Genomic DNA, 110,244 nt, shown 5'->3' with positions numbered 1-110,244 from the left:
GGTGCGGCACCCGGGAGGGCACCGCACCGCCGTCGTCGGCTGCTGGGAAAGGCTAAAGAACCTTGGCCAGGAAGTCCTGCAGGCGCGGGGACTCCGGATTGCCGAAGAGTTCCTCGGGTGAGTTCTCTTCCACCACGTAGCCGTCGGCCATAAAGATCACCCGGTCAGCGACTTCGCGTGCGAAGCCCATCTCGTGGGTGACAACAACCATGGTCATGCCCTCCTTGGCCAGGTCGCGGATGACCTGGAGGACTTCGCCGACCATTTCCGGGTCGAGCGCGGAGGTGGCTTCGTCGAACAGCATCACGTCCGGTTTCATCGCCAGTGCACGGGCGATGGCCACGCGCTGCTTCTGGCCGCCGGAGAGCTGGGCGGGGCGGGCATCGGCCTTGTCGGCCAGGCCCACGCGTTCCAGCAGTGCCAGGGCATTCTTCCGGACCTCAGCCTTGGAACCCTTCTTCAGTTCCACCGGGGCAAGCATGATGTTCTGCAGCACGCTCATGTGCGGGAACAGGTTGAAGTGCTGGAACACCATGCCGATCTGCTGGCGGACCTTGTTGAGGTCCACCTTCGGATCGGTGAGGTCAAAGCCGTCCACCACCACCTTCCCGGCGGTGATGTCTTCGAGCTTGTTCAGGCAGCGCAGGAACGTGGACTTGCCGGAGCCCGAGGGACCGATCACGCACACGACTTCGCCTTCGGCCACGGACACGTCCAGGCCCTTGAGGACCTCGTTGGTTCCGTAGGACTTGCGCAGGCCGATGGTTTGAATCTTGGTCACTTGTTGAACCTCTTATCCAGGACGTCCGCGAGCTTGGTCAGCAGCGTAATGACGATGAAGTACAGGGCCGCGACAATCAGCAGCACCTCGGCGGTACGGAAGTTCACCGCGTAGATCTGCTGCGCCTGGTAGGTCAGCTCGGCGAAACCGATGACGGCCAGCAGCGACGTGTCCTTCAAAGTGATCACGAACTGGTTGATGAAGGACGGCGTCATGATCTTGATGGCCTGCGGGATGACGACCTTCTGCATGGTCTTGCCGTAGCCCAGGCCCAGGCTGCGGGCAGCCTCCATCTGGCCCGGATCCACGGACTGGATGCCGCCGCGGACAATCTCCGTCATGTAGGCGCCGGCGTTCAGGCTCAGCGTCAGCACACCGGCGGTCAGCACATCGACCGGCTGCCCGATCAGCTGCGGCAGGCCGAAGTAGAAGAAGAAGGCCTGCACCAGCACCGGGGTGCCCCGGAAGATGCTGACGTAGGTGGTGGCGATGCCGCGCAGCACCACCTTGGAGCTGACTTTGAAGAAACCGAAAATGATACCCAGGATCAACGCGAAGAACAGCGAAAGGGCCGTCGCGAGCAGGGTCAGGCCGAGGCCCTTGGCAAAGGCGGGAGCGTTGTCGGTGACCAGGGACCAGAAGCTGGAGTCGGCGGCGCCGGCGTCCAGGTAGCGGTCCATGATTTCCTCGTACTCGCCGCTCTCCTGCAGGTTGGCCAGCCCGGCGTTGAAAGCTTCGAGGAGTTCCGGGTTGGAGCCGGCGTTGACGGCGAACCCATAGGAAGAACCGGCTTCCTTGTCGGTGACGGTCTTCAGCCCGTTGCCTGACTTGATGCCGTAGGCCAGGACCGGATAGTCGTCGAACACGGCAACGGAGGAGCCGGCCTTAACGTCGTCGTACATCTGCGCGGACTGCGCGAAAGCGATCACGTCGAAGCCGTACTGGTCCTTGATGGACTCTGCGAAGGCCTGGCCTTCGGTGCCGGTTTTCACGGCGACGCGCTTGCCTTCGAGGTCCTCGTACCCGGAGATGTCGTTGTTGTTCTCTGCAACGGCCATCTGGATGCCGGACTCGAAGTAGGGGTCCGAGAAGTCGAAGACCTTTTGGCGCTCCTCGGTGATCGACATTCCGGCGATCACGCCGTCCACCTGATTGGACTGCAGAGCCTGCAGAGCGGCGTCAAAACCCAGGGAGCGGATTTCGACGTCGAATCCCTGGTCCTCGGCGATGGCGTTGACGAGGTCCATGTCGATGCCGACGAGTTCACCGTTTTCACGGAACTCGAAGGGCGCGAACGTCGTGTCAGTGCCGATGGTAAAGGTTTTGCCCTCTACGCTGCCGGAGTCCTGCGTGGCAGCAAAGGCCCCGGAAGCAGGGATGCCCAGGAGCAGCGCCAAGGCTGCCAACAAGGTGGTGAGGGGAACCGCGAGTGAGGCGGGGCCTTTCAGCGCCCGTTTGCCACTGTGCAAAGTAAACGTCTCCTAGCTAATGGTCCGCGGCGATGCGCAGCAAACGCCATCGAAAAGACTACTAGGAATGCGGACGCCCAATTTACCGCCGGGCCCCGGGATCAGTCCTCTTCGAGGCCGTAACCGTAGAAATACCGCTCAAAAACGCCCCGTGCCCGCCGCGTCAGCCGCAGATAGTCCTCTTCCAAAACCCCGCCCTGACCTGCGGCGTAGCCGCACCAGCGGGCTACCGCCTCGAGTTCACGGCGGGATGAGGGCAGAACATCGGCGTTTCGTCCGCCACGGATCACATTTGCACAACGGATCCGGCTGGCCAGCAGCCAGCTCTCCCTCAGGATCTGTGTATCGGCCTCCGGAAGGAAGCCTGCGTCACCGATCGCGTCCAGCGCCGCCAGGGTTGCCGTGGTGCGCAGCGCGGGGTAGGAACGGGCGTGCCGCAGCTGCAGGAGCTGAACCAGCCACTCGACGTCGCTCAGTCCCCCGCGCCCCAGTTTGATGTGCCGGGAAGGATCCGCGCCGCGCGGCAGCCGCTCTGACTCGACCCGGGCTTTGATCCGCCGGATTTCCCGGACGTCGGCCGTCTCCAGGGACTCCGGATAGCGCAGCGGATCAATCAGCGAGATGAAATCCTCCGCGAGCCGGTCGTCGCCGGCCATGGGCCTGGCCCGGAGCAGGGCCTGGGCTTCCCAGGCCTGCGACCAGCGTTCGTAGTACCCGCGGTAGGAATCCAGTGTGCGCACCAGCGGTCCCTGCCGCCCTTCGGGACGCAGGCCGGCGTCCAGCTCCAGTACCCGTTCGGCCAGGACCGCCGGCTGGCAGGGCTGCTGCAGCAGGGAGGAAATCCGCCCGACGATGTGCTCTGCCTGCCGCTGGGCCGCCTGGGGATCGGCGCCGGGAAGGGGGCGGTGCACGTAAAGCACGTCAGCGTCGGAGCCGTAACCGATTTCGCGGCCGCCCTGCCGGCCCATAGCCACCACCAGCATGTCGGTGAGCTGTTCCTCGGCCCCGTAAATCTCGTTCTCGGCCGCATGCAGCGTCCCGAGGACGGCGGCCCGGTCATTGTCCGCCAGCGCTCTGCCAACCTCCTCCTGCGAGAGCAGACCGGCGCTGTCTGCCAGGGCGATGCGGAGCATTTCCCGGCGGCGGATCAGCCGGATCAGCCGCACCGCTTCCCCGGACCGGGGATGCCGGGACATCTTGGCGCGCATTTCCTGCCACAGGGCATCGAACCCGACGGGCACCAGGTCCTTGTCCGTGCCCAGCCAGGCCGTGGATTCCGGGGAGACTTCCAGCAGGTCGCTGATGAACCGGCTTGAGGACAGGATCTGGCACAGCCGTTCCCCGGCCGCGGAGGAGTCACGCAGCATGCCCAGATACCAGTGGCTGTCCCCCAGTGATTCGCTCAGCCGGCGGAACCCGAGGAGACCGGCGTCGGGATCAACGCCGTCCGCCAGCCAGCCCAGCAGCACCGGAAGCAGCTGCCGCTGCAGGGCTGCGCGGCGGCTGATCCCCTTGGTCAGCGCCTCGATGTGCCGCATGGCGCCCTTCGGGTCGGCGTAGCCCAGCGCGGCCAGGCGGGCCTGGGCGGCTTCGGGGGTGAGCCGGACCTCATCCTCGGAAAGATTGGAGGCGGTGTTCAGGAGCGGACGGTAGAAGATACTCTCGTGCAGGCGGCGGACCAGCCGCTTGGTCCGCTGCCAGGTTTCCAGCAGCCGCTCCGCGCTTGGCCGCACCAGCTGCAGGGAACCCGCAGAGGACTTGGACAGGGCGCGCAGTGCCGAGGGATCCTCCGGCATCAGGTGGGTCCGGCGCATGTGGACCAGCTGGATCCGGTGTTCCAGCACCCGCAGGTACCGGTAGGCGGCGTCGAGGTCCGCGGCGTCGCCCCGGCCAATGTAGCCCCCCTCGCTCAGCGCGGCGATCGCGGCGGTAGTGGTGCGCACCCGCAGTGTCTCGTCCACCCGGCCGTGGACCAGCTGCAGCAACTGAACGGTGAATTCCACGTCGCGCAGTCCGCCCGGGCCAAGCTTGATCTGCCGGGCCGCCTCGTGGGAGGGGATGTTCTCGGTCACCCGGCGCCGCATGGCCTGCACGGATTCGACGAAGTTCTCCCGCTCCGAACTGGACCAGATCAGCGGTGCAACGGCGTCCTCATAACGCCGCCCCAGCTCCGGATCGCCCGCCACCGCCCGGGCCTTGAGCAGGGCCTGGAACTCCCAGGTATGGGCCCAGCGCTGGTAATAGTGCAGGTGGGAGTCCAGGGTCCGGACCAGCGGCCCGTCCTTGCCCTCCGGCCGCAGGTTCGCATCCACGTCCCAGAGCCCGGGCTCCGGGGCCGAAGCGTTGATGACCCGGGAGATTCCCGCTGCTAAGGCCGTGCCGATCCGGCTGGCCAGGGTCTCGTCCAGGCCTGGCGCGTCGATCACATAGATGACGTCGACGTCGGAAATGTAGTTGAGTTCGCTGGCGCCGCACTTGCCCATGCCGATGACGGCGAGGCGCACCGCACAGATGTCGGTCGGTTCAAAGCTGGCTGCGAGTTCGGCCCGGGAAACGGCCAGCGCGGCCTCAAGCGCGGCGGCGGCCAGGTCTGCGAGCTCCCTGCCGACGGCGGGCATGATGTCTTCCGGGGAGGCCGCGCCGAGGTCCCGGACGGCAAGGTCCAGAAGATGGCGGCGGTACCGTGTCCTCAGCTGGACATAGGCTTCGGTCCCCGTGAGCCCGGCGACCGGATTCGGCCCGGAGCCGGCCCGGACGGATTCCAGCAGTGATGCCCGCAGTGTTCGGGCCGGGACTTCCGGTGGTTCCGCGGAAAGGCCGGCGTCGAGCAGGTCCGCATTCTCCGGATGCCGCATCACGAACTCGGCCAGCGCCTCAGAGGCTCCCAAAACGCGGAACAGGGCCTCGCTGCGGTCCGGCCCGGCGTTGACGAGTTCCCCCAGCGACGGGACCCGGCTCAGCAGCCGGACCAGGGACTGCAGAGCCATGTCCGGATTTGCTGCCCGGGAAAACCCGATAAAGAGTGTCTCCTCATCGATCCCGGCGAGTTCGGGCGCGCCAAGGAACCGTTCGCTCTTCTCCAAGTCGGTGAATCCGGCTGCGATCAGGCGTCTGGTGAGGCTCATGGCGGCGCTTTCGCTAGAGGATGCTCAGGTTCTTCTTCAGCTCGAATGCGGTAACCTGCTGGCGGTATTCATTCCAGTCCGCCTGCTTGTTACGCAGGAAGTTCTCGAACACCTGCTCGCCGAGGATGTCTGCCACCAGTTCGGAATCCTCCATCACACGGATCGCGTCGTGCAGGCTGGAGGGAAGCGGAGAGTGGCCCATGGCGCGGCGTTCGGCGGCGCTCAGTGACTCGATGTCATCTTCGGCCCCCGGCGGCAGCTCGTAGCCTTCCTCAATGCCCTTCAGACCGGCGCCGAGCAGCACGGCGTAGGAAAGATACGGGTTGGCTGCCGAGTCGATGCCGCGGTATTCGATTCGGGCGGACTGTCCCTTGCCCGGCTTGTACAGTGGCACGCGCAGCAGGGCCGAGCGGTTGTTGTGGCCCCAGGACAGGTAGCTGGGAGCTTCGCCGCCACCCCAGAGCCGCTTGTAGGAATTCACGAACTGGTTGGTCACGGCAGTGAACTCCGGTGCGTGGCGCAGGATGCCGGCCATGAACTGGCGCGCCGTGGAAGAGAGCTGGAACTCCGCTCCCGCTTCGAAGAAGGCATTCGAATCCCCCTCGAACAGGGAGAAGTGGGTGTGCATTCCGGAACCGGGGTGCGCGGTGAACGGCTTGGGCATAAACGTCGCGTAGCAGTTGGTCATCAGCGCGACTTCCTTGACCACTGTCCGGAAGGTCATGATGTTGTCCGCTGTCTGCAGCGCATCCGCGTAGCGCAGATCGATCTCGTTCTGGCCGGGGCCGGCCTCATGGTGGCTGAATTCCACGGAGATGCCCACGGCTTCCAGCATGGACACGGCCGTGCGGCGGAAATCCTGCGCCACTCCGCCGGGCACGTGGTCAAAGTAACCGGCCTGGTCCACCGGAACCGGTTCGCCGTCGGGGCCGGGCTGGTCCGACTTCAGCAGGTAGAACTCGATTTCGGGATGCGTGTAGCAGGTGAATCCCATGTCAGCAGCCTTGGCCAGCTGCCGCTTCAGGACGTTGCGCGGGTCGGCGGCGGAGGGCTGGCCGTCCGGGGTGAGGATGTCGCAGAACATCCGGGAGGTCTGCTCCTCGTCGCCGCGCCAGGGCAGGATCTGGAAGGTGGAGGGATCGGGCTGCGCCAGCATGTCGGATTCAAAAACCCGGGCCAGCCCCTCGATCGAAGAACCGTCGAAACCCAGTCCTTCCTCGAAGGCGCCCTCGACTTCGGCCGGTGCCAGGGCCACGGATTTCATGGACCCGACGACGTCGGTGAACCACAGCCGGACGAACCGCACGTCGCGCTCTTCGATCGTTCGCAGAACGAATTCCTGCTGGCGGTTCATGCCGTACCTCTTTCGCTGTGGACGCTGTCGCGGATCTGGAATCACTCTACCCAGCCGGGGCGGGTTTTCCGGTCCGCCGCCGATGGTGTGGCCGGAGATTACGTGCGGGTTCGTCAGGACGCGGGCCCTCCGGGCAGCCCAGGGTTTAGTAGGCTCGAAGCATGACCAGCGCTGAACAGCCCACACCGTACGGCACCGGCAAGGCCGCGAGCCCTGTCCCGCCCAAGCGCGTACGGATTTCCTACCTCCAGCAGCTCAAGGACAGCGGCGGTAAATTCGCCATGCTCACGGCGTACGACCAGTACACGGCTGCGATTTTTGACGAAGCCGGAATTGAGACGCTGCTCATCGGCGATTCCGCCGCGAACAATGTGATGGGCCACGAAACGACGCTGCCCATCACGCTGGACGAGATGATCGTGTTCGCCAAGTCCGTCTCCTCCGGCGCCAACCGGGCCCTGATCGTCTGCGACCTGCCGTTCGGCTCCTACGAGGTCTCCCCGGCCCAGGCCATCGCGTCATCGGTCCGGCTGATGAAGGAAGCCGGCGTCCAGGCGGTCAAGATGGAGGGCGGCGCCCACTATGCGGATCATGTGCGGTCGATGACCGCAGCCGGCATTCCTGTGATGGCCCATATCGGCTTCACGCCGCAGAGCGAGCATGCTCTGGGGGGCTACAAAGTCCAGGGCCGCGGCGACGCTGCGCAGGCGGTAGTGGACGACGCCGTCGCCCTCACAGAAGCCGGCGCATTCTGTGTCCTGATGGAAATGGTTCCGGCCGAAGTGGCGGCCGCCGTGGACGCTGCCGTCCCGGTCCCCACCATCGGCATCGGTGCCGGCAGCGCCACCACCGGACAGGTACTGGTCTGGCAGGACATGGCCGGTCTGGGTGCCGGCAAGGCACCGCGGTTCGTCAAGACCTACGCCGATCTCCGCACGGTGCTCTCGACTGCCGCCCGTGAGTTCGCTGACGAGGTGCGGACCGGAGTCTTCCCGGGCCCCGAGCACAGCTTCTAGGCCCGGCCGCCGCCCGGAGGCTGCGGCCGGAAGCGACCAGCTGCCGGGATCAGTCTTCGTCCTTGTCCCAGGCATCGTTCCGGGCCTGGACCTTCTGCAGTGCCAGTTCGGCCTCTTCCCGCGTCGGGTAGGGGCCGATCAGCTTTGTCCAGTCCGACTGCGGGCCAACCTCGACTTCATGGGTCTGCACGTTGAACCAGTACTCGGCCATAAGCCCTCCTTTGATTAGGCGTCCATGCCCCGCACGGCTGCCAGCCCCGGGCCGGTTGGCGGCTCAGTGGCCGGCCCATACGGCGGCACGAAGCGCTGGCGATAAGATCGATACTATGCCCGAAAATATTGCCACCGCACCTCTTGGACGCCTCCAGCCGGGAACAGTCAGCCCCCGCCGTCCCGTACCGGCGTCGATCCCCCGCCCGGAGTATGTGGACAAGGAAGCGCCGGCCAAGTTCACCGGATCCGAGGTCAAAACCGCGGAAACCATCGAAAGGATCCGCATTGCCAGCCGGATCGCGGCCCAGGCCATCGTGGAGGTCGGCAACCACATCAAACCCGGCGTCACCACCGATGCGCTGGACGCGGTAGCCCACGAGTTCCTGCTGGACCACCAGGCCTACCCGTCGACGCTGGGCTACCGGCATTTCCCCAAATCAATCTGCACGTCCGTGAACGAAGTGATCTGCCACGGCATCCCCGACACGACGGTTCTGGAAGACGGTGACATCGTCAACGTGGACATCACCGCGTTCATCAACGGCGTCCACGGGGACACGAACTTCACCTTCCTGTGCGGCGACGTCGACGAGGAGTCCCGGCTCCTGGTGGAGCGGACCGCCGAATCCCTGCGGCGCGCCATCAAGGCCGTGATGCCGGGCCGCGAAATCAACGTGATCGGCCGGACCATCGAGTCCTACGCCAAGCGTTTCGGGTACGGTGTGGTGCGTGACTTCACCGGTCACGGCGTCGGGGAAGCCTTCCACACCGGCCTGATCATCCCGCATTACGACGCCGCGCCCGCCTACAGCCGCCTCATCGAAACCGGGATGGTGTTTACCATAGAGCCTATGCTCACTCTCGGGACCATTGAGTGGGACATGTGGGACGACAACTGGACCGTTCTGACGAAGGACCGGAAGCGCACCGCACAGTTCGAACACACGCTGCTTGTCACCGACAGCGGTGCTGAAATCCTGACCCTTCCGTAGCGTTACGCCCTAGCACTGGAGAACCATGGCCAAGAAGCATAAGACCAAGCACGACGCCGTCATCGGGATCGACATCGGCGGCACCGGAATCAAGGGCGGAATCGTTGATCTTGCCAAGGGCAAGCTGATCGGCGAACGTTTCCGGATTCCGACCCCGCAGCCGGCGACCCCCGAGGCTGTCGCGGGTGTTGTCGGCCAGATCGTTGCCGAGCTCTCCTCCCGTCCGGACGGCCCCGGGACCGAGGTGCCCGTCGGCGTGACCTTCCCCGCGATCATCCAGCACGGTGTGGCCCGGTCAGCGGCCAACGTGGATAAGAGCTGGGTGGACACCGACGTGGACGCCCTGCTGACCAAGGCGCTTAACCGCGAAGTTCAGGTCATGAACGACGCCGACGCCGCGGGCCTTGCGGAGGCACGCTACGGCGCCGGCAAGGGCGTTCAGGGAACGGTCCTGGTCATTACGCTGGGCACCGGTATCGGCTCGGCCCTGATCTCCAACGGACGCCTCGTGCCCAACGCCGAACTCGGCCACCTGGAAATTGACGGTTACGACGCCGAGACGCGGGCGTCGGCGTCGGCACGGGAGCGGGACGATATTTCCTGGGAAGAGTATGCCAAGCGGCTGCAGCGCTACTTCTCCCACGTGGAGTTCCTGTTCTCCCCCGACCTGTTCGTCATCGGCGGCGGCATCTCCAAGCGCAGCGAGGACTTCCTGCCGATGCTGGACCTGCGTACGCCGCTGGTGACCGCCAGCCTGAAGAACAACGCCGGCATCGTCGGAGGCGCTCTGCAGGCGGCGCTGCACTTCAACTACCTGAAGTAAGTCCTGCCCAGAAAACCCCGGGCGCTGCAGCGCAGCGCCCGGGGTTTTCTGCGCTGGGAATCTACTGCGCTGGGAATCTACTGCGCTGGGAACCTACTGCGCTGGAAGTCTACTGAGCTGGGAATCTACTGAGCGGTGAGCGGGCGTTGGGTGCCCGCAGGGACACCGCTCAGCCGGGCTGATTCGGCCCGCAGCGCCGCGATGGCGGTCTCAAAGTCCTCGAGTGACTCGAAGGCCTGGTAAACGCTGGCGAAGCGAAGGTAAGCCACCTGGTCCAGCTTCTGCAGCGGCTGCAGGATCGCCAGGCCAACCTCGTGTGCCCGGATCTCAGCGACACCGGAAGCGCGGATGGTCTCCTCGACCTCCTGGGCCAGCAGGGCCAGATCATCCTCGCTGACAGGACGGCCCTGGCACGCCTTGCGGGCGCCGTTAATAACCTTGCTGCGGCTGAACGGTTCCGCCACCCCGGATCGTTTGATGACACTGAGGCTGGTGGTTTCCACCGTGCTGAACCGCCGCCCGCACTCCGGACATTGCCGGCGTCGGCGGATTGCGGAACCATCATCGGCCAAGCGGCTGTCCACAACCCTGGAGTCAGCGTTCCGGCAGAACGGACAGTACATTCGGCGGTCCTTTCAGGCGCTAGCGGCGGGATGCTTTCCGCACCCCGTTCAAAAGCAGTCGTATGGCTAATCTACAGCGGCGGGCTGAACGGTGCGGCGCACCTACCCCGCGAAACGGATGCTTACCGCTTCCCCGTGCGCGGGAAGGTCTTCGGCGCGGGAGAGCGCCACCACGTGCCCGCTGACCTCGCGCAGGGCTTCCCGGCTGTAGTCAATCACCTGGATGGCACGCATAAACGTGGTGACGTTCAGACCGGAGGAAAACGCCGCTGTTCCGGCCGTGGGCAGCACATGGTTGGAGCCGGAGCAGTAGTCCCCCAGGCTGACGGGACTGTAGCTGCCGACGAAGATCGCCCCCGCATTGCTAATCCGGGCAGCGGCAGCCGGCGCGTCAGAGGTTTGGACCTCCAGGTGTTCGGCTCCGTACGCGTTGCAGACGGCAATGCCCGCATCCAGGTTGTCCACCAGCACGACGGCGGACTGCTGCCCCGACAGTGCCGTCCGCACGCGCTCGGAGTGCTTGGTCGCCGGCACCTGGACATCCAGTTCAGCCCGGACGGCAACGGCCAGCTCCGGCGAATCGGTGACCAGGACGGATGCGGCATTGGGATCGTGCTCAGCCTGGCTGATCAGGTCAGCCGCGACGAGCTTCGGATCGGCGCTGCTGTCGGCCAGCACGGCGATTTCGGTGGGCCCGGCCTCGGCATCAATGCCCACAACCCCCTTGACCAGCCGCTTGGCGGTCGCGACGAACACATTGCCCGGACCGGTGACGACGTCAACCGGCTCGAGCGCGGGTCCACCGGCCGACGCAGGGATACCGTAGGCAAACGCTGCGATGGCCTGGGCACCGCCGACGGCGTACACCTCATCGATGCCAAGCAGTTCAGCCGCTGCCAGGATGGTGGGGTGCGGCAGGCCGCCGAATTCCTTCTGGGGAGGAGACGCCAGGGCCAGTGAGGCCACCCCGGCCGCCTGTGCGGGCACCACGTTCATCACCACGGAGGACGGGTAGACGGCCAGGCCGCCCGGAACGTACAGGCCCACACGGCGAACCGGAACCCAGCGCTGGGTGACGGTGGCGCCGTCGGCAATTCCAACCCCCACGTCGTCCGGGCGCTGCGCCTGGGCAAAGAGCCGGGCGCGCCGAATGGATTCCTCCAGACCTGCGCGCACCTCGGGATCCAGCCCGTCCAGGGCATCCCGCAGCGCCTGGCGCGGAACCAGCGGATGGACCTGCTCGACGCCGTCGAACTTCGATGCCAGCTCAGCCAGGGCGCCGAAGCCACGCGCACGGACGTCATCGATAATCGCCGTCACGATATCCGCGGCGACGTCGGTGGTGGTCTCGGCCCGCGGCATGGCAGCTTTCAGTTCGGCTGGGGAAAGCTCCCTGCCGCGCAGGTCGATGGTGCGCAGGGCCGAAAACGGCAGGTCGGAAGGTACATCTGGGGTGGAGGAAGTCACATTCCCCATTCTACCTAGCCATCGAGGCACGCCGGTCCCAGAAGGACTTTCAAGTCGCCGAAGAGGGACGGCGTGGGGTTTACGCGCATGTCCACGCCCAGTTTCATGACTTCCACGGTGCGGCTGCCGTTGAGCCGGATCTGCACCTCGGACGTTCCCGGATGGGTCCGCAGCACGTCTCCAAGCTGGGTCACCACGGTCTCCGTGGCCTTGTAGGTTGCCATGGAGATCACCACCGGACCGGAGTGCCCCTCACTGAGGTCCGGGACGGTGAGTTCCTGGGCATTCAGGGTCACGGCGCCGTCGTCCCGGCGCTGCAGCCGGCCGCGGACGACGACGATCAGGTCCTCCGCGAGCACGGCGGCGATCGGACCGTACACCTGCCCGAAGAACATCACTTCCATGGACCCGGCGAGGTCCTCAATTTCACAGCGGGCATAGGCGTTGCCGCTGTTCTTCGCGATCCGGCGCTGCAGCGAGGTGATCATGCCCGCGATGGTCACGATAGCGCCGTCCGGCGGCCCTTCCTCCCCCACAATCGAGGTGATGGAGGAATCCGCGTGCTGGCTCAGGATCCCCTCCAGGCCCTGCAGCGGGTGGTCGGAAACGTAGAGTCCAAGCATGTCCCGCTCGAAGGACAGCTTGTCTTTCTTCTCCCACTCGGGCAGGTCAGGGATGTCGATGCTGATCGAGGCCTCGGGCTCGGCTTCGCCGATTCCCGCGAACAAATCGAACTGGCCCACGGCCTCGTTCCGCTTGAGCACCACCACCGAGTCGATGGCTTCTTCGTGGATCATGGCCAGCGGCCGCCTGGCGTGTCCCATGGAGTCGAAGGCGCCGGCCTTGATGAGGGACTCGATGGTGCGCTTGTTGCAGACCACCGCCGGCACCTTCATCAGGAAGTCCTTGAAGTTGGTGTACGCGCCCTTCTCCTCGCGGGCGCCGACCATGGCGTGGACGACGTTGGCGCCGACGTTGCGGATGGCACCCATGCCGAAGCGGATGTCCTTGCCGACGGGGGTGAAGTTCACCGAGGATTCGTTGACGTCCGGCGGCAGCACGGTGATGCCCATCTTGCGGCACTCGTTCAGGTACATGGCCAGCTTGTCCTTGTCATCACCAACCGAGGTGAGCAGGGCGGCCATGTACTCGGCCGGATAGACCGCTTTCAGGTAAGCGGTCCAGTAGGACACCACACCGTATGCGGCGGAGTGGGCCTTGTTGAAGGCGTAGTCGGAGAACGGCAGCAGGATGTCCCACAGGGCCTTGATGGCTGCCTCGGAATAGCCGCGGTCGATCATGCCCTGGTGGAAGCCGGCGTACTGCTTATCCAGCTCGGACTTCTTTTTCTTGCCCATGGCGCGGCGGAGAATATCTGCCTGCCCCAGGCTGAAGCCGGCCACCTTCTGGGCAATGGCCATCACCTGTTCCTGATAAACAATCAGGCCGTAGGTGGTGTTCAGGATTTCCGCCAGCGGTTCCTCGAGCTCCGGATGGATCGGAGTAATTTCCTGCTGGCCCGTTTTCCGCAGCGCGTAGTTCGTGTGCGAGTTCGCGCCCATGGGGCCGGGCCGGTACAGCGCGATGACAGCGGAGATGTCTTCGAAGTTGTCCGGACGCATGCTCTTGAGCAGGGAGCGCATGGGGCCGCCGTCGAGCTGGAACACTCCCAGGGTGTCACCGCTGGCCAGGAGGTCGTACGCTTCCTTCAGATCCAGCGGGAGGTCTTCCAGGACCAGGTCCTCGCCCCGGTTTGCCTTAATGTTCTCCACGGCATCGGAGACGATCGTCAGGTTCCGCAGGCCGAGGAAGTCCATCTTGATCAGCCCCAGGCCTTCGCAGGTGGGGTAATCAAACTGGGTGATCACCTGTCCGTCCTGCTCGCGGCGCATGATCGGAATGATGTCGATCAGCGGGTCGGAAGACATGATGACGCCGGCTGCGTGCACGCCCCACTGGCGCTTCAGGCCTTCCAGGCCCAGCGCGGTCTCGAACACCCGCTGGGAATCGGGATCGGTGCGCAGCAGCTCCCGCAGCTCCTCCGCCTCGCCGTACCGCTTGGCTTCCTTGTTGTGCACATCGGCCAGGGACAGGCCCTTGCCCATCACGTCCGGCGGCATGGCCTTGGTCAGCCGCTCCCCGACGGAGAACGGGTAACCCATTACCCGTGAGGAGTCCTTCAGGGCCTGCTTGGCCTTGATGGTGCCGTAGGTGACGATCATGGCCACGCGCTCGTCGCCGTATTTTTCAGTGACGTAGTGGATCACTTCGGAGCGGCGCCGGTCATCGAAGTCGACGTCGAAGTCAGGCATGGAGACGCGGTCCGGGTTCAGGAACCGCTCGAAGATCAGCCCGTGCTGCAGCGGGTCCAGGTCGGTGATTCCCATGGCGTAGGCCGCCATCGAACCGGCGCCGGAACCGCGGCCGGGGCCGACGCGGATGCCGTTCTTCTTTGCCCAGTTAATGAAGTCGGCCACCACCAGGAAGTAACCCGGGAAGCCCATCTGCGCGATGATGCCCACTTCGTAGTCGGCCCGCTTGCGGACGGCGTCGGAGATACCCCCCGGGTAGCGGTGCTGGAGGCCCTTCTCCACCTCCTTGACGAACCAGGACTCCTCGTTCTCGCCCTCGGGGGTCGGGAACCGCGGCATGTAGTTGGCCTTGGTGTTGAACTCAACGTCACAGCGCTCGGCAATGAGCAGTGTGTTGTCACAGGCCTCCGGGTAGTCGCGGAACACGGCCCGCATCTCGTCCGGAGACTTGAGGTAGAACTCGTCGGCATCGAACTTGAAGCGTTTCGGGTCCGCGAGGGTGGACCCGGACTGCACGCACAGCAGGGCCGCGTGGGCCTTGGCGTCCTCGGCGTGGGTGTAGTGCAGGTCGTTCGTGGCTACCAGCGGCAGGTTCAGTTCGCGGGCCAGCTTGATCAGGTCAGCCTGGACGCTGCGCTCGATGTCCAGGCCGTGGTCCATCAGCTCGCAGAAGAAGTTCTCGGCACCGAAAATATCCCGGAAGTCCGAAGCCGCCTGCACGGCTTCCTTGTAGAGCCCCAGACGGAGTTTGGTCTGGACTTCGCCCGACGGGCAGCCGGTGGTGGCGATCAGGCCCTTGCCGTAGGTCTGCAGCAGCTCGCGGTCCATACGCGGCTTGTACAGCTGTCCCTCCAGGGACGCCAGCGAGGACATCCGGAACAGGTTGTGCATGCCCTCGGTGGTTTCGGCCCACATCGTCATGTGGGTGTAGGCACCGGCGCCGGAGACGTCATCACGTCCGCCGCCGCCCCACTTCACGCGGGTTTTGTCCTGACGGGCCGTGCCCGGAGTCAGGTACGCCTCGACGCCAATAATCGGCTTGATTCCCGAGTTGCGCGCCTTGTTCCAGAAGTCGAACGCACCAAAGACGAACCCATGGTCCGTCGTCGCCAACGCATTCATGCCCAGCTCATCAGCATGGCTGAACAGGTCGGTCAGCCGCGCGGCACCGTCCAGCATGGAGTACTCGGTGTGGTTATGAAGATGGACAAACGATTTCGACGAACTAGTTACTGAAGCCACCTAACCATTCTAGGTGCCCCGTTCCGGCCGCTTAGACGAGCCCGCTGTCCAGCGCGTCGAGCGCGTACTGCAGGTCCTGGGGGTACTCGCTGACAAATTCCACCCAGTTTCCGGTTCCGGGGTGGTTAAACCCCAGCTTCCGGGCGTGCAGCCACTGCCGGGTGAGCCCAAGTTCAGCTGCCAGGCGGGGATCGGCACCGTAGGTAAGGTCACCTGCACAGGGATGCCGCAGGGCGGAAAAATGCACCCGGATCTGATGGGTCCGGCCGGTTTCCAGGTGCACTTCCACCAGCGAGGCCCGGCCGAAGGCTTCCAGGACTTTGTAGTGCGTCACCGAAGCCCGCCCGTCATCCACCACGGCAAAGCGCCAGTCGTGGCCGGGGTGCCGGCCGATGGGTGCGTCGATGGTCCCGGCCAGCGGATCGGGCAGCCCCTGCACCAGTGCGTGGTATTCCTTTTCCACCGTACGGTCACGGAACGCCTGTTTCAGCAGGGTGTAGGCGTGTTCAGTCTTGGCGACGACCATCACACCGGAGGTGCCGACGTCGAGCCGGTGGACAATGCCCTGCCGTTCCCCGGCACCGGACGTCGAGATCCGGTAGCCGGCAGCAGCCAGCGCACCCACTACGGTCGGTCCGACCCACCCGGGCGACGGATGTGCGGCAACGCCAACAGGCTTGTCGATCACCACGAAGTGCTCGTCGTCGGCCAGGATCTTGAGGTCCTCGACCGGCTCCACGACTACGGCCAGGGGATCGGGAAGTTCCGGGACGTCGGCAGCCAGCTGGTCACCGGCGTGCAGGCGGTCAGACTTGGCCACCGGCTTGCCGGCGCGGGTCAGCCAGCCCTCGCCGCACCAGGTTGCCGCAGTGGAGCGGGAGACGTCCAGAAGGGACGCGAACACGGCGTCGGCCCGGCCGCCGTCGTGCTCCTCGCCCAGCGTAAAACGGGAGTGAATCTCAGGCATCTGCACTGTCCTTGCCGCTGACGGCGCGGGTGCCGTCCATGTTGATGCCGCGCAGAGTGAGCAGGCAGACAAGAATCACGCCAGACACCACACATGAATCGGCGATGTTAAAGATTGCGAAGTTCGGGAACGCAATGAAGTCCACGACATGGCCCTGACCAAAGGAGGGCTCACGGAAAAGCCTGTCGGTCAGGTTGCCTACGGCACCGCCGAGAACCAGGCCAAGTGCAATGCACCACCCTGTCGACCGCAGGCGGAACATGAGGTAGATCAGGAAACCGGACACCAGCACCATGATGATGGTGAAGATCCAGGTGTAGTCCGTGCCGATCGAGAAAGCAGCGCCGGGATTGCGGATGAAGTGCCAGCGAAGCAGCGGCGGCAGCACGTCCGTGACCTGGCCTTCGGTCATGGTGGCAACGACCCAGAGCTTGGTCAGCTGATCCAGAACCCAGCCGGCCAGCGCGACGCAGGCCATGATCAGTGCGTAGCGGGTCAGCGCGGCTTTCGGGCGCGGCGGCAGTGGCTGCGGTGCGTCAGAGGAGTCTGTCATGGTGCTTTCGGGGTCGGGCAGGCACAAAGCGCCGGCGCTGAGATGCTGGAACACTGGGTGGAACAGTCCGGTGGAACAGTACGGGCCGGGGGCCGGGAGACCCCGGCCACCGGCCCGTAATTCTGTTTACCAGTCTAATCCTGATTCATATCCGTCCAGACGGATCGAACGAAGCGTTATGCGCTTAGGCGTCCGCAGTCTCCGAGGCTACCGAGCCGCGGGAATCGAGATCGCGCAGCTGGCCTTCGATGTATGCCTTCAGGCGTGAGCGGTAGTCGCGTTCGAAGCCGCGCAGCTGCTCGACCTTGCGCTCCAGAAGAGCCTTCTGCTGTTCGAGGGAGCTGAGGATCTTCCGGCTCTTCTCCTGGGCTTCGGTCACGAGGCCGCTGGCTTCGATCTGCGCCTCGGCGATGATCTTGTCCCGCTGCTCAACACCTGCACCGACGTAGTCGTCGTGCATCTTCTGAGCCATGGCGAGGATGCCGGCAGCCGATTCGGCCGGGTTGGACACGGGAGCGGCTGCCTGCGGACGGGCAGCTTCAGCCTTGGGAGCCTCAACCTTGGGCTCCGGCTTGGCTTCGGGCTCGGGCTCCGGCTTCTTCTCTTCCTTGACCGGCTGGGATACCTGCTCGGTCTTGGACGCGGCCGAAACCGGTGCAGGAACCTGGTCGCCCGCGGGCGCACTGGCAACTGCCTCGGCAAGCTGGCGGCGCAGGTCTTCGTTCTCGGCGTTCAGGCGGCGAAGCTCGACGACGATCTCGTCGAGGAAGTCATCCACCTCATCCTGATCGTAGCCTTCACGGAACTTGGTCGGCTGGAACCGCTTGTTGACAACATCTTCTGGCGTCAGAGCCATCTGGTCACCTCATACTGGTTATAAGACCTGCCCGTGTTTACGGGCTGTCTAGGTACAGAATCTCGAACATAAAATCAGGGATCAATTCACTATATTTTTCACATTATATCTTTTGCGAACTGATGACGAACCGGGGCGTCCCCGGTACTGCTGTGCCCTAGCTGGCCGCCACCACGATTTGCATGGCGATTCCCACCACGATAAAGAGGACCAGGAACGCGAGGTCCAGGGACACGCCTCCCAGCCGGAGCGGCGGAATAATCCGGCGTAGAGCCCGGACAGGCGGGTCCGTAGCGCCGTAGACGGCGGTGGCCAGCACGAGGGCCGGACCCTTGGGGCGCCACTGGCGGGCAAACATCTGCACCGCGTCGTAGACAATCCGCAGAATCAGGGCGAGCTGAAAGAGCATCAGCACCAGATACAGCAGGGCAAAAATAATACTCACGCGTGTTTTCGTTTCCGCCGTAGGAGGTCAAGCTGTCCGCACGGTCCCAGGGACCGGGACGGCGGTCAGCTCTGGTTGAAGAAGGCCGACTGGGACTCACTGACCTTCTTGTCGTCCCCCAGCACCTCGACGTAGGACGGCGAGAGCAGGAAGACCTTGTTGGTCACCCGTTCGATCGTACCGCGCAACCCGAAGACAAGTCCCGCGGAGAAGTCCACGAGCCGCTTGGCATCGGCTTCTCCCATGTCGGTGACGTTCATGATCACGGGAATTCCGTCCCGGAAGCTCTCACCAATGATCTTGGCGTCGTTGTAGGAACGGGGGTGAACAGTGGTAATCTGCCGCAATCCTGCCACGTCTTCCTTTGCCGATGAGGGGGCACGCTTGATGGGTGTGACGGGGGCACGGTATTCCTCTACCGCGGTGGTACGGGCCGGCTGAGCCGGGGCGGCCGGTTCGCGGTCGCTCCGGTCATCTTCCGGCGCGCGCTCCTCGTCCCTGGCCGTAGTCTCCCGCACAGGCTTCAGCTCGTCCTCGTACAGCTCATCGCCGTCGGCGAGCCCAAGGTAGATCATCGTCCTGCGCATTGCGCCAGCCATGGTTGCTCCTTCAGTCCTTCAGCGTCCCGCGTTGTCCGGTGTGGGCATTGTTTTCGCCTGTTTTGCGGCGGTCCGCAAATGGAACCCGCCATGCTTGACGCTACCGCAGAACGGGGCGGGGACCGAGAATATCGGACCCAATCCGCAGGTGTGTCGCGCCGTGGGCGACGGCGGTTTCCAGGTCCTGGCTCATGCCCGCGGAAATCCCGCTGGCGGCCGGGTAGCGGGAGGTCAATTCGTGTGAGAGTTCCTGGAGGCGGCTGAAAGCCACGGCGGGATCCTCCCCCAGCGGGGCGACAGCCATGAGACCTTTCAACCGCAGTGCCGGCTCCTGCTCAACGGCAGCAGCCAGGCCCAGCATGTCCTCCGGCTTCGCTCCCCCGCGTCCGGCGGCCTCCTCGGGCTGGGCCCGCAGATCGAGCTGGAGGTAGCACTCCAGAGGCTCGCGCCCGGAACCACCGGCCTCCCGGCGGCGGGCATCCTCGGCAGCCATGGCCTTGGCCAAGGCGGCGATGAGTCCCGGCCGGTCAACTGAGTGCACGGCCCGTGCATACTTCACCACGGATTTGGCCTTGTTTGTCTGCAGCTGCCCAATGAAGTGCCAGTTCAGTCCGGCTTCCGGGAGCTCCGCTGCCTTTGATTCAGCCTCCTGGGCTTTGTTTTCACCAACGTCGCGCACACCGAGTCCGGCCAGCAGCGCTGCATCGGAGGCGGGAAAGTACTTGGTGACGACAATCAGGTTCGGCTCGCCGCGCCCGGCGGCTGCCGCGGCGTCGGAAATCCGGCGGCGGACGGATGTGAGACGGGCCTCGAGGTCTGCGGCCCGGTTCGGAAGTGCGGTGCTCATGTGTTCCTTGTGTTGCGTCTGCGGGTGTTGTGGTGCCCGTGGTGTCGAGCCCAGGACAGTTACGTCGCCGGGGGCTGCCAGATCAGTCCGGCGAAGCGGCCCGTGGGAGCGTCCCGCCGGTGTGAAAAGAGATCCGACTCTTCCATGGTGCACCCGGGAAGCCGCATCGCAGCGACACCGAGGTCACCCAGCTGGGCCTGCGCTGCGGCCGGCAGATCCAGCGCCGGCGTACCCCAGCTGGTCCGGGACACCGCCCCGGGAAGGTGGGCGGCATCAGCCAGCATGGCCTCGGGGACTTCGTAGCAGCGTCCGCAGACGCTGGGGCCGATCCACGCCGAAAGCTCGGCGGCACCGGCAGCACGCATGGCCCGCACCGTGTTGGGGAGGATTCCGGCCAGCAGCCCGGCCCGTCCGGCGTGGGCGGCAGCGGTTACAGGAGCTCCGTCCCTGCCGGTTCCCGCGAGGATGACCGGCACGCAGTCGGCCACCATCACCGCCAGGGGCGTGGACCCGTCCGTACTGAGCAGGGCGTCCGCCACCGGCGGCACGTCCGGCTGCGCGGCCCCGGAGGCAGAAACCGGGGCAACGACGGCGGAATGCACCTGCTCCATAAACCGAAGGCTGTCCGGGCGGATCCCCATGTGGTCTTCGAGCGCGCGGCGCCGGGCGTGCACCGCTGCGGGATCATCGCCTACATGCAGCGCGAGGTTGCCCGCTGATGTGTCGGTGAAGGCGACCCTCAAGCCGCCGGGGCCGTGCCCCTCCCACCAAAACATTCGCTGAGACAACCTCGCGCCGATCTGCAGGTACTGCGTTTCTTCTTGGTTCTACTTGGTTCTACTTCAGGAAGTCCGGCACATCCAGGTCGTCCTGGCGGCCTGCACTCAGGTCCGGCTCAACAACGGCCGGAAGGTCGATGTCAAAACCTGCGTCGGCGGGGATGTCGCTCACCTGCGGGCGCTGGGCCCACGCGGAGGTTCCGCCGGCAACTCCCGCTGCCGCGGCAGCCGGAGGAGTCAGCGGTTCGGCGGGCTTGGACGCAGCCGGCTGTGAGGTGACGTCCACCTGGTCGAAACCGGCGGCGATAACCGTGACGCGCGCTTCGTCACCGAGGGCGTCGTCAATGACGGCACCGAAGATGATGTTGGCTTCGGGGTGCGCCACTTCCTGGACCAGGCGGGCTGCTTCGTTGATCTCGAACAGGCCGAGGTCCGAACCGCCCTGGATCGAGAGCAGGACACCGTGGGCGCCGTCGATGGAGGCTTCGAGCAGCGGAGAGGCTATTGCCAGCTCCGCGGCCTTCACAGCACGGTCCTCGCCGCGCGCGGAGCCAATACCCATGAGTGCGGAACCTGCACCCTGCATCACCGACTTCACGTCGGCGAAGTCGAGGTTGATCAGGCCCGGCGTGGTGATCAGATCGGTGATGCCCTGAACACCGGAAAGCAGCACCTGATCAGCGGAGCGGAACGCGTCGAGCATGGACACGTTGCGGTCGCTGATGGACAGGAGGCGGTCGTTCGGGATGACGATCAGGGTGTCGACCTCGTCCCGCAGCGTATCGATGCCGGACTCTGCCTGGTTGGAGCGGCGGCGGCCTTCGAAGGTGAAGGGCCGGGTCACAACACCGATGGTCAGGGCACCCAGGGAACGGGCAATCCGGGCCACCACGGGGGCCCCGCCGGTACCGGTGCCGCCGCCTTCGCCTGCGGTCACGAAGACCATGTCCGCGCCGCGCAGCACTTCTTCGATTTCCTCGGCGTGGTCCTCGGCTGCCTTCCGGCCAACCTCAGGATCCGCTCCGGCGCCGAGGCCGCGGGTCAGTTCACGTCCAACATCGAGCTTGACGTCGGCGTCGCTCATCAGCAGAGCCTGCGCATCAGTGTTGATGGCAATGAACTCCACTCCGCGGAGTCCGACGTCGATCATTCGGTTAACGGCATTCACGCCACCGCCGCCGATGCCGACGACCTTGATGACGGCCAAGTAATTCTGCGGTGCTGCCACGTCCTGTGTCCCTTGTTCGAATCTGTGCAACTGATCAATGCGGCCGGGACTTCCCCAGCCAAAACCTTCAACCCGAACAACCTTAACCCTCGACTTGAGGGTTATAGTTATGTCAAGTAATGCTCTATCCACGACGCTATGGGGCTGCGTTAGCTTCCGCAATTACCGTTCCGCGCGTGTCGGTGAGAATCTTACCCCGGTATGTCCGGGCGCTGTCCGGTCACCGGGTCACCGGACGGTTGGGGGTGCTCACGTCGAACACCTTCACCGGCGGATCCGCAGCCGGAACCAGCAGCAGGGCTTCAAGCGCCTTCGCTTTGGCTGCATTCGCTTCCGAGCTGCCCCAAAAAACCGTCTGGCCGTTGGACAGTTTGAGTTCAACCGAGTCCAGGGTTTCCGCTGAGGCATGGTCAAGCTGTGCCAGCACGTTTTGGGGCAGGGCTGCGAGCACCGCGGTCACCGTGGAGAAGACCTCGCTGTTCACTGCCTCAGTGCCGCCGTCGATCAGCGGCAGAGCCACCGCCGCCCGCTCCCCCACCGCCTTGAGCTGACGTCCGTCCTCATCGATGAGCAGGAACTCGCGGCCGTTCTGCAGGACGGCCACCGGCACCCGCTCCGTGATGGTTACCAGCAGATCCGAGGGCGGAACCGCCGCCACCTTCACGTTCTCCACCTCCGGGCGGCCTGCCAGCAGTTCACCGGCGTCGGCATCGGAAATCAGGGTCAGCGGCGTGCCCAGCAGCGGGGCAAGGGCTGCTTCGGCTTCCTCCGCTGACAAAAGCGAATTTCCCTGCACCTGCACGTTTTTGACCTCCAGTGCCGGGGAGAAAAACAGCACGGCGAACAGGGCGGCAAGCAGCACGGCGGTGATCCCGGCACCAATCAGCACGTACCTGCGCCGGCGCCGTACCGGGGGCTCGGGGAAGGCCAGGATGCTGGCTTCGGCACGGGCATCGGCATCGGCGCCCCGCACCCGGGATCCGGACGGGTTATCTGCTGCCGTGGTCCTGGCCCGGCCGCGTCCCGGTCCGGGAGGAACAGGCGCCGGTTCCCACTCCCGGACGGCCTGGATGTCATCAGGAGCAGCCGCGCGCGCTGTGCCGGGCCGGAGCTCATGGATCCGGGCGCCTTCGACCGGCAGCAGCTGCACCTTGGGTGAGTTCGCTGCAGAACGGGGCCCGGCAGGCGAACCCGCAGCTGAACCCGCAGCGCTCGGCGCATCCGGCGCGGGACGGCCGGTCACGGCACGTCCGTTCCGCGGATCCGGGGCGCCTGCACCCCTGTCCTCGCGGGCAGTTGGACGCGGACGGAGCTCTCCGCCCGCGCCGGCAGGAGGCTGTCTGGGCTTCCTACCTGCCATCGGCACCGCTTTCCGGGCCGTCGCCGGCTGCGGCAAGAGCCTCGAGGATGACCGGCCCGTACTGGGTGACGTCGCCGGCGCCGACGGTCAGGACGATGTCCCCTTCAACAGCCCGGTCCGCGATGGCACGCACCGCAGAAACCGGATCCGGTGCCACCTCGCCCGGCGTGCTCAGCTTTTCGGTAATGAGGCTGCTGGAAACGCCGGGAATGGGATCCTCGCGGGCGGGGTAGATTTCCAGTACCGTCACCGAGTCGGCCAGGTCCAGCGCTGCCGCGAACTCCGCGGCGAAGTTCCGGGTCCGGCTGAACAGATGCGGCTGGAACAGCACATGGACGGCCTGCTCCCCCGCCACGGCGCGGGCGGCCTGCAGGGCAGCGGCAACCTCGGTGGGGTGATGGGCGTAGTCGTCAAAGACGCGGATGCCCCGCGCGGTTCCCTTGGCTTCGAACCGCCGTGCCGCACCGGTGAACGCTGCCAGGCCGTCCGCCGCGGTCTGCGGCTCAATTCCCAGGTCCAGTGCCACAGCAAAAGCGGCCGCGGCATTGAGGATGTTGTGCCGGCCGGGCACCTGCAGCCGGAGCTGCTGTTCCTGGTCCCGGCCTCCGGTGGAGAAACGCAGGGTGCTGAGGCTTGTCCGACCATCGGCAGTGGTGTCCGTGATCCGCACATCCGCCTCCGGACCGTAACCGTAGGTCCTGGTCCGCGGGGCTGAGTTCCGCTGCAGCAGGTCCCGGACCCCGGGATCATCCACGCACGCAACGAGTAGGCCGTCAGCGGGCAGCAGTTCAACGAACCTGTCAAAAGATGCAAAGACGGCTTCGGCCGTCCCGTAGTGGTCCAGGTGGTCAGCTTCGACGTTGGTCACCACGGTGATCTGCGGTGAGTAGTTCAGGAAGGAACCATCGGACTCGTCGGCTTCGGCCACAAAGACACGACCGGAACCGGCTGCCGCGTTCACCCCCAGCGCCGCGACGTCCCCGCCGATGGCGAAGGAGGGGTCCAGGCCCGCTTCCCGCAGCAGGACGGTGATCATCGCCGTCGTTGTGGTTTTGCCGTGGGTACCCGCAACGGCAACCAGGTCCTGGTCCCCCATCGCCGCGGCGAGGGCCACCGACCGGTGGATGATCCGCAGGCCCGCCGTTTCGGCGGCAGCCAGTTCCGGGTTGTCCGGGCGGATGGCCGTGGAAATGACCACGGTATCCACGTCGCTGACGTTGGCGGGGTGGTGTCCCACCGAGATCCTGGCGCCGAGGGATTCAAGGGCGCGCAGCCCGGCTGAGTCCCTGGCATCGGAGCCGGAGACCGGCACGCCGCGGCCGAGCATAACCCGGGCCACGGCGGACATTCCGGCACCGCCGAGGCCGATGAAGTGGACGCGGCCCAGTGCCGGAGATTTGCTCGTGTTCATGCTGCTTTCCGTTCCGCTGCTTCCAGGATCAGCGCAGCCATCTGTGTATCAGCGTCCCGGATGCCCCGTGCGGCAGACGCGGCGGCCATGGTCTCCAGCGCTGCGCGGTCGCTCAGCAGCGGTATCAGGTTCTGGGTAATCCATTCAGGGGTGAAGAGGGAGTCACGGACCAGGAGGGCACCTCCGGCCTCCACCAGTCCGGCGGCGTTGAGCGCCTGTTCACCGTTGCCGTGCGGCAGCGGCACCAGGACTGCGGGCAGTCCTACGGCGGAAATCTCGCAGACGGTTCCGGCGCCGGACCGGGCCAGCAAAAGGTCAGCTGCCGCGTAGGCCAGTTCCATACCGTCGACGTACTCCACCTGGCGGTAGAGCGGCGCGGTCAGTGCCTTGCCTTCGGCATCGGCGGCCGCTTTGCCCCGGCCGGTGACGTGGAGGGTTTGGATGCCTGCGGCGGACAGCTCCGGCAGGGCCGCCGTCACGGCCGCGTTGATGCTGGCCGCTCCGGAGGAACCGCCGGTGACCACCAGCGTGGGCAGATCCGGATCCAGTCCCAGGGCTGCGCGGGCAGTGCCGCGGGCGGCAGCGCGGTCCAGCTGGGAGATCTCCCGGCGCATGGGCATACCTACCCAGCGCGCGCCGGGCAGCTTTGTCTCTTCGAAGGCAACACCCACAACGTCGGCATTGCGCGCACCCACCCGGTTGGCCAGTCCGGGACGGGCGTTGGCCTCATGCACGATGATGGGGATCCGCCGCTTCCGCGCCGCGAGGTAGACGGGTGTCGAGACGTAGCCTCCGACCCCGACCACGACGTCGGCCTGGGCTTCGTCGAGAATCTCCCCCGCCTGCCGGACGGCGCGGGAAAGCCTGGCCGGAAGCCGGGCCAGGTCGCCGCTGGGCCGGCGCGGCATCGGTACCCGCTCAATCACGGCCAGCTCATAGCCGGCTGCCGGGACCAGACGGGTCTCCATGCCGGAGGACGTACCCACCACCTTGATGCGGGCGTCCGGCCGCAACTGCCTAACGGCGTCGGCAATGGCCAGGAGCGGGCTGATGTGCCCGGCTGTGCCGCCTCCGGCGAGAACTACGGAAAGTGGGGACTGCGTCATGGAGCTGCGGGTTCCCTTTCAGGGATAGTGCGGGCAAAGGACAAGAGCACGCCGACGGCGGCCAGGGTGAACGTCAGCGAAGAGCCGCCGTAGGAGATAAACGGAAGCGGTACGCCGATCACGGGGAACAGGCCGGTGACCATCGCGATGTTCACAAACGCCTGGCCGATGATCCAGACCAGGATGCAGCCGCAGACGATCCGGATGAAGGGCTGGGTGTGACGCATGGTCACCCGGACCGTGGCCACTGCAAGGATACCGAAGAGCACCAGCACCACCATGGTGCCGAGCAGACCGAACTCCTCGCCGATGATCGCGAAGATGAAGTCATTGTGGGCCTCTGGAATCCAGGTCCACTTTTGCCGGCTCTGGCCGATGCCCACTCCCAGCCAGCCTCCCGAGGCCAGGGCGTACATTCCGGCGTTGGCCTGATCGCAGAGCCCGGCGGAACAGTCGAGCTGCAGCCAGGCGCTGATCCGGCTGGTCCGGTTTCCGCTGACTGCGGACATCAGCAGGCCGCCCACCACGGCCGCCAGTGCCAGCAGGCCCAGGAGCTTCAGACGCACACCGGCAAAAAAGAGAGCAGCGAGCATGATCGCGCCCATGATGAGCACGGTCCCGAGGTCGTGACCGGCCATCACCAGGGCGATCAGGATGCCGGCGCCGGGCACCGCTGGAATGAGGGCATGCACCGGCTGGTCGATGAGGCCTTTTTTGCGTGAAAGAACCATGGCCAGCCAAATCGCCATGGCGAGTTTCGCGGCCTCCGACGGCTGCCCGGTGACCGGGCCGAAGGTCAGCCAGTTCTTGTTGCCGTTGACCTCCTCACCAATAATCAGCACCAGGACCAGCAGGAAAGCCGCGGCGAGCAGCGCAAACCAGGCGATAAAGCGGTAGAAGCGCGGACCGAACTTGGACAGCAGCAGCATGGCTGCGACACCAATGGCAGCGAAGATGAGCTGCTTAATAAACAGGTCGAAGGTGGTGGCCACATTGGCTCCGGAGCCTGCGGCCGCGGCGATCGCTTCCACGGAGGAGGCAGAGAGCACCATCATCAGTCCGATGACGGTCAGCGCCAGAGCCGACCCCAGGATCATGTAGTAGCTGGATCCGGTCGCCTGGGCACCGCTTCCTTCCAGCAGGACCATAAACCGCTGGTAGTGGTCCTTGAGCCGGCGCCGCGGGGCTGGCGTTTGCGGGGCGGGTGAGGCCTTGCCGGCCGGTGATCCGGGTCCGGGTTTGGCTGCGGTCCGGGGTGCTGGGGCCGCGGGGCGTTTCCGCGCCGCCGGCTTCCGGGCCTTGCCCGTGGGCGTGGTCACCATCTACGGCTCCTTGGTGGTCTGCGCCTGTCCTTCCACGTACCCGCGGACAGCTTCGATGAAGGCCTCGCCCCGGTGGGCGTAGGAACGGAACTGGTCCATGGACGCCGATGCCGGCGCCATCAACACTGTGTCTCCGGCCTCCGCCACGGCGGCCGCGGCCGCTACTGCATTGGCCATGACTTCTTCACCCGTGAGTGGGCCTTCCCTTCCAGTGTCCGCTGCTGCCGCTTCGATTACCGGAACATCCGGGGTGTGTCGGGCCAAAGCGCCGCGCAGCTCACTGGAATCCGCCCCGATCAGGACGACGGCGCGGAGCCGGTCGCCGTGGGCGCGCACCAGGTCGTCATAATGCACGCCCTTGGACAGCCCGCCGGCGATCCACACCACGGGCCGGAAGGCTGCCAGGGAGGCGGCGGCGGCATGCGGGTTGGTGGCCTTGGAATCGTTGACCCACAGGATGTCGTGGAGCTTTGCGACCGGTTCAATCCGGTGGCCCCCGGGAGCATAGTTGCGCAGTCCGTCGCGGACGGCCACCGGGTCCACACCGAAGGCGCGGACCAGTGCTGCGGCTGCCAGGGCGTTGGCTGCCATATGGCGCGGCGCGGTATCCCCCAGGTCGTCGAGGGAAGCCAGTTCGGCGGCGGAGTTCCGGCGCTGTTCGATGAACGCCCGGTCCACCAGCAGCCCTTCGACAATGCCGACCATGCTGATGGCGGGCATCCCCGTGGTGAAACCGACGGCGCGGCAGCCTTCCACAACCTCAGCTTCCTCGACCATGCGTTCGGTTTCGGCCTGCTCGGCGTTGTAGACGCACGCCACCTGGGTGTTTTCGTAAACCTTGGCCTTGTCCGCCAGGTAGGCGTCATAGCCGCCGTGCCAGTCCACGTGGTCTTCTGCCACGTTCAGGCACACGCTGGCGAGCGGGGACATGGTGTGGGTCCAGTGCAGCTGGAAGCTCGAAAGCTCGACGGCGATCGCGTCCCAGCCCTGCGGGTCCCGGATGGCATCAAGTATCGGTGTGCCCACGTTCCCGGCGGCAATGGCACGCAGCCCGGCTGCCCGCAGCATGCTCTCCGTCATGGAGACCGTGGTGGTCTTTCCGTTGGTGCCGGTAATGGCCAGCCAGGGAGCGGTGGGCCGGCCTTCGCGGATCCGCACCCGCCAGGCCAGCTCCACGTCGCCCCAGATCGGGATGCCCGCGGCGGCGGCTTCGGCCAGCACCGGATGGGACGGGCTGAAGCCCGGGGAGGTCACGACCAGCTCAGCCGGCTCCCCCTCCACCAGCGGCAGCGAAAGGGCATGCTCCGGGCCGAGCAGCACGTCGGCAGCCCCGACGATTCTCAGGGTGTCTGCCTTGCCGCGGTTCTCTTCAGAGTCAAGTGCGTCAAACACCACCACCCGGGCACCGAGCTCAATCAGGGTGTCCGCGGCGGAGAATCCGGAGAGGCCGATGCCGGCCACCACCACCCGCAGTCCGCGCCAGTCCGCATCCCAGGTGGTCAGTGGAGCCAGGCGGGGGGTCTCGAGGTAAGGAGTGCTCATTGTCCAGCCACCCAATCAGCGTAGAAGAGCCCGAGTGCCAGGGCGACGCACAGTCCGCCAATGATCCAGAAACGGACCACCACGGTGACCTCTGCCCAGCCCTTGAGTTCGAAGTGGTGCTGCAGCGGTGCCATCTTGAAGACGCGCTTGCCTCCGCTGAGCTTAAAGTACCCCACCTGGATGATGACTGAGGCGGAGATGATGACGAACAGGCCGGCCAGAATCACCAGCAGCAGTTCGGTGCGGGAGAGGATTGCGAAGGCAGCAATGGCACCGCCAATGGCCAGGGAACCGGTGTCGCCCATGAAGATCTTCGCCGGGGAAGTATTCCACCAGAGGAAGCCGATCAGTGCCCCGGCCATGGCACCGGCGAGCAGTGCGAGGTCCAGCGGGTCACGGACCTCATAGCAAACCCCCGCATCCGCGGGAGCACCCAGGCAGCTCTGGTTGGACTGCCAGATGCCGATCAGGAAGTAGGCGCCGAAGACCAGCACGGAGGCACCTGCTGCGAGGCCGTCCAGCCCGTCCGCAAGGTTCACCCCGTTGGTGGCGGCGGTGATGATGACGCTGGACCACAGTATGAAGAGGATCGCGCCGATGATGGTTCCCGCGAACGCCAGGTCGATGGCGGTGTCGCGGACAAAGGAAATGTTGGTCGAGGCAGGGGTCAGTCCGCCCTCGTCCGGGAACCGCAGCGCCAGTACGGCAAAGACGATACCGACGATGGCCTGCAGCGTGATCTTCGCTTTGGCGTTCAGCCCCAGGGAACGCTGGCGGGAGATCTTGGTGTAGTCGTCGATGAAGCCGACCAGCCCCATGCCGACCATCAGGAACAGCACCAGGAGTCCGGACGCCGACGGGCCGAAGCTGGTCGGGTTGATCGCGTGGCTGATGAGGTGCGTGACAAAGTAAGACGCCACCACGGAGGCGACAATCACTGCCCCGCCCATGGTGGGGGTGCCGCGCTTGGTGTGGTGCGACGTCGGGCCGTCGTCGCGGACAAACTGTCCGTAGCCTTTCCGGACGAGGAAGCGGATAAAGAGCGGTGTGCCCGCGAAGGCCAGGACCAGCGCCAGCGAGCAGCCGATCAGCAGCGAAATCATCACAGTCCACCCCGGGAGGAGGAATCAGCGGAAGTCTCCGCGGCAGCTGGACCTTCGAGTGGGGTATTCAAGGCAATCCGATCACCAAGGAACCGCAGACCGGCTCCGTTGGAAGACTTAAAGAGAACGATGTCGCCGGGTTCCAGTCCCGCTTCGAGAACGGCCTGGGCCTCTTCGGGTGTCTGGACGAACTGGGATTCATCGCCCCAGGACCCTTCCATGACGGCACCCGTGTGCAGAGCCCGCGCTCCGGTTCCGACGACGATGAGTTTGGAAATGTTCAGGCGCACTGCGTAGCGCCCAATCGAGTCGTGTTCGGTCACGGATTCCGCTCCGAGTTCGAGCATCTCCCCCAGCACCGCCCAGGTGCGGCGGCCTTTGCCGAGTTCGGCAAGGGTGCGCAGGGCCGCCCGCATGGATTCGGGGTTGGCGTTGTAGGCATCGTTGATCACGGTGACGCCGTCGGGCCGGTCGGTGCGTTCCATCCGCCAGCGGCTGGCGGCTTTCTGCCCGGAAAGGCCTGCGGCGATGTCCGCCGGAGCAATGCCGGCCGCCCACGCCGCACCGGCTGCTGCCAGCAGGTTGGCTGTGTGATGCGCGCCGATCAGCCCGGATTCGACCCGGTGTTCGCTGCCGTCCGGGAACCGGAGGGTGAAAACCGGCCGGCCCTGGGAATCGGTGCCTGCGTCGACCGCGCGGAGTGTTTTGTGCCCGCCGGGCAGTTCATCGGCTGAGGAGGTGAAGAGCAGGACCTGGCCGGTGGTGCGCTTGTCCATGGCAGCAACGCGGATATCGTCCCCGTTCAGGACGACCGTCCCCTCCGGTGCAATGGCTTCGGCGAGTTCGCCCTTGGCACGGGCAATGTTCTCGACCCCGCCGAACTCACCGGCGTGGGCGGTGCCGACGCAGAGGACCACACCAATGTCCGGGCGGACCATGTCCGCCAGGTAGGAGATGTGTCCAATGCCGGTGGCGCCCATTTCCACCACGAGGTAGCGGGTGCCGTGACCGGCGGTGAAAATGGTCAGCGGAACCCCGACTTCACCGTTGTATGAGCCCATGGGGGCAACGGTCTGCCCGTGGCGGGCCAGGATGCCGGCCAAAAGGTCCTTGGTGGTGGTCTTGCCGGCGGAACCGGTAATGCCGATGACCGTCAGCGGGCCTTCGGCCCGGAGCCGCCGGACAATTTCCGCGGCGATCTCGCCCATGGCGGCCACGGCGTCGGGAACGACGATGCCCGGATAGACCGTGCCGCCGTCGTCGCTTACCGGGCGTTCCGTCAGGGCCAGTGAGGCCCCGGATTCGAAGGCCCGGCCGACAAAGAGATGGCCGTCGGAAACTTCTCCCGGCTTGGCGATGAACAGCGTATGCTCGTGCGCTTCGCGGGAGTCCGTAGTGGCTGAGGTCACTGGAATATTCGGGTCCGCAGCTGCTGCCCCCACCAGTGCGCCGCCCGTGATTGCCGCAATTTCGGCTGCATTAAGTTCAATCATGACGATTTAGGACTCTACCCCGTCGCCCGAAAGCACCGTGAATCCGGCCTGTGTCAAGGCGGCCCGCAGTTCGACCCGGTCATCCAGTGCCAGGTTCACGCCCTTGACCTCCTGCCAGACCTCGTGGCCGCGCCCGGCCACCAGGATGGTGTCCTGCGGTCCGGCGAACTCCACGGCGCGCGCAATTGCCGCAGCACGGGGTGCGGTCTCGATGATGGTGCAGCTGTGTCCGGAGGCAGCCTGCTCGCTGTGCGCTCCGCGCAGGACGTCGGCCCGGATGGCCGCTTCGTCCTCGTCGTGCGGGTCGTCGTCGGTGACAATTACCACGTCGGCGAGCCGGGCCGCGATGGCCCCCATCAACGGCCGTTTGGTCTGGTCCCGTTCCCCGGTGGCGCCGAACACGACGATGACCCGGCCGCCGGGCCGGCGGACCGATTCCAGCGTGCGGGAGAGGGCATCGGGGTTGTGGGCGAAGTCGACGATTGCTGCCGGGGACTCGCTGATCAGCTGCATGCGTCCGGGCACTTCAACGGTGAAGGGATCGTGCTCATCCAGCGCGCGCTGGACCTCCTCCACGGCGGTGCCGGATTCCAGGACCATGGCAAGCGCCAGCGCGGCGTTGGAGACGTTGAAGGTCCCCGGCAGACCGGTCCGGACCCGAAGCGGTGTCCCCTGCACGGGACGCAGCTCGAAAGTGTGCCCCAGCCCGTCCCGGGTGATGTCCCGGACCTGCCAGTCGGCGTCCGTGGCATCTCCGCTGGTCGACAGCGTGACACCGCGCTCTCCGGCGACGTCCGCCATCTGGGAGCCCCAGGAATCGTCGACCGTCACGACGGCCCGCCTGCACCGGTTAGCCCGGAACAGCGCGGCTTTGGCCTCGAAGTACTCCTCCATGGACCCGTGCAGGTCCAGGTGGTCCTGGGTGAGGTTGGTGAACCCGGCCACGTCGAAGACCACCCCGTCCACCCGCCGGTAGGAGATGGCGTGGGAGGAGACCTCCATGGCGGCGGCATCAAGGCCCCGCTCACGCATCAGTGCGAGCAGTCCGTGGACCTGCGGCGATTCCGGCGTCGTCAGCACACTGGGAATCGACTCGCCGCCGGCCAGGATTTCAATGGTGCCGATCAGACCGGTGGACTTCCCCAGCGCCTGCAGCAGCGAGTTGATGAAGTACGTGGTGGTGGTTTTACCGTTCGTGCCGGTGACACCGTAAAGCACGGGCGCGGAGCCGTCGCGCGGCTGGCTGTTGAAAACCGCAGCCGACAGCGGCCCCACGAGCCGCCGGATATCCTCAGCGGTAAAGACCGGCAGACCGGTCTCGGGGAGCTGTTGGAGCCCTGCGGCATCCGTGAGCAGCGCAGCTGCGCCCGCGTCTGCCGCATCGCGTGCGAAAACGGCACCGTGGTGGCGGGCACCCGGAAGGGCGAGGTAAAGGTCACCGGGAAGGACCAGGCGGGAGTTGATGCTGACGCCCGTCAGTTCCGTCTCCCAGCCGTCCGTGCCGGTGCCTGGGGCTGCCTGGATGGCAGGAGCTCCAGGGGGCAGCGCTGCCGCGGCGTCGCCCAGCGTGACGGGGATTACCCGCTCGGGGCGCATACCGTTTCCGGCGCGCTGATCATTGCTATGTGGCACTGCACTGCTCCAGCTTTAGTACTCGATGGGGTAAATGTCCGGTTCCCCCGTGGAGGGGGCAACGTTGTGGGTGGTCAGGACCTGTTCCATGACTTTCTGGAAGGTCTTGCCTGGTTCCACATAGTAGAGGTCGCCTTTGGGGCGCTGAATGGTCACGACGACGACGTACTTGGGATCGTCCATAGGTGCAATACCAGCATAGGAGACGGTGACACCGTCATATCCGCCGTTGGGGCTGGGTGCCTCCGCGGTGCCTGTTTTGGCTCCCACACGGTATTTCTCCAGGGCGCCCGAGGAACCGGATCCCTCGACCGTCACGGTTTCCAGCATCCGCTGGACTTCTTCCGCGGTCTTTTTCGAAACCACCCGGGTACCGTCGCCGTTGTCGATGACGTGCTCTTCTCCGTCCGCATCGATGGTCGAGTTCACCAGCCGGGGCGGGAGCCGCACGCCGTCGTTGGCGATTGTCTGGTAGACCATGGCTGTGTGCAGCGCCGTCTGGGTCAGGCCCTGGCCAAAAAGAACCGTGTACTGCTGGCGGCTGTCCCACTGCTCCGGCTTTGCCAGCAGGCCGGAGGTCTCGCCGTTGAGTCCGGTGCCCAGCTCGGTTCCGATGCCGAATTTCCGCATCCAGTCATACCGCTCCTGGGGGCTGAGCTGCTCCCCCACCATGACTGTGCCGGTGTTCAGCGAATTGGCCAGGATGCCGGACGCGGTCATCTGCAGGGTGCCGTGCTCGTACGCGTCTTTGAACGTCTGTCCGTCAACGGTGTAGTTCGACTGGATCAGGAACGGGGAGGTCGGGGTGATGAGCCCCTCCTCGATCGCCGCCGCCATGGTGATGACCTTGGTGGTGGAACCGGGTTCGAAGGAATCGGTGACCGAACGCGCTTTCCGGGAGTCCGCTTCCGTGGCCCCGGGATTATTGGGATCAACGGTTGTCGACTCGGCCATGGCGAGGACGTTGCCCGTCTCCACCTCGACGACCACCACATTGCCCCATTCGGCGTTATATTCCCTGGTCTGGGCGGCAATGGTCTGCTGGGCATACCATTGCAGGTCCTGATCAATCGTGAGTTTGATGGAGTCGCCGTCCTTCACCGGGACGTCCTCGTTGGTGGCGTAGGGAATCCGAATGCCGTCGCCGCCGATTTCGTAGGTTTTGCTGCCGGCCTCACCGGCCAGGATGCTGTCCTGTGTCAGCTCCAGCCCCTCCTGCGCCCCCTCAGTGCCGAGGAATCCGACGATGGAACCGGCGACAGCGCCGGAGGGGTAGGTGCGCAGGGTGGTGCGGTCTGCATAGACACCGGGGAATTTGACGGCAAGTACCTTGTCGCGGATTTCCGGGGTCACGGTCTTTGCAACGAAGTTGAAGCCCTTCTCCCCCAGAATGGATCCGCGGAGTGTGGCCGTGTCCTGTCCGAGGATGGCAGAGAGCTCCTCGAAAGCCTGATCGAAAGTGACGTCCTCCCACTCACCTTCGGCCGTGCGTCGCGGGTACTCGTCCTTGTCCTGGGATAAGCGCTGGTCCACCACAATGTCGAAGCGTTCCACGCTGCGGGCGAGGTAGTTGCCGTTGGCATCGAGGATCCCGCCGCGCAGGGCCGGAACGGTGGTGGTGACCAGCCGGTTCGCGACGGCGGCTTCCGCTTTGCCCTCCGGGTCCAGGCCCTGAACCTGGAACAGGCGCACACCAAGGACGGTAAGGAGGACAAGCGCAATCACCAGTCCTGCGCGGAGCCGGCTGGAGACGAGGGATACCCTGTGGTCCTCCGGGGCCGGAGTCTGTCCTGCTTTTGCCACAACGTGTCCTCGTGGGTGCTGGTTGGTTACTGTCCGCTTCTCTGGCTGGGGGCAGGAATGGTGCCGCCGTTCAGATCCGCTTCGGGGGCGGCCGGCGCCGGTGTGACGACGGGGGCATCTGCGGGCACGCTGTCCTTTGCCTCTGCTGCCCGTGCGTTTTCCGCCGGTTCAGCCGGTTCCGCGGGCTGGGCCTGGGCCGGAGTCACCGGCTGCGTCAGGACCTGAGGCAGGCCAATGAGCGCTTCAGGCCTGGTGCCTTCCTTGGCCGGCTCCGGATTACCCGTGACGGCCAGGGTCTGCAGGTCGATCGTACCGAAGGACGGTGACGCGACCATGCCCAGTTCAGCCGCTGCGGCGGCCAGGACCTGGGGCGCCTGGTGGTTTTCCACCTGCTGCGTGAGCGCCTCATTCTTCTGCAAAATTTCGGTGCGCTGATTCTGCAGCTGGACCAGCTGATACTGGCCGCTGGATACCGAGATATTCAGGATCAGCACCGCTGCCAGACCGATGGCCAGGACTGCGAAACACAGCGCAGCAACCGGAACCCGGCGCTTGCGGGACGCGGCAGGCACCAGGGAGAGCGGTGTCCGGCGGCGCGGGGCGGCCGTCTGCGGCTCCGCGGAATCCCACTGCACGCTGCGTGCCAGGTTTCCCTGGACCGCCCCCGGTGTTGCCGCCGGGCGGCGCCGCCGTGTCGCTTCGGTCATGACCGTGCTCCGTCCATGGTTGCCCGAATCCGTTCAACTGCACGCAGTTTGGCCGAGGCCGCGCGTGGGTTCTCGGCTATCTCCTGCTCCGTGGGGACCTCGGTGCCCTTGGTCAGCCGCTTGAGCTGCGCCTTGTGCTCTTCGAGCTCCACGGGGAAGCCCTTGGGAGCCGAGGACCGGGACCCGGCGGCGAAAATGTCTTTGACGATGCGGTCTTCCAGCGAGTGGTAGGACATCACGACGATCCGCCCTCCGACGCCCAGCACTGACAGGGCTGAGGGAATGGCGCGTTCCAGGACGTCCAGTTCCTCATTGACCTCGATGCGCAGCGCCTGGAAGGTCCGCTTGGCGGGGTGCCCTCCGGTGCGGGCCGCAGCGGCGGGCACAACGGAGCGGATGGCTTCGACCAGTTCGCCGGTTGTGGTGAAGGGAGCTTTGGACCGTGCTGCCACGATGGCTGAGGCGATCCGTCCGGCGAACTTTTCCTCGCCCCAGCGGCGGATGATCGAGACCAGCTCGGCCTCGTCGAAGGTATTGACGATGTCCGCAGCGGTACGGCCGCGGCTGGTGTCCATTCGCATGTCCAGCGGGGCGTCGTAGGAGTAGGCGAACCCGCGCTCACGTTCGTCCAGCTGCATGGAGGAGACGCCAAGATCAAACAGGGCGCCGTCAATGGAGTCGAACCCCAGGTCCCGGACAACGTCGCCGACTTCGTCGTAAACCGCGTGGACCAGGTCTGTCCGGTCCTGATAGGCGGCGAGCCGCTCTCCGGCCAGGGCCAGAGCCTGCTGGTCACGGTCGATCCCGATGACGTGCAGTTTGGGGAAGCGTTCCAGCATCGCCTCGGTGTGTCCGCCCATGCCCAGAGTCGCATCAACAACGACGGCGGTGCGGCCGGCCGCTTCTGCGGCCTCAATGCCCGGGGCGAGCAGGTTGATGCAGCGGTCCCGCAGGACGGGGATGTGCCGGTCTTCGGTGGGACGGTTTTCGCTCATTGGTCTCTCCTTCCGCTGCTGTTCCGGTGCGGCGGTTCTTGGACCAGATCCCCATCCGCGCCTCACGCTGCCCGCCTGGCTCCGGGGAAGGTGAGCCAGGTGAACAGTCCGCGGGGCGGCTGGAGATCTCGTTCAAGATCCTGCCGGGATTCCGATTTCCTGTGTTTGGTGCCTGTACTTTTGTTTTCCTGCTTGTCCTGCTGTGCCGGCGGGCCGGCTAGAAAATGCCCGGGATCGCGTCTTCATCGGTCTCCGAGAAGGCGTTCTCCTGTTCTTCCAGGTAGGTCTGCCATGCTGTGGCGTCCCAGATCTCGGCCCGTGTGCCCGCACCAATGACGGCGAGTTCACGACCAAGCCCCGCATAGGAACGCAGAGCCGGTGGGATGGTGATCCGGCCCTGCTTGTCCGGGACTTCGTCCGAGGCTCCGGACAGAAAAACGCGAATGTAGTCACGGGCCTGGCGTGATGACAGCGGCGCCTGCCTCATCTGCTCGTGGACCTTTTCGAATTCCTTCTGGCTGAAGACGTAGATGCAGCGTTCCTGGCCCCGGGTCAGAACAAGCCCTTCGGCCAGTTCATCGCGGAATTTGGCGGGGAGGATGAGCCGCCCTTTTTCGTCCAGCCGCGGCGAATGAGTTCCGAGGAACATCAGCCACCGCCTGTCCGATATGGGAGTGCTACCCCTCCTGTGCTGCCCCTACCCTCTTACGTGCTCCACTTTACTCCACTTTACTCCACAGTCAACGCAATTCGATAACGTTTTCCGGCGCGGCGCACCCCTGGATCCCAGTAATGGCGCGGGATGGCTCCGGGGCGGGGCCGGTGGAGGGATATGGGGAGCGAAGGACCTGGTTAAACGGAAAAAACCCGCCGAAGCGGGTCTTTTCAGGGTCCAGCGGATGGCTGGGGAGGAAAGTGGTGGCAGGTGGGCCTACGGCTGGTCCCGCTTGCGTTCATCCCACTTGCTTTCGAGGTTGGACATAAAGCCCCGCGGAGTGGCTTCACGTTCCTTCTTGCCTGCGGGAACACGCTCCTGGCTCGGCTTGCCCTTGGTGGTCGCGTAGTACATCCCCGCTCCCATGATCATAAAGCCGAGGATCCCCACGATGATGTTGAACGGGCTCTCGAGAGATATTCCCAGGATCAGGACGGCGATGCCAGCCACTGCCATGAGCGCGCCCAGGACGATGCGCCGGGTCGACATTCCACGGCCGCCCGAGGACGCCATTGAATTGGCGAACTTTGGGTCTTCGGCGTGCAATTGCTGCTCCAGCTGATCAAGCAAGCGCTGCTCGTGTTCTGAGAGTGCCATCACTGCCTCCTTGCGGTCCAAATATGCCCTGTAAACCAAGCAACGAACCCGACATGGCGGTTGTTCCCGCTGAGGTCTCGACGCTGATCTGCACTACTTCAAGGATAGGTTGCATTTGGGTCAGGGGAAACCCACGTCTAAGCCTGCTTATCCCTTCCAGGCCGGGTTCCGGGTTTTTCCTGCTTCAGCAGCCGTGCGGGCATGATTCCGCTGTCCCCAAACCTGCGGTTTATCCGGTCCAGGGCGTCCTCCGCAGACCGCCAGTTATCGTCGCGCCCATCCAGGGTCAGCTGCTGGGCAGCACCTTGGGCCGGTTCCAGGTTTTCCGCCCGCAGCCCAACGAGGCGGACACTCATAGGCCTGCGCCCCAGCCCCTTCAGCAGTCCCCGCACCGCTTCATAGAGCAGCTGTGCGCTGTCAACGGGTTCGGCCAGGGTTCTGGACCGGGTCAGAGTGGTGAAGTCCTCGTAGCGGAGCTTCAGAGCCACCGATCTGCATTGCAGTCCTGCGGCCCGCATGCGTGAGGCCGTGCGGTGGGCGAGGCGCAGCAGTTCTGTCTCCAGAACCTCATCCCGGTCCACGTCCCGGATGAAAGTCTCTTCTGCGCCAATGCTTTTTTCAACGCGCACCGGGGTGACCGTCCGCGGATCCCTGCCCCAGGAAAGTTCATACACATGCAGCCCCGTTGCACCCAGGAGCCGCTGCAGGACTGCGGGCGGAGTATTCGCGACGTCCGCCACCGTGGATATTCCCACCCGGGCAAGGGCCTCACGGGTTTTCGCCCCCACTCCCCAAAGCGCCGAGACGTCAAGTGTGTGCAGGAAGCGGATCGTGTCTTCCTTCGGCACGAGCAGCAGTCCGTCGGGTTTGGAGCGGGTTGACGCGATCTTGGCCACGAACTTGGTGGCGGCGATTCCCACACTGGCAGTGATGCCCAGTTCCGCTGAAACGCGCCTGCGGATCAGCTCCCCTATGACGCGGGGCGGCCCCAGGCGCCGCAGCGAACCGCTGACGTCAAGAAACGCCTCGTCCACACTCAGGGGCTCCACGAGCGGGGTAATGGAATCGAAGATGCCCATCAGCCGGCCGGAGACCTGGCGGTAGACCTCCTGGTGGGGTTCCAGGATCTCCGCCTGCGGACAGAGCCGGCGGGCCGTGGCCATGGGCATGGCCGAACGAACGCCGTACCTTCGGGCTTCATAGGATGCCGACAGCACCACCGAGCGCCCGCCCAGACCTCCAACTATGACCGGAGCGCCTGCGAGGTCCGGCCGGCGCAGCAGTTCCACGGAGACATAGAAGGCATCCATGTCCACATGCATAATGGCGCAGTCGCGGTTCTCCGCCACAACATCCGGTTCTGTTCCCACTACTTCATCCTAAAGTGCGGCGGTGACAGCACCAGCCGCACTCTGGTTCCTCCTCGGGGGTGCCGCAGGGAGGTTCGGGGCGTTCGCCTAGACTGGTCCTAGGCCCTGACCCTTCGTCGATGCGGAGTCCGAATGAAGAAGAAACTACTTGCGGCTGCCTGCAGCGCCGCCGTGCTCGCGGCCGTTGCCGGATGCGGTTCCGGGACAAATACGTCGTCTGACGTGCCCTCCTCCCCCGCAGCTGCCCAGTCCTCCCCTGCCTCCCCGGAGTCAACTGCACCGCCGTCGCCCTCGCCGTCGCCTGCTCCGGTGATCGTCGAAGGCTTCCCGCAGAAGCTTGTCCCGGTGTATGCGGGCTCCACCCCTACTGCCACCAGCTTCGCTGAAGACGGCACGCTGCTGACAGCGTCCCTCACCGCTTCCTCACCCGCAGCGCCGGAAGAGATTGCAGCCTTCTATACCCAGCACTTCGAGGCCCAGGGCTTCGCTGCCCTGGAAGGCGACGCCGTGGATTCAACCAGCACCAAGGACTTCGCCCGGACCTCGGGAGCGGAGACTGAAACCGCAAACGTTTCCATGGTGAGCCGCGACGGTTCGACCGTATATACAGTGGGAGCAAACGTGCTTCCTGAATCCGCAGAGTAGGACACCGCCATGAGCCAGGCCGAGGCACCCACAGCAACGGGCACAGACCCGGTCTCCCACGAACAGGACGCCTACCGAAAGCAGCTTTCCGCCGATCTGGAAGAGTTCCTGGGACAGCAGCGGAAGGTCCTGGAGGATGTCTCCGAAGAATCGGTTCCTTTGCTCGGTGCCGTGCATTCCTTGGCCAAGGGCGGAAAACGGATGCGGGCGCTGCTGAACTACTGGGGCTGGCGTGGCGCAGGCGGCGAACCGCTGGGTGCCCCTGCCGTCCGTTCCGGCGTTGCCCTGGAGCTCTTCCAGAGTGCAGCACTGATTCATGACGACATCATCGACCGTTCCGATACCCGCCGCGGCGCGCCCAGCGTGCACCGGCACTTTGCCAACCGTCATGCCGAAGCTCAGTGGTTCCTCGACGCCTCACATTTTGGGTCCTCCGCGGCGATTCTGGCCGGAGATCTTTGCCTGGTCCTCAGCGAAGAGGCTTTCACCTCTGTCGGCGAACGCAGCGGGTACGCCACCCGGGCCCGCGCACTGTTCAACCGGATGCGCACCGAGGTCATGGCCGGGCAGTATCTGGACATTCTGGAAGAGGTTGTTGGTCCCGGGCATGAGCCGGAGCGGGCCGTTGTCCGGGCGCGCAATATCCTGCGCTACAAGTCAGCGAAATACAGCATCGAGCATCCACTTGCCATTGGCGGGGCCCTGGCCGGAGCCAGTGATGAGCTGCTGGCAGCGTACTCCGCGTTTTCCCTGCCGCTGGGGGAAGCTTTCCAGCTCCGTGACGATGTGCTGGGTGTTTTTGGCGATCCCGCGGTCACCGGCAAGCCGGCCGGAGATGACCTGCGCGAAGGCAAACGAACTGTCCTGATTGCCTACGCGCTCAGCGGCGGATCCGATGCAGCGAAACGGGAAATCACCGCCGGGCTCGGCCGCCCGGATCTTGACGACGACGCCGTGGCGTCGCTTCGCCAGGTGATTGAGGACAGCGGCGCCCTGGCCACGACCGAAGCGCTGATCGCAGAACATACCGAGCAGGCGTTCAGCACCCTTGCCGAAATGGCAGTGGATGAACAGACCCGCTCCGCTCTGGAGTCATTGGCGCATGCGGCCGTAACCAGGACTGCCTAGCCCAGGGCTGCTACCAGGCCAGCGCCTGGGCGCGGCGCCGGATTTCCGTTTTGCGTCCTTCCAGCAGCGCGTCGACAGGACGGCCGGGAAGGGTTTCATCCGCTGTGAAAAGCCAGCGGATCATTTCCTCGTCGCTAAAGCCGGCATCGGTTAGTACTGAAATCGTCCCTTTGAGACTGTCCAGGATAGCGCCGTCATTAATAAAGGCAGCTGGAACGCTGCGGATCTTCCGCTCGCCCAGGCGGAGCGCCAGCAGCGCACGCTCCTCCAGCAGGCTGTGCACCTTGCTGATGGAGATATCTAGTTGTTCAGCCACGTCGGGCAGGGTTAGCCAGTCGGAAACCAGTTCCTCAAGTTCATTCACCCTCCCAAGATTGCCACGCCTGCACCGGAGCGGGCCAGTCGACACCGCACAGCCGCCGTCCGGGCAGCAATTTATTGCTACTCGGGTATTGCGGACCATGCATTCTCGTGTAAATTCACATAAGTCACAGTATTCCCATGTGCATCACCCGTATCACTACTTGTTTTTTGTCACACGGACTGCGGTAAAGGCCGCGCCGCTTACAGATGAGGACAGAACCCCATATGCCCGTGCAGCCCAAGCCCCGGCCGCGTTCCGCGACCGCGGGGATGCCCCGCAAGTTGAGCGTCGCCGTCACTACAGCAGCGATTCCTGCCGTGATGATGTCCTCCATGGCCCTGGCGGAATCCGCTGAAGCCGTCCAGCCGGAGGTGCCGGCGAAGGCCCTCTTCCCGCAGCTCCCTCTGCAGGCGCAGAAGAACCTTGCTGCCGGTGCAACCATCCCGGCCGCACAGCTGGCCACCCAGGTGCCCGCCACAGTGGCCGCGGAATCTGCTGTCCCCGCAACGCACCGCATTGTTCCCGGGGACACTGTCAGCTCCATCGCCGCCCAGTACGGCCTGGACGTGAACGAAGTCCTCCGTGCCAACAACCTCCAGCCAACCTCGGTGATTTACGCCGGCAAGGAACTGCAGCTGACCGGCACCGCCAAGGCCCCCGAGGCTGCGGCTGCCTCATCCGCCTACACAGTGGTTCCGGGGGACACGCTCAGCAGCATTGCTGCCGCGCACAACGTCTCCCTGGAGTCCGTCCTGGCGGCAAACGGCCTGACGATGACCTCGATCATCCACCCGGGCCAGGAAATTTCCCTGGACTCCGCGGCTGCCGGAGCATCCTCCTCCATCACCACGCTGGCCACTCCGGCAGCGCCGGCAGCTCCAGCAGCTGAGGCTCCAACGGATCTGGTGCCCAGCACCTTCCTGCACTACACGTACCCGCAGCACGTCGTAGCCGGGGCGAATGTCAACAAGCAGGCCCTGAACTCGGTTGAGGTTCCCACCCGGGCCCAGATGCAGCAGCTGGTGGCGGAAACCGCCCTGGCCATGGGCGTTGATCCGGCTCTGGCCCAGGCCTTCGCCTTCCAGGAGTCCGGCTTCGACCAGCGGGCAGTCTCCCCCGCCAATGCCATCGGAACCATGCAGGTTATCCCGTCCTCCGGTGAATGGGCGTCCGGCCTGGTGGGCCGTCAGCTGAACCTGCTGGACCCGCAGGACAACGTTACTGCCGGCGTCGCGATCATCCGTTCCCTGATCCGAACCAGCCCCAGTCTCGAAGTTGCGATTGCCTCCTACTACCAGGGCCAGTACTCGGTGACGACGCAGGGCATGTACCCGGATACCGAGGCATACGTGGCCAACGTCCTGGCGCACCGGGCAACCTTTTAGGACCCAGCAGGGACCGTTCTGAGCGCAGGACGCACAAAGGGCAGGAGGCGGATCGGGTGTCGATCCGCCTCCTGCCCTTTCCCGCTTATAGGATCAAAGGGTGCATGAGCCCGTGAATGACCCACTTCTTGAGACGCTGGTCGATAACCGCTACGTGGTGCGCTCCCGTATTGCCCGCGGCGGAATGTCCACGGTCTACCTCGCCACTGACACGCGGCTGGACCGGGATGTGGCTTTGAAGGTTCTCTATCCCCACCTCGCCGCGGACCGCGGATTCCTGGACCGCTTCGAACGGGAAGCGAAGTCCGCCGCCCGGCTGTCCCATCCGCACGTCGTCGGCGTCCTGGACCAGGGGATCGAGGATTCGCTGGCGTACCTGGTCATGGAGTACGTCCCCGGACACACCCTGCGCGACGTCCTGAACGAACGCGGTCGCCTCACCCCCCGGCTTGCCCTGGCGATGCTGGACGCCGTGGTTGACGGCCTTGCGGCTGCCCATGAAGCAGGTTTGGTGCACCGCGATGTAAAACCCGAGAACGTCCTGCTGGCCAGCAGCGGCGCCATCAAGATTGCCGATTTCGGCCTCGCCCGGGCGGTCACCACCAGCACCAATACCGGAACCCTGGTGGGCACGGTGGCCTACCTTGCACCGGAGCTGGTCACCGGTGCCGGGGCGGATGAGCGCAGCGACATCTACTCCGCCGGCATCATGCTTTACGAGATGCTCACCGGCGTGCAGCCTTTCACCGGCGAAGTACCCATTCAGGTCGCCTTCGCGCACGTGCACTCCACCGTGCCTGCGCCCTCCGCCGCATGCCCGGGTCTGGCTCAGGACCTTGATGAGCTGGTGCAGTGGTGCACGGCCCAGGATCCGGAGGACCGCCCGGTGGATGGCCGGGCGCTGCTGGGGGAACTGCGGCACATCCGCACGTCCCTCACGGATGCCCAGCTGGACTTCCACTCCCCCGGAGTTCCGCCGGCCCAGCCCGGACACGCGGCTCAGCCTGGAAATTCGCAGGCCGAAAGTCCAGGACAGCCCAACAGCCTCACCGCCCGTACCTCCGTTGTCCGTCCCGTAGCTCCCAGCGGCGCCACCGAGGTGATCGGCCGTACGGAGCCGCATGCCACGGAAGTCATCCAGCGGGCCGAGAATGCTACGACAGTTCTGCCCGGGCTCCCGCCCCAGGCTGACGAGCAGGACTACGACGACGAGATGGACGACGGCGGGTACCCGGCGGTCTCCGGCCGGGCCGGCCGGCGGCAGGCCCGCAGGGACTTCAAGGCACAGCAGAAGCAGTCCAGCAGGGACGCCCAGCGTCCCGAAGTGTCCCTGCGCCCGGGCAGTCCGCGGCGGCGCGGCGTGCTCGTTGGGCTCCTGATCTTCCTCCTCGTGGCGGCAGCGGCGTTTGCCGGCTGGTTCTTCGGCGCCGGCCCGGGGGCACTGGTATCCATCCCTGAAGTGTCGAATACGCCCGCCGCGGCTGCTTCCGCCCGCCTGGGTGATGAGGGACTGCGGTACACCACGAACGAGGTCTATGACGAAGTTGTTGCGGCCGGCCTCGCTATAGGGACGGACCCCAACGCTCCCGAACAGGTCCGGCGCTTCCAGACGGTTACTTTGCTGGTATCGAAGGGACCGGAGCTGTTTTCCGTCCCCAACGTCATCCAGCGCACGCTGGAGTCGGCTGAGGAGGAGCTTTCCGCCGCGGGCCTGGCCGCGGGCAGCGTCACGGAGGACTTCAATGAGAGCGTTCCTGCCGGCCGCGTCATTGCCCAGGTGCCCGCTGCTGATGCGGAGCTGCGCCGCGGGACGCCGGTGGACCTGACGGTATCCAAGGGGCCGGCCCCGGTGGAAGTGCCCTCAGTCGTCGGTCAGGCGGAGGACAGGGCCGTCAAGGCGCTGGAGGACGCCGGGCTGACAGCGTCCATCGCGCCCAGCCGGGTCAACAGCACGGATGTGCCGAAGGGCGCCGTCGTAACCCAGAGTCCGGCGGGCGGGCTGCTGGAACGTGGCGCAGCCGTCACCCTGACCATTTCGGACGGACCCAGGATGATCCAGGTTCCCAGCTACATCGGCAAGCAGGCCGACACGGCACGGAGGGAACTCGAGGAACTGGGCTTCAAAGTCCAGGTGAACGAGATCCTGGGCGGGTTCTTCGGAACCGTCCGCGCCCAGGATCCCTCCAGCGGAACCGCACCCGAGGGCTCGGTTATCACGCTGACTGTCGTCTAACCTCAGGGACCGGAGCGGCTAGCCTTTTTCGGCCAGGGCCCCCGCCACCAGGAACGCCATTTCCAGGGACTGCATGTGGTTCAGGCGCGGATCGCAGACCGACTCGTAGCCTTCCACGAACGCTTCCTGATCCACCGGATCAGCCCCGCCAAGGCACTCGGAGACGTCATCGCCGGTCATTTCCACGTGCAGGCCGCCCGGGAACGTGCCCAGCGCATTGTGCACCTCGAAGAACCCGCGGACCTCGTCCATCACATCATCGAAGTTCCGGGTCTTGTAGCCGTTGGGTGAGGTGACGGTGTTGCCGTGCATGGGGTCCGTGACCCACAGAACCTGTGCTCCGGAGGCAGTCACCTTCTCCACGAGGGTGGGCAGCTTCTCCCGGATGTTCTGTGCGCCCATCCGGGTAATGAAGGTCAGGCGTCCCGGCTCGCGGTTCGGGTCCAGCTTATCGATCAGTGCCAGGGCGTCCTCGGGGGTGCTGTTCGGCCCCAGCTTCACCCCAATGGGGTTACGGACGCGGGAGAGGAAGTCCACGTGGGCGGAGTCCAGGTCCCTGGTACGCTCCCCGATCCACAGGAAATGCGCCGAAGTGTCGTAGGGCTGTCCGGTGCGTGAATCAATCCGGGTCAGGGCACGTTCGTAGTCCAGCAGCAGGGCTTCGTGGCTGGCGAAGAATTCCACCCGCTTTAGTGCTTCGAAGTCTGCTCCACAGACATCCATAAAACGCACCGCGCGGTCGATGTCCCGGGCCAGTGACTCGTAGCGCGAGTGTGCCGGGTTGGCGGTGAAGCCCCGGTTCCAGTGGTGAACCAGCCGCAGGTCGGCAAAGCCACCCTGCGTGAACGCCCGGATCAGGTTCAGCGTGGAGGCCGAGGTATGGTAGGCGCGGACCATCCGTGCCGGGTCGTGGCGGCGGGATTCCGGCGTAAATTCGAAGCCGTTCACCATGTCGCCGCGGTAGGCCGGAAGCGTGGTTTCGCCCCGTGTCTCGTCATTTGAGGAACGCGGCTTGGCGAACTGGCCGGCCATGCGGCCCATCTTGATGACCGGAAGGGATGCACCGTAGGTCAGGACCACTGACATCTGGAGGATCGTGCGGACCCGTGCGCTGATTTTGTCTGCTGTCGCCGCCTCAAAGGTCTCAGCGCAGTCGCCACCCTGGAGCAGGAACGCCTTGCCCTGGGCAGCCTGAGCCAGGCGGTCACGGAGAATGTCCACTTCACCGGCAAAGACCAGCGGCGGAACCATTGAAAGCTCTGCTATGGCTGGGGCGTACCCGGGATCATCATGCCAGGAAGGCTGCTGCGAGATCGGCAGGGAACGCCAGTCATCCAGCCCCGGATACACGGCTGCGCCGGACGTAGGAGGGAAACTGGGGTCGAGTTCTGCGGGTGTTTGGCTCACGGGTTAAATCCTACTGGCAGGCAGGGACCCACGGCGATGAAATGTGTCCTGTTACGCGCCGCTGACGGGGACAACCCTCAGGCGCTGTGCGGCGTCTGTTCTGCCCCGCCGGTCTCCTGCGGGCCGTGCGGGCTATTGTCCACGCCCGAGGGTTTGGCTTTCTCCGGGGTGCCGATCACGGTAATTTCGCCGGGTGCCTTCTGGTTGCTGCGCCGTCCGGCTGCAGGGCCGACTCCGGTCTCCGGCTCATCCGGAGTTGAAAGCCGGACTGCGGCGCTGCGGGATTCAGCCGCCTTGGATACCTTTTTCGCGGCCGCCATCCTGTCCTTGACGGTGCTCGCATATACATCCACGTATTCCTGCCCGGAAAGCCGCATAAGTTCGTACATGATTTCGTCCGTTACGGAGCGCTGTACGAACCTGTCGTTCTCCAGCCCGGCGTAGCGGGAGAAGTCGAGCGGCTCCCCGACGATGATGCCGATGCGGCGGATGTTGGGGATCCGGCGTCCGATCGGCTGGACCTTGTCGGTGCCGATCATGGCCACCGGGATCACCGGAACCCCGGTCTGCAGGGCCATTTTCGCGACCCCTGTCTTCCCTCGGTAGAGCCGGCCGTCCGGGCTCCGCGTACCTTCGGGATAAATGCCCAGCAGGTTTCCGCCTTCGAGGACTTTAACCCCGGCGCGAAGGGCTGCTTCTGATGCAGCCCCGCCCGACCGGTCAATCGGCAGCTGGTTCGTGAGCCGGAAAAACATAGCGGTCAGCTTGCCCTTAAGCCCCCTGCCGGTGAAGTACTCGGACTTGGCCAGGAAACTCACCGGCCGCGGAACCGCCAGGGGCAGAAAGATTGAGTCGGAGAAAGAAAGGTGGTTGCTGACGAGGATTGCCGGTCCGGTGGCCGGAACGTTGTCCATGCCCTTAACCCACGGCCGGAACAGGAGATTCACCACCGGTCCGATGAAAATCGTCTTCATCACCCAATAGAACACGCGGCCAGCTCTCCCGTCCGGACAAACACTTGGGGGAAACCTGTTTGGCTCCCCTAGGTACTACTGTAAGGGCCGCAGGCACGGCATAGGATTTCTGCCGCGGCACGGCCCGGAACTTTGTTATCTGCAGGGTGGAAAATCAGCATCCTAATGCAACCATAGAGCTATGACATCCCCTGGGGCCCCTGCCCCGTTTTCGAGTGCCGGAGACGGTCCGAACGCTGCGACGGGCGTTCTGCTGAGCCACGGCTTCACGGGTTCCACCGTGAGCATGCTGGGCTGGGCACGTTATCTGGCCGATGCCGGATACGCGGTAAGTCTTCCGCTGCTTCCGGGACACGGAACCACCTGGCAGGAACTGGCCCGCACCCCGTGGCAGCACTGGTACCGGGCCTATGACGATGCCTATACGGCGCTGGCGGACCGGACTGACCGGGTGATTGTGGCAGGCCTGTCGATGGGCGGGGCACTGGCACTCCGTCTGGCTGCCCTCCGCCCCGTAGCCGGAGTCGCCGTCGTTAATCCGGGGCTGACCGTAGCCGATCCGCGTGCGCGGTACGCCCGGCTGCTCAAGTATGTACTGCCGTCAGTTCCCGCGATCGGCAACAACATCAGACTTCCGGGCCAGGACGAAGGTGCCTACGCCCGCACACCCGTGGGCGCCGTAGCCGAACTCCTGCGGCTGTTCGATGACACAGCAGCGCATCTGCCCCGCGTCACCGCACCTGTCATAGCCTTCCGTTCCACGGTGGATCCGGTTGTCCCGGAATCGAGCATGGATCTGCTGCGGAAACTGGTCGGCAGCACCGAACTTGAGGTAATCCCTTTGGAAAACAGCTACCACGTGGCGACCATGGACCACGATGCTCCCCTGATCTTCGACAGCTCCCATGAATTTATCCAACGGGTGAGTGCAGGTGCCCCGGCATGACAGAGCGCGAACCGGACCGCAACGAATCAACTGACGACGCCACCTGGCAGGACCTGGTGGCCCGGCTGCAGGAGACCCCGGACCTGGATCCCGGAGAGGGGACCCCTGGCCGGAGCGCCGATGCCGGACCCGGCGCTGCTGTGCCGCCCGGCTCCCGCACTCCGCCGGACCCCCGGTCCGCGGCTGAACGAACACGTGCCATCTTTGAGAACCAGCCCCTGCGCCGGGACGCAGATACCGGAAGTATCGGTCCGGGACCGCGGGACTACAGTCCCCAGGACGACGAGTCCGACGGCAGCTTTGTTCCGGAGGAGCCGCCGCCGCTGGGCAGCGGGGAACCGCTGGTCATCCTCGCCTGGCTCGGGGCTGCGGGCGGACCTCTGCTGCTCCTGCTCTTCGCCATGTTCTGGCGCAGCGCGCCGCTGACCGTTGTGCTTGGCATCGTGGCGCTTTTTGTCGCGTCCTCCGGCTATCTGCTCTACCGGCTACCCCAGCACCGGGATGAGGACGACGACGGCGCTGCGGTTTAGCCGCAGCGGTTCAGCGCCGGGCCGCCACCCGGGAAAGATCCGCCGCGCCGATCATGCCGGCGGACGGGCCGAGGGCCGCCCGCTCAATCTTTGCCTCGGGCCGGAACCCCCGGCCGGTGAGGTTCTTGGAGAAAGACCGGCGGGCCGGTTCAAGGAGCAGGTCCCCGGCATCACTGAGCCCGCCGCCGATGACAAACATTCCGGGGTCCAGGGCCGCTGCGAGGTTCGCGAGCCCAAGCCCCAGCCACTCGCCCACTTCGCCGAGGAGTTCGACGGCGGTCCGGTCCCCCTCCAGCGCGAGGCGGGTCACGACGGCACCGGTAATGTCCGGAATCCGGCCGTCCACGCTGCGCAGCAGTTCCTGGGCCACAGGCGAATTGGCTTCCGCGAGTTCACGGGCTTCCCGCCCCAGTGCGTTTCCCGAAGCGTACTGCTCCCAGCATCCGCGGTTGCCGCATTCACAGCGCCGCCCCTGCGGCATGATGATCTGGTGCCCGAATTCGCCGGCCACACCGAAACGGCCCCGTTCCAGGCGTCCGTCCATGATCATGGCCCCGCCGATGCCGGTGCCCAGGGTAATGCAGACCAGCCTGCTCTCCCCCGCTCCGGCGCCGAAACGCCATTCCGCCCACGCCGCGCCGTCGGCGTCGTTGGCCAGGTAGACCCGCCGCTTAAGCAGCCGCTCCAGGTTGGCTTGAAGTGGTTCATTCCGCCAGGCCAGGTGCGGGCTGAAGAGAACCCGGCTGCCTGCCAGGTCCATCCAGCCGGCGGCACCGATCCCAACAGACCAGACGTGTTTCTCCGCGGACAGCTCGCGGACGAGTTCCACAATGACCTGCTCAACCTCGCGGGGATCCTGCCCCGGGGTGGAGCGGCGGACCTCAGCGAGTACCCGGCCGCTGGCATCGACCAGCCCCGCCGCCACCTTCGTTCCGCCGATGTCGATGCCGATGGCCAAGCCGCGCCGGCGCATTGGGCTGGAGAGCCGTGCGGGACGGCGCGGACGGAAGGGATCCGCGCGCCGGGACCACCGGGCTGCGGGGATGGGAGGAACAGGAGCTGAATTTACGGGAGGCATCAACAACTAATTCTAAGCGCCCCGAAACCACACCGCGCGGTCAGGGCAAGCGTTACTGATTCGAAAGTTACCAGTGAGTACGAAAATGTGATCTAAGTTATAGGGTGGGGAACACCCCGCCGTCCGAAAAGATATCGAAGGAGCTATCGTGCGCGAATACAGCGTCCCTGTCCTGGTGGAGTCCTCACCGGACACGAACACAACGGACTTGCTTCTGGAACAGGCTGCCAAACCCTCCAACCCCGCTCTTTTCGCCGTACGGTCAACCGGTGATACCTGGACGAACATCAGTGCCACCGAGTTCCTCGCCGATGTCACCCGGATCGCCAAGGGACTGATCGCCTCCGGCATCGGCGCCGGAGACCGCGTCGGGATCATGGCCCGCACCCGGTATGAATGGACCCTGGTGGACTTCGCGATCTGGTTTGCCGGCGGAATCCCCGTACCCGTCTATGAGACCTCATCTCCCGCGCAGGTTGCCTGGATCCTCGGCGACTCCGAAGCCAGCGCCATCGTCGTCGAGGCGGGACGGCATGAAAACGTTGTCCGCCAGGCTGCGGCCGATGAAGATCTGTCGGGAGTGAAGCATGTCTGGCAGCTGGACGGCGGCGGACTGGACCAGCTCCGCGAGGCCGGCGCTGCCGTCACGGATGAGGAGCTCGAGGCCCGGCGGTCACTGGCGAACCTCGAAGACACCGCCACGATCATCTACACCTCCGGGACCACCGGAAAGCCCAAGGGCTGCGAGCTGACGCACAGCAACTTCGTCGAGCTCTCCCGCAACGCGATGGCAGCACTCCCGGAAGTGGCGCGGGAGGGCGCCCAGACGATCATGTTCCTTCCCCTGGCCCATGTTTTCGCCCGGTTTATCTCCGTGCTCTGCGTCGCGGCCGGCTCCACCGTGGCCCACACCCCTGACGTCAAGAGCCTGCTGCCTGATCTGCAGAGCTACCAGCCTTCCTTCCTGCTGGTGGTGCCCCGCGTTTTCGAGAAGGTTTACAACTCCTCGATGCTTAAGGCCGAAGACGGCGGCAAGGGCAAGATCTTCCATGCCGGGGCCAAAACCGCCATTGAATGGTCCAAGGCCAAGGAGCAGGGCAAGATTCCGCTGGGGCTGAAGCTGCGGCACGCCCTGTTCGACAAACTGCTTTACTCCAAGATCCGCACGGCCATGGGCGGGCGCGTTCAGTACGCCGTGTCCGGTGGCGCGCCGCTGGGTGACCGGCTGGGCCACTTTTTCAACGGGATCGGAGTCATGGTCCTGGAGGGCTACGGCCTCACGGAAACCACCGCCCCGGTCAGCGTCAGCACTCCGAAGCTCATCAAGATCGGCACCGTGGGTGCGCCGCTGCCCGGCAACTCGGTCCGGATTGCCGACGACGGCGAGATCCTGGCCAAGGGGGTCAGTGTGATGAAGGGGTACTTCAAGCGCCCGGATCTCACCGAAGAGAACTTCGTTGACGGCTGGTTCCGCACCGGAGACATTGGCGAGCTCGACTCCGACGGCTTCCTGAAGATCACCGGGCGCAAGAAGGAGATCATCGTCACGGCCAGCGGCAAGAACGTTATCCCGGCTGTGCTGGAAGACGCCATCCGGGCAGACGCCATAGTGTCGCAGTGCGTTGTGGTGGGCGACCACCGCCCGTTTATCTCCGCCCTCATCACCCTGGACGAGGAAGCGCTTCCGGGCTGGCTGGAACGGCACAGCCTTCCGGCCGGGACAACCGTAGCCGAGGCCGCGCAGACCCAGCAGCTGCAGGATGAACTGCAGGCACTGGTGGACGGTGCCAACCAGGCTGTTTCCAAGGCCGAGGCCATCAAGGTCTTCCGGGTAGTGTCCACCGACTTCACCGAGGCCAGCGGACATCTGACACCGTCCATGAAGATCAAGCGTGCGCAGGTGCTCAAGGACTTCTCGGACGTGGTGGAGGAGATCTACTCCGGCCAGCGGGTCTAAATAACTGACTAACCGAACGGCGGAGGGCACCGGAGGATTCCGGTGCCCTCCGCCGTTGTCCTGGGCAGGTATCCCGCGGGAGCCGGTCCCAATCCAGCTAGGGCTGCAGCCCGGTGCTTTGGGGTTTGGAGTTCAGGGACAGCAGGGCATTTTCCACAACCTCGGTCAGGGCCGGATGGATCCAGTACTGGCCGCGTGCCATGGTGTACGCGTCGAGCCCAAAGACCATCGCCTGAACCAGCGGCTGCAGCAGCATGGACGCTTCATGACCCATAATGTGCGCCCCCAGCAGGCGTCCGCTGGAGCGGTCGGCCAGAAGCTTCACAAAACCCGTGGTGTCCTCCATGGCCCAGCCATACGCCGTCGACCCGTAGTCCTGTACCACCGTGACCAGGTCAAGGCCTTCCTCCGCGGCGTAGTCCCTGGCCTGTGCTTCGGTGAGCCCCACGGAGGCAACCTGCGGCTGGCTGAAAACCGCCGCCGGGACAAAACGGTGCGAGGACGCCTGCAGCTCATTGGGGTGCAGAAGGTTGTGGCTGACCACCCGGGCTTCGTGGTTCGCGACGTGCTTGAGCTGATGCTCGCTGCTCACGTCCCCCAGCGCCCAGATCCCGGGGACGGGCTGGCCGGCACTGTGCACACGCTGGTATTCATCGACGGCCAGCCGGCCGTCTTCCTCGACGTCGAATCCGGCGGCCTGCACGTCAAGGCGGTCAGTGTTCGGTGTGCGCCCGGTGGCAACGAGGACCAGGTCGACGTCTAGTTCGGCAGGTCCGGCGGGACCGGACAGCACGGCACGGACCGAGCCGTCGGCGTTTTCGGCCAGCGAGTCGACCGTATGGTTCAGGCGGACGTCCCACTGGGCTGCGGCCGCAGCGGTGAAGCGTTCCGAGACGGTTTCATCCTGCGCACGGAGCAGCGCACCGGAACGGACCGCCATGGTGACCTGGGATCCGAAGGCGGAGAAGACGAAGCCAAACTCTGCCGCAATGTAGCCGCCGCCCAGGATCAGGATCCGCCCGGGCAGCTTCTCGACGCGCATCACGGTGTCCGAGGTATGGACCTGCGGCAGGTCGATCCCGGGGATATCCGGCAGTACCGGCCGCGAACCGGCGGCGATCACGATCTGGTCCGCGGTAATTTCCTGGCCTGATGCTGTCTCGAGGCGGCGGGAGCCGGTGAACCGGACGTATTCGCTGTACAGCGTCACGTTCTCCAGCTGCTCGGCCCGGTACCGCCGTCCGCCCTCGGAAATAGCGTCAATCCGGCCGAAGATCCGGTCCCGGATCTCCTCCCACCGCACACTGTCGACGCGCAGATCCACGCCGAGGCGGGCGGCTTCCTCCGTGGAGCCGGCCAGCTGGGCGGGATAGACAAACATCTTGGTCGGGATGCAGCCAACGTTCAGGCAGGTTCCGCCGAAGGTTCCGCCGTCGATAACGGCCACCTTCCGGCCGTCCCATTCGGGCGTGATCAGGGAGTTGCCGGAGCCGGAGCCGATGATGGCGAGGTCATAGTGGGTCACCCCTCCAGTCTATCGGCGGCCGGCTCCGGTCCCGGGCGGGATCAGCTGGGCTCGAGCACCACGAGCAGGTCGCCGCCGTCCACCTGCTGCACCCCGGCGATGGCAAGCCGTTTGACCGTTCCAGCCACCGGGGCCGTGATGGACGCCTCCATCTTCATGGCCTCAATCGTGGCGATCGTGTCCCCCGCAGCAACCTCAGCGCCTTCCTCGACGGTCAGGGTCACAGCTCCGGCAAAGGGGGCCGCGACGTGGCCGGCCTGCGCCGGATCAGCCCGTTCCGCGGTTTTGGCGCTGCTTTCCACCCGCCGGTCCCGCACCATGACGGGCCGCATCTGCCCGTTCAAGGTCGTCATCACGGTGCGCATACCCTTGTCATCGGGCTCCGACACGGCCTCCAGGGTGGCGATCAGGCGGACACCCTTTTCCAGTTCGACGACGTGCTCGACCCCCGGACGCAGACCGTAGAGGTAGTCCCGCGTGTCCAGAACCGAAAGATCACCGTAGCTCTCCCGCGTCGCAGCGAACTCTTTGGCCGGACCGGCGAAGAGCAGCCGGTTCAGGGTTGCCCGCCGGGTTGCGGAGTCCCCGGCCAGTCCCTGCTCGTCAGCCTCGGTCAGATCCACCTGCCGCGGCTTGGGTTTGCGTCCCTGGAGTGCCTTGGTGCGGAAAGGCTCCGGCCAGCCGCCGGGAGGATCCCCCAGTTCGCCGCTGAGGAACCCGATAACCGAGTCCGGGATGTCGTAGTTCTGCGGGTTCTCTTCAAAGTCATCCGGTGAGACGTTGCCGCCAACGAGCTGCAGGGCGAGGTCCCCCACAACCTTGGAGGACGGCGTCACCTTGACCAGGCGGCCAAGGATCCGGTCGGCAGCTGTGTACATGTCCTCGATGGCTTCGAACCGCTCCCCGAGCCCGAGGGCGATCGCCTGCTGCCGCAGGTTGGACAGCTGGCCGCCGGGAATTTCATGCTGGTACACCCGACCCGTGGGGCCTGCCAGCCCGGACTCGAACGGGGCGTAGACCCGGCGGACAGCTTCCCAGTACGGTTCCATCGAGCTGACGGCGTCGAGGCTCAGCCCGGTATCCCGCTCAGTATTGGCCAGGGCCGCCACGAGGGACGACGCCGAGGGCTGGCTGGTGGTTCCGGCCAGTGTGGCACTGGCAACGTCCACAGCATCCACCCCGGCTTCAGCGGCTGCCAGCAGGGTGGCGAGCTGCCCGCCCGCGGTGTCGTGCGTGTGGAGGTGGACCGGGAGGTCGAACCGCTCGCGCAGGGCTGCCACCAGCTTGGCCGCTGCGGCCGGGCGGAGCAGGCCGGCCATGTCCTTGATGGCCAGGATGTGTGCCCCGGCGTCCACCATTTTCTGCGCCAGGTCCAGGTAGTAATCCAGCGTGTAGAGGGTTTCCTTGGGGTCCAGCATGTCAGCGGTGTAGCAGAGCGCCGCCTCAGCGACGGCCGTGCCGGTGCGGCGCACCGCTTCGATGGCGGGCGCCATCTGGCTGACGTCGTTCAGTGCGTCGAAGATGCGGAAGATGTCCACGCCGGCCGCCGCGGCCTCTTCGACAAACGCATCCGTCACCTCCGTGGGGTAGGGCGTGTAACCGACGGTGTTGCGTCCGCGCAGCAGCATCTGGATGCACACGTTGGGCAGCGCCTGGCGCAGCGCATCCAGCCGCTCCCATGGATCCTCGCCCAGGAAGCGGAGGGCGACGTCGTAGGTCGCCCCGCCCCAGGCCTCCACCGAGAGCAGTTCCGGGGTCAGGGCAGCCACGGCCGGAGCCGCTCCAATCAAATCCCGGGTGCGGACCCGGGTGGCGAGCAGCGACTGGTGGGCGTCCCGGAACGTGGTGTCGGTGACCGCGAGGGCCTGCTGGGCACGAAGTGCGGCAGCGAACTTTTCCGGGCCCAGTTCCTGCAGCCGCTGGCGCGATCCCGGGCGGGGCTCGGGCAGGTCCTTGGGCAGTTTGTCCATTGGGTTGACCTGTGCCGGCAGTTCGCCGTGGGGCTTGTGCACGGTGACATCGGCCAGCCAGTTCAGCAGCTTGGTTCCGCGGTCCGCAGGTCCGCGGGCGTTCAGCAGCTCCGGGCGCTCCTCGATGAAGGAGGTGGCAACGTCTCCGGCAATGAAGTCCGGATCATCCAGGACTGCCTGCAGGAAGGAAATGTTGCTGGAGACGCCGCGGATCCGGAATTCCGCCAGGGCGCGGCGGGCGCGGTTCACCGCGGCGGGGTAGGTCCGGCCGCGGCAGGTGAGCTTTACCAGCATGGAATCGAAGTGCGGGCTGATCTCCGCACCCGCGTAGACGGTTCCGCCGTCGAGCCGTACCCCTGCTCCGCCGGCGGAGCGGTAGGCGCTGATCTTGCCGACGTCGGGCCGGAAACCGTTGGCCGGGTCTTCGGTGGTGATGCGGCACTGCAGTGCCGCTCCGCGGATCTGCAGTTCATCCTGGACCAGGCCGAGGTCCGCCAGGTTTTCCCCCGCGGCGATGCGCATCTGTGCCTGCACCAGGTCCACGTCGGTGATTTCCTCGGTGACGGTGTGTTCCACCTGGATGCGGGGATTCATTTCGATGAAGACATGCTGGCCGGCGCGTTCGCCGACCGTGTCCACGAGGAACTCGACTGTTCCGGCGTTGACGTAGTTCAGCGACTTGGCGAAGGTAACGGCGTCCCGGTACAGCGCCTGCCGGATCCCTTCGTCCAGGTTCGGCGCCGGGGCGATCTCGATGACCTTCTGGTGCCGGCGCTGCAGTGAGCAGTCGCGTTCGAAGAGGTGGATAACGTTGCCCTCGCTGTCCGCCAGGATCTGCACCTCAATGTGGCGCGGACGCAGCACGGCCTGCTCGAGGAAAACCGTGGGGTCACCGAACGCAGTATCCGCCTCCCGCATGGCGGCGTTCAGTGCCTCCGGCAGGTCCCTGGCCGTGTCTACGCGCCGCATACCCCGGCCGCCGCCGCCGGCAACGGCCTTCACGAAAATGGGGAACCCGATGTCCTCCGCCTTGGCCAGCAGCTCCTCCGCATCGGCGCTCGGCTCGGTGGAGCGCAGCACCGGGATCCCGGCCTCCCGCGCTGCATTGAGGGCATGCACCTTGTGCCCGGCCAGCTCCAGCACGTCCGCGCCGGGACCAATAAAGGTGATGCCCGCTTCCTTGGCTGCCCTGGCCAGCTGGGCATTCTCCGAGAGGAAACCGTAGCCCGGGTAGATCGCGTCGCAGCCGGCTTCCCGCGCCACCCGCAGGATCTCGTCAACATCCAGGTAGGCCCGGACCGGATGGCCTTCGCTGCCAATGAGGTACGCCTCATCGGCCTTCTGGCGGTGGATCGAGTTGCGGTCCTCATGCGGGAACACCGCCACCGTTTTCGCGCCGAGCTCATAGGCTGCGCGGAAAGCGCGGATGGCGATTTCGCCGCGGTTGGCTACCAGGATCTTCGAGAACATTGCACTCCTGCACGGGTTGCGGGTGGGTGGAACGGACCAGCCGTCAGCTTTCAGTCTCATGACGGCTCCCGCAAACGGCAAGAACCAGTGAGATAGATCACCTTGAGCATAGTTCAGTGCCGGACGCAGATGTGCAAACCCCAGCCTGCCCGGCTTGTCGGCACACGTCACATAGAATGAGTGTGGTCCCCCGGCACGGACCCGGCGCCCATGATCCTCAACACGTTAGGTATTGGTTCAACAAGTGCAAGTAGTGAGCATCAGCAGCCTGAAGGGCGGCGTCGGCAAGACTTCTGTGACGCTGGGCCTGGCATCAGCCGCACTGGCTGCCGGAATTCCTACCCTCGTTGTGGATCTTGATCCACACGCAGATGCCACCACAGGCCTGGGCGTCTCAGCCGGTGACCATCTGGGCATTGGAGAAATGCTCCGCGGCGCTCGTAAGGCGGATTTGGCGGCCAACGTGGTCCCGAGCGGCTGGACCAAAACGGCACGCCGGCTGAACGGGCAGAACACGCCCAGGCAGCCCGTCCTCGACGTCGCGATGGGCTCTGCGTTCTCCGGGATCTACGACCGCCCGGACCTCGGCAAGCGGGACCTGAAACGGCTCTCCACCCTGCTCGGGAAGGTCAGCGGCTACGGTCTGGTCCTCATTGACTGCCCGCCTTCCCTCAACGGGCTGACCCGCATGGCCTGGACGGCCAGCAACCGGGTGCTTTTGGTAGCCGAGCCGGGTCTCTTCTCCGTGGCTGGGACGGAGCGGACCATGCGTGCCCTGGACCTGTTCCGGCAGGAATTCGCGCCCAATCTGGCTCCGGCAGGCATCGTGGCCAACCGGGTCCGGTCGACATCAAATGAGCACACCTTCCGCCTCGCTGAAATGAAGCAGATGTTCGGTGACCTTCTGCTGGAGCCGACCATCGCGGAGCAGGCAAACTGGCAGCAGATCCAGGGCGCTGCACACTCTGTGCACCATTGGCCCGGCGACTCAGCCAAACAGGCGGCCGGTACCTTTGATTCCCTGCTGAAGAACCTGGTGCAGGCCGGCAGCGTCCGCAACCGGGTGATGCGCCGCCCTGCCAGCTAGGAGCTGTTGCGGCGCCGGCCGGTAATCAAATAAGAGGCCGCTTCCCGAAGGAAGCGGCCTCTTATTTCGGTTTTGCGGTCTGCAGGTCCGCTAGCTGATCTTGCGGGCGGCGCGCCGCCGGCTCAGTTCATCTTCAGCGTAGGAATGCTCATCGACATGCTCGCTCGGCAGCTGGGCGAGGCTTCCTTCTACCTCACGCCAGACCCTGCCGACGGCGATGCCAAAGACACCCTGCCCACCCTGGACCAGATCAATCACCTCGTCAGCTGAGGTGCACTCATAAACACTGGCGCCGTCGCTCATCAGAGTGATCTGGGCCAGGTCTTCCACACCGCGTTCGCGCAGGTGCTCGACGGCGGTACGAATCTGCTGCAGGGAAACACCGGTGTCCAGCAGGCGCTTGACGACCTTCAGGACCAGGATGTCGCGGAAACTGTAGAGGCGCTGGGTGCCGGAACCCGAAGCACCGCGGACAGCGGGCTCCACGAGTCCGGTGCGTGCCCAGTAGTCCAGCTGGCGGTACGTGATGCCGGCCGCCTTACAGGCAGTGGGGCCACGGTAACCGGCATCTTCGTCCAGGACCGGGAGGTCTTCGGTGAACAGCAGTCCCTGGGCACTGGCCGGAAGTACTTTCCCGGGTGCAACGGCGCGGTGTTCGCCGGCATCGCCTTTCGGACTCACTGTTCCTCCTAGTTACGGTCCCCGTAAAGTCGGCGGCTGCCTGAGGTCATCGGGACTGGTGCATTCCAGCTGTTCGCTGGTTGGTGACGCAGACGGGATTCGAAGGTGCTTGCCCGGCCGGTGCTTAAACCGGCCCTTCCGGACCCTGTCTGCGTTCGCCTGTGGTTGTAGAGGCCTGTCTAAGTGTCTTCCTGATGACCCATTAGCGCAATGGGAACTCTATGCTTCGACGTTAGATCTGCGGACGGCCAAGGTCAAAGATGTGACCCTCTTTTTTTGCAGGCGTGTCGGGCCGCTCAGCGTTCAAAATCCTCGGGTTCCACGTCTGCGAGGAACTCCCGGAACTGGCGCAGTTCCTGCTCGGCATTCTCCTGCTCGTCCTCGTCCTCATCAGCGTCAGCCTCGGTGATGCGCACGCCGGCTTCATCCAGGACGGTATCGGCACAGAAGATCGGGCAGGGGGCCCGCAGGGCGACGGCGATCGCGTCGGACGCGCGGGAAGAGACCCGGGTGCCGTCGTCGAACACCAGTTCCGCATGGAACACGGTGTCTTCCACCGAGACCAGCCGGACTTCGGTCACCCGGCGCTGCAGCGCCTTGATGACACTGACCATCAGGTCGTGCGTCATGGGTCGGGGCGGGACTATTCCCTGCTGCACAAAGGCAATGGCACTGGCTTCAGGCGCTCCGATCCAAATGGGAAGGTGACGCTCTCCCTCAAGTTCCTTCAGCAGCACCAGGGGCTGATTTGAGGGCAGTTCAATCCGTACGCCCACTACTTCGACTTCCTGCATCGGCTTCAGCTCTCCATCCGGGCTATCTGGCCGTTGACCAGGGCGCTGTGCAGGTTCAGGCAAAGCTCGCTGATCTCCCGCGCTGTTTCGGCCGCCCGCGCTTTGGAGGCGACGTCCCTGCGTGAGGCAACGGGTGCGATCGCCCGCTCCACCAGCCCCAGTTCCCGGTCTGCAGCGGCACGGAACGGCCTCAGGTGACGTGGCTCGATGCCGTGGGCCTCCAGCTGCATACAGGCTTTGACGACTTTCAGGGCGTGTTCATCATACTGCTGGGCCGGGGCGGTGATAAGGCCGAAACTGATGAGGCTTTGGACCAGCTCCGGTGTGGCACCCGACTCCGCAACCAGCTCATCGAAGGTGAACAGGCGGGCCCGTGTCCGGGCAGCAAGTTCGTCTGCCAGCTGTTCCGAAACGGCGCGCGGCGAGAGCGTGATGCCGCCCGGCAGCGATTCGGGGCGTTCTCCCCTGTCGATGGCATCGAGGTAGTCCTTGATGACTTTCAGCGGCAGGTACTGGTCCCGCTGCAGCGCCAGTACAAACCGGAGACGTTCTACGTCTGCAATCGAGTACTTCCGGTAGCCGGCAGCAGTCCGCTGCGGAGCGACCAGTCCCTTTTCCTCCAGGAAACGGATTTTGGACGCGCTGATCCCCGGGAACTCACCACTGAGGTCGCCGAGGACCTGGCCGATGTTGAGCACACGCGGACGCGCACGCTCCGCGGCGGTGCCGACGGCGCGCCGCGCAGCCTCTGGTCCTGGCATTCGATCCAGCCTTTAGGCCGTGCCGGAAGCCGGGCGGGCAGCGTAGAAAGTGAGCCGGAACTTGCCAATCTGGACTTCATTGCCGGTGCGCAGCAGCAGGCTGTCCACGCGGTCGTTGTTGACGTATGTCCCGTTCAGGCTCATGGAGTCCACCACCCGGAATCCTTCGGGGCTGCGGCGGAATTCAACGTGCTTGCGGGAGACGGTGACGTCGTCCAGGAAGACGTCCGCGTTGGGGTGGCGCCCCGCCGTGGTGACGTCCTGGTCCAGCAGGAAGCGTGCACCGGCATTGGGACCGGAATGGGCGATGAGAAGGGCAGAGCCTGCGGGGAGGGCTGCCACCGCGGCGCGCTCGTCCACACTGAGCTTCGGCTCAATGGACGCCGCATCCGAGATCGGCGGAAGGCTGATCGAAGTCGTGTCCTCCGCGCTGAAGCCACGCTGATCATCCGCACGTGCGGCGTTGAAGTCCTCGCCCGCCATGGTGTTTCCTCCCCAAAAAGAACCGGCCATACCGCATTGGTTGCGGCTGGCCTGATGTACATCGCTTACCGTTCGTGCCTTACCGGCTGTCTTAGCCTACCTGTTACACGGCCCGGGCGGCACAGCAGATTTTTCGTCCGCGTCCTGCTAAGAGGGCGGCGTGCCGTCAAAGAGGATGACCGGGACGGAGGGGAGGATCCCCTGACTGACGTCGAAGCTCTGAATCCGTCCCCGGAAGCCGGCGTCGGCCAGCAGGACGGCGGAATCCCGGTCCCAGCGGCACCCGTGATCCCATTTGGCACTGAACGGCGACGCCGCCCGCTGCAGCCCCCGTTTGAAGCTTCCCTCCGGTGCGGCAACGTGCTCCGCGAAGACCGCCCGGCCATCCGGTTTCAGTACACGCAGGACCTCCGCGAGGACGGCCTGGGGATCCGCAACCGAACACAGCACCTTCGTTGCCAGCACGGCATCCATGCTTCCCGTTGCCAGGCCGGTATCCTCTGCGGGCCGCGCCAACGCTGCGGGGTGTCCGAGGGCAGCGGCGGCCGCGTCCAGCTCCCCGCGGCGCCCGGCGTCCGGCTCGAGGCCGATCCATTCCACCTCCGCTGACAGCAGCCCCAGGTTTTCCCCGGTGCCGGCTCCAATTTCCAGCACCGTACCCCGCAGCGTGCCGATCACCACGGCACAGCGCCGCTGGAACTCCGCATAACTGACCTTCGTCATGAGGAAGAAGGTACCCCTGAACCGGTGCGGCGTCGTGTGTCCTGCGGAAAAGGCCAGGCCCATGGTGCCAGAGCAAACCGGGCAGGTTCACTCCGGACGAACCCCAAGTGGATGACGGCATGGCCGGACCAGCTGAACCGGAATTATCCTTCCCGCATGGGACACGGCGGATTCGACGGAGCTGCAGCCGGACGACGGTTGGCAGCGGCGCGGGCACTGATCTGGATTGCCTGTGTGCTGGGCCTGATCCATGCCGGTTTCAGTCTCTATTGGGCGCTCGGGGGCGTCTGGCTGCTGCCAACGGTCGGGGAATGGGCGGTGACGGCCAGGACAAACTCCCCCTCGGCGCCGGACTCTTGCTGGGCGGGATCGCCGCGCTGAAGGCTGCGGCTGCCGTCGTGCCGGTTGCTGTCTTTTACGGAAAGCTGCCGTGGCCGCGGATCTGGCGGTGCCTGAGCTGGGTTGGCGGCCTTCTGCTGGTGGCCTACGGCGGGGCGAACGTCCTGATCAGCGGTGCAGTGCTGGCCGGAGTCCTTCGCCCGGCCGGCGGGTACAACGTCGAGGCGATGATCGGACACGCGTTCCTCTGGGACCCGTTGTTCCTGGTGTGGGGCGCGGCCCTGACGGCGTCCCTCTGGCTCTCCGCCACGAGGCGGACCCCACGACCCGCGGCGGGCGGACAGGCAGAGGAGCTGGGCTAACGGTTCACGCTCACTGCCGGTTCCGGCGGGAGCTAATCTGCCTGTTTGTCGATGAGGCCCAGCAGCACAGTACGGGCCCGCTCCAGCACACGGGTGGAGACGTTCGCGTCATAGGAGTGCGCGATGGCCAGACCTTCAGCCGCGTACCGGACCACGAGAATCCGGTCCGGATCCAGGCCGTCCTGTTCAAAGAGTGTGAACCAGCTGTCATTGTCCTCGTCGCTGAGCGTCTGCACGCCGGGGACTTTTTCCAGTGCCGGCCAGATTCCGCTGAAGGTCCCGTACTCTGCCAACAGGCTGCTATCCGATCCGCACAGCGCCCGGACATAGGCGCGAAGCACCTTGCCCGGCCGGTTCTCGGACAGATCCACGAGGTTCAGCACCCGCAGGCGGAACCGTTCGAGGTGATCCTCTGCCACGGCGTAGAGAAGGGCATCCCGGTCCGGGAAGTGGTGCAGCAGCCCGCCCTTGGAAAGCCCGGCAGCGGTGGCAATGTGCTGCACGGTTGCGGCAGTCCCACGCTCTGCCAGGACTTCGACCGCCGCGTCGAGCACGGCACGCCGGGTTCGCTCGGCGTTTCGGGTCCCCTCGTGCTCCGTCACCGCTTCTCTCCGCCTTCCACTGTCTCCGGTTCAGGGGTCTTCACTTCAGCCGTTTCCGGTTCAGCGGGCTCCGGTTCTGTGGCGGCTGCCGGAGCTCCGGCACGGTGCCCAGGAGGTGGCCCGCCGCCGTCGTTGGTTTCCAGGACCCGCGGGATGACCCGCCAGGCAATGAAACCTGCCAGCAGCAGAATACCGGCCGCCACCAGTGCCGTGATCTGCATGGCGCCGGTGAAGGCGTGCCGGGCGTCCGCGACGGCTTCGGCCGGACCGCCCTGCAGCGCCTGGAGCCCGGAGGCCAGGGAATCGGTGACGGCGGCACGGGTGTCTTCCGGCAGTGCTGAAAGATTCGGCAGGCCCGTCCGGTAGAGCGCGGTCAGGACAGATCCCAGTACGGCAATCCCCAGGGCAACGCCCAGCTCGTAGGCCGTTTCCGAGACGGAGGAGGCGGCACCGGCGCGCTCCCGCGGAGCCGAGGCCACCACCGCATCAGTGGACAGCGTCATTGCCACACCGATGCCCAGTCCGGTCAGTACCAGCGCGGCGGCAATGCCCACGTAACCCTCGAAGCCCTCGCTCACCGCGAGCAGCACAAGTCCCACTCCTCCGAGCATCAGCCCGCCACCAATGGCGGGACCCACTCCCGTTCGGGACACAAGGGTGCCGATCACGAACACCACGGCCATCATCGCCAGCGTCACCGGCAGCTCGGCAAGGCCTGCTTGAAGCGGTCCGAAGCCGCGTACCAGCTGCAGGTATTGGGAAAAGAAGAACAGCAGGCCGCTCAGCGCAAAAATCGAGAGGCCGTTGGCGATCACGGCGCCGCGGAACGCCGGCAGGCTGAACAACTCGATATCGAGCATGGGATCCGGAACCCGGCGCTGCCGGCGGAGGAAAACCCACCCGGACAGCAGTCCAACCAGCAGTGCTGCGATGCCGACCGGTTCGATCCCGTACCCGAACGTCCGCTTAACGGCGTAGACGATCGGCACGATTGCCGCGATCGAAAGGACTGCGGAGAGCAGATCCAGTTTGCCCGGGGCGGGGTTCCTGGACTCGGGCAGCAGGATGGCGCCCGAGACCAGCAGCAGGAGCATCACGGGAATGTTGATGAGGAACACGGAGCCCCACCAGTAGTTCTCCAGCAGGACGCCGCCGACCAGCGGCCCCAGCGCTGCGCCGCCGCCGGCTCCGACGGACCAGATGGCGATTGCACGGGTACGTTCGGATGGCACAGGGAAGACGTGCCGGATGATCGACAGGGTCGAGGGCATGATCGTTGCGCCGCTGATACCCAGGAGTGCCCGGGCTGCAATCAGGACTTCCGGAGTGGGGGCGAACGCAGCCAGGGCCGAAGCTATGCCGAATCCAGCCGAGCCGATCAGCAGGAGCCGTTTGCGGCCAATCCTGTCGGCCACGTTGCCCATGGTCACCAGCAGTCCGGCCAGCGCGAAGGAGTAAATGTCCCCGATCCAGAGCAGCTGGGTGGAGGTCGGCGATAGAGAAGCGCTCAGTGAGGGCACCGCCAGCGCCAGAACGGTCCCGTCGACGGCCAGGAGCATCACAGCTAGCGTGAGAACGGCCAGGGAGGCCCATTCACGCGGGCCGGCGGAGAGGTGTGGGGCAGCGGAGTGGGGCATGGCGTCAGTCTAGCCGACCATATGGTCGGCAGAGACAACTTTTTGGTCGGCAGTTCGGACTGTCATCGAGATTTCAGACGTCGGGGCTTCGGGGGTTTTGTAGACTTCGGGGACAGTTCCGGGTCGCTCCCGGGCGACCCGGAAGTCGACAGCAGACGGATGAGCCCCGAGGCAGCCCAGACCTACCGTGTGGGTATGCAGCCTCTACCAGCTCCCCTTCTCCGGGCGGCCACCCCAGCGCTCAGGCTGCTCCTCTGCGCTGTCATTTCCCTCTGGGTGCTCGCAGGCTGTGTTCCTGCCGCTCCGCCCCTGGAACAGACAACCACGGCCTTTGACCGCCCGCTGCCCATCCCCCCGCTGGCGGAATCCCGGTTGGTGAATGGTACGAGGACCTTTTCCTTGGAGGCCCAGGAAGGCAGCAGTGAACTCGTGCCGGGCCTGCAGACACCCACCTGGGGGTTCAACGGTCCCATGCTGGGCCCGACACTGCGGGCACAGGCCGGCGAGCGCGTCGCCGTCGACGTGGCAAATAACCTGCCGGAACCGACCACGGTCCACTGGCACGGTATGCACCTGCCAGCCGCGATGGATGGCGGCCCGCACCAGCCGGTGGCCCCGGACAGCACCTGGAAACCGAGCTGGCAGATTGATCAGCCGGCCGCCACGCTCTGGTACCACCCCCACCCGCATGGGAACACCGAGGAGCATGTCTACCGCGGACTCGCAGGAATGTTCATCCTGGACGACCCCCTGTCCCAGTCGCTGAGCCTCCCGCAGAACTACGGGCTCGATGACATTCCCGTGATTGTCCAGGACAAACGCCTGGCCCGCGACGGCAGCCTGATCACTGACTCCCAAGGCAATGAGCTCGGCATGCTGGGCACCACCATCCTGGCCAACGGCGTGGCCGGCGCGGTACAGCAGGTGGAAACCACCTTGGTTCGGCTGCGGCTGCTCAACGGTTCCACTGCCCGGACCTACGACTTCGGGTTCGATGACAACCGCGGCTTCGCCCAGATAGCGAGCGACAGCGGCCTGCTGCGGGAGCCGCACGAAACCACCCGGGTCCGGCTCTCCCCCGGTGAACGTGCGGAAATCGTCGTCGCGCTTGAACCCGGGGAGGACACCTTGCTCACCTCGTACCCACCGGACCTCGGCGGCGTCGCGGCGCCGTCCGCCTTCGGTTCCGCTGACCGCCTGGACATCCTGAAGCTGCAGGCCGCACCTCAGCTGCAGCCCTCCTCTCCCCTGCCGGCCCGGCTCGCTGAATTCGGTATTCCGGAGTCCGAGGCCGGCGTCACCCGCACCTTCGAGGTGCAGGACCGGCAGATCAATGGGCGCAGTATGGACATGGACCGAATCGACACCGAGGTGGCACTGGGAGCCACGGAAATTTGGGAGGTCACCAACACCCACGGCGTTCCGCACAACTGGCATGTGCACGACGTGCAGTTCGAAGTCCTGGATATCGACGGCGCCGAGCCGCCGCCGGAGCTGCAGGGGCGCAAGGACACCATCTATCTGGAACCGGAACACACGTACCGGCTGATCATGCGGTTCGAGGACTATGCCGATCCCGACAGCCCGTACATGTACCACTGCCATCTGCTGCTGCACGAGGACCAGGGACTGATGGGCCAGTTCGTGGTCACGCAGTCCGGCGGCAGCGGCGGGGCCGGGCAGCCTGACCAGCGGAGGCAGGAGCACGACGGCGGCCACCAGCACTGACGACGCCCCGGACTGATGACCGTGCCCGCCCACCCCGCACACGCCCGCACCACCCGCGCCGCCCGCGCCGAACCCCCGCCGACCCTGCGGTTAGTTCGCGGAGGTGAAGCGCTCCCTGCGGTGCGCGGGACGTTCGATTTCGTCGAGCATGGCCACCGCGTAGTCCTGGGTGGAAATACGGCCGCCTGCCGGGGAGTCCTTGGCAGTGATGTAGGCGCCCGTTCGTTCGCCCGGCGCAATCTCCGGTGCAGCGGCGAGCATGGTCCAGTCCAGCTCTGCCGGCGCAGCCAGGATCGCTTCGTAGGCCTCAGCCAGAGTGAGAGCCTCAGCCCGGTATTCCTCCGGGAATCCGTCCGTGTCTACAAGCCGCTTGCCGTCGATTTCCAAGGCTCCGGCGCCGCCCACGACGAGCAGCCGCGTGCTGCCGGCACTGGCGTAGGCCTGCTTCATTGCTTCCAGCCATTCGCTGTGGTCCCCGCCTGTGCGGCTGGGTCCTGTGGCGAGGACGACGACGTCGTGCGCACCGGCAATCTCAGCGAACGTCTCAGCGTCCGCGAGGTCCGCCTGGCGGCTGAGTGCTCCCGGAACCTCCGAGACCCGGCGGGAGACAGCCGTTACGTCATGTCCGCGGCGCAGGGCCTCTGCGGCGATCTGACTGCCAACCATGCCCGTGGCTCCATATACGGCGATTTTCATTAGTGCTCCTCTGGATTGCTATCCGTTTTGCTGTCCTTCTGACACCATGAGAGTATCTTTTAGATACTGATAGCCTCAAAGAAACTGAGTTACCTCTTGGATACTAATGAGCCGAACATCTTTGACCCGGATTGCCCTTCACGGGTGATTTTCCAGCGCATCGGTGACAAGTGGACTGGACTCATTGTTCAGGTTCTCGCCGACGGGCCCGTCCGCTTCAGCGACCTGCGCTCCAGGGTCCGCGCAGTGACGCCCAAGGTACTCACCCAGACGCTGCGGGCGTTGGAGCGCGATGGGCTGGTCTCCCGGACCGTCCATCCCCAGGTACCCCCGCGGGTCGACTACGAGCTCACGGACACTGGCCGTTCGCTGCTGGAGCCGTTGGCTCAACTAAGGAACTGGGCCGAAAACCACGTTCCCACCATCCTGCAGGCACGGGACAGCTACGACGACGCGCGCGACGCGGAGGTCCTGGCCCAGCAGTGATGCGCACCTGTAACGCGGTGGACGCTGCACTGCCGCGGCATTCCTACATCCACTGAACCAGCTGCACTATGAGTCCGTTGGGGTCGCGGTACTGGGAAAACCGTTCACCCCATGGTTCCGTTTCCGGGGCCGTGACCACGTCGACGCCCCGGGCGGACAGTTGCTCGTGGCGCTCATCGAGGTCCCCAACCACCAGGACCAGCAGCAGGCCCTCACCGGCGCTGCCCGCGATCGAAGCGGGTTTGAAGGTGGGCAGTCCGGTGCGAAGGAAGATGATGTTTGAGCCGCCGTCGGGATGTTTGAGCGACACATACCCCTCGTCCTGCATCTCGACGCCATAGCCGAAGTTATCCATGAGGAAGGACGCCGAGGCTTCCGGGTCGGGGACGTTCAGGGAGATGGCAAAGGCCGAGATTCCGGGAGGCATAACCGGGTCCTAACCGTGAGGGAGTACGGCAGCGATGGCGCTGATTTCCACCAGCGCGCCCGGCACACCTAGTTCAGTAACGCGGGCGGCCGTCACCAGGGCAGGTTCGCCGGCGGCGAGTTCCTGCGCGACCGCTCCATACCCGGCAGCCAGATCGGCGCCTTCGGTGAAAAGGACGGTCCACTGCACGACGTCGGCGAGGGTGGCCCCGGCTGCTGCGAGCGCGGTCTTGGCGTTCTGCAGGGCCCGGGCCGACTGTGCGCCGGTATCGCCGCCGCCGATCAGTGAACCGGTGGAGTCAACGGCATTCTGGCCGCCAATGTAAATGGTGGTTGCCCCGGGCGGGACAACGGCAACGTGGCTGAAGGCAGGGCTCACAACAAGTCCCTCTGGGCGGAGGCGCTGGATGGATATCATCCCCAAACGATCACACGAACCCGGGACGTTCGGTAGGCCTGCCGGCACGGTCCTGCCGGGCACACCGGCTTCCGTCACCCGCACCTTCCGTTACCCGCACCGTGCGCCGGCGGGTTATCCGGCCGGCGCCCCAAACCAGCGGGACAGTGCTGCGGGCAGCTCCCGCCGGTCGCCACCGGCCCAGGCAACGTGGCCGTCCGGGCGCAGCAGCACCGCCGTGCCGGCCGGTTGCCGGGACAGGTCCCCTCCCTGGTCCCCGATACTCCCGGCTATCAGGTCCACGCGGTTTTCCCAGCCCGCCGCGGAGAGCTGTCCTGAGGAGTCCATCAGAATTCCGCGGCCGGTGTGCATGTGGTCGTAGAGCCTGCCGTCAGCGAGCTGCTGATCCGGCAGACGGCGGCCGATCAGGCTGCTGTCCCCGCCCAAGTCGTAACGGATGCCGATGGCCGTGATCTGGTGTTGTCCAGGACCTGCGCGGCCACCGGGCGCCGTTCGGCCTCATAACTGTCCAGCAGCCCCGGCGGCGCCCAGCCGTTGACCTGGGCCGCCAGTTTCCAGCCCAGATTGAAGGCATCCTGTATCCCCAGATTCAATCCCTGGCCGCCGAACGGCGGATGCACGTGCGCCGCGTCCCCCGCCAGGAACACCCGAGCGGTCCGGTAGGTATCAGCCAGCCGGGTGGCGTCGCCGAAGCGGGAGAGCCAGCGTGCTGAATGCGCCCCAAAATCAGTTCCCGCCAAGCGCACCAGCTGCGCTTTCAGTTCCTCCAGGGCCGGCGGAGCGGTACGGTCTTCGGCCACCTCCGCCGCGGGGACCAAAACCCGGTAAACGCCGTCAACCGGGGGCCCGGCCCCGAAGTCCTTGTGCGTTTCCCGGACTTCGGCCACCACCGCTGCGACCTCTGCCGGATCCGCGGTCAGCTCCATCTCGCCCATCAGGTGATCTCGGCCGCTGGGTTCCCCGGGGAAGCCGACGCCGAGCTGCCGCCGGACGGTGCTCCTGCCGCCGTCGCACCCCACCAGGTACTGCGAGCGCAGCCGCGTGCCGCCGTCGAGCATGACCTCCACATTGTCCTCATCCTGGCTGACACCGGTCACCTCCGTTCCGCGGCGGATTTCGACGCCGAGCTCGAGCGCATGCTGTGTCAGCAGGCGTTCGGTGGTGGTCTGCGGGATACCCAGCACGTAGGGATGGGTGGTGTCGAGCCCTTGCGGCTGGGGTTTGATGATACCGGCGAAGAAGCCGGCGAGCGGGTACTGCGTGCCGAGTTCCAGGAACTCGTCAGCGATGCCGCGCTGGTCCAGGATCTCGATGCTGCGTGCGTGCAGGCCAAGTCCGCGGACCACTTTGGTCGGTTCATCCTCCTTGTCCAGCACCAGGGCTTCCACCCCCTGGAGCTGCAGCTCGCTGGCCAGGAATACTCCGGTGGGTCCGGCACCGGCAATGATGACGTCGATCATGATGCACCTCGGTTCGTAAGACGCAGGACCCGGTCATCATCTGGTCCGGGGTTCCCGCGCCCATCAGTGTTGTTGGTGAGGATCCAGAGTGTCCCATCCGGGGCACGCACCACGTCGCGCAGCCGACCGTACCCCGTGGTCAATAGCTCCGTCGATGTTCCCAGGGCGTCCAGCGGCACCTTTCGAAGCCGTTCCCCGCGCAGGTTTGCGATGAAAAGGGAACCATCCGCGGCGGCGATGCCGCTGGGACTGGCTTCGCCCGGTGTCCACTGCTGGACGGGATCGATATAGCCGCTCTGGCCGGCGATGCCCTCCACCTCCGGCCAGCCGTAGTTCCCGCCGGGCTGGATCACGTTCAGTTCATCCCAGGTGTTCTGCCCGAATTCGCTGGCGTAGAGGACACCTTCGGCGTCCCAGGCCAGGCCTTGGGGATTACGGTGGCCGTAGCTGTAGACCAGCGATCCGGGAAACGGGTTGTCCTCCGGCGCAGTGCCGTCCACGGCCAGGCGCAGAATCTTTCCGTTCAGGGATTGCAGGTCCTGGGCACTGGAACGGTTCCCGGCGTCGCCCGTGGTGGCGTAGAGCTGTCCGTCCGGACCGAAGGCAATCCGTCCGCCATTGTGGATGGGCCCGGCGTCAATGCCGTCCAGGATCGTCTGGGCCTGACCCAGGGACAGGGAACCCGGGGACCCGGTGAGCCGGCGGCGTTCGATGCGGTTCTCTCCGCCGGCTGTGAGATAGGTGTAGAGAAATCCGTCCTGCACGGCGATGCCAAGCAGGCCTCCTTCCCCATTTCCGGAGGCATCATTGACGGTGCCTGCTTCACGGAAGTTTCCGCCGCCGTCGAGTTCGAGGATGCGGGCGGTGTCACGTTCACTGATCAGCGCAGTACCGTCATGGAAGGTAATCGACCAGGGCGCGTCGAGGCCCGTGGCGAGGACCTCCGGCGCATTGTTCTCCCCGGAGACAGGCTCACCGGCGGTGCCGGCCGCGGACGATGCCGCTGAGCTCACCTGCGGGCCCGGTCCCCCGGCGGAACAGCCCGCCGTGCCGGACACCGTCACGACGGCGATCCAGGCGGCCAGGCGCCGTCGTTTAGTCATTTCCGCCGCCTCAGTCCGCGCTCATTCCGGCCGTCAGATTGAGGACGGACCCGTTCAGGCTGTCCGCGCCGCCCTGGGCCAGGAAGACGGCGGCTTTGGCCACCTCGCCAAGCGTGGGGAGCTTTCCGGTGGTGGTGAGGGATTCGAGGAAGCGGGTGAACTCTGTGAGGGGCATGGGCAGGTCCGGCGTGCTGCCAATCGTTTCAAGGATGCGCTGCGGGCGCAGACAGACCGCCCGCACGCCCGCCGGACCAAACTCGGCGGCCATGGTGCGGGTTAGCGCCTCGACGGCAGAGCAGGCCGCGGCGAAACCGCCCACCCCGGCAATTGCAACCCGTGCGGGAGAGGCAGAGAGCGTCAGAATGGTCCCGCTCCCCCGTGGCACCATGTGAACTGCTGCTGCCCTCGCCGTGATGAACTGGGTCCGCAGCCAGGCCGCTGCCGGGGCGGTGACGTCCTCCACGCTCATCTCGAGCAGCGGGGTCCCCTGGACCAGTGGAATGGACACGGCATTGAGCATCACATCGATCCTGCCCGCCGCATCAACGACGGCGTTGGCATGGGCGTCCACAGCCGGCGAATCGTAGGCGTCCACTTCACTGACGTGCACCTGCTCCACGCCGGCCGCCCGGATCCGCTCAGCCGTTGCGTTCACGGAGTTCCGGTGCAGTCCGGCCAGGAACAACTCCGCGCCGTGGCGGGCGAACTCCTCCGCCACGGCCCCGCCAATCGCACCGCCGGCGCCGTGGATGATGACCCTGAGTGAGGATGCATCAGCTGCCATGGACCCGCTCCTGTCCTGAGGCAGATCAGGGAATCTGCTCCGGTTCGGTGGGAGAACACTAGCAATGCGGACGGCGGCAGTCACCCGCGCACCGCTGCGTTCCTCACGCGCTGCGCCGTCTTTTCAACGGGTGCGCTGCCGGGTCCGGGAAGGCGGTCGGTTCCGGCTACGGCTTGGCGATGCTCTTGAAGCCGCGCAGCCGCAGGCTGTTGCCGACCACAAAGACGCTGGACAGCGCCATGGCAGCGCCTGCGAGCATGGGGTTAAGCATGCCAAGCGCGGCGACCGGGACCGCTGCGACGTTGTAGGCAAACGCCCAGAACAGGTTGGTCTTGATGGTGCCCAGGGTTTTGCGGGAGAGCCGGACGGCGTCGACTGCACTGCGCAGGTCGCCGCGCACCAGGGTGATATCGGAGGCTTCGATCGCGACGTCGGCGCCGGCGCCCATGGCCAGGCCCAGATCGGCCTGGGCGAGCGCTGGTGCGTCGTTGACGCCGTCGCCAATCATTGCGACGACCTTGCCTTCGGCCTGGAGCCGGCGGACGACGTCGACCTTGTCCTGTGGGAGGACCTCGGCAATAACCTCCTCGATACCCACTTCGGCGGCGATTTGCCGGGCGACGGCATCGTTATCGCCGGTGAGCAGGATGGGGGTGAGACCGATCGCCTTGAACTGCGCGACCGCTTCGGCACTGGTGGGTTTTACCGTATCGGCCACGATCAGGATGCCGCGGGCCTGCCCGTCCCAGCCCACGGCGACGACGGTCTTGCCCTTTGCCTCTGCCTCTGCCTTTGCCTTGGCGGCGGCGGTCCCGGGGCTGAGCGTCATGGACCATTCGGCGAGCAGCGACTCGCGGCCGACCACAATGGCGTGGCCGTCCACCACACCCTGGACGCCCTTGCCCTCGAGGTTGGCGAAGTCTTCCGGAACCGCCAGCGCACCGGTCTCCTCGGTGGCGCCTTTGGCGATGGCCTGCGCGATCGGGTGCTCTGAGGCGTCTTCCAAGGCACCGGCCAGCCGCAGCAGGTCGGCGCGCCCGGTGCCGGGCTCGGTGACGGCGTCGACCAGCGTCATTTTGCCGCTGGTGACCGTCCCGGTCTTATCCAGCACCACGGTGTCCACCCGGCGGGTGGATTCCAGCACCTCAGGGCCCTTGATGAGCACGCCCATTTGGGCGCCGCGGCCGGTGCCCACCAGCAGCGCTGTGGGCGTGGCCAGGCCCAGCGCGCAGGGGCACGCAATAACGAGGACGGCAACGGCTGCGGTGAAGGCCGCGGACACCGGGAAGCCTGCACCGAGCCAGCCGCCGAGGGCGATGACGGCGATCGCAATGACGACCGGTACAAAAACACCGGAAATCCGGTCGGCCAGGCGCTGCACCTCGGCTTTGCCGGTCTGGGCATCCTCAACGAGCTGGGCCATCTGAGCCAGCTGGGTATCGGCGCCGATCCGGGTGGCGCGGACCACCAGCCGTCCGCCGGCGTTGGTGGTGGCTCCGGTGACGGCATCTCCCTCAGCCACCTCGACGGGGACGGATTCACCGGTGAGCATGGACGCGTCCACGGCGGACGTTCCGGAGACCACGACGCCGTCGGTGGCGATTTTCTCTCCCGGCCGGACAATGAACTCGTCGCCGACCTGCAGCTCCTCCACGGGGATCTTCGTCTCGATCCCGCCGCGCAGCAGCGATACTTCCTTGGCTCCGAGTTCCAGGAGCGCGCGCAGGGCGGCGCCGGCCTGCTTCTTGGACCGCTTTTCGAAGTAGCGGCCAGCCAGGATGAACATGGTTACCCCGGCGCCCACCTCAAGGTAGATGTTCGCCGCACCGTCGGACGGTGCCAGCGCAAACTCGAACGGATGTTTCATCCCGGGAGTGCCGGCGGTCCCGAGGAACAGCGCGTAGAGCGACCACAGGAACGCCGCGGAGGTCCCCATCGAGATGAGCGTGTCCATGGTCGCGGCGCCCTGCTTGAGGTTGGCCCAGGCGGCCTTGTGGAAGGGCCAGGCACCCCAGACGATCACCGGGGAGGCGAGCGCCAGGGACGCCCACTGCCAGTAGGTGAACTGCAGGGCCGGGATCATGGCCATGGCGATCACCGGGACGGTGAGCACCACTGACCCGATCAGCCGGTGGCGGACCGAGACCAGCTCCGGGTCTTCGGCCCCGGCGTCGGCTGCAGCGCCGTCCGCTTTGCCGCGCTTCGGTGCCGGAACGACGGCGGTGTACCCGGTCTTTTCAACCTCGGCAATCAGCTGCGCCGGGTCATAGCCGTCCGGAACGGTGACTTTCGCTTTTTCGGTGGCGTAGTTGACAGTCGCCGTGACGCCGTCGAGCTTGTTGAGCTTTTTCTCGATCCGCATGGCGCAGGAGGCACAGGTCATTCCGCCGATCTCCAGCTCGATGCCGGTACCTACGCCCGGGGATGTTGAGGTGCTCATACAGTGATCCTTCTCCTGGTTGCTTTCAATGGGCGGAACGGCTGTGTCCGAGCCCTGGTGCGGCGGGCGGCGGTCAGTGCCCCTGCTCCTGCTCCGAATGTGGGCCGTCCCCGGTGTCCGCGGACTCCGGGCTGTTGTTGATGCCGCTGGTGGCGCCGGTGCTGCCGTGTGCGGCGTCCAGCACAAACTCGGCGGTGTGGACCTGGCCGTCCACCTGGAAGTCCAGGTAGAGCAGGTACCGCCCGGCGGTTGGGACCTGCGCGGTGAACCGGATGTCCGGCCCGGCCGTCTGTCCGGCGTCGGGAGCCGCGCCCTCGGCGTGGACGTGCAGGTAGGCAAGGTCGCCCTCGCGCAGCGCGACGAGGTGGCCGAACGCGCCAAGGTAGGGTTCCAGGGTGCTGACGGGTTCGCCGTCCTGGGTAACCGAAAGCGTCAGCGGGGCCGAGGACCCGGCCACCATGTCGCCGTCGAGCGAGACGGTGAAACCGTCCACGTGGTCTACCCGGGTTGGCTCCGGCGCCACCGGCGTGAACTCGCCGGATACCTGAACGGTGCGCGTCAGGGTCAGTGACGGCGCGCCCGGCGCAGCACCCGTGGGTGTGAAGTCAGCGAAGACGCGGTAGCTCCCGGCTTCCGTCCATTCCCACGGCATGGACCACGTTCCAGTGGACTCGTCCAGCACCGGGTGGACATGGCGGAACGCGCTGCCGTCGGAGCGCACCGCGATCACATGCAGGTCCTGCCCGTGGGATGTCCGGTATTCCGTGACCGGTTGGCCGGCGGCATCCTGGATCTGGAAAGCCAGGGTACCGGCTTCCCCCGCCGTGCCGGGTGCCTGGACCGGTGACAGAAGATATCCGCCCGCCTCAGCTGCGAGGCCTGGGACGTCCTGCGGCATAGCAGCGGCCGCCGGTGCCGGCTCCGATTGCGTGGCTGTGGTTTCCGGTGCGGCACTGTGGGTGCTCATATCGCTCTCTCCGGTACGGCTGGCTTCTGTCCATCCGGAAACCGCGTCATCGGGCACAACGGCGCCGGCAATTCCGAACGCGCCGCCGAACGCCACGGCCAGCCCGGCACCGTAGAGCGCCAGGCGTGCGCCGGCGTTCATGCCGCCCGCACCGCCGAGTAGCCGGCCTCTTCCACGGCAGCCAGGATCTTGGCGTCATCGATCGGTTCCGCGGCCGTCACCGCGAGCCGGCCGGTCTGGGCACTCACCTGAATCTCTTCCACTCCCGGGATCAGCTCGACTTCTTCGCGCACCGACATTTCACAGTGCCCGCAGGTCATCCCGGTTACCTGGTATTCGTTCGTGGCCATTGCGCTTTCCTTCCGTAAACCTGATACCCCTACTGGGTATCCGTAATCGACTGTATACCCCCAATGGGTATATCGCAACGGAGCTGCAGGACTGCGGCCCTGGCCTGAGCGAGTCTCCTGGAGGAGAGTAGTACTGCAGTCTCAGAACGAATCAGCTCCATGGGAGAACACATGGATATTATCTTCGTCCACGGTGCCGGAGGATGGCTCGAAGACCAGCCTATGGCCGCAGAGCTGCGCCGCCGGCTGGACGTTCCGGTAACCATGCCGCACTTCGCTGATGAGGACATGTCAACAGCGGCCTGGTTCGGTGAACTGGACCGGCAGCGGGATGCCCGGAGTGCTGAGCTGGTGATCGCCGGGCACTCCTTTGGCGCCTCGATGGCGCTCCTGCACCTGGCCGAGGGGTGGCAGGGCCCCCTCCCGCGGGGACTCGTTCTTCTGGCGACACCGTTCTGGGGATCGGAGGGCTGGCAGGCCGAGTACGCCCTGCCGGCCGGCTTTACGCTGTCTGGCGACGTTCCGCTGTTTCTGCACCACTGCCGGGATGACGACACCGTGCCCTTCAATCATCTTGACCATTTGGAATCCCTGCTGCCCACCGCAGTCGTCCGCCGGCACGCCACCGGCGGCCACCAGTTTGAGGGACGAATGGCGGCCGTTGCTGACGACGTCGGATCCCTCATCCATTAGCCCGCACGGTCAGGCGCCGGCCACGTCATTCTTCGGCAACGTCATTCTCCGGCCAATGCGGCGGCGGCATTTCATACCAGGTGCCGGCTAAAGAACCGGCCCGCCTCCTCACCCGCGAACCGCGGAACCCCGCCGTGCCCACCCATGTTGGCCTGCAGCGTCTTCTCCCGTGATCCGAAGGCATCGAACAGATCCAGCGACAGCTGCCGGTCGTTGCCTTCGTCGTCCCACTGCAGCAGGACGTGCAGCGGAATAGTGATCCGGCGGGCCTCGTCGAACATGGCGCGGGGCACGAAGCTTCCCGCAAAGAAAACGGCCGCCGCGATGCGGGGCTCGACCCGCGCCAGCCGGATGCCAATGGCGATGATCCCGCCCGAGAATCCCACCGGGCCGCGGATGTCGGGCAGGTCCAGGAGCGCGTCGAGGGCGGCCTGCCATTCCGGAACAGCCAAATCCACCAGGGGAAGGACCAGCCGGTCAACAATGGAATCACCCAGCGGTTCCCCCGCGGCCAGCGCCGCACGCAGATCAGCGCGGGCCTGCTCGGTTTCGGGCAGCCGGGGCCGGCCACCGGCTCCGGGCAGTTCGATGGCGGCGGAGGCGAAGCCGTTGGCTGCGGACTGCCGGGCCCGCCCCGCCAGCCTGGGATACATGGGCCGGAGTCCGCCGGGATGGCCAAGCAGAATCAGCGGTGCCGGTGCGGACCCGGATGCAGGAGTCCACAGGATCCCGGGGATTCCGGGGATTCCGGGGATTCCGCCAAGCATGAAGCCGCGTTCGAGGACGCCGTCCTCGTGCCGCTTTTCAGAGGTGAAGCGCATGGTGGTGCCTTTCGGGAGTGCTCTTGAACGGCGCTCCCTGGACGGTTTACCGCCCGGCCATGACTCCACGGAGGAGCACCCACGTCGATGTATTCACGGGTACCACCTCCTCGATTGCCTGCACGGCCGTGGCCAGTTTACCGGCGGGCGCTGCGCCGCCGCCAGAGCCCTTCGGTTTGCGGTCGGCTGCCGGCGGATAGCCGCAACCGTGCACGACCAGCGGGTGCAGCGGAATGTCAGCGGCCCTGCAGCCGGGCGTGAAGTGCCCGGACTTCCCCGCTCAGCTCGGCAACCGGTCCGGCGACGTCGAGGCCCGGCACCACAGCAGGGATCGGGAGCGCGGCCACCGGCCCTGCAGGAACGTCCCATTCGGCCAGCCACTGGGAGAGCTGCTCACTGCTCGTGGCGTAGACGATGCGGCCAAGTCCCACCCAGCCGTGCGCTGCGGCGCACATCGGGCAATGCTCCCCTGAGGTGTAGACCGTGCTTGCTGCCCGTTCGGCGGGAGTTTGGTGCTCCGCAGCCCAGCGGGCGATCTCGAACTCGGGGTGGCGGGTGGCGTCACCGTCCTTGACCCGGTTCCGGTCTTCGAACAGCACCCGGCCTTCGGCGTCGACCAGCAGGGAGCCAAACGGCTCATCACCGTCATCCAGAGCAGTGCGCGCAAGGTCCACACAGCGGCGCAGGTGGTGCAGTTCGGCAGGCGAAGGATCATAGAACGTGGTCATGATCCCTACGCTAGCAAGGCCGCCCAACATCTCACCCGTCCGGCACTCCCCTCAAACACGGTCGTAGGTCAGGGACACCACGCCGTGGTCGCCTGTTGCGCTGGAGGCGAGCGTCCACTTCGAGGCCGGCAAGCCGTTCTCGAACAGCCGCTTTCCTCCCCCGAGGATCTCCGGGAACATCGTGAATGACAGCCGGTCAACCCGGTGGGCGGCGAGCAGCGCCTTAATAACGCTCGCACTGGAGAAAACCACAATGTCACCGCCCGCTTCCTCCTTGAGGCGGTCCACAACGTGCTCAGCCGGCTCGTTGAAAATGCGCGCACGGCTCCATGGCGCGTGAGCGAGGGTGCTCGAGAGGACAACCTTTTCGGTGTCCCGCATCCACTTCCCGTAGGCGCGGTCGCGGGGATCAGCATCCGCGTCGTCAGCGACGGCGGGCCAATAGCCAAAGAACCCAACGGCATTGACGCGGCCGAGCAGAGCGGTCGTCGCCGGCGCCCACAGGGCCGTGAGATGGTCACGGGAGGTGTCGGTTACTGCGTACGGCATCAGCCAGCCCATGTCGGCTTCTCCGCCCGGGCCCTGATAGAAACCGTCCAGGCTGATGGCGATGTTAGCTACGACGCGGCGGTTCGCTGCTTTCACGGACGATCCTTCGGAGTGGAGGCGCTGGTGCTGGCATCATATACCTCCGGAAAACGACAAAAGCCCGACAGAACTTGCGTTCCGTCAGGCTTATCGTCGGGTTGACAGGATTTGAACCTGCGACCCCTTGACCCCCAGTCAAGTGCGCTACCAAGCTGCGCCACAACCCGTTACTTCATTGACCCGCAAGCCGGAGCGTTCCCGGCCGAACCAACTCAAATACTCTACAACAGACTTGCCGATTTCCCCGCATCGGAGCGGCCCCGGAGTTCATATTGGCTCCGGAGCCGCTCCCGTGGTAGAGCAGGTTAGCGCTTGCCGGGCTTGCCGCGCTTCTCCCGCACGCGCATGCTGACCTCGATCGGAGTGCCTTCGAAGCCAAAGGTTTCGCGCAGGCGGCGGGTGATGAAGCGGCGGTACCCTGGGTCCAGGAACCCGGTGGTGAAGAGCACAAACTTCGGCGGCCGCGAGGAGGCCTGGGTACCGAACAGGATGCGCGGCTGCTTGCCGCCACGCACGGGGTGCGGGTGGGCGGCAACAAGCTCGCCCAGGAAGGCGTTGAGCTTGCCGGTGGGGATGCGCTTGTCCCAGTTCTCCAGGGCGGTATCCAGGGCAGGAACCAGCCGGTCCTTGTGCCAGCCGGTCTTGGCCGAGATGTTGACGTGCGGCGCCCATTCAACGTGCGCCAGGTCGCGCTCGATTTCGGTTTTCAGGTAGCGGCGTCGTTCGTCGTCGAGCAGGTCCCACTTGTTGAACGCGAGGACCAGCGCGCGGCCGGAATCAATGGCCAGCTGCAGAATGCGCACATCCTGCTCGGACAGGACTTCATCAACGGCCAGGAGCACGACGGCGACCTCCGCCTTCTCCAGCGCGGCCTGCGTGCGCAGCGAGGCATAGAAGTCAGCGCCCTGGGCCATGTGCTGGCGGCGGCGGATACCGGCGGTGTCGACGAAACGCCAGGTGCGGCCGCCGAGTTCGATCATTTCATCGACGGGATCGCGGGTGGTGCCGGCCGTGTCGTCAACAACCACGCGCTCGGAACCGGCCAGCTTGTTCAGCAGGGAGGACTTGCCCACGTTCGGGCGGCCGATGAGGGCGATGCGGCGCGGGCCGCCGCTGCGGTCCAGCCCGCCGTAAGCGGAGTACTCCGGCAGCACCTCCAGCACAGCATCGAGCATGTCGGCGGTGCCGCGGCCGTGCAGTGCGGAAACGGGGTACGGCTCGCCAAAGCCAAGGCCCCAGAGGACCGACGCATCGGCTTCGTTCTGGATGTCGTCCACTTTGTTGGCGACGACGATGACAGGCTTGCCCTTGCTGCGCAGCATCTTCACGACGGCCTCGTCGGTGGCGGTGATACCCACGGTGGCGTCGACAACCAGCATCACGGCGTCAGCGACGTCGACGGCGATCTCTGCCTGGTCCGCGACCCGGGCGTGGATGCCGCGGGCGTCGTGCTCCCAGCCGCCGGTGTCAACGAGCGTGAAGTTCACGCCGTTCCAGGTGGCCGGGTAGGACACGCGGTCGCGGGTGACACCCGGGGTGTCCTCCACTACGGCCTCGCGGCGGCCCAAGATGCGGTTAACCAGGGTGGACTTGCCGACGTTCGGGCGGCCCACAATGGCGACCACGGGATCCAGCAGGACCGGAGCGTCTTCGTCAATCTCGTCGAAGCCGCCGGCCAGCAGGGCGGCATCTTCCTCGTCGAGTTCGTAGTCGGAGAGCCCGGCACGCAGGGTTTCCGCACGCAGGTTGGCTTCGTCGTCGTCAAGGGCGGCAAGCCGCTCGTCGATCTGGTCCTCGCCTGCGGGTACGTACTCCTCGCCGGAGTCGCCGTCAAAGGTAGGGTTGGCGTTCATAAACTATTGCTTTCTTTCCGTTGAGGCCTCAGCGCGTACGCGCCCGGCCGTCTCCGGACGTTCAGCCCGGGTAAGTATTTTGGCGTTAAGACACGAAGATTCCCGTGCAGCCACCAGTCCATTGAAACACGGCAGGCAGCGCCGGTCCCCATTGGGGCCCGGCGCTGCACCGCTGAAAAAGTCAGTGCGTGCTGCTGTAGACCACGTCCAGGACGGCCTGGACAGTTTCTTCAAAGTCCAGGTCGGAAGAATCGATGGTCACCACGCCGTCGGCCGCCTTCTGGAAGTTCACCACCGCGGAGTCCTTAACATCGCGGGTCAGGACCTGTTCGCGCAGCTGCGCGGAAGTCTGCGATTCGCCCAGCTGGACACCGCGGCGGCGCAGCCGCGCCTCTTCCGAAGCGGTCAGCAGGATCCGAACCTCGGCCGTGGGTGCCACCACTGTGGTGATGTCCCGTCCCTCGGCAACGATGCGCAGACCGGAGTCCTTGATCAGCTGCTGCTGCCGGCGGACCAGATCCGCCCGGGCACCGAGGGTGGTTGCCACGGCGCTGACGTTGGAGGAGACCTCTGGTTCGCGGATCGCCTGGGTAACGTCCTCTCCCCCAACCCGCACCCATTCCTGGTCCGGGGAGGTGCTCAGCTCAATGTCGGCGGAGCGGGTCGCGGCTTCCACAGCGACGGCGTCAGTCAGGTCGATGCCGGCACGCATGCAGGCGATGGTGACAGCACGGTACATTGCCCCGGTATCCAGGTAAGCGGCACGCAGCCGCCGGGCCGCTTCCCGGCTGATGCTGGACTTCCCTGAACCGGACGGGCCGTCGATGGCCACCACCAGGGGTTTACCCAGCCGGAACTGGGCCGGATCACGTTCTTCGCTCACTCCACTACCTTCCAGCCGCGCGAGGTCAGCTCGCTGACCAGCCCGTGCACTTTGCTCGGCAGAACCGAGATTTCCGCCCGGCCAACCTGGCGTCCGGAGGCGTGCTCCAGGCGCAGGTCTTCCAGGTTGACGCCGATTTCACCGATTTCGGTGAGCAGCTGCGCGATCTGTCCCGGGGTGTCATCAACCAGGACGGTGAAGCTGGCAAAGGACTGCGGCGGCGTGCCGTGCTTGCCCGGGATACGGGCCTGGCCCGTGTTTCCTTCGGCAATCAGCTGAGCCATGTCCAGCCGGGCACCGTCTGCCTGCGGGTTTTCCAGGGTGTTGATCAGCCGGTTCAGGTCCTCGCGGACACCCTGCAGGATGGTCACCAGGCGCGGGGCGTTCCCGCTGAGGATCTGCACCCACAGCTTCGGATCACTGGCCGCGATCCGAGTCACGTCGCGCAGTCCGTTGCCGGCCAGAGCCAGTGAGGACGGCGGGGTTTCCTGCAGCCTGCTGGCCACCAGTGAGGACATCACCTGTGGCAGATGCGAAATCAGGGCAACTGACTGGTCATGGTCCTCGGCGTGCATCCGGGAGACCACGGCGCCCAGGTCGATGGCCAGCGCCTCAGCGGTTTTCACTGCCTCGGGAGAGCTCTGGTCCCCGGCGCAGATGACCCACGGATTGGACATAAAGAGGTCCCCAAGGGCGGCCACCGGACCGGATTTTTCACGTCCGGCCATCGGGTGGGTGCCCACGTAGCGGGACAGATCGGCACCGGTGCACTCAAGATCCGCCAGGACGGCGGCCTTCACGCTGGCAATGTCGACGACGACGGCGGCCGGCCAGTCCTTCAGCGCCTGCGCCACGAGGGGCGCGGTCACGTCCGGCGGAGCCGCCACGACGACGAGCTGAGGGGCAAAGTCCGCCTCGACACCCGAGAGCAGCCGGCCGGCGCCAATGTCCTTTGCCACCGCCTCGGTGGAGGGGGAAATATCCGAGAGCACAACGTCGATCCCCCGGGCCCGCAGGCCCAGCCCGATGCTGGCACCGAGCAGGCCGGTACCAATCACCAGGACCGGTCCGGACAGGTGTGTGCCCCCGTTGACCAGTACCGTCACCGGCTAGAGCCCTACGGAAGCCAGCAGGTGGCCCACTTCGTGGCGGCCGAGGACGCGGATGCTGCCCTGGCGCTGATCGTTGAGGCGGATCGGCCCCATCTGGGTGCGCACCAGGCGCTCGACCGGGTGGCCGACTGCGTCAAACAGACGGCGGACAATCCGGTTGCGGCCGGAGTGCAGCACTACCTCCACCAGGATGTGGCCCGGCGTGGAATCGACCAGACGGAAGGAATCGACCTTGGCGAAGCCGTCTTCCAGTTCCAGGCCTTCACGCATCTGGGCGCCGACACCGTGGGCCATGGGCCCGCGGACCTGCACCAGGTAGGTCTTCGGAACCTCGTAGGAGGGGTGGGTCAGCCGGTTGGCCAGCTCGCCGTCGTTGGTCAGCAGCAGCAGGCCCTCGGTGTTGTTGTCCAGACGGCCGACGTGGAAGAGGCGTTCGTGCTTGTTGGTGTTCTTGAGGTAGTCGCTGATGCAGGGACGGCCTTCCGGGTCCTCCATGGTGGAGATGACGCCGCGGGGCTTGTTGAAGACGTAGTACTTCTGCGTCTCATCCAGCTGCAGGCTCATACCGTCCACGTGGATGGAAACGGTCTTGGGGTCAACCCGGACACCGAGCTCGGTGACGACCTCGCCGTCGACCTCCACCCGGCCTTCCTGAATCATTTCCTCGCACACGCGGCGGGAGGCGACGCCGGCACTGGCCATCACCTTCTGCAGGCGGATGCCCTCGGGATCGTGGTGCTCGGACACCACCGGCTTGCCCGGGCGGCGGGTGTGCGGCCGCTTGGTGACCGGGCCCAGGTTCCTGCCGAAGCGTTCGTTGCGGAACGGGCGCTCACCGCCGCCCTTCTTGGCGCCGCCGGGCTTGAAGCCGCCGGACTTGGGCGCACCGGACCGGTATCCCTCAGCGGCGGGCGCATCGTCCCGGGAGGGCCTGGAGTTACCGGACTTGAAGCCCCCGGACTTGGGTGCGCCGGACTTGAAGCCGCCTGACTTAGGTGCGCCGGACTTGAAGCCGCCTGATTTAGGTGCGCCGGAGCTGAAGCCGCCGGACTGGGCGCCGCGGTCCGAGCCGGACTTCGGACCGCCGGTGCGGCCGGTGGAAGGCTTGGAGCCCTTGCCGAAGCCCCGGCTGCCGCCTGAGGCCCCTCCGCCGCGCGGATTGCTGCGGCCTGCTCCGGAACGGGGTGCCTGTGTCATTAAAAAATCCTTCGGGTGTAGCGGTTAGTAAGTAGTCTCTTCAAATTCTGCAAGGTTTTCCAGCCCTGGCAGGTGGGGTGCTATCTGCGGCAGCTCCTCCACACTGTCCAGCCCCAGTTTCTCCAGGAAGTACGGTGTCGTGACGTAGAGCAGAGAACCGGTTTCCGGCTCACTGCCTGCTTCCTCGACCAGCCCGCGCTGGATAAGCGTTCGGACCACGGAGTCGACGTTGACTCCCCGGATAGCCGATACCCGTCCCCGGGACACCGGTTGGCGGTAGGCAATCACGGCCAGGGTTTCCAGCGCAGCCTGGGACAGGCGGGCACTTTGGCCTTCGAGCACGAACTGCCCGACGATGTCCGCGAAGCCGGGACGCGAATAGATGCGCCAGCCTCCGGCCACTTCGCGGAGCTCAAAACCCCGCGGTTGGGAAACCTGCTGCCCGCTGGATCCACCCCCAGTATAACCGTCATACTCCTGCCGCAGGTCGGCAAGGATCCGGGCCACCTCAGCCGCGGGAACCTCCAGGGCAGCCGCCAGCTGCGCCGTGGTCACCGGTTCATTGATCACCATCAGCACGGCCTCAGCCGCCGACCGGAGTCCCCCGGGCCGGGAATCGATGCTGTTCGGCTCAGGCGCCGGCGGGTGCTGCATGCATCTCCTCGTCATATTCTTCGGCCATGGCCTCCGCGGACCAGGCTCCGGCCGTGCCGGGAGACCCTGTCCAGGTGATCCGCAGTTCCCCCAGCGGCACCGGCTGTTCGAAGGCCAGCACCCCGTCCCGGAACATTTCCAGCAGGGCAAGAAACCGCGCCACGGTCTCCAGCGGGGAGGCCCCGCCCGTGAGTTCGGTGAAGGTCAGCGGGCTGCTCTGCGCCAGCCGGGCGCTGATGATCCGTGCCTGGTCCCGGACGCTGACGCGCGGAGTGTGCAGGTGCGCCAGCCCCACTTCGGTGGGCGGGCCGGGTTTGGGCTCCAGCGCCTTGAGCGCGAGCTTCGCGAAGTCCTCCGGCGACGTCCGCCAGACCAGTTCCGGCAGCATCGCCGCCAGATGCGGTTCAAGCGCGGTATCACGGGGGAAGCGCAGGCCTTCTTCGGCCAGGCGGGTTCCCATCAGGGAGGCCACTTCCTTAAAGGCCCGGTACTGCAGCAGCCGGGCGAAGAGCAGGTCCCGTGCCTCCAGCAGGGCAATATCCTCATCGTCCTCCACGTCCCCGGCCGGCAGCAGCCGTGCTGCCTTCAGATCCAGGAGGGTGGCGGCAATGACCAGGAATTCGCTGGCTTCATCCAGCGCCCAGCCCTGGCCGGAGGCCGTGAGGGCGCGGATGTAGGCGATGAACTCGTCCGTGACCTTTGCCAGGGCGATTTCGGTGATGTCCAGTTCGTGTTTGGAGATCAGCCCCAGCAGAACGTCAAAGGGTCCGCGGAAGTTTTCCAGCCGGACTTCGAATCCGCCGGCTTGGTGCCCCTCTGCTTCCGCCGTCTGTTCCCGGCCCGCCCCTGCCCCGGCGCCCGCCGCCGGACTAGGGTGCGCCGCCGCGGGCAATCAGTTCCTTGGCGAGCCGGCGGTAGGACTCCGCGCCGGCATGGTTGCCGGCGTAGGAGGTGATGGGTTCGGCTGCCACCGTGGCATCGGCAAACTTGATCGTGCGCTTGATCACGGTCTCGAAGACCTTGTCGCCAAAGGCCTCCACCAGACGTCCGATGACCTCGCGGCTGTGCAGGGTCCGTGCGTCGTACATCGTGGCCAGCACGCCGTCGACCTGCAGTCCCGGGTTCAGCCGGTCCTGGACCTTTTCAATGGTTTCCACCAGCAGTGCCACGGCACGCAGGGCGAAGAATTCACAGATCAGCGGGATGATCACACCGTGTGCGGCGGTCAGGGCGTTGACGGTCAGCAGGCCCAGGGAGGGCTGGCAGTCGATCAGGATGACGTCGTAGTCGTCCGAGACCCGGCGCAGCGCGCGTTCGAGCACCTGTTCGCGGGCAACCTCATTGACCAGCTGCACTTCGGCGGCGGAGAGGTCGATGTTGGCGGGAAGCAGATCGATGTTCTCGACGTGTGTTTCCTGGATGGCGTCGCGGATGTCCACCTTGCGGTCCATCAGGACGTTGTAGACGGTGACATCCAGTTCATGCGGGTTGGTGCCCAGGCCGGCGGAGAGCGCGCCCTGCGGATCGAAGTCCACCAGCAGGACCTTGCGCCCGGCCTCTGCCAGCGCGGCACCGAGGTTAATCGTCGACGTCGTTTTTCCCACGCCGCCTTTTTGGTTCACCATGGCGATGATGCGTGCCGGGCCGTGGGATGTCAGGACCGGAGGTTCGGGGAATTCCGTCAGCGGGCGGCCGGTCGGACCCATGACGTCATCGGTTGCGTCCTGCAGAGTTGTGGAACTCTGTTCGCTGCTCACGTATAAATCCACGCTTCCGTCTCTAGCTGTCCTGCGGCTGTCCTGTCCAAGATTACAACTGCGCAACACCTATACCGCGAATCGGCGTACTTGAACACCGCGAGCCTTGACGCTCAACCTTAACTAGAAGCTTTGGATTGCGGGGCGGACCCGCCCCCAGCGGAACCAGCCGCCGGTGCCATCGGACAGCCAGCGGGAACCGCTGAAGCGGGCTCCGTGTCCGGACTGCTACAAACGCTGGAAAAGGTTCAGGATGTTACCCTCCGTATCCGTAAACCAGGCCGCCTTCCCCACCGGAGTTGAGGCAATGCCGCCCTCGGTCTTCAAGCCCGGGAAATCGTAGTCCTCGAAGACAACGCCGCGGCTCCGAAGATCGGCCACCTCACCGTCAATGTCCGTGGTCTCCCAGCCCATCTGCGTGTTTTTGGCGCTTCCGGCATTGTCGGTTTCGTAGAGCAGGAAAGCCGTTCCATTTCCGCTCCGGTACAAGACGTTTTCATCGTCCATGACCTGCGGCGGATCAAGGCCAAGCACGTCTGCGTAAAAGCCTTTGGCCCTGGCTATGTCCTTGGCGGGCAGCACCGCCATAATGTTGTCATTCTTCAGCAAAATAACCCCTCCTTATAGAGAGCCCGGAGAGCGTGCCCCCTGCGGGTTTAACCCTCCCAGGCGGACTTGTGCTGATCTCTTTATTCTCCGCGCCTTTCCCGGCCCGCCGGTAGGGGTTGCACAACATCCTTCCGGTGTATGCCTGCGGAGGCAGTCCGGGTTTCGATCAGGACACAATCGTGGACTTCCTTTGACCCACCCCTTCCTTCAGCAATAGCGTTTGGTAAACATAAGTTGACCTAGAGGCATATATCGAGGCGCAGACCGTGGTATCTCCCGGTGCAGTCTCCAATCGACAGGACTTGAATGGACTACCTCAACGCGGCAATCGTGGTGGCCTACCTCGTGGGCATGCTTGCCTTCGGCTGGTGGGGCAAAACCCGCACCCGTAATGAAAGCGACTACCTAGTCGCCGGCCGCCGGCTCGGCCCCCTGTTCTACACCGGCACCATGGCCGCCGTCGTGCTGGGCGGAGCCTCCACGGTTGGCGGCGTTGGGCTGGGTTACCAGTACGGGATCTCGGGCATGTGGCTGGTGGTGGCGATCGGCACCGGCGTACTGCTGCTGAGCGTGCTCTTCGCCTCGAAGCTGCAGAAGCTCAAGATTTACACGGTCTCGCAGATGCTCTCCCTGCGCTACGGCGCGCAGTCCACGCAGATGTCCTCGATCGTAATGCTGGCCTACACCCTGATGCTGTGTGCCACGTCCACGGGCGCATACGCCACCATCTTCGTGGTGCTCTTCGGCTGGGAACGCTGGCTGGCCATCGCCATTGGCGGCGCCGTGGTGCTGATCTACTCCACGATCGGCGGCATGTGGTCCATCACCCTGGCAGACATGGCCCAGTTCATCATCAAGACCATCGGCGTCTTTGCCCTGATGCTGCCCTTCACCTTCAACGCGGCCGGCGGCCTCGACGGAATCCGTGAGCGGGTGGATGCGGAGTTCTTCAGCATCACCGGCATCGGCGCACAGAGCATCATCACGTACTTCGTTGTGTACACGCTCGGCCTGCTGATCGGCCAGGACATCTGGCAGCGGGTCTTTACCGCCCGTACCCCGCTGATCGCCCGCTGGGGCGGTACCGCCGCCGGCATCTACTGCATCCTCTACGGTGTAGCCGGCGCCCTGATCGGCATGGCCGCCTCCGTGGTGCTGCCGAGCATCGAGTCCAAGGACGATGTTTACGCCGACGTCGCCATGAGCCTGCTGCCGGTGGGCCTGGGCGGCCTGGTGCTGGCCGCCGCCGTGGCAGCGATGATGTCCACCGCCTCCGGCGCGCTCATAGCCGCCGCCACGGTGGCGCGGACGGACGTGGTGCCCTACGTCCGCAGCTGGTTCGGCGCGCAGAAAACCGAAACCGCCGGCGGATCCGCACGTCCCGCCGGCAACCCGGAACACGATATTGCCCGCAGCCAGGTCTGGGTTCTCGGCCTGGGGCTGGTGGCCATCGTCCTTGCCATCGTGGTTCAGGATGTGGTCGCCGCGCTGACCATCGCCTACGACATCCTGGTCGGCGGACTCCTGGTCGCTATCCTCGGCGGGCTCTTCTGGAAGCGGGGCACCGGCCTGGGCGCTGCCGCGTCAATGGTCGCCGGCAGTGTTGCCACCCTGGCAACCATGATCTTCCTGGAAGTTACCGGCGACCAGCCGTACGACGGCGTCTACGCCAACGAGCCGATCTACTTCGGGCTCGTCGCCTCGGCGGCCGTTTACGTGGTCATCTCCCTGCTCAGCCCGCGGACTGACGCCGCGGTCATGACTGCCTGGGAGGACCGGCTCGCCGGCCGGTTCCAGGAGGAGCCGGAGCCGGAAAAGACGTCCAGCCCGGCATAGCTCCCCCGCTCAACAGATAAGGCCGCCCCGGTTCTCTCCGGGGCGGCCTTATTTCCGCCCCGCGAACGCCCCGGGCCGGATCCGTGCCAGAGAGTCCAGGAGTATGATGCCGGCCGCGAACGGAACCACGCCCAGGGCCAGCATGCTCAGTCCGGCTGACCCCGGGAAGTCCACGGCGTTGTGGGTGAGGGCCAGCTGCGCGCCGGTCTGAAAGGCAGTATGAAATCCGACTGTCGTCCACACTGATCCGGTGACCAGGCGCAGGTAGCCCAGCCCCAGCCCCATGCTAAGAAAAAGTAAGAGATCAGCGGTCCCGGTCCAGCCCCGCAGGACCAGGGCGAAAGCGGTGAAAAGGGCAGCCTGCACAACGTTCGTCCACCAGCCGGATAACCGTTCTCCCAGCACCCGCATCAGATAACCGCGGAACACCACCTCCTCGGGAATCGCCTCACAGAGCAGCACGGCGGCGAGGATGAGCAGCACGGTGGCCGCCAGCTCGGCTGGAGCGGCCACGGCATTGAGCGGAAACCCCAGGAATCCCAGCACCGCAAAGCCAGCCACGGCAGGCACCAGCCAGGCGGCACCACCCAGAACAAAGGCCAGCAGCCCGACAGGGAACGGCACCACCCCGCTGCCCCGTCCAGGGCGGCCAATCCGGCTCGGCGCGTGGCGGCGTGCCGGACCAAACATCCACCCCAGCACGCAGGCCGACACCGCCGCGCCGGCGGCGATGCGCAGGACGAGGCTGGGCAGCGCTGCCGGATCATTGCTCTTGGTCAGCCAGTACAGCACTGCCAAGGCCATGCCGAGCCCGACGACGGGCAGCAGCACCCGCGCAGCGAACCCGGCCAGCTCCCACACACCGGGAGCCAGCAACCGTGCCGCCATGGTTAGGCCTCTCTTTGGACCGCCGGACGGAGCAGCGGCACCAGGGCATCCAGCACCGACCGGTCCTCGATGGTTGACGGTACGGTGAATTCTTCGCCGTCGGCGATCTGGCGCATGGTCTTGCGGAGGATCTTCCCGGACCGGGTTTTCGGCAGCCCGTCCACCACCCGGACATCACGGAAGTCGGCGACCGGACCGATCTGCCGGCGGACCAGGTCCGCGAGCGCCGCCTGGATGTCCACCTCGGTAACCGAGGAGCCGGCTTTGAGCACCACGTAGCCGCACGGCCGCTGGCCCTTGAGGCTGTCCTGCACCCCGATGACGGCGCATTCGGCCACATCGGGGTGCTTCGCCACCGCCTGTTCGATCGCCCCGGTGGAGAGCCGGTGCCCGGCCACGTTGATCACATCGTCTGTCCGGCCCATCACGAACACGTACCCGTCTTCGTCGACGTAGCCGGAGTCCCCGGTGGCATAGCTGCCCTCGAACGCCTGAAGATAGGACGCCCGGTAGCGCTCGTCGCTGCCCCACAGTGTCGCCAGGGTTCCCGGCGGCAGCGGCAGGTCCAGCACGATGTTGCCCTCGGTTCCCGCGGTGACCTCCGTCCCGGTGCCGTCCACCACGCGCAGCCGGAACCCCGGCACCGGGAAGGTTGGCGATCCGGCTTTCAGCGGCTGCGGGTCCAGGCCCATGGGGTTGGCGCAGATGGCCCATCCGGTTTCGGTCTGCCACCAGTGATCCACCACCGGAATGCCCAGGGCGTCTGACATCCAGCGGTACGTTTCCGGATCCAGCCGCTCCCCCGCCGCGAACAGCGTGCGCAGCTTCGAGAGGTCATACCCGGCAGCGAGCGCCAGCTCCGGATCGGCCCGGCGGATGGCCCGCAGCGCCGTCGGGGCGGTGAACAGGACTTCCACGCCGTGTTCCGCGGCCACCCGCCAGAACGCACCGGCATCGGGGGTTCCCACCGGCTTGCCCTCGTACAGCACGGTGGTGGCTCCGGCGATCAGCGGCCCGTAGACGATGTAGGAGTGCCCCACCACCCAGCCGACGTCGGAGGCCGTCCACATCACCTGCCCGGGGCCGGCGTCGTAAATATTTGCCATGGACCAGGCCAGGGCGACGGCGTGGGAACCGTTGTCCCGCACCACACCTTTGGGCGCGCCCGTGGTGCCGGAGGTGTAGAGGATGTAGAGCGGGTCCGTCGCGGCCACGCTTACCGGGCCCCGCGGCTGCGCATCGGCGGCCAGCCCGGCCCAGTCCGCCCAGCTGCCACCGCCGGCGCCGTCGAATTCCCGGACCGTATGCGCAAAACCCTCCCGGGCGGCCACCACAACGGCACGCACCCGGTGGCCGGCGGTCTCGAGGGCCTCGGCCACGGTGGGCAGGTATTCCACCCGGCGTTTGGGTTCCAGTCCCCCGCTGGCTGTCACGACGGCGTCGGGCCGGGCATCGTCGATCCGGGCCGCCAGCTCGGCGGCGGCGAACCCGCCGAACACCACGGAGTGCACGGCGCCCAGCCGGGCAGTGGCCAGCATGGCGATCACCGCCTCCGGGATCATGGGCAGGTAAATCACCACCCGGTCCCCCGCCCTGATCCCCTGGCTGTGCAGGACACCGGCAAAGGTCTCCACCTCGGCCAGCAGCTCGGCGTAGGTGTAGGTGCGCGTGGTCCCCAGCATCGCGGAGTCATAGACCAGGGCCGTCCGGTTTCCGTGGCCGGCGAGCACGTGCCGGTCCAGTGCATTGAAGCTGGTGTTCAGCCGGCCGTCCGGGAACCAGCGGTAAAACGGCGGCCGGCTATCATCCAGGGCCCTGGCCGGTGGGACATCCCAATCCACCAGTGCCGCGGCGTTGAGCCAGAACTTCTCCGGGTCCTCGCTCGAAGCGGCGTAGGTTTCTGCGTAGCCTTCGGTGCCCATGAATCCTCCTTGATTCGCGGTCCGCCGGTGTACGGCGGGCCGGTGCCGTACCGGCCATGGTAGGGCACCGGGGTCTCAGGCGAGCCAGAAGGCAACGAGCAGGATCACCGGGAAGGAGAGGAAGGAGGTCAGGAACACCACGTCCCGGGCTATGACGGCCTTCATCCCGAACTGGTTGGCGAACAGGTACACGTTCTGCGCGGTAGGCAGCGCGCTCATCACCACGGCGCCGAAGAGAGCTTCGCCTTCCAGGCCAAAGATCCAACGCGCGACGGCGTAGCCCACCAGCGGTGCAGCCACCACCTTGAGCATCGTGGCAGTGAGGATGTCGGCCCGGACGGAGCCGTCTGCGAGCGGCCGCTGGCCGTACAGGCTCATGCCGAAGACCAGCAGCAGCAGCGGAACCGAGGCGTGTCCCAGCAGGGACAGCGGTTCCCAGACCACGGTGGGCAGATCCGCGCCGGTCAGAGCGACGGTCAGACCGGCAACGGTGCCTGCCGTGACCGGGTTGGCGAAGGGCACCAGGACAGCTTTCAGGACAGTGCGCGGACTGCGCCTGCGGATCGGAGCGGCAAGGGCACCGGGGCCTGCTGCAAGCCGCTCCCGGGCCCTTGCCTGCCGCCCTGCGGTGAAAGTGAACAGCGCTATGTAGGCCGGCGCCGCAATCAGCAGCTGCGCGACCAGAACCGAGACCACCGGCGTTGCGCTGCCCACCGCGTACAGGGCGATCGGCAGGCCGATGTTCCCGGCATTGACATAGGAAGCGCTCATCGCACCAATTGCGGTATCGGCCCCGCTGCGGCGGAGGAATACCTTTGCAATCACGGCGTAGAGCAGCCCGCACACTGCGGTTGTGGCCAGGGCCGCCGGCGCCAGGGTGCCGAGCACCTGCTGCACGGGAGCCTCGGCGAGAAGAATGAACATCAGGGCGGGGTTGGTGATGTAGTAGATCACTGCCGTCAGCGCCGGTTTGGGGTCCTTGCCGCCGCCCAGCCGGAAGGCAGCGGCAGCGTAGCCCACCGCCACGATGATCAGTACGACGGCGAATCCCTCAACAACTCCCAGCACCGGTGCGGGCCTCATTCCAATACTTGTCGGTGCCTCTGGGGCACGGCCGGAGCGGCACCCCGCCGCCGCCATCATTTCAGACCCGGCAGCATCCAGACCCGGCCGGGCGTCATACAAGGTCCCGAGGCACCACTCATACCGCAGAATGTATACACGACTGACTCCGGATTCTAGGATTTCTCCCGAACTCCTCCCGCACTTCCCCGGTCATGTATACACTGGGTGTTCCGGACCACATCAGACGGAGGGAGCACCATGCGGGCCAGCGACCGCGCCTATGCCATGCTCCGCGAGGACATCGTCGAGTGGCGGCTTCCTCCGGGAACGCTGCTCGGCGAGGTTGAACAGTCCCGGCGCCTCGGAATCTCCCGCACTCCGCTGCGCGAGGCCCTCGGCCGGCTCACCGCCGACGGTCTTGCGGCGCAGCACGCCGGACGCGGCGTCGTCGTCTCCCCCATCTCCCCCGAAACCGTGGGCGCGCTCTTCGAACTCCGGCAGGCCCTGGAATGCCAGGCGGCCTTGCTTGCCGCCAACCGCCGGGATCCCGCCGTCTTCCGGGCACTGCGCACCGACTTCGACGCCGCGGCGGCGAGCCTGGCAGCTGACCCGGACCAGGACCCGGCCCGCCAGGGCTACTACGCCCTTGTGGCACGCCTGGACGCGGCGATCGACACCGCCGCAGCCAACCCGTATCTGACCCAAGCGCTCGGCAATGTGCGCCTGCACCTGGCGAGGGTCCGCCGCCTGGCCAAGGACAACCCGGCGCGGCTGCGCGAGACCGCCTCGGAGCACGCCACGATTGCGGGGGCAATCGCTTCCGGCGACCCAGCCATGGCAGCCGCTGCCACGGCAGTCCACCTGCACAAAAGCCTCGAACACTTCAACACCGTCCATCAGCCCTAATCCGAGAGGACCCTTCCACCGTGAAATCCCACAACGTGCGTGTCTACCGCAGCGAGGAAAACCTGCCCCGCGAAGACCAGCTGGCCTGGAAGATTGCTGCGGTCGCCGCTGATCCGGTCGAGGTCACCGCCGACGTCGCGGACATGGTGATCAACCGCGTCATCGACAACGCCTCCGTTGCCGTCGCCTCATTGAACCGTGCCCCCATCGTGGCGGCCCGCGCGCAGGCACTCTCCTTCGCGCCGTCGTCCGGCGGCGCGGGAGCCTCAGTCTTTGGCGTACAGGAGAAGACTTCCCCCGAATGGGCAGCCTGGGCCAACGGTGTGGCCGTCCGCGAACTGGACTACCACGACACGTTCCTGGCGGCCGACTACTCCCACCCCGGAGACAATATCCCGCCGATCCTCGCCGCTGCCCAGCACACCGGCGCCTCCGGGGCAGACCTGCTGCGCGGCATCGCCACCGGCTACGAAATCCAGGTCAACCTGGTCAAGGCGATCTGCCTGCACAAACACAAGATCGACCACGTTGCCCACCTTGGTCCCTCCGCCGCCGCCGGTCTCGGCACCCTGCTGGGGCTGGACACCGAAACCATCTTCCAGGCCGTTGGCCAGGCGCTGCACACCACCACCGCCACCCGCCAGTCCCGCAAGGGCGAAATCTCCACCTGGAAGGCGCACGCCCCGGCCTTCGCCGGCAAGATGGCCGTGGAGGCCGTGGACCGGGCGATGCGCGGCCAGACCTCCCCCACCCCCATTTACGAGGGCGAGGACGGCGTGATCGCCTGGCTGCTGGACGGGCCCGATGCCGCCTATTCGGTGCCGCTGCCGGCCCCCGGGGAGGCCAAGCGCGCCATCCTGGACACCTACACCAAGGAACACTCGGCCGAGTATCAGGCTCAGGCCTGGATCGACCTGGCCCGCCGGATCCACCGCGATTACCCTGCGGCCACCGACCCGGCCAACGTCGCCTCGGTGCTGATTTCCACCTCGCACCACACACACAACGTGATCGGTTCCGGCGCCAACGATCCGCAGAAGTACGATCCGGCCGCGTCGCGGGAAACCCTGGACCACTCCATCCCGTACATCTTCACGGTTGCCCTGCAGGACGGCGCCTGGCACCACGTGGACTCCTACGCCCCGGAACGGGCCGGCCGACCGGACACCGTGGCGCTCTGGCACAAGGTCACCACCGTCGAAGACCCGGAATGGACCCGCCGCTACCACTCGCTGGACATCGCCGAGAAAGCCTTCGGCGGCCGGGTGGAAATCACCCTCACCGACGGCCGGGTGATCACGGACGAGATTGCCGTGGCCGACGCGCATCCGCTGGGCGCCCGGCCCTTCGTCCGCGCCGACTACATCCACAAGTTCCGCACCCTCGCCGCCGGCATCGTGGCGGACGAGGAAATCGACCGTTTCATCGCTGCCGCCGAACGGCTGCCCGACCTGGCGCCGGGAGAACTGGGCCAGCTCAACATCACCGCCGCGGCCGGCGTCGTCGATCCGTCCGCCGCACCGAAGGGACTGTTCTAAATGCTCTACTCCGCCACCACCCCCGAGCAGAAGCGCCTCGCCATGCGCGCAGGGCTCGCCTCCGGCACGCTGCAGCAGTACCCGGGAGCCTTCAACCCGCTCTCGGCCCGGCTCATCCAGGAAAAAGGGTTCGACGGCGTCTATATCTCCGGCGCGGTCCTCGCCAATGACCTGGGCCTGCCGGACATCGGGCTGACCACGCTGACGGAGGTTGCCACCCGGGCCGGGCAGATTGCCCGGATGAGCGACCTGCCCGCCATTGTCGACGCCGACACCGGCTTCGGCGAGCCGATGAACGTGGCGCGCACCATCCAGGAACTCGAGAACGCCGGCCTGGCCGGCTGCCACATCGAGGACCAGTTCAATCCGAAGCGCTGCGGGCACCTCGACGGGAAAAACGTTGTGGACCTGGACACCGCCACCAAACGGATCCGCGCCGCGGCAGACGCCCGGCGGGATCCCAACTTCCTGATCATGGCCCGCACCGACATCCGTGCCGTGGAAGGCCTGGCAGCCGCCCAGGACCGGGCCCGCGCCCTGGTGGAGGCCGGCGCCGACGCCATTTTCCCGGAAGCCATGAAAACGGTGGAGGAGTTCGCCGCCATCCGCGCCGCCGTCGACGTTCCGATCCTGGCCAACATGACCGAGTTCGGCAAGAGCGAGCTCTTTACCTATGACCAGCTCGCCGGTGCGGGCGTCAACATGGTCATTTATCCGGTGACGCTGCTGCGCAGTGCCATGGGTGCGGCCGAACGGACACTGGAGGCCATCAGAGCCGACGGCACGCAGGCAGCGGCGGTTCCCAGCATGCTCACACGTGCGCGCCTGTACGATCTGGTGGATTATGAGGCGTATAACCGCTTTGATACGTCCGTGTTCAATTTCCAGGTCCCCGGCTCCCCCGGCGCACCGGCCCCCGCCTGACCTGACCGTCCAAAGTCCCGCACCAAGAAGAAGGCGTTGCCCCACCCCTGATCTGCGCACCACGACGAAGGAGTCCCAACGATGACAGAGACAACCATTCACAAAGGTCTGGCCGGCGTGCTGGTGGACACCACCAGCATTTCCAAGGTCAATCCCGAGACGAATTCGCTGCTCTACCGCGGCTATCCGGTCCAGGAACTCGCGGCCCGCTGCAGCTTCGAAGAAGTCGCCTATCTGCTCTGGAACGGCGAGCTGCCCTCAGCGGAGGAACTGGCGGAGTTCACCCGCGGCGAGCGGTCGCAGCGCGCGCTGACCCCGGAACTCAAGGCGGTGATCGACGCCCTGCCGGCCACCTGTCATCCGATGGACGTCTGCCGGACGGCGGCGTCGGTCCTGGGCGCCGAGCATCCCAAGGCCGAGGATCCCTCCCGGCTGGCCAACATGGAGAAGTCTGTCAGCCTGTTTGCCGCCATGCCCGCCGTCGTCGCTTATGACCAGCGCCGCCGCCGCGGCGAGGAACTGGTGGAGCCGCGGGAGGACCTGGGCTATGCCGCGAATTTCCTGTGGATGACGTTCGGGGAAGAAGCTGCGCCGGAGGTCGTGGAAGCGTTCAACGTCTCGATGATCCTCTACGCCGAGCACTCCTTCAACGCCTCCACGTTCACGGCGCGGGTGATCACCTCCACGCTCTCGGATCTGCATTCAGCGGTGACCGGGGCGATCGGCGCCCTCAAGGGCCCGCTGCACGGCGGCGCCAACGAAGCGGTGATGCACACGTTCGAGGAGATCACCGCCAGTTCCCAGGACGACGACGTCGCGGCCCACGCTGCGGCCTGGCTGGACACGGCGCTGGCGGACAAAAAGAAGATCATGGGCTTCGGTCACCGGGTCTACAAAAACGGCGACTCCCGGGTGCCGACCATGAAAGCCTCGCTGGACAAAATGGTCAAGCACTACGACCGGCCGGACCTGGGCGAGCTGTACACCGCCCTGGAATCGGCGATGGCGGAGCGGAAAAACATCCTGCCCAACCTCGACTACCCGGCAGGCCCGGCCTACCACCTGATGGGCTTTGACACCGCTACGTTCACGCCGCTGTTCGTCGCGGCGCGGATCACCGGGTGGACGGCACACATCATGGAACAGCTCGAAGCCAACGCCCTGATCCGGCCGCTGAGCGAATACAACGGCCCGGACGAGCGGCACCTCGGCTAGCCTGCCGCCGCAACTAATAACGCTCGCTGCGGGTTCGGCCTTCGGGCCTGCGGCGGGCGTTTTGCCTGCAGATTCAGGGCGCTTTACCCGACCCCGGGAGCCGGCGGGCCCGGGGCAGAAAACATCCGGCGGGACGCGTCCTGCTGGGCGAGCCTGCGCAGGGCCAGCAGCAGCGGCTCCACCAGGACGGTTCCCAGGACGACGTAGCGCATGGCGTCCGGCGGGTTGACCGGAACCTGCTCCACCTCCCGGGTGGCCAGCTCCCGCATCGCGGCGGCATACATGTCCAGGAATCCGGCCGGAGGTTCGAACCCGCCGTCCTCCAGGCCCTGCAGCGCCCGTTCCAGGCCGCGCCGCGCGTTATGGTCCTCCGGGTCGATCTGCCAGCCCCACGCTTCCAGCAGCGCGTCAGCCCGGGGATGGTCCGTCTGCTGCTGCTCCTGCTTCGGCTGGGCACCGGCGTCCAGGGCATGATGTGCAGCCCCGAGCAGATCATGGCCCGATTCCGGCGGGTGGTCGAGCTGGCGCAGCACCTCTCCCGCAGCGGCTACCGACAGGCCACCCGCCCCCAGCAGGGCGCGGATCAGCCGCAGCCTGGCCAGGTGGCCGTCGTTGTACTCGGCCTGTCGGGGCGCCGTCTGCCGTCCGTCATGAAGCAGGCCGGTCCGCAGGTAGAACTTGATGGTGGCAACCGGCACATCTGACGCGGCGGCTAATTCTGAGATCCGCATGGCAATCCCCCTTGTGCTGGATAGTGTAACTCTCTAGTCTGGATAGCAGCACTATCCAGTAGTGAAAGGGGCCTGGTTATGGCTCGCATCGTCAGCCAGCGTTCAACCCATCATCACACCGGCCCCCTGGTGGTGTTCCTGATCGGCATGCGGATCAACCGTCCGTGGCGTCCGGACCTGTGGATCCCGGCTTTTGCCGCCATGCCGCGGATGCTGGCGGAGCTTTCGGCCGATCCAAACTCCGGTCTGCTGGGATACCGCCTCACCATCGGGGCAGGAGGACCGCTGGTCATCCAGTACTGGAAGTCCGCCGAGCAGCTGTTCGCCTATGCGAGCCAGCCGGACGCGGCTCACCGCCCGGCGTGGGCGGCGTTCAACCGGCGGGCCCGCAGGGCACCGGGCAGCGTCGGCATCTGGCACGAGACCTATGTGGTGGACCGCGCCGAATCGATGTATGTCGGCATGCCAGTAGCGGGCCTGGCCAAGGCCACGGCCGCGCAGCTGGTGGATGCCAACAGCACGGCGGCAGCCCGGCTCGGACCGGCAACGCATGAGGGCAGCGGAGCGGAAACCTAGGAAAAGACGACGGTGCCTACACACTCGTTGTCCGGTGCGAGGGTGACGGCGGCGGCAAAGTAGTCTCCGGCGAGGACCTTGGGCAGCCAGTAGGCGGAATCTTTCCACATCTGCCCGTACGGCACCGCGTCCACGGAGTACCAGGCCGGCGCGATCTCCGCTGAGGGTCCGGGCTCGCCGGTCCAGTTCCAGGTGCGGTAGACCGTCGTGGACATGTCCCAGTCCGGCCGCACCGGGAACATAAACTCGATGCTTCCCGCCGGCTCCAGGTCCGCGTCGGCCACCGTCACGCCGGATTCTTCGAAGACCTCCCGCACAGCCGCCTGCGCGGCGGTCTCCCCCGGCTCCACGTGCCCGCCGAGGGTGACAATCCGGCCGGTGCCGAACCCCGTTTTCTTCAGTCCCAGCAGAACCTCCCGGCCGCCGTCCGGAGTCTCACGGAACAGGAAGCAGAGCACCACGGGGGTGGCCCGGCTGGCCGCCGGACCCGTCTGCGCTGCCCTGATGCCGCTCACAGCGCCCGCGGATGGGCGGCTGCGTACACCTCGCGCAGTGTGTCGGCGGTGACCAGGGTGTACACCTGGGTGGTGGTCACGGAGGCGTGACCCAGCAGTTCCTGAACCACCCGCACGTCGGCTCCGCCCTCGAGCAGATGGGTGGCGAAGGAATGCCGCAGGGTGTGCGGAGAAACGTCCCGGTCGATCTTGGCGCGTTCAGCGGCCGCTTTGAGGATGGTCCAGGCGCTCTGCCGGCTCAGCCGCCCGCCACGGGCATTCAGGAACAGCGCCGGCGTGCCCTTGCCCTTGGCAGCAGCGCCGGGCCGGCCACGGACCAGGTACTCGTCCAGGGCGCGGGCGGCGTAGGAGCCCAGCGGCACCAGCCGTTCCTTGGACCCCTTACCGAACAGGCGCACGACGTCGGGTCCGTTGGCCGGGATCCGTTCGAGGGACAGGTCATCAATATCCAGTCCCACGGCCTCGCTGATACGGGCCCCCGTGGAGTAGAGGAATTCGAGCAGGGCCCGGTCCCGCAGGCCGGTGGGCGTATCCAGCGGAACGGCCTCGAGCATGCGGGTGACTTCGTTGACACTGATGGCCTTGGGCAGGCGTTTGCCCGGCATCGGCGGATGAACGTCGCTTGCCGGATCGGATCCGGTGAGGCCCTCAAGGGCCCAGAATTTATGCAGGCCGCGGACAGCCACAATGGTCCGGGCTGCCGAGCGGACACTCAGCGCGGCAGCGCCGTCGGAGCCTTCAACAATGGACCGGGCGAATGCCGTGACGTCATGGCGGGTAATGGCTGTGACGTCGGTGCGGCCGCTGGCGGCCAGGAACCGGGCGTACCGGAGCAGGTCACGGCGGTAGGCGTCAACGGTATTCCGGGCCAGTCCGCGTTCCACGGCCATGTGCTGGAGGTAGCTGCCGATCGCCCGTCCGACGGCGGTGGAACGCAGTTCTTCCTCCGCAGAGCGGGAACTGCGGGCAGCGGGGCGGCCGGCACCGGTGTCCGGTGACACGTTGGCTCTCTCCGCCGGGCCGGCTGTTGCCTCCGCCGGAGTATCGGATCCCGTTCCGGTGGGGGCAGCCGCGGTCAACGTTGAAGCGACCAGCTCCGAGGTGTCCAGGACGAGGGTGGGATTGAGCTGGCTCTGCAGCACCAGGTTGATCGTGTCATTGATGGAGGTCCGGTCCGGGGAGGACCGGTTACCGGGGCCGCTGCCTGCGGCGGGGACGGCGGTGGACACCCATTCCCCTAGCGGACGGAGCCGTTGGGCCAGGCGTGGTGCTCCGAGTGGTGCTCGGGCCAGGGTGCGTCGGCGGGCCGGAGGTTTTTGTATCCCGAGTGGCGTGCTGCCGCTGCGGCCAGCACGGCGGCGGACGCGGAAGGGCTGTGCAGACGGCCTTCGAGGACTGCCGTGACGGCGTCATCCAGGTCGACCCAGAGCATCTTGATTTCGGCTTCCTCGTGGAAACGCTCGTGGCGTTCCGCTTCGGGAACCTCGTGCAGCCCGCGGGCAAGGTAAATGCGCAGTTCTTCGCGTGAGGACCCGGGCGAGAGGAACAGATCAGTCAGGACGCTCCAGTCCTCGGCCACCAGATCGGCTTCCTCGGCCAGTTCGCGGACGGCGGCACTCAGGTAGTCCTCGCCTTCCACGTCCAGCAGTCCGGCGGGGATTTCCCAGAGTGTCATGCGCACCGGATGCCGGTACTGGTTGATCAGCAGCACCTGGCCGGCGTCGTTCATGACCAAAACGGCCACGGCACCGGGGTGTGCAATGAAGTCGCGGACCAGGGGTTCGCCGTCGTCAGTCAGGGTGAATTTTTCCTTCACCACGTCCCAGATGGGACCGCTGTAGGCAACTGTGGATTCCAGCAGCCGTCGCGGACTTTGTTCGTCGGCGAACCCCCGGTCTTCGCTCATGTCCTTACGCCTCCGCGCCCTGGTGTGCCAGGGCTGCCTTGACCAGCCCGGCGAAGAGCGGGTGCGGCCGGGTGGGCCGCGAGCTCAGTTCCGGGTGTGCCTGGGTGGATACGTAGTACGGGTGGACGTCCTCGGGCAGTTCAACGAACTCCACAAGCGCCCCATCCGGAGAGGTGCCGGAGAAGACCAGGCCGGCTTCAGCGATCTGCTCGCGGTAGGCGTTGTTAACCTCGTAGCGGTGGCGGTGGCGTTCAGCGACGGCGGTCTTGCCGTACGTCTTGGCCACAACCGAGCCTTCGTCGAGCTTGGCGTCCCACAGGCCCAGACGCATGGTGCCGCCCATGTCGCCCTGGCCGGCCACGATTTCCTTCTGCTCGGCCATGGTCGCGATCACCGGGTACTTGGTATCCGGTTCGAACTCGCTCGACGACGCGCCTTCGAGGCCAACGACGTTGCGGGCGTATTCGATGACCATGCTCTGCAGGCCCAGGCACAGGCCCAGGGTCGGCAGCTTGTTTTCGCGGGCGAACTTCAGGGCACCGAGCTTGCCTTCGAGGCCGCGGATGCCGAAGCCGCCGGGAACACAGATGGCGTCGACGCCGGCGAGGGCCTTGCGGGCACCCTCTTCGGTGGAGCACTCATCGGAGGGGACCCAGCGGATCTTGACCTTGGTGTTGTTGGCGAAACCACCGGCACGCAGTGCCTCGGTGACGGAGAGGTAGGCGTCGGGCAGGTCGATGTACTTGCCGACCAGTGCCACCTCCACATGGTGCTTCGGGTTGTGCACGGCCTCAAGCAGGCGGTCCCACTTGGTCCAGTCGACGTCCTTGAACTTCAGTCCCAGGTGCTGAACGATGTACGCGTCCAGATTCTGGGAGTGCAGGGTCTTGGGAATGTCGTAGATGCTCGGCGCATCCGGGCAGCCGATCACGGCATCAACATCGACGTCGCACATGCGGCCGATCTTGTCCCGCATGGCGTCCGGCACCGGACGGTCGGAGCGGATGACAATGGCGTCCGGCTGAATGCCGATCGAACGCAGTGCCGCCACGGAGTGCTGGGTCGGCTTGGTCTTCAGTTCCTGGGACGGGCCGATGTACGGGACCAGGGAGACGTGCAGGAAGAAGACGTTGTTCCGGCCGATGTCCTGGCGGACCTGGCGCGCCGCTTCGAGGAACGGCTGGGACTCGATGTCGCCCACCGTGCCGCCGATTTCGGTGATGATGACGTCCGGGTGCTTCTTCGCCTCGGAGGGCAGACGCATCCGGCGCTTGATCTCATCGGTGATATGCGGGATGACCTGGACCGTGTCACCGAGGTATTCGCCGCGGCGTTCCTTGGCGATGACGGTGGAGTACACCTGCCCGGTGGTCACGTTGGCCGACCCGTCGAGGCTCTCGTCGAGGAAGCGCTCGTAGTGGCCGATGTCGAGGTCCGTTTCGGCGCCGTCATCGGTCACGAAGACTTCGCCGTGCTGGAAGGGATTCATTGTGCCCGGATCCACGTTGAGATAGGGATCGAGCTTTTGCATGGTCACCGAGAGGCCGCGTGCCCGAAGCAGGTGGCCGAGGCTGGAAGCCGTCAGTCCCTTACCGAGGGAAGACGCCACGCCACCGGTGACGAAGATGTGTTTGGTCGTAGAAGTCGACTTGGGAAACCTGGAATTTGATCGCTGCACCACGGAATTCGAGCCTATCACCTTTTGTTGATCTGGGTAGTTGCTTCACCGGGGACGGCAGCCGTCGCCAGCAGTTCCTCGGCGTGGGCGCGGGCCGACTCCGAGTCCTCATGACCTGCGAGCATCCGGGCCAGTTCCCTGATCCGGGCCTCACGGTCCAGCACGACGACGTCGCTGGCGGTTACGCCGGAGCCGTCGCCTGCCGGGGAAGAGGTTTTAATCACGCGGATGTGGTGGCCGGCGAAGGCTGCCACCTGCGGGAGGTGTGTGACCACGATGACCTGCACGTGCCGGGCCAGCATGGCCAGCCGCCGGCCGATTTCGATGGCGGCCTTGCCGCCGACACCGGCGTCGACCTCGTCGAAGACAAACGTTGGCACCGGGTCAACCTCGGCCAGCACCACTTCGATGGCCAGCATCACGCGGGAGAGTTCACCGCCGGATGCTCCCTTGCCCAGCGGGCGCGGGGGCGCTCCGGGATGCGGGGCCAGGAGGAATTCGATGGTGTCCGCGCCGTGCGGCCCCATCTCGCCGGTGTTTTCCACGTTGATGGCCAGGCGGGCATCCGGCATGGCCAGGGCGGCGAGCTCGGCGCTGACCCGGTTGGAAAGTTCCGCGGCGGCCTCGGTGCGCAGCTTCGTCAGCGCCGCAGCCTCGTCGCGGAGCCGGGCTTCGAGCTCGGTCAGCTCGGCTTCGAGTGCTTCGATGCGGTTTCCGTCATCGCCCAGGTCCGCCAGGCGTGTCCGGCTGGTTTCGGCCCATTCCAGGACCTCGTCGATGGACGGGGCATACTTGCGGACCAGCGTGGCCAGCTCAGCCCGCCGGGACTCAACCTCGGCCAGGCGGCCCGGCCCTTCGCCGTCGAGCGAGGCACTGTAGCTGGAGAGCTCCGCGGCAATGTCGGTCAGGATGTAGCCAACTTCGGCCAGCCGCTGGCCTGCCTGTGCCAGGGCCGGGTCATGTTCCCCGGCCTGCTCAAGCTGGCGCTTGGCGGCGTCCACCAGGGACGTCGCGTCGGAACCGTCGGCGAAGTCTCCGGCCACCAGGGCCTCGTGCGCCTTGACGGAAGCGGTCCGCAGCTCTTCGATGTTGCCCAGGCGCATGGCCTCGGTCTTCAGCGTTTCGTCTTCCGCCGGCTCGGGTGCCACGGCGTCGATCTCTTCCAGCGACGCCGCCAGAAATTCGGCTTCGCGAACCCGTTCCCGCGCGGTCTCCCGCAGTTCGGACAGCTCGGCAGCGGCAGCCCGCCAGCGGGCGTATCCGGTGCGGTATTCCTCCAGTGCCGTGCGCAGGGACTCCCCCGCGTACTTGTCCAGGGCCTCGCGCTGGGCCGTGGCACTCTTCAGCCGCAGCTGGTCGGTCTGTCCGTGCACCGCGACGAGGTGGCTGCCCACTTCCCCCAGGACTCCGACGGGGGCGGCACGGCCGCCCAGGTGGGCGCGGCTGCGGCCGTCCGCGTTGACGGTGCGGGCGACGAGAAGTTCGACGCCGCCGTCGTACGTTTCAACCTCTGCTCCGGCTTCCACGGAGCGCAGCACGGCAGGGCTGGTCTCCGGCAGCCGGACCACGGCTTCAGCCAGCGCTGATTTGGCGCCGGTGCGCACAGCCCCGGCATCCGACCTGGCGCCGAGCAGCAGTCCCAGAGCGGTGATCACCATGGTTTTACCGGCGCCGGTCTCACCGGTGACAACCGTAAAACCGGTCCCCAGCGTCAGCGTCGCATCGGTGATGACACCGAGATCCCGGATCCGTATTTCCTCAATCACGGAATCGCTCCTTCGCCAACACCTGTATCTGCGTCTGCTGGATGGTTTACGGGTCCGCGCCAGCCCTGCGTTGGCAGCTGGAACTTGCGGACCAGCCGTTCCGAGAACGGAGTTTCATGCGTTCGTGCCAGGCGCACCGGCACTGCTGACCGGGTGACTTCTACGCGGGCTCCGGGCGGAAGATCATAACTGCGCCGTCCGTCGCACCAAAGCACACCGTTAGCTGCGTTCCGGGCAAGGATCTCCACCGCAAGAATCGATTCCGGAGCCACCACCAGGGGCCGGGAGAACACGGCGTGGGCGCTGATCGGAGTGATGAGCAGGGCTTCCACTTCCGGCCAGACCACCGGACCGCCGGCCGAGAAGGCGTAGGCGGTGGACCCCGTGGGGGTGGCCATAACCACTCCGTCGCAGCCGAAGGAGGAAATGGGACGCGCGTCCACCTCCATCACGATTTCGAGCATCCGCTGGCGGTCGGCTTTCTCCACCGCGGCTTCATTCAGGGCCCAGGTGTGGGCCAGCAGTGTGCTGTCCAGCCAGACCTTGACGTCGATGGTCATACGTTCTTCCACGGTGTAGGACCGGTCCACGACCCAGCCCACCGTCTTTTCCAGGTCTTCGCGTTCGCTTTCGGCCAGGAATCCCACGTGCCCCAGGTTCACGCCGAGCAGGGGAACCTCGGTGCCCCGCACCAGTTCGGCGGCGCGGAGGATGGTGCCGTCCCCGCCGAGCACCATGCCCAGGTCGACCCCGGCGAGCGGGACGTCATTGTGCAGGATTTCGGTTGGAGCCGTGAGCTGACCGTATTCGGCCTGGATGTCCTCCAGATCCTGGGCACGCATCACCGGGATCAGCCCGGCGGCATGCAGCTGGGTGCAGACTTCCTGGGCCGCAGCCATGGCGGCCTTCCGGCCGGTGTGCGCGAGCACCAGTATTCGTCTGCTCATATCTTTCCAGTCCTGTTCTGCCCCGCGAAGGAGCAAGTGTGTTGCCGTCCGGTCAGTCTTCTATGCCTTCCGGCACCTCCGCAAACGCCGGCTCCTCCCTGGGTGCGAATACCTCATTGACCAGCGCGGTTGCTGCTGCTGAACGGTCGGCTGCCGCCCGGACGGAGTCCTCTGGAACGCGCATCCACATAAAGAATTCCACATTCCCGTTCTGGCCGGGCAATGGGCTGCGGGCGATTCCGGCAATTTCCAGGCCGGCGCCGACGGCGGCCTGCGCCACCCGCTCCACTGCCAGGCGGTGCCGGGCCGGGTCGGTGACGACGCCGGTGCGGTTCAGCAGTTCGCGTCCCACCTCGAACTGCGGCTTGACCATCAGCAGCAGGCTGCCGCCCGGGGCCGTGGCTGCAGCCAGCGGCCCGACGACCATGGTCAGTGAGATGAAGCTCAGGTCCGCGACTGTGAGCTCCACGGTGCCGCCGATCTGGTCCGGAGTGAAGTACCGGACGTTCATCCCTTCGAAAACGCGCACCCGGGGGTCAGCACGAAGGGAGTCCACCAGCTGGCCGTGGCCGACGTCCACCGCTGCGACCTCCCGTGCCCCGGCACGCAGCAGCACATCGGTGAACCCGCCGGTGGAAGCACCGGCGTCGAGGCACCGAAGCCCGGCAGGTGATACCCCGGGAAAGGCCGCCAGCGCGCCGGCGAGCTTATGCCCTGCCCGGCTGACGTAATCCGGGCCGCCGTCGTCCGCGACGCTCAGGGGGTCCTCCGGCTGGATGGGCGCAGAGGACTTAGTCAGGACGGTGCCGCCGCGGGCGACACGGCCTGCAGCAATGAGCTTCGCGGCATGGGTGCGGGAGCGCGCGAGGCCGCGGCTGACGAGTTCCTGGTCAAGCCTGGCCACGGTGACCCGCTCCCGGTCCGGGGACGGCCGGGTTGCTGCCCGGCGGCCGCTCTCCGGACAGCTCCTCATTCAGGGCTGCGAGGAGCCCGTCGTGGAGTTCAGCGTAGAGAGCGCCATGTTCGGCCACCGGACGCTCAGACACCCGGTCCAGACCCGCCAGGACGGCGTCAACCCGCGGGTCACCGGTCGTCTCCGGGGTGCTGGGCGCGCTTGGCGCGCTTGGAATGCCCGAGCCTGCGTCCGTTTTCTCTGCGTTTTTGTCCACGGACAAAGCCTAACTGCCGCTACCGACAGTCCAACGGACTTCCGGTGTGGTCGCAGCCGGAGCGTCGGGGTGGGCCTCCCACCACGCGGCGCACGCTGCCCGCCATCCGTCGAGGTTTTCTTCGGGCGCCGTAATCTCCACCGCTCCGCCCACCACCCGGGCAAGGGCCTCCCCGCACCGGAATGCTTCCCCGGTGCGGACCACATCCGGATAAGGCTCATAGAGTGCAGCCAGATTCGGAATCAGGTGGACCGGCCGCTCCGCGCTGCGGGCTGCCAGCGCCGTGGCCGGGCTATCCACACCGGTAAGAACCAGCGCCGTCGTGTAGCCGGCAGTGTTGCCGCCAAGGATGTCAGTATCCAGCCGGTCGCCCACAACAAGCGGCCGCGAGACACCGAGGTGCCTGGCCGCCGTCGTAAACAGGGGTGCCTCAGGCTTCCCGGCGACCAGCGGTTTCCTGCCGGTGGCGGCCGCCACCGCCGCCACCAGTGTGCCGTTGCCCGGGGCGATACCTCGGGCCTGCGGGATCGAGAGGTCCGTATTGGTGGCGACCCAGACGGCGCCGGAGGCGACAGCGAAGGCCGTTTCGGCCAGGTCTTTCCAGCCCAGTCCCGGGTCGAAGCCCTGGATCACGGCCACCGGCTGATCGTCCGCCGAACTCACCGGTTCCAGGTCCTGGGCCCGGACCTGGTCTGCCAGCGTGACGCTGCCGGTCACCAGGACGCGGCTGCGGGCGGGAACCAGCCCGGCAAGCAGCTCGGCCCCGGCCTGCGCGGAGCCGAACACGGTCTCCGCTGTCGCCGGCGCTCCCAGCTCACGTAGATGCTCCGCAACCGTTTCCGAGGAGCGGGAAGCATTGTTCGTCACGTAGGCCAGCTTGATGCCGGCTGATTCGAGCCCCTGCAGCGCCTCCGGTGCGCCCGGGATGGCGTGCGGACCGGCGTACACAACGCCGTCGAGGTCCGCGAAGACCGCGTCGAAGTCCTCTATCAGGGCCTTAGTCATGATGCCCCGCGGTGTCCAACCGATCCTGTTCGCCACTGTCCGCGTCCTCTGCGTCCTCGGCTTCATCCGATTCTTCGGCTTCTTCCACTCCGAGGAGGGATTCCTGAGCGTCGCCGGGCAGGGCGTCGTCGGACTCATCCTCTTCGGAATCAGGAACGGCCGTCTCGGGTACCTGTGCATAGTTGCCGGAGCGGTCCTCAGCGGACTCCTCAGCGGCGGCACCGGTTTCGGCGTTATCCCGGCGGAAGCGCGGCTTAGCGGGCGCCTCGTCGTCGTCGTCGCCCAGGTCCATAATCTCGGGCTCAGCGAACTCGCCCAGGCCCAGCACGCTTTCGGCCAGCAGCGCCTGCCGCCGCCAGGGCTCCGCTTCGTTGCCGCGTCCGGCCAGCTCCAGGGCATCAGCGTAGGCGCGGAACAGGCGCGGGCTGTAGGAGAACGCCCGGTTCTTGTCCAGCTGCGGGATCTCCAGGGCGTGGACTGCGGCGTCGAACTGTTCCATGTCCATCCGGGCGCCCGAAGCCACAATCGCCATGTCCACCTTGCCTGCGGTATCCATGTCGGAAACGTCTTCGGAGCGTGCCAGGTCCAGCGCACGGTCGGGACGGCCCAGGCCGCGTTCGCAGTCAGCCATCATGGCCAGGTACTCGTTGGAACCGCTGATCCGCCGGTGTGTGCGGAACTCGCGCAGCGCGTCTCCGAACTCCCCCGCGGCGTATGCCGTCAGGGCCACAGCCTCACGGACTGCTGCCATGCGTCCGCCGCGGCGGCTGGCAGCCAGAGCGTGCTGGAAGGCCAGCTCCGGGTCGGTATCGATCAGGCGTCCGGCCATCACCAGGTGCTTGGAAACCCACTCACCGTTGACCTCTTCGAGGTTGCGCAGCTGGGCACGGGTGACCTTGTCCAGCTCCTGGCCTGTGACGTCGTCATCGATTTCCGGTGACCGTTCCCGGTCAGCCCGGTTGGCGCTGCGCAGGTCACGGGCGTTGTGCTTGCGTTCTGTAACCGGTGTTTCCTCGGCGCTGCGGGGCCGGTCATTGTTCCGGGGGCCGCTGCTGCGGGGCCGATCGTCGCTCCGGAACGGACGGTCTGAGGACGGACGGCGATCCGAGTCCTTGCGGAACGGCTTACGCTCACCATCGCGGCCGGCGCCACCGGAGAACGGCTTGCGGTCGTCGCGGTTACCGCTGAACGGCTTACGATCCCGGTCGCCTGAGAAGGAACGACGATCACCATCACGGGAGGGACGATCACCAAAGGGCTTACGCTCATCCCGACCAGCACCACCGGAGAACGGCTTACGAGGACCACGGTCATCGCGGGCAGCGAAGGGCTTACGATCGCCACGATCATTGCTGAACGGCTTACGCTCACCGTCGCGAGCCGGACGATCACCGAAGGGCTTACGCTCTCGATCATCCCGGCCGGCGCCACCGGCGTAGGGCTTACGATCGTCGCGGTTACCGCTGAACGGCTTACGCGAGTCACGGTCATTGCCGAACGAACGACGCTCGCCGTCGCGCGCCGGACGATCACCGAAGGGCTTACGCTCATCACGACCGCCACCAGCGGCGTAAGGCTTACGATCGCCACGATCATCCCGACCCGCGAAGGGCTTGCGGGAATCCCGGTCACTGCTGAACGGCTTACGCTGACCGTCACGAGCCGGACGATCACCGAAGGGCTTACGCTCTCGATCATCCCGGCCAGCATAGGGCTTACGGTCGCTACGATCGCTGCCGAACGGCTTGCGCGAGTCACGGTCGCTGCCGAACGAACGACGCTCGCCGTCGCGCGCCGGACGATCACCATAGGACTTACGCTCATCACGATTACCGCTGAACGGCTTACGCGAATCGCGATCATTAGAGAACGGCTTACGCTCACCATCACGGGCGGGACGATCACCATAGGACTTACGCTCGTCGCGCCCCGCGCCACCAGCGTAAGGCTTGCGGGAATCGCGGTCACCGCCACCGGAGAACGGCTTACGATCGCGGTCACCAGAGAAGGAGCGCCGATCGCCGTCGCGAGCCGGACGGCTGGGCGAAGACTGGCGGTCGTTGTAAGACTTGCGCTGCGGAGGCTTGCGGTCGTTCGCCTTGGGACGCCCCTGGCTGTCTCGTTCGTCTCTGTTGTTCTGCTCGGACATGCTGAGTTCCTCTCGTCGTGAGCCGACCAACGGATTTACTGCAGTCGCTCGTCACTATGTATGTGTAGGTAATGTGCAGGACCTTGCCTGCGAAAGTCGTGGGGACCACCTTGGGTCATCTTCAATTCTAAGGCAGTACGGCGGTACCGCTGTCCTCCGCCTTCCCCGCAGCCATGTGTCTCTCGTGAAACTCGCCACTTTTCCACGGGAGCACTTCTGGCGACTTAGGCTGACCCAGCCGTCGCTGGACGTGCAGATAAGGCGACTTCCGCCCCACTCGTCCTCGCTGGACGTGCAGATATGGCGACCAAAATTGCCTGGAGGTCGCCATATCTGCACATCGACGGTCGGCCGGGGCCGGGCGGAGTCAATCAACGGCGTAGCGGGCCGGAGCCGGGGCGGGGCGGCGGGGCCGGCCTCGGGTGCCGGCCAGGCCTCACGGCGTGTGCCCGGCTGACCTGCTTCGCACCGAGTGTGCACCGTGGGGCCTCAGGGGTCCCTGGGGTCCCATGCGGCTCACCGGTCACACTCACGGGCGGGGTGTCACGGCCCACGAAGCAGCCCCGAGCCAGGCGTATGTCGCGGGTGAGATTCCGGAGGGTGTTGGGCTCGGATACCGGCTCCCCCGCAGTGGAGCTGTGCGTCGGTGCGCAGGTATGGCGACTTCGGCTGGCTGGCTCAACGTTGGACGTGCAGATGAGGCGACTTCTACCGCTCTCGTCCTTGCTGGACGTGCAGATATGGCGGCTTCAGCCGCTCCCGCCCTCGCTGGACGTGCAGATATGGCGACCTAAATTGCCTGGAGTCCACCATATCTGCACATCGACGGTTGGTTCCGGGTGCGGGCCCGGCAGCATGAGCCAACCGCCGGCTTCGTCTCCAGGCACCACGAAGGGCGGGCGTCACAGGCAGCACGCCATACACAGCGCGAATCGTAGGCGCCACCTCCCAGGCAAGCAGCACGAAGCGCACGGAACACGCCTGGATCTGCCCGGTTCCGGCACTCGTTCCCACTCTTTGTCACCTACTGAGACTGGTGTGACCACAGGAGGTAACAAGTGCCACGAACAGTGGGAAGGCGTGTCGTCTTCCCGTGACGGTTTGCACCCCTTCCCCGGCAGGGGTCGCATTGGGAGGAACATCACACACCCGGGCCAACCCCAGGAACGGGCGAAGTGACCTCCCGGAACATGATGCCGGCAGCGACGCCAGACGCCGCCCCTACCCCGCAGGCGGTAGTGGGTGTTACGGGGATTTGGAGTTCCGAGACTCCGCCCCGCCGGCCCTGCCCCACGAAACCGTTGCGGGTGTTAAACACTTCAGGCCCCGCACCAAAGGTGCGGGGCCTGAAACGGGCCAGGAAGAAACCTGGTCTTCTAATGATTGTCCGGCGGTGACCTACTCTCCCACACCCTCCCAGGTGCAGTACCATCGGCGCTGCGGGTCTTAGCTTCCGGGTTCGGAATGGGACCGGGCGTTTCCCCCGCGCTGTGACCGCCGTAACCCTACCAACCCGGACCCCCTCGTGTTCCCGGTCCAGGGACCGGTGCATGGGGGTGGGTAAACTTAGTGGATTACACGGATACCGTGTATTCAATTATTCGTTCCAGGATAAACAACCCTCACGGGTTGTTGTCCGGGAACCACATAGTGGACGCAAGCAGCATGATCATCACACCCCTCTACATAACGGAACCGTTTGAAGTCGTGTTCCGCCAGAGTGTGTTGTGGTGTAAGTTATCGGCCTATTAGTACCGGTCAGCTTCA

99 protein-coding genes, 1 tRNA gene and 1 rRNA gene are annotated in these 110,244 nt (G+C 66.0%); 21 read left to right on the top strand and 80 right to left on the bottom strand.

The genetic code is table 11. The annotated features are described in order from the left end of the window. Positions 1–52 precede the first annotated feature (52 nt). From H9639_RS00500 to H9639_RS00485, 4 genes are all read right to left on the bottom strand, one after another. Positions 53–781, bottom strand: coding sequence for an amino acid ABC transporter ATP-binding protein (locus H9639_RS00500; RefSeq protein WP_318241932.1), 729 nt, complete (start codon positions 779–781; stop codon positions 53–55). Further along, positions 778–2,250 (bottom strand): amino acid ABC transporter substrate-binding protein/permease, encoded by a 1,473-nt coding sequence (locus H9639_RS00495; protein WP_191806207.1) that lies wholly within the window; start codon positions 2,248–2,250, stop codon positions 778–780. The genes H9639_RS00500 and H9639_RS00495 overlap by 4 nt, the downstream gene beginning before the upstream one ends. A gap of 101 nt (positions 2,251–2,351) precedes the next feature. Beyond that, a complete protein-coding gene (locus H9639_RS00490) occupies positions 2,352–5,375 on the bottom strand; it encodes a bifunctional [glutamine synthetase] adenylyltransferase/[glutamine synthetase]-adenylyl-L-tyrosine phosphorylase (protein ID WP_191806206.1) in 3,024 nt (1,007 codons plus the stop codon). A gap of 13 nt (positions 5,376–5,388) precedes the next feature. Then, complete coding sequence (locus H9639_RS00485) at positions 5,389–6,729, bottom strand: glutamine synthetase family protein (RefSeq protein ID WP_191748495.1); 1,341 nt, start codon at positions 6,727–6,729, stop codon at positions 5,389–5,391. Between the two features lie 161 nt (positions 6,730–6,890). Between H9639_RS00485 and panB the strand changes: the two genes are divergently transcribed. Further along, a complete protein-coding gene (panB, locus tag H9639_RS00480; protein WP_191806205.1) occupies positions 6,891–7,745 on the top strand; it encodes a 3-methyl-2-oxobutanoate hydroxymethyltransferase in 855 nt (284 codons plus the stop codon). Positions 7,746–7,794: 49 nt separating this feature from the next. Here panB and H9639_RS00475 read toward each other — a convergent pair whose 3' ends face one another. Continuing rightward, positions 7,795–7,956: an SPOR domain-containing protein gene (locus H9639_RS00475; protein WP_191806204.1), complete on the bottom strand. Its 162-nt coding sequence runs from the start codon at positions 7,954–7,956 to the stop codon at positions 7,795–7,797. Between the two features lie 115 nt (positions 7,957–8,071). Here H9639_RS00475 and map point away from each other — a divergent pair, with 115 nt between their 5' ends. Together map and ppgK are read left to right on the top strand one after the other, a co-directional pair. Beyond that, entirely contained in the window at positions 8,072–8,950 is an 879-nt protein-coding gene (gene map / locus H9639_RS00470; protein WP_191806203.1) for a type I methionyl aminopeptidase, read from the top strand. Between the two features lie 25 nt (positions 8,951–8,975). Then, complete coding sequence (ppgK, locus tag H9639_RS00465) at positions 8,976–9,773, top strand: polyphosphate--glucose phosphotransferase (protein ID WP_191806202.1); 798 nt, start codon at positions 8,976–8,978, stop codon at positions 9,771–9,773. 125 nt (positions 9,774–9,898) lie between these two features. Here ppgK and nrdR read toward each other — a convergent pair whose 3' ends face one another. From nrdR to dinB, 25 genes are all read right to left on the bottom strand, one after another. Beyond that, positions 9,899–10,396 (bottom strand): transcriptional regulator NrdR, encoded by a 498-nt coding sequence (gene nrdR / locus H9639_RS00460; RefSeq protein ID WP_191806201.1) that lies wholly within the window; start codon positions 10,394–10,396, stop codon positions 9,899–9,901. A 102-nt stretch (positions 10,397–10,498) separates the two neighbouring features. Continuing rightward, positions 10,499–11,872: a histidinol dehydrogenase gene (hisD, locus tag H9639_RS00455; RefSeq protein WP_191806200.1), complete on the bottom strand. Its 1,374-nt coding sequence runs from the start codon at positions 11,870–11,872 to the stop codon at positions 10,499–10,501. Positions 11,873–11,877: 5 nt separating this feature from the next. Further along, positions 11,878–15,417, bottom strand: coding sequence for a DNA polymerase III subunit alpha (gene dnaE, locus H9639_RS00450; RefSeq protein ID WP_318241930.1), 3,540 nt, complete (start codon positions 15,415–15,417; stop codon positions 11,878–11,880). Positions 15,418–15,448: 31 nt separating this feature from the next. After that, on the bottom strand, positions 15,449–16,384 hold the full coding sequence (locus tag H9639_RS00445) for an RluA family pseudouridine synthase (RefSeq protein WP_191806199.1): 936 nt from the start codon (positions 16,382–16,384) through the stop codon (positions 15,449–15,451). After that, a complete protein-coding gene (gene lspA, locus H9639_RS00440) occupies positions 16,377–16,937 on the bottom strand; it encodes a signal peptidase II (protein WP_191806198.1) in 561 nt (186 codons plus the stop codon). Before lspA ends, H9639_RS00445 begins: the two co-directional genes overlap by 8 nt. A gap of 184 nt (positions 16,938–17,121) precedes the next feature. Continuing rightward, positions 17,122–17,793 carry a DivIVA domain-containing protein gene (locus H9639_RS00435; RefSeq protein WP_191806197.1) on the bottom strand — a complete coding sequence of 224 codons (672 nt, stop codon included), beginning with the start codon at positions 17,791–17,793 and terminating at the stop codon, positions 17,122–17,124. 157 nt (positions 17,794–17,950) lie between these two features. After that, on the bottom strand, positions 17,951–18,238 hold the full coding sequence (locus tag H9639_RS00430; protein WP_066301271.1) for a YggT family protein: 288 nt from the start codon (positions 18,236–18,238) through the stop codon (positions 17,951–17,953). A 65-nt stretch (positions 18,239–18,303) separates the two neighbouring features. Next, entirely contained in the window at positions 18,304–18,837 is a 534-nt protein-coding gene (locus tag H9639_RS00425; RefSeq protein ID WP_191806196.1) for a cell division protein SepF, read from the bottom strand. A 100-nt stretch (positions 18,838–18,937) separates the two neighbouring features. Further along, the gene (locus H9639_RS00420; protein ID WP_191806195.1) at positions 18,938–19,684 is read right to left on the bottom strand and encodes a YggS family pyridoxal phosphate-dependent enzyme; all 747 of its coding nucleotides are present in this window, start codon (positions 19,682–19,684) and stop codon (positions 18,938–18,940) included. Between the two features lie 59 nt (positions 19,685–19,743). Then, a complete protein-coding gene (locus H9639_RS00415) occupies positions 19,744–20,460 on the bottom strand; it encodes a polyphenol oxidase family protein (RefSeq protein ID WP_191806194.1) in 717 nt (238 codons plus the stop codon). 61 nt (positions 20,461–20,521) lie between these two features. Beyond that, positions 20,522–21,691, bottom strand: coding sequence for a cell division protein FtsZ (gene ftsZ / locus H9639_RS00410; RefSeq protein ID WP_191806193.1), 1,170 nt, complete (start codon positions 21,689–21,691; stop codon positions 20,522–20,524). A gap of 220 nt (positions 21,692–21,911) precedes the next feature. Then, positions 21,912–22,934, bottom strand: coding sequence for a cell division protein FtsQ/DivIB (locus H9639_RS00405; RefSeq protein WP_318241929.1), 1,023 nt, complete (start codon positions 22,932–22,934; stop codon positions 21,912–21,914). A gap of 106 nt (positions 22,935–23,040) precedes the next feature. Continuing rightward, entirely contained in the window at positions 23,041–24,462 is a 1,422-nt protein-coding gene (gene murC, locus H9639_RS00400) for a UDP-N-acetylmuramate--L-alanine ligase (protein ID WP_191806191.1), read from the bottom strand. Beyond that, positions 24,459–25,568 carry an undecaprenyldiphospho-muramoylpentapeptide beta-N-acetylglucosaminyltransferase gene (gene murG, locus H9639_RS00395; RefSeq protein WP_191806190.1) on the bottom strand — a complete coding sequence of 370 codons (1,110 nt, stop codon included), beginning with the start codon at positions 25,566–25,568 and terminating at the stop codon, positions 24,459–24,461. The genes murC and murG overlap by 4 nt, the downstream gene beginning before the upstream one ends. Beyond that, positions 25,565–26,890 carry a putative lipid II flippase FtsW gene (gene ftsW, locus H9639_RS00390; RefSeq protein ID WP_191806189.1) on the bottom strand — a complete coding sequence of 442 codons (1,326 nt, stop codon included), beginning with the start codon at positions 26,888–26,890 and terminating at the stop codon, positions 25,565–25,567. The genes murG and ftsW overlap by 4 nt, the downstream gene beginning before the upstream one ends. Beyond that, entirely contained in the window at positions 26,891–28,432 is a 1,542-nt protein-coding gene (gene murD / locus H9639_RS00385; RefSeq protein WP_191806188.1) for a UDP-N-acetylmuramoyl-L-alanine--D-glutamate ligase, read from the bottom strand. Next, positions 28,429–29,535 carry a phospho-N-acetylmuramoyl-pentapeptide-transferase gene (gene mraY / locus H9639_RS00380; protein ID WP_191806833.1) on the bottom strand — a complete coding sequence of 369 codons (1,107 nt, stop codon included), beginning with the start codon at positions 29,533–29,535 and terminating at the stop codon, positions 28,429–28,431. Before mraY ends, murD begins: the two co-directional genes overlap by 4 nt. Beyond that, positions 29,535–31,028 carry a UDP-N-acetylmuramoyl-tripeptide--D-alanyl-D-alanine ligase gene (locus tag H9639_RS00375; protein ID WP_191806187.1) on the bottom strand — a complete coding sequence of 498 codons (1,494 nt, stop codon included), beginning with the start codon at positions 31,026–31,028 and terminating at the stop codon, positions 29,535–29,537. Before H9639_RS00375 ends, mraY begins: the two co-directional genes overlap by 1 nt. A gap of 6 nt (positions 31,029–31,034) precedes the next feature. Continuing rightward, complete coding sequence (locus H9639_RS00370; RefSeq protein WP_191806832.1) at positions 31,035–32,624, bottom strand: UDP-N-acetylmuramoyl-L-alanyl-D-glutamate--2,6-diaminopimelate ligase; 1,590 nt, start codon at positions 32,622–32,624, stop codon at positions 31,035–31,037. Positions 32,625–32,675: 51 nt separating this feature from the next. Further along, the gene (locus H9639_RS00365; protein WP_318241928.1) at positions 32,676–34,463 is read right to left on the bottom strand and encodes a peptidoglycan D,D-transpeptidase FtsI family protein; all 1,788 of its coding nucleotides are present in this window, start codon (positions 34,461–34,463) and stop codon (positions 32,676–32,678) included. Between the two features lie 26 nt (positions 34,464–34,489). After that, positions 34,490–35,170: a hypothetical protein gene (locus H9639_RS00360; protein WP_191806186.1), complete on the bottom strand. Its 681-nt coding sequence runs from the start codon at positions 35,168–35,170 to the stop codon at positions 34,490–34,492. Beyond that, positions 35,167–36,165 (bottom strand): 16S rRNA (cytosine(1402)-N(4))-methyltransferase RsmH, encoded by a 999-nt coding sequence (rsmH, locus tag H9639_RS00355; protein ID WP_191806185.1) that lies wholly within the window; start codon positions 36,163–36,165, stop codon positions 35,167–35,169. The genes H9639_RS00360 and rsmH overlap by 4 nt, the downstream gene beginning before the upstream one ends. 217 nt (positions 36,166–36,382) lie before the next feature. Beyond that, entirely contained in the window at positions 36,383–36,814 is a 432-nt protein-coding gene (gene mraZ / locus H9639_RS00350) for a division/cell wall cluster transcriptional repressor MraZ (protein ID WP_191806184.1), read from the bottom strand. A gap of 282 nt (positions 36,815–37,096) precedes the next feature. Next, a complete protein-coding gene (locus H9639_RS00345; RefSeq protein ID WP_191806183.1) occupies positions 37,097–37,477 on the bottom strand; it encodes a DUF3040 domain-containing protein in 381 nt (126 codons plus the stop codon). A 137-nt stretch (positions 37,478–37,614) separates the two neighbouring features. Beyond that, a complete protein-coding gene (gene dinB, locus H9639_RS00340) occupies positions 37,615–38,847 on the bottom strand; it encodes a DNA polymerase IV (RefSeq protein WP_318241927.1) in 1,233 nt (410 codons plus the stop codon). 132 nt (positions 38,848–38,979) lie between these two features. Here dinB and H9639_RS00335 point away from each other — a divergent pair, with 132 nt between their 5' ends. After that, complete coding sequence (locus H9639_RS00335; protein WP_191806182.1) at positions 38,980–39,492, top strand: hypothetical protein; 513 nt, start codon at positions 38,980–38,982, stop codon at positions 39,490–39,492. A 9-nt stretch (positions 39,493–39,501) separates the two neighbouring features. Beyond that, positions 39,502–40,620 (top strand): polyprenyl synthetase family protein, encoded by a 1,119-nt coding sequence (locus H9639_RS00330; RefSeq protein ID WP_191806181.1) that lies wholly within the window; start codon positions 39,502–39,504, stop codon positions 40,618–40,620. A 10-nt stretch (positions 40,621–40,630) separates the two neighbouring features. Here H9639_RS00330 and H9639_RS00325 read toward each other — a convergent pair whose 3' ends face one another. Further along, the gene (locus tag H9639_RS00325; protein WP_191806180.1) at positions 40,631–40,984 is read right to left on the bottom strand and encodes an Rv2175c family DNA-binding protein; all 354 of its coding nucleotides are present in this window, start codon (positions 40,982–40,984) and stop codon (positions 40,631–40,633) included. 269 nt (positions 40,985–41,253) lie between these two features. Between H9639_RS00325 and H9639_RS00320 the strand changes: the two genes are divergently transcribed. Beyond that, positions 41,254–42,369, top strand: a complete 1,116-nt coding sequence (locus H9639_RS00320; RefSeq protein WP_191806179.1) for a LysM peptidoglycan-binding domain-containing protein — start codon at positions 41,254–41,256, stop codon at positions 42,367–42,369. 112 nt (positions 42,370–42,481) lie between these two features. Beyond that, on the top strand, positions 42,482–44,602 hold the full coding sequence (pknB, locus tag H9639_RS00315) for a Stk1 family PASTA domain-containing Ser/Thr kinase (protein ID WP_318241926.1): 2,121 nt from the start codon (positions 42,482–42,484) through the stop codon (positions 44,600–44,602). 18 nt (positions 44,603–44,620) lie between these two features. Here the strand turns inward: pknB and H9639_RS00310 are convergent, their stop codons facing one another. Next, entirely contained in the window at positions 44,621–46,009 is a 1,389-nt protein-coding gene (locus H9639_RS00310) for a class II 3-deoxy-7-phosphoheptulonate synthase (protein WP_191806177.1), read from the bottom strand. Between the two features lie 77 nt (positions 46,010–46,086). Continuing rightward, the gene (locus tag H9639_RS00305; RefSeq protein WP_191806176.1) at positions 46,087–46,998 is read right to left on the bottom strand and encodes a lysophospholipid acyltransferase family protein; all 912 of its coding nucleotides are present in this window, start codon (positions 46,996–46,998) and stop codon (positions 46,087–46,089) included. 166 nt (positions 46,999–47,164) lie between these two features. Here H9639_RS00305 and H9639_RS00300 point away from each other — a divergent pair, with 166 nt between their 5' ends. Both H9639_RS00300 and H9639_RS00295 read left to right on the top strand, forming a co-directional pair. Then, complete coding sequence (locus H9639_RS00300) at positions 47,165–47,929, top strand: alpha/beta hydrolase (RefSeq protein ID WP_191806175.1); 765 nt, start codon at positions 47,165–47,167, stop codon at positions 47,927–47,929. Continuing rightward, positions 47,926–48,459 (top strand): hypothetical protein, encoded by a 534-nt coding sequence (locus H9639_RS00295; RefSeq protein ID WP_191806174.1) that lies wholly within the window; start codon positions 47,926–47,928, stop codon positions 48,457–48,459. Before H9639_RS00300 ends, H9639_RS00295 begins: the two co-directional genes overlap by 4 nt. A gap of 10 nt (positions 48,460–48,469) precedes the next feature. On the opposite strand, the gene H9639_RS00290 is transcribed toward H9639_RS00295, so the two are convergent. Then, complete coding sequence (locus H9639_RS00290; protein ID WP_191806173.1) at positions 48,470–49,537, bottom strand: ROK family glucokinase; 1,068 nt, start codon at positions 49,535–49,537, stop codon at positions 48,470–48,472. A 148-nt stretch (positions 49,538–49,685) separates the two neighbouring features. Between H9639_RS00290 and H9639_RS00285 the strand changes: the two genes are divergently transcribed. Continuing rightward, positions 49,686–51,494: an AMP-dependent synthetase/ligase gene (locus H9639_RS00285; protein ID WP_191806172.1), complete on the top strand. Its 1,809-nt coding sequence runs from the start codon at positions 49,686–49,688 to the stop codon at positions 51,492–51,494. A gap of 97 nt (positions 51,495–51,591) precedes the next feature. On the opposite strand, the gene H9639_RS00280 is transcribed toward H9639_RS00285, so the two are convergent. Together H9639_RS00280 and H9639_RS00275 are read right to left on the bottom strand one after the other, a co-directional pair. Further along, on the bottom strand, positions 51,592–53,019 hold the full coding sequence (locus tag H9639_RS00280; RefSeq protein WP_191806171.1) for a mycothione reductase: 1,428 nt from the start codon (positions 53,017–53,019) through the stop codon (positions 51,592–51,594). Between the two features lie 41 nt (positions 53,020–53,060). Next, positions 53,061–56,459: a pyruvate carboxylase gene (locus tag H9639_RS00275; RefSeq protein ID WP_191806170.1), complete on the bottom strand. Its 3,399-nt coding sequence runs from the start codon at positions 56,457–56,459 to the stop codon at positions 53,061–53,063. Between the two features lie 244 nt (positions 56,460–56,703). Here H9639_RS00275 and H9639_RS00270 point away from each other — a divergent pair, with 244 nt between their 5' ends. Continuing rightward, positions 56,704–57,546 (top strand): ParA family protein, encoded by an 843-nt coding sequence (locus H9639_RS00270; protein WP_191806169.1) that lies wholly within the window; start codon positions 56,704–56,706, stop codon positions 57,544–57,546. Between the two features lie 90 nt (positions 57,547–57,636). Here the strand turns inward: H9639_RS00270 and H9639_RS00265 are convergent, their stop codons facing one another. From H9639_RS00265 to H9639_RS00245, 5 genes are all read right to left on the bottom strand, one after another. Next, complete coding sequence (locus H9639_RS00265) at positions 57,637–58,227, bottom strand: MerR family transcriptional regulator (RefSeq protein WP_191806168.1); 591 nt, start codon at positions 58,225–58,227, stop codon at positions 57,637–57,639. A 296-nt stretch (positions 58,228–58,523) separates the two neighbouring features. Continuing rightward, positions 58,524–59,021: a bifunctional nuclease family protein gene (locus tag H9639_RS00260; protein ID WP_191806167.1), complete on the bottom strand. Its 498-nt coding sequence runs from the start codon at positions 59,019–59,021 to the stop codon at positions 58,524–58,526. Positions 59,022–59,026: 5 nt separating this feature from the next. Further along, positions 59,027–59,782 (bottom strand): transcriptional regulator FtsR, encoded by a 756-nt coding sequence (gene ftsR / locus H9639_RS00255; protein ID WP_191806166.1) that lies wholly within the window; start codon positions 59,780–59,782, stop codon positions 59,027–59,029. 12 nt (positions 59,783–59,794) lie between these two features. Next, positions 59,795–60,265: an FHA domain-containing protein gene (locus H9639_RS00250; protein ID WP_191806829.1), complete on the bottom strand. Its 471-nt coding sequence runs from the start codon at positions 60,263–60,265 to the stop codon at positions 59,795–59,797. 147 nt (positions 60,266–60,412) lie between these two features. Continuing rightward, complete coding sequence (locus tag H9639_RS00245) at positions 60,413–60,988, bottom strand: class I SAM-dependent methyltransferase (RefSeq protein WP_191806165.1); 576 nt, start codon at positions 60,986–60,988, stop codon at positions 60,413–60,415. A 311-nt stretch (positions 60,989–61,299) separates the two neighbouring features. On the opposite strand from H9639_RS00245, the gene H9639_RS00240 reads away from it, so the two are divergent. Continuing rightward, positions 61,300–61,689, top strand: a complete 390-nt coding sequence (locus H9639_RS00240; RefSeq protein ID WP_225219032.1) for a DUF3995 domain-containing protein — start codon at positions 61,300–61,302, stop codon at positions 61,687–61,689. A 32-nt stretch (positions 61,690–61,721) separates the two neighbouring features. On the opposite strand, the gene H9639_RS17120 is transcribed toward H9639_RS00240, so the two are convergent. Together H9639_RS17120 and H9639_RS00230 are read right to left on the bottom strand one after the other, a co-directional pair. After that, positions 61,722–62,291: a TetR/AcrR family transcriptional regulator gene (locus H9639_RS17120; protein WP_191806164.1), complete on the bottom strand. Its 570-nt coding sequence runs from the start codon at positions 62,289–62,291 to the stop codon at positions 61,722–61,724. Beyond that, entirely contained in the window at positions 62,288–63,928 is a 1,641-nt protein-coding gene (locus H9639_RS00230) for an MFS transporter (protein WP_191806163.1), read from the bottom strand. The genes H9639_RS17120 and H9639_RS00230 overlap by 4 nt, the downstream gene beginning before the upstream one ends. 399 nt (positions 63,929–64,327) lie before the next feature. On the opposite strand from H9639_RS00230, the gene H9639_RS00225 reads away from it, so the two are divergent. Then, positions 64,328–65,656 (top strand): multicopper oxidase family protein, encoded by a 1,329-nt coding sequence (locus tag H9639_RS00225; protein WP_225219031.1) that lies wholly within the window; start codon positions 64,328–64,330, stop codon positions 65,654–65,656. A gap of 90 nt (positions 65,657–65,746) precedes the next feature. Here the strand turns inward: H9639_RS00225 and H9639_RS00220 are convergent, their stop codons facing one another. Beyond that, positions 65,747–66,352 carry an NAD(P)-dependent oxidoreductase gene (locus tag H9639_RS00220; protein ID WP_191806161.1) on the bottom strand — a complete coding sequence of 202 codons (606 nt, stop codon included), beginning with the start codon at positions 66,350–66,352 and terminating at the stop codon, positions 65,747–65,749. A 96-nt stretch (positions 66,353–66,448) separates the two neighbouring features. Here H9639_RS00220 and H9639_RS00215 point away from each other — a divergent pair, with 96 nt between their 5' ends. Continuing rightward, positions 66,449–66,838 (top strand): winged helix-turn-helix transcriptional regulator, encoded by a 390-nt coding sequence (locus tag H9639_RS00215; protein WP_191806160.1) that lies wholly within the window; start codon positions 66,449–66,451, stop codon positions 66,836–66,838. A 43-nt stretch (positions 66,839–66,881) separates the two neighbouring features. On the opposite strand, the gene H9639_RS00210 is transcribed toward H9639_RS00215, so the two are convergent. The 9 genes from H9639_RS00210 to H9639_RS00175 form a co-directional block, all read right to left on the bottom strand. Further along, positions 66,882–67,265: a VOC family protein gene (locus H9639_RS00210; RefSeq protein WP_191806159.1), complete on the bottom strand. Its 384-nt coding sequence runs from the start codon at positions 67,263–67,265 to the stop codon at positions 66,882–66,884. 9 nt (positions 67,266–67,274) lie between these two features. Continuing rightward, on the bottom strand, positions 67,275–67,682 hold the full coding sequence (locus H9639_RS00205) for a RidA family protein (RefSeq protein WP_191806158.1): 408 nt from the start codon (positions 67,680–67,682) through the stop codon (positions 67,275–67,277). 114 nt (positions 67,683–67,796) lie between these two features. Next, positions 67,797–68,108: an aromatic-ring hydroxylase C-terminal domain-containing protein gene (locus H9639_RS17115; protein WP_318241925.1), complete on the bottom strand. Its 312-nt coding sequence runs from the start codon at positions 68,106–68,108 to the stop codon at positions 67,797–67,799. Continuing rightward, positions 68,087–69,142, bottom strand: coding sequence for an FAD-dependent monooxygenase (locus tag H9639_RS00200; protein WP_318241924.1), 1,056 nt, complete (start codon positions 69,140–69,142; stop codon positions 68,087–68,089). Before H9639_RS00200 ends, H9639_RS17115 begins: the two co-directional genes overlap by 22 nt. Then, the gene (locus H9639_RS00195) at positions 69,139–70,245 is read right to left on the bottom strand and encodes a PQQ-dependent sugar dehydrogenase (protein ID WP_191806157.1); all 1,107 of its coding nucleotides are present in this window, start codon (positions 70,243–70,245) and stop codon (positions 69,139–69,141) included. Before H9639_RS00195 ends, H9639_RS00200 begins: the two co-directional genes overlap by 4 nt. Positions 70,246–70,255: 10 nt before the next feature. Then, the gene (locus H9639_RS00190) at positions 70,256–71,029 is read right to left on the bottom strand and encodes an SDR family NAD(P)-dependent oxidoreductase (RefSeq protein ID WP_191806156.1); all 774 of its coding nucleotides are present in this window, start codon (positions 71,027–71,029) and stop codon (positions 70,256–70,258) included. 166 nt (positions 71,030–71,195) lie between these two features. Then, positions 71,196–73,469 (bottom strand): heavy metal translocating P-type ATPase, encoded by a 2,274-nt coding sequence (locus tag H9639_RS00185; RefSeq protein WP_191806155.1) that lies wholly within the window; start codon positions 73,467–73,469, stop codon positions 71,196–71,198. A 73-nt stretch (positions 73,470–73,542) separates the two neighbouring features. After that, the gene (locus H9639_RS00180; protein ID WP_225219030.1) at positions 73,543–74,577 is read right to left on the bottom strand and encodes a heavy-metal-associated domain-containing protein; all 1,035 of its coding nucleotides are present in this window, start codon (positions 74,575–74,577) and stop codon (positions 73,543–73,545) included. Beyond that, the gene (locus tag H9639_RS00175; RefSeq protein WP_191806154.1) at positions 74,574–74,786 is read right to left on the bottom strand and encodes a heavy-metal-associated domain-containing protein; all 213 of its coding nucleotides are present in this window, start codon (positions 74,784–74,786) and stop codon (positions 74,574–74,576) included. The genes H9639_RS00180 and H9639_RS00175 overlap by 4 nt, the downstream gene beginning before the upstream one ends. A 171-nt stretch (positions 74,787–74,957) precedes the next feature. On the opposite strand from H9639_RS00175, the gene H9639_RS00170 reads away from it, so the two are divergent. Then, positions 74,958–75,479 carry an alpha/beta fold hydrolase gene (locus H9639_RS00170; protein WP_191806153.1) on the top strand — a complete coding sequence of 174 codons (522 nt, stop codon included), beginning with the start codon at positions 74,958–74,960 and terminating at the stop codon, positions 75,477–75,479. Positions 75,480–75,550: 71 nt separating this feature from the next. Here H9639_RS00170 and H9639_RS00165 read toward each other — a convergent pair whose 3' ends face one another. The 12 genes from H9639_RS00165 to H9639_RS00110 form a co-directional block, all read right to left on the bottom strand. After that, a complete protein-coding gene (locus H9639_RS00165; RefSeq protein WP_191806152.1) occupies positions 75,551–76,300 on the bottom strand; it encodes a dienelactone hydrolase family protein in 750 nt (249 codons plus the stop codon). A gap of 236 nt (positions 76,301–76,536) precedes the next feature. Next, positions 76,537–77,028 carry a nucleoside deaminase gene (locus tag H9639_RS00160; RefSeq protein ID WP_191806151.1) on the bottom strand — a complete coding sequence of 164 codons (492 nt, stop codon included), beginning with the start codon at positions 77,026–77,028 and terminating at the stop codon, positions 76,537–76,539. A 51-nt stretch (positions 77,029–77,079) separates the two neighbouring features. After that, positions 77,080–77,673 carry a dihydrofolate reductase family protein gene (locus H9639_RS00155; RefSeq protein ID WP_191806150.1) on the bottom strand — a complete coding sequence of 198 codons (594 nt, stop codon included), beginning with the start codon at positions 77,671–77,673 and terminating at the stop codon, positions 77,080–77,082. 96 nt (positions 77,674–77,769) lie between these two features. Beyond that, positions 77,770–77,843: transfer RNA gene (locus H9639_RS00150), tRNA-Pro, on the bottom strand. Between the two features lie 138 nt (positions 77,844–77,981). After that, the gene (der, locus tag H9639_RS00145; RefSeq protein ID WP_191806149.1) at positions 77,982–79,529 is read right to left on the bottom strand and encodes a ribosome biogenesis GTPase Der; all 1,548 of its coding nucleotides are present in this window, start codon (positions 79,527–79,529) and stop codon (positions 77,982–77,984) included. A 181-nt stretch (positions 79,530–79,710) separates the two neighbouring features. Continuing rightward, positions 79,711–80,412 carry a (d)CMP kinase gene (cmk, locus tag H9639_RS00140; RefSeq protein ID WP_191806148.1) on the bottom strand — a complete coding sequence of 234 codons (702 nt, stop codon included), beginning with the start codon at positions 80,410–80,412 and terminating at the stop codon, positions 79,711–79,713. Beyond that, positions 80,409–81,518, bottom strand: a complete 1,110-nt coding sequence (locus H9639_RS00135) for a prephenate dehydrogenase (protein ID WP_191806147.1) — start codon at positions 81,516–81,518, stop codon at positions 80,409–80,411. The genes cmk and H9639_RS00135 overlap by 4 nt, the downstream gene beginning before the upstream one ends. Before the next feature lie 3 nt (positions 81,519–81,521). Beyond that, a complete protein-coding gene (locus H9639_RS00130; RefSeq protein ID WP_191806146.1) occupies positions 81,522–82,721 on the bottom strand; it encodes a pseudouridine synthase in 1,200 nt (399 codons plus the stop codon). A 24-nt stretch (positions 82,722–82,745) separates the two neighbouring features. Beyond that, positions 82,746–83,375: an SMC-Scp complex subunit ScpB gene (gene scpB, locus H9639_RS00125; protein WP_191806145.1), complete on the bottom strand. Its 630-nt coding sequence runs from the start codon at positions 83,373–83,375 to the stop codon at positions 82,746–82,748. Next, positions 83,353–84,267 carry a segregation and condensation protein A gene (locus tag H9639_RS00120; RefSeq protein ID WP_191806144.1) on the bottom strand — a complete coding sequence of 305 codons (915 nt, stop codon included), beginning with the start codon at positions 84,265–84,267 and terminating at the stop codon, positions 83,353–83,355. Before H9639_RS00120 ends, scpB begins: the two co-directional genes overlap by 23 nt. Then, the gene (locus H9639_RS00115; RefSeq protein WP_191806143.1) at positions 84,245–85,132 is read right to left on the bottom strand and encodes a ParA family protein; all 888 of its coding nucleotides are present in this window, start codon (positions 85,130–85,132) and stop codon (positions 84,245–84,247) included. The genes H9639_RS00120 and H9639_RS00115 overlap by 23 nt, the downstream gene beginning before the upstream one ends. A gap of 228 nt (positions 85,133–85,360) precedes the next feature. Then, on the bottom strand, positions 85,361–85,741 hold the full coding sequence (locus H9639_RS00110) for a VOC family protein (RefSeq protein WP_191806142.1): 381 nt from the start codon (positions 85,739–85,741) through the stop codon (positions 85,361–85,363). Positions 85,742–86,047: 306 nt separating this feature from the next. On the opposite strand from H9639_RS00110, the gene H9639_RS00105 reads away from it, so the two are divergent. Further along, positions 86,048–87,577 carry a sodium:solute symporter gene (locus H9639_RS00105; protein ID WP_191806141.1) on the top strand — a complete coding sequence of 510 codons (1,530 nt, stop codon included), beginning with the start codon at positions 86,048–86,050 and terminating at the stop codon, positions 87,575–87,577. A gap of 48 nt (positions 87,578–87,625) precedes the next feature. Here H9639_RS00105 and H9639_RS00100 read toward each other — a convergent pair whose 3' ends face one another. From H9639_RS00100 to H9639_RS00090, 3 genes are all read right to left on the bottom strand, one after another. Further along, a complete protein-coding gene (locus H9639_RS00100; RefSeq protein ID WP_191806140.1) occupies positions 87,626–88,465 on the bottom strand; it encodes a CPBP family intramembrane glutamic endopeptidase in 840 nt (279 codons plus the stop codon). A 2-nt stretch (positions 88,466–88,467) separates the two neighbouring features. Further along, positions 88,468–90,387, bottom strand: coding sequence for an AMP-binding protein (locus tag H9639_RS00095; protein ID WP_191806139.1), 1,920 nt, complete (start codon positions 90,385–90,387; stop codon positions 88,468–88,470). Between the two features lie 75 nt (positions 90,388–90,462). Beyond that, positions 90,463–91,470, bottom strand: coding sequence for an AEC family transporter (locus H9639_RS00090; RefSeq protein ID WP_225219029.1), 1,008 nt, complete (start codon positions 91,468–91,470; stop codon positions 90,463–90,465). 240 nt (positions 91,471–91,710) lie between these two features. Between H9639_RS00090 and H9639_RS00085 the strand changes: the two genes are divergently transcribed. The 4 genes from H9639_RS00085 (at position 91,711) to H9639_RS00070 (ending at position 96,035) form a co-directional block, all read left to right on the top strand. Continuing rightward, complete coding sequence (locus H9639_RS00085) at positions 91,711–92,358, top strand: GntR family transcriptional regulator (RefSeq protein WP_191806138.1); 648 nt, start codon at positions 91,711–91,713, stop codon at positions 92,356–92,358. A gap of 20 nt (positions 92,359–92,378) precedes the next feature. After that, positions 92,379–93,896, top strand: coding sequence for an MmgE/PrpD family protein (locus H9639_RS00080; RefSeq protein WP_191806137.1), 1,518 nt, complete (start codon positions 92,379–92,381; stop codon positions 93,894–93,896). After that, the gene (prpB, locus tag H9639_RS00075) at positions 93,897–94,820 is read left to right on the top strand and encodes a methylisocitrate lyase (protein WP_191806136.1); all 924 of its coding nucleotides are present in this window, start codon (positions 93,897–93,899) and stop codon (positions 94,818–94,820) included. Positions 94,821–94,901: 81 nt separating this feature from the next. Beyond that, positions 94,902–96,035, top strand: a complete 1,134-nt coding sequence (locus H9639_RS00070) for a bifunctional 2-methylcitrate synthase/citrate synthase (protein WP_191806135.1) — start codon at positions 94,902–94,904, stop codon at positions 96,033–96,035. An 83-nt stretch (positions 96,036–96,118) separates the two neighbouring features. Here H9639_RS00070 and H9639_RS00065 read toward each other — a convergent pair whose 3' ends face one another. Beyond that, positions 96,119–96,766, bottom strand: coding sequence for a MerR family transcriptional regulator (locus H9639_RS00065; RefSeq protein WP_191806134.1), 648 nt, complete (start codon positions 96,764–96,766; stop codon positions 96,119–96,121). A gap of 78 nt (positions 96,767–96,844) precedes the next feature. Here H9639_RS00065 and H9639_RS00060 point away from each other — a divergent pair, with 78 nt between their 5' ends. After that, positions 96,845–97,342, top strand: coding sequence for a DUF4188 domain-containing protein (locus tag H9639_RS00060; RefSeq protein ID WP_191806133.1), 498 nt, complete (start codon positions 96,845–96,847; stop codon positions 97,340–97,342). On the opposite strand, the gene H9639_RS00055 is transcribed toward H9639_RS00060, so the two are convergent. From H9639_RS00055 to rrf, 11 genes are all read right to left on the bottom strand, one after another. Continuing rightward, positions 97,339–97,857: an 8-oxo-dGTP diphosphatase gene (locus H9639_RS00055; protein ID WP_318241923.1), complete on the bottom strand. Its 519-nt coding sequence runs from the start codon at positions 97,855–97,857 to the stop codon at positions 97,339–97,341. The two genes, H9639_RS00060 and H9639_RS00055, sit on opposite strands and share 4 nt — an antisense overlap. Next, positions 97,854–98,747 (bottom strand): site-specific tyrosine recombinase XerD, encoded by an 894-nt coding sequence (gene xerD / locus H9639_RS00050; RefSeq protein ID WP_404799716.1) that lies wholly within the window; start codon positions 98,745–98,747, stop codon positions 97,854–97,856. The genes H9639_RS00055 and xerD overlap by 4 nt, the downstream gene beginning before the upstream one ends. Positions 98,748–99,094: 347 nt before the next feature. Next, the gene (locus tag H9639_RS00045) at positions 99,095–99,763 is read right to left on the bottom strand and encodes an NUDIX domain-containing protein (protein ID WP_191806132.1); all 669 of its coding nucleotides are present in this window, start codon (positions 99,761–99,763) and stop codon (positions 99,095–99,097) included. A gap of 4 nt (positions 99,764–99,767) precedes the next feature. Beyond that, entirely contained in the window at positions 99,768–101,462 is a 1,695-nt protein-coding gene (locus H9639_RS00040) for a CTP synthase (protein WP_191806131.1), read from the bottom strand. Next, positions 101,459–103,207, bottom strand: coding sequence for a DNA repair protein RecN (gene recN, locus H9639_RS00035; protein ID WP_191806130.1), 1,749 nt, complete (start codon positions 103,205–103,207; stop codon positions 101,459–101,461). The genes H9639_RS00040 and recN overlap by 4 nt, the downstream gene beginning before the upstream one ends. Further along, entirely contained in the window at positions 103,204–104,154 is a 951-nt protein-coding gene (locus H9639_RS00030) for an NAD kinase (protein ID WP_191806129.1), read from the bottom strand. The genes recN and H9639_RS00030 overlap by 4 nt, the downstream gene beginning before the upstream one ends. Positions 104,155–104,206: 52 nt before the next feature. Beyond that, positions 104,207–105,058 (bottom strand): TlyA family RNA methyltransferase, encoded by an 852-nt coding sequence (locus H9639_RS00025; RefSeq protein ID WP_191806128.1) that lies wholly within the window; start codon positions 105,056–105,058, stop codon positions 104,207–104,209. Then, entirely contained in the window at positions 105,045–105,323 is a 279-nt protein-coding gene (locus H9639_RS00020) for a hypothetical protein (protein ID WP_191806127.1), read from the bottom strand. The genes H9639_RS00025 and H9639_RS00020 overlap by 14 nt, the downstream gene beginning before the upstream one ends. A 9-nt stretch (positions 105,324–105,332) precedes the next feature. Further along, entirely contained in the window at positions 105,333–106,328 is a 996-nt protein-coding gene (locus H9639_RS00015; protein ID WP_191806126.1) for an HAD-IIA family hydrolase, read from the bottom strand. Beyond that, on the bottom strand, positions 106,321–108,477 hold the full coding sequence (locus tag H9639_RS00010) for a hypothetical protein (RefSeq protein ID WP_191806125.1): 2,157 nt from the start codon (positions 108,475–108,477) through the stop codon (positions 106,321–106,323). Before H9639_RS00010 ends, H9639_RS00015 begins: the two co-directional genes overlap by 8 nt. Positions 108,478–109,862: 1,385 nt before the next feature. Then, positions 109,863–109,979, bottom strand: a 5S ribosomal RNA gene (rrf, locus tag H9639_RS00005). Positions 109,980–110,244: the final 265 nt, after the last annotated feature.

The sequence above is a fragment of the Arthrobacter gallicola genome (assembly GCF_014836775.1).
Classification (GTDB): domain Bacteria; phylum Actinomycetota; class Actinomycetes; order Actinomycetales; family Micrococcaceae; genus Arthrobacter_B; species Arthrobacter_B gallicola.
This window is presented reverse-complemented; position numbering and strand designations above follow the sequence as displayed.

What these genes read in the sequence shown, in the direction of transcription:
- H9639_RS00490 (WP_191806206.1), bottom strand. Translation starts at nt 5,375, where the DNA reads ATGAGCCTCACCAGACGCCTGATCGCAGCCGGATTCACCGACTTGGAG.
- H9639_RS00485 (WP_191748495.1), bottom strand. Translation starts at nt 6,729, where the DNA reads ATGAACCGCCAGCAGGAATTCGTTCTGCGAACGATCGAAGAGCGCGAC.
- panB (WP_191806205.1), top strand. Translation starts at nt 6,891, where the DNA reads ATGACCAGCGCTGAACAGCCCACACCGTACGGCACCGGCAAGGCCGCG.
- H9639_RS00475 (WP_191806204.1), bottom strand. Translation starts at nt 7,956, where the DNA reads ATGGCCGAGTACTGGTTCAACGTGCAGACCCATGAAGTCGAGGTTGGC.
- map (WP_191806203.1), top strand. Translation starts at nt 8,072, where the DNA reads ATGCCCGAAAATATTGCCACCGCACCTCTTGGACGCCTCCAGCCGGGA.
- ppgK (WP_191806202.1), top strand. Translation starts at nt 8,976, where the DNA reads ATGGCCAAGAAGCATAAGACCAAGCACGACGCCGTCATCGGGATCGAC.
- nrdR (WP_191806201.1), bottom strand. Translation starts at nt 10,396, where the DNA reads ATGTACTGTCCGTTCTGCCGGAACGCTGACTCCAGGGTTGTGGACAGC.
- hisD (WP_191806200.1), bottom strand. Translation starts at nt 11,872, where the DNA reads ATGGGGAATGTGACTTCCTCCACCCCAGATGTACCTTCCGACCTGCCG.
- H9639_RS00445 (WP_191806199.1), bottom strand. Translation starts at nt 16,384, where the DNA reads ATGCCTGAGATTCACTCCCGTTTTACGCTGGGCGAGGAGCACGACGGC.
- lspA (WP_191806198.1), bottom strand. Translation starts at nt 16,937, where the DNA reads ATGACAGACTCCTCTGACGCACCGCAGCCACTGCCGCCGCGCCCGAAA.
- H9639_RS00435 (WP_191806197.1), bottom strand. Translation starts at nt 17,793, where the DNA reads ATGGCTCTGACGCCAGAAGATGTTGTCAACAAGCGGTTCCAGCCGACC.
- H9639_RS00425 (WP_191806196.1), bottom strand. Translation starts at nt 18,837, where the DNA reads ATGGCTGGCGCAATGCGCAGGACGATGATCTACCTTGGGCTCGCCGAC.
- H9639_RS00420 (WP_191806195.1), bottom strand. Translation starts at nt 19,684, where the DNA reads ATGAGCACCGCACTTCCGAACCGGGCCGCAGACCTCGAGGCCCGTCTC.
- H9639_RS00415 (WP_191806194.1), bottom strand. Translation starts at nt 20,460, where the DNA reads ATGTTTTGGTGGGAGGGGCACGGCCCCGGCGGCTTGAGGGTCGCCTTC.
- murC (WP_191806191.1), bottom strand. Translation starts at nt 24,462, where the DNA reads ATGAACACGAGCAAATCTCCGGCACTGGGCCGCGTCCACTTCATCGGC.
- murG (WP_191806190.1), bottom strand. Translation starts at nt 25,568, where the DNA reads ATGACGCAGTCCCCACTTTCCGTAGTTCTCGCCGGAGGCGGCACAGCC.
- ftsW (WP_191806189.1), bottom strand. Translation starts at nt 26,890, where the DNA reads ATGGTGACCACGCCCACGGGCAAGGCCCGGAAGCCGGCGGCGCGGAAA.
- murD (WP_191806188.1), bottom strand. Translation starts at nt 28,432, where the DNA reads ATGAGCACTCCTTACCTCGAGACCCCCCGCCTGGCTCCACTGACCACC.
- mraY (WP_191806833.1), bottom strand. Translation starts at nt 29,535, where the DNA reads ATGATTTCGCTGCTGATCGGCTGCTCGCTGGCGCTGGTCCTGGCCTTC.
- H9639_RS00375 (WP_191806187.1), bottom strand. Translation starts at nt 31,028, where the DNA reads ATGATTGAACTTAATGCAGCCGAAATTGCGGCAATCACGGGCGGCGCA.
- H9639_RS00370 (WP_191806832.1), bottom strand. Translation starts at nt 32,624, where the DNA reads ATGCGCCCCGAGCGGGTAATCCCCGTCACGCTGGGCGACGCCGCGGCA.
- H9639_RS00360 (WP_191806186.1), bottom strand. Translation starts at nt 35,170, where the DNA reads ATGACCGAAGCGACACGGCGGCGCCGCCCGGCGGCAACACCGGGGGCG.
- rsmH (WP_191806185.1), bottom strand. Translation starts at nt 36,165, where the DNA reads ATGAGCGAAAACCGTCCCACCGAAGACCGGCACATCCCCGTCCTGCGG.
- mraZ (WP_191806184.1), bottom strand. Translation starts at nt 36,814, where the DNA reads ATGTTCCTCGGAACTCATTCGCCGCGGCTGGACGAAAAAGGGCGGCTC.
- H9639_RS00345 (WP_191806183.1), bottom strand. Translation starts at nt 37,477, where the DNA reads ATGGCACTCTCAGAACACGAGCAGCGCTTGCTTGATCAGCTGGAGCAG.
- H9639_RS00335 (WP_191806182.1), top strand. Translation starts at nt 38,980, where the DNA reads ATGAAGAAGAAACTACTTGCGGCTGCCTGCAGCGCCGCCGTGCTCGCG.
- H9639_RS00330 (WP_191806181.1), top strand. Translation starts at nt 39,502, where the DNA reads ATGAGCCAGGCCGAGGCACCCACAGCAACGGGCACAGACCCGGTCTCC.
- H9639_RS00320 (WP_191806179.1), top strand. Translation starts at nt 41,254, where the DNA reads ATGCCCCGCAAGTTGAGCGTCGCCGTCACTACAGCAGCGATTCCTGCC.
- H9639_RS00300 (WP_191806175.1), top strand. Translation starts at nt 47,165, where the DNA reads ATGACATCCCCTGGGGCCCCTGCCCCGTTTTCGAGTGCCGGAGACGGT.
- H9639_RS00295 (WP_191806174.1), top strand. Translation starts at nt 47,926, where the DNA reads ATGACAGAGCGCGAACCGGACCGCAACGAATCAACTGACGACGCCACC.
- H9639_RS00290 (WP_191806173.1), bottom strand. Translation starts at nt 49,537, where the DNA reads ATGCCTCCCGTAAATTCAGCTCCTGTTCCTCCCATCCCCGCAGCCCGG.
- H9639_RS00275 (WP_191806170.1), bottom strand. Translation starts at nt 56,459, where the DNA reads ATGTTCTCGAAGATCCTGGTAGCCAACCGCGGCGAAATCGCCATCCGC.
- H9639_RS00260 (WP_191806167.1), bottom strand. Translation starts at nt 59,021, where the DNA reads ATGCAGGAAGTCGAAGTAGTGGGCGTACGGATTGAACTGCCCTCAAAT.
- ftsR (WP_191806166.1), bottom strand. Translation starts at nt 59,782, where the DNA reads ATGCCAGGACCAGAGGCTGCGCGGCGCGCCGTCGGCACCGCCGCGGAG.
- H9639_RS00250 (WP_191806829.1), bottom strand. Translation starts at nt 60,265, where the DNA reads ATGGCGGGCGAGGACTTCAACGCCGCACGTGCGGATGATCAGCGTGGC.
- H9639_RS00245 (WP_191806165.1), bottom strand. Translation starts at nt 60,988, where the DNA reads ATGACGAAGGTCAGTTATGCGGAGTTCCAGCGGCGCTGTGCCGTGGTG.
- H9639_RS00240 (WP_225219032.1), top strand. Translation starts at nt 61,300, where the DNA reads ATGGGCGGTGACGGCCAGGACAAACTCCCCCTCGGCGCCGGACTCTTG.
- H9639_RS00230 (WP_191806163.1), bottom strand. Translation starts at nt 63,928, where the DNA reads ATGCCCCACTCCGCTGCCCCACACCTCTCCGCCGGCCCGCGTGAATGG.
- H9639_RS00220 (WP_191806161.1), bottom strand. Translation starts at nt 66,352, where the DNA reads ATGAAAATCGCCGTATATGGAGCCACGGGCATGGTTGGCAGTCAGATC.
- H9639_RS00210 (WP_191806159.1), bottom strand. Translation starts at nt 67,265, where the DNA reads ATGCCTCCCGGAATCTCGGCCTTTGCCATCTCCCTGAACGTCCCCGAC.
- H9639_RS00205 (WP_191806158.1), bottom strand. Translation starts at nt 67,682, where the DNA reads ATGATATCCATCCAGCGCCTCCGCCCAGAGGGACTTGTTGTGAGCCCT.
- H9639_RS00200 (WP_318241924.1), bottom strand. Translation starts at nt 69,142, where the DNA reads ATGATCGACGTCATCATTGCCGGTGCCGGACCCACCGGAGTATTCCTG.
- H9639_RS00195 (WP_191806157.1), bottom strand. Translation starts at nt 70,245, where the DNA reads ATGACTAAACGACGGCGCCTGGCCGCCTGGATCGCCGTCGTGACGGTG.
- H9639_RS00190 (WP_191806156.1), bottom strand. Translation starts at nt 71,029, where the DNA reads ATGGCAGCTGATGCATCCTCACTCAGGGTCATCATCCACGGCGCCGGC.
- H9639_RS00185 (WP_191806155.1), bottom strand. Translation starts at nt 73,469, where the DNA reads ATGAGCACCTCAACATCCCCGGGCGTAGGTACCGGCATCGAGCTGGAG.
- H9639_RS00180 (WP_225219030.1), bottom strand. Translation starts at nt 74,577, where the DNA reads ATGAACGCCGGCGCACGCCTGGCGCTCTACGGTGCCGGGCTGGCCGTG.
- H9639_RS00175 (WP_191806154.1), bottom strand. Translation starts at nt 74,786, where the DNA reads ATGGCCACGAACGAATACCAGGTAACCGGGATGACCTGCGGGCACTGT.
- H9639_RS00170 (WP_191806153.1), top strand. Translation starts at nt 74,958, where the DNA reads ATGGATATTATCTTCGTCCACGGTGCCGGAGGATGGCTCGAAGACCAG.
- H9639_RS00165 (WP_191806152.1), bottom strand. Translation starts at nt 76,300, where the DNA reads ATGCGCTTCACCTCTGAAAAGCGGCACGAGGACGGCGTCCTCGAACGC.
- H9639_RS00160 (WP_191806151.1), bottom strand. Translation starts at nt 77,028, where the DNA reads ATGACCACGTTCTATGATCCTTCGCCTGCCGAACTGCACCACCTGCGC.
- der (WP_191806149.1), bottom strand. Translation starts at nt 79,529, where the DNA reads ATGAACGCCAACCCTACCTTTGACGGCGACTCCGGCGAGGAGTACGTA.
- H9639_RS00130 (WP_191806146.1), bottom strand. Translation starts at nt 82,721, where the DNA reads ATGACACAGGCACCCCGTTCCGGAGCAGGCCGCAGCAATCCGCGCGGC.
- scpB (WP_191806145.1), bottom strand. Translation starts at nt 83,375, where the DNA reads ATGCAGCACCCGCCGGCGCCTGAGCCGAACAGCATCGATTCCCGGCCC.
- H9639_RS00105 (WP_191806141.1), top strand. Translation starts at nt 86,048, where the DNA reads ATGGACTACCTCAACGCGGCAATCGTGGTGGCCTACCTCGTGGGCATG.
- H9639_RS00100 (WP_191806140.1), bottom strand. Translation starts at nt 88,465, where the DNA reads ATGGCGGCACGGTTGCTGGCTCCCGGTGTGTGGGAGCTGGCCGGGTTC.
- H9639_RS00095 (WP_191806139.1), bottom strand. Translation starts at nt 90,387, where the DNA reads ATGGGCACCGAAGGCTACGCAGAAACCTACGCCGCTTCGAGCGAGGAC.
- H9639_RS00090 (WP_225219029.1), bottom strand. Translation starts at nt 91,470, where the DNA reads ATGAGGCCCGCACCGGTGCTGGGAGTTGTTGAGGGATTCGCCGTCGTA.
- H9639_RS00085 (WP_191806138.1), top strand. Translation starts at nt 91,711, where the DNA reads ATGCGGGCCAGCGACCGCGCCTATGCCATGCTCCGCGAGGACATCGTC.
- prpB (WP_191806136.1), top strand. Translation starts at nt 93,897, where the DNA reads ATGCTCTACTCCGCCACCACCCCCGAGCAGAAGCGCCTCGCCATGCGC.
- H9639_RS00070 (WP_191806135.1), top strand. Translation starts at nt 94,902, where the DNA reads ATGACAGAGACAACCATTCACAAAGGTCTGGCCGGCGTGCTGGTGGAC.
- H9639_RS00065 (WP_191806134.1), bottom strand. Translation starts at nt 96,766, where the DNA reads ATGCGGATCTCAGAATTAGCCGCCGCGTCAGATGTGCCGGTTGCCACC.
- H9639_RS00060 (WP_191806133.1), top strand. Translation starts at nt 96,845, where the DNA reads ATGGCTCGCATCGTCAGCCAGCGTTCAACCCATCATCACACCGGCCCC.
- xerD (WP_404799716.1), bottom strand. Translation starts at nt 98,747, where the DNA reads ATGGCCGTGGAACGCGGACTGGCCCGGAATACCGTTGACGCCTACCGC.
- H9639_RS00045 (WP_191806132.1), bottom strand. Translation starts at nt 99,763, where the DNA reads ATGAGCGAAGACCGGGGGTTCGCCGACGAACAAAGTCCGCGACGGCTG.
- H9639_RS00030 (WP_191806129.1), bottom strand. Translation starts at nt 104,154, where the DNA reads ATGAGCAGACGAATACTGGTGCTCGCGCACACCGGCCGGAAGGCCGCC.
- H9639_RS00015 (WP_191806126.1), bottom strand. Translation starts at nt 106,328, where the DNA reads ATGACTAAGGCCCTGATAGAGGACTTCGACGCGGTCTTCGCGGACCTC.
- H9639_RS00010 (WP_191806125.1), bottom strand. Translation starts at nt 108,477, where the DNA reads ATGTCCGAGCAGAACAACAGAGACGAACGAGACAGCCAGGGGCGTCCC.